Source organism: Ralstonia chuxiongensis, from assembly GCF_024158925.1.
GTDB lineage: Bacteria > Pseudomonadota > Gammaproteobacteria > Burkholderiales > Burkholderiaceae > Ralstonia > Ralstonia chuxiongensis.
Map to the genome: position 1 here is coordinate 788,091 of NZ_JAMYWC010000003.1, position 88,232 is coordinate 876,322.

General features: G+C 63.6%; 83 protein-coding genes (1 of these 83 only partly in view). 55 read left to right on the top strand and 28 right to left on the bottom strand.

Annotation, left to right across the window (positions count from 1 at the left end; all coding sequences use genetic code 11):
* The 7 genes from NKG59_RS13000 to NKG59_RS13030 form a co-directional block, all read left to right on the top strand.
* Window positions 1-668, top strand: the 3' portion of a protein-coding gene (locus tag NKG59_RS13000) for a dipeptide ABC transporter ATP-binding protein (RefSeq protein ID WP_301288155.1). 1,180 nt of this gene lie to the left of the window's left edge; the window shows 668 of its 1,848 coding nt (coding positions 1,181-1,848); its start codon lies off the left edge, out of view; the stop codon is at window positions 666-668.
* A gap of 50 nt (window positions 669-718) precedes the next feature.
* Window positions 719-2,272, top strand: coding sequence for a glutathione ABC transporter substrate-binding protein GsiB (gene gsiB, locus NKG59_RS13005; RefSeq protein ID WP_253537321.1), 1,554 nt, complete (start codon window positions 719-721; stop codon window positions 2,270-2,272).
* A gap of 70 nt (window positions 2,273-2,342) precedes the next feature.
* On the top strand, window positions 2,343-3,266 hold the full coding sequence (gene gsiC / locus NKG59_RS13010) for a glutathione ABC transporter permease GsiC (protein WP_045204130.1): 924 nt from the start codon (window positions 2,343-2,345) through the stop codon (window positions 3,264-3,266).
* Between the two features lie 10 nt (window positions 3,267-3,276).
* Complete coding sequence (gene gsiD / locus NKG59_RS13015; protein WP_253537324.1) at window positions 3,277-4,176, top strand: glutathione ABC transporter permease GsiD; 900 nt, start codon at window positions 3,277-3,279, stop codon at window positions 4,174-4,176.
* A 9-nt stretch (window positions 4,177-4,185) separates the two neighbouring features.
* Window positions 4,186-5,211: a DmpA family aminopeptidase gene (locus tag NKG59_RS13020; protein ID WP_253537327.1), complete on the top strand. Its 1,026-nt coding sequence runs from the start codon at window positions 4,186-4,188 to the stop codon at window positions 5,209-5,211.
* A gap of 9 nt (window positions 5,212-5,220) precedes the next feature.
* The gene (locus tag NKG59_RS13025; protein ID WP_253537330.1) at window positions 5,221-6,036 is read left to right on the top strand and encodes a M55 family metallopeptidase; all 816 of its coding nucleotides are present in this window, start codon (window positions 5,221-5,223) and stop codon (window positions 6,034-6,036) included.
* A 325-nt stretch (window positions 6,037-6,361) separates the two neighbouring features.
* Entirely contained in the window at window positions 6,362-6,721 is a 360-nt protein-coding gene (locus tag NKG59_RS13030; protein ID WP_253537332.1) for a chitin-binding domain-containing protein, read from the top strand.
* 302 nt (window positions 6,722-7,023) lie between these two features.
* Here NKG59_RS13030 and prmB read toward each other — a convergent pair whose 3' ends face one another.
* The 7 genes from prmB to dapC are packed head-to-tail and all read right to left on the bottom strand — an operon-like array spanning window position 7,024 to window position 12,566.
* Window positions 7,024-7,926, bottom strand: a complete 903-nt coding sequence (gene prmB, locus NKG59_RS13035; protein WP_045204125.1) for a 50S ribosomal protein L3 N(5)-glutamine methyltransferase — start codon at window positions 7,924-7,926, stop codon at window positions 7,024-7,026.
* Window positions 7,927-7,945: 19 nt separating this feature from the next.
* Window positions 7,946-8,464: a class IV adenylate cyclase gene (locus NKG59_RS13040; protein WP_253537349.1), complete on the bottom strand. Its 519-nt coding sequence runs from the start codon at window positions 8,462-8,464 to the stop codon at window positions 7,946-7,948.
* A gap of 10 nt (window positions 8,465-8,474) precedes the next feature.
* Window positions 8,475-9,626 carry a succinyl-diaminopimelate desuccinylase gene (dapE, locus tag NKG59_RS13045; protein ID WP_045204657.1) on the bottom strand — a complete coding sequence of 384 codons (1,152 nt, stop codon included), beginning with the start codon at window positions 9,624-9,626 and terminating at the stop codon, window positions 8,475-8,477.
* A gap of 37 nt (window positions 9,627-9,663) precedes the next feature.
* The gene (locus NKG59_RS13050; protein WP_045204123.1) at window positions 9,664-10,008 is read right to left on the bottom strand and encodes an arsenate reductase; all 345 of its coding nucleotides are present in this window, start codon (window positions 10,006-10,008) and stop codon (window positions 9,664-9,666) included.
* 14 nt (window positions 10,009-10,022) lie between these two features.
* Window positions 10,023-10,436: a hypothetical protein gene (locus NKG59_RS13055; RefSeq protein ID WP_253537351.1), complete on the bottom strand. Its 414-nt coding sequence runs from the start codon at window positions 10,434-10,436 to the stop codon at window positions 10,023-10,025.
* 60 nt (window positions 10,437-10,496) lie between these two features.
* Window positions 10,497-11,324, bottom strand: a complete 828-nt coding sequence (dapD, locus tag NKG59_RS13060) for a 2,3,4,5-tetrahydropyridine-2,6-dicarboxylate N-succinyltransferase (protein ID WP_024975807.1) — start codon at window positions 11,322-11,324, stop codon at window positions 10,497-10,499.
* Window positions 11,325-11,366: 42 nt separating this feature from the next.
* The gene (gene dapC / locus NKG59_RS13065; protein ID WP_253537501.1) at window positions 11,367-12,566 is read right to left on the bottom strand and encodes a succinyldiaminopimelate transaminase; all 1,200 of its coding nucleotides are present in this window, start codon (window positions 12,564-12,566) and stop codon (window positions 11,367-11,369) included.
* Window positions 12,567-12,718: 152 nt separating this feature from the next.
* Here dapC and NKG59_RS13070 point away from each other — a divergent pair, with 152 nt between their 5' ends.
* The 7 genes from NKG59_RS13070 to NKG59_RS13100 all read left to right on the top strand — a co-directional run bounded on the left by NKG59_RS13070 (window position 12,719) and on the right by NKG59_RS13100 (window position 23,889).
* Window positions 12,719-13,648, top strand: a complete 930-nt coding sequence (locus tag NKG59_RS13070) for a DMT family transporter (RefSeq protein WP_253537354.1) — start codon at window positions 12,719-12,721, stop codon at window positions 13,646-13,648.
* Between the two features lie 37 nt (window positions 13,649-13,685).
* Window positions 13,686-14,738 carry an alpha/beta fold hydrolase gene (locus NKG59_RS13075; protein ID WP_253537357.1) on the top strand — a complete coding sequence of 351 codons (1,053 nt, stop codon included), beginning with the start codon at window positions 13,686-13,688 and terminating at the stop codon, window positions 14,736-14,738.
* A 251-nt stretch (window positions 14,739-14,989) separates the two neighbouring features.
* Window positions 14,990-18,502: a chromosome segregation protein SMC gene (gene smc / locus NKG59_RS13080; protein WP_253537361.1), complete on the top strand. Its 3,513-nt coding sequence runs from the start codon at window positions 14,990-14,992 to the stop codon at window positions 18,500-18,502.
* On the top strand, window positions 18,503-19,717 hold the full coding sequence (locus tag NKG59_RS13085) for a cell division protein ZipA C-terminal FtsZ-binding domain-containing protein (protein WP_253537364.1): 1,215 nt from the start codon (window positions 18,503-18,505) through the stop codon (window positions 19,715-19,717). It abuts the gene before it with no gap.
* A gap of 10 nt (window positions 19,718-19,727) precedes the next feature.
* A complete protein-coding gene (gene ligA, locus NKG59_RS13090; RefSeq protein WP_253537367.1) occupies window positions 19,728-22,169 on the top strand; it encodes an NAD-dependent DNA ligase LigA in 2,442 nt (813 codons plus the stop codon).
* On the top strand, window positions 22,166-22,699 hold the full coding sequence (gene def, locus NKG59_RS13095; RefSeq protein WP_045204116.1) for a peptide deformylase: 534 nt from the start codon (window positions 22,166-22,168) through the stop codon (window positions 22,697-22,699). Before ligA ends, def begins: the two co-directional genes overlap by 4 nt.
* 68 nt (window positions 22,700-22,767) lie before the next feature.
* Entirely contained in the window at window positions 22,768-23,889 is a 1,122-nt protein-coding gene (locus NKG59_RS13100; RefSeq protein WP_253537369.1) for an alpha/beta fold hydrolase, read from the top strand.
* A 76-nt stretch (window positions 23,890-23,965) separates the two neighbouring features.
* Here NKG59_RS13100 and NKG59_RS13105 read toward each other — a convergent pair whose 3' ends face one another.
* From NKG59_RS13105 to map, 3 genes are all read right to left on the bottom strand, one after another.
* Window positions 23,966-26,023 carry a pseudouridine synthase gene (locus NKG59_RS13105; protein WP_253537372.1) on the bottom strand — a complete coding sequence of 686 codons (2,058 nt, stop codon included), beginning with the start codon at window positions 26,021-26,023 and terminating at the stop codon, window positions 23,966-23,968.
* On the bottom strand, window positions 26,007-28,595 hold the full coding sequence (locus tag NKG59_RS13110; protein ID WP_253537375.1) for a [protein-PII] uridylyltransferase: 2,589 nt from the start codon (window positions 28,593-28,595) through the stop codon (window positions 26,007-26,009). The genes NKG59_RS13105 and NKG59_RS13110 overlap by 17 nt, the downstream gene beginning before the upstream one ends.
* A 118-nt stretch (window positions 28,596-28,713) precedes the next feature.
* A complete protein-coding gene (gene map, locus NKG59_RS13115) occupies window positions 28,714-29,538 on the bottom strand; it encodes a type I methionyl aminopeptidase (protein WP_045204112.1) in 825 nt (274 codons plus the stop codon).
* Window positions 29,539-29,842: 304 nt separating this feature from the next.
* On the opposite strand from map, the gene rpsB reads away from it, so the two are divergent.
* The 19 genes from rpsB (at window position 29,843) to NKG59_RS13210 (ending at window position 49,597) form a co-directional block, all read left to right on the top strand.
* Entirely contained in the window at window positions 29,843-30,586 is a 744-nt protein-coding gene (gene rpsB, locus NKG59_RS13120) for a 30S ribosomal protein S2 (protein WP_004626667.1), read from the top strand.
* Window positions 30,587-30,836: 250 nt separating this feature from the next.
* Entirely contained in the window at window positions 30,837-31,715 is an 879-nt protein-coding gene (gene tsf / locus NKG59_RS13125; RefSeq protein ID WP_024975795.1) for a translation elongation factor Ts, read from the top strand.
* 292 nt (window positions 31,716-32,007) lie between these two features.
* A complete protein-coding gene (gene pyrH / locus NKG59_RS13130; RefSeq protein ID WP_048932292.1) occupies window positions 32,008-32,718 on the top strand; it encodes a UMP kinase in 711 nt (236 codons plus the stop codon).
* A 175-nt stretch (window positions 32,719-32,893) separates the two neighbouring features.
* Window positions 32,894-33,454: a ribosome recycling factor gene (gene frr, locus NKG59_RS13135; RefSeq protein WP_027677472.1), complete on the top strand. Its 561-nt coding sequence runs from the start codon at window positions 32,894-32,896 to the stop codon at window positions 33,452-33,454.
* A gap of 52 nt (window positions 33,455-33,506) precedes the next feature.
* Window positions 33,507-34,283 carry a polyprenyl diphosphate synthase gene (gene uppS, locus NKG59_RS13140; RefSeq protein WP_012761898.1) on the top strand — a complete coding sequence of 259 codons (777 nt, stop codon included), beginning with the start codon at window positions 33,507-33,509 and terminating at the stop codon, window positions 34,281-34,283.
* Between the two features lie 3 nt (window positions 34,284-34,286).
* Entirely contained in the window at window positions 34,287-35,105 is an 819-nt protein-coding gene (locus NKG59_RS13145) for a phosphatidate cytidylyltransferase (protein ID WP_253537378.1), read from the top strand.
* Between the two features lie 11 nt (window positions 35,106-35,116).
* Window positions 35,117-36,307, top strand: a complete 1,191-nt coding sequence (gene ispC, locus NKG59_RS13150) for a 1-deoxy-D-xylulose-5-phosphate reductoisomerase (protein ID WP_253537381.1) — start codon at window positions 35,117-35,119, stop codon at window positions 36,305-36,307.
* Window positions 36,308-36,393: 86 nt separating this feature from the next.
* A complete protein-coding gene (gene rseP / locus NKG59_RS13155; RefSeq protein ID WP_253537505.1) occupies window positions 36,394-37,782 on the top strand; it encodes an RIP metalloprotease RseP in 1,389 nt (462 codons plus the stop codon).
* A 115-nt stretch (window positions 37,783-37,897) separates the two neighbouring features.
* Window positions 37,898-40,195, top strand: a complete 2,298-nt coding sequence (gene bamA, locus NKG59_RS13160) for an outer membrane protein assembly factor BamA (protein ID WP_253537383.1) — start codon at window positions 37,898-37,900, stop codon at window positions 40,193-40,195.
* Window positions 40,195-40,746, top strand: a complete 552-nt coding sequence (locus tag NKG59_RS13165) for an OmpH/Skp family outer membrane protein (protein ID WP_024975788.1) — start codon at window positions 40,195-40,197, stop codon at window positions 40,744-40,746. Before bamA ends, NKG59_RS13165 begins: the two co-directional genes overlap by 1 nt.
* A 10-nt stretch (window positions 40,747-40,756) precedes the next feature.
* Complete coding sequence (gene lpxD, locus NKG59_RS13170) at window positions 40,757-41,830, top strand: UDP-3-O-(3-hydroxymyristoyl)glucosamine N-acyltransferase (RefSeq protein ID WP_253537386.1); 1,074 nt, start codon at window positions 40,757-40,759, stop codon at window positions 41,828-41,830.
* On the top strand, window positions 41,827-42,330 hold the full coding sequence (gene fabZ / locus NKG59_RS13175; protein ID WP_045204105.1) for a 3-hydroxyacyl-ACP dehydratase FabZ: 504 nt from the start codon (window positions 41,827-41,829) through the stop codon (window positions 42,328-42,330). The genes lpxD and fabZ overlap by 4 nt, the downstream gene beginning before the upstream one ends.
* Window positions 42,327-43,142, top strand: coding sequence for an acyl-ACP--UDP-N-acetylglucosamine O-acyltransferase (gene lpxA / locus NKG59_RS13180; protein WP_024975785.1), 816 nt, complete (start codon window positions 42,327-42,329; stop codon window positions 43,140-43,142). The genes fabZ and lpxA overlap by 4 nt, the downstream gene beginning before the upstream one ends.
* 41 nt (window positions 43,143-43,183) lie before the next feature.
* Entirely contained in the window at window positions 43,184-44,317 is a 1,134-nt protein-coding gene (gene lpxB, locus NKG59_RS13185; protein WP_253537508.1) for a lipid-A-disaccharide synthase, read from the top strand.
* A gap of 4 nt (window positions 44,318-44,321) precedes the next feature.
* Complete coding sequence (rnhB, locus tag NKG59_RS13190) at window positions 44,322-45,020, top strand: ribonuclease HII (protein WP_253537389.1); 699 nt, start codon at window positions 44,322-44,324, stop codon at window positions 45,018-45,020.
* Window positions 45,021-45,042: 22 nt separating this feature from the next.
* Window positions 45,043-45,825 carry a TrmH family RNA methyltransferase gene (locus tag NKG59_RS13195; RefSeq protein ID WP_253537392.1) on the top strand — a complete coding sequence of 261 codons (783 nt, stop codon included), beginning with the start codon at window positions 45,043-45,045 and terminating at the stop codon, window positions 45,823-45,825.
* A gap of 141 nt (window positions 45,826-45,966) precedes the next feature.
* Window positions 45,967-46,842, top strand: a complete 876-nt coding sequence (locus NKG59_RS13200; protein WP_045204102.1) for a M24 family metallopeptidase — start codon at window positions 45,967-45,969, stop codon at window positions 46,840-46,842.
* A 17-nt stretch (window positions 46,843-46,859) separates the two neighbouring features.
* Window positions 46,860-48,668, top strand: a complete 1,809-nt coding sequence (locus NKG59_RS13205; RefSeq protein ID WP_253537395.1) for an SDR family oxidoreductase — start codon at window positions 46,860-46,862, stop codon at window positions 48,666-48,668.
* Window positions 48,669-48,700: 32 nt separating this feature from the next.
* Window positions 48,701-49,597, top strand: coding sequence for a metal-dependent hydrolase (locus NKG59_RS13210; RefSeq protein WP_253537399.1), 897 nt, complete (start codon window positions 48,701-48,703; stop codon window positions 49,595-49,597).
* A gap of 69 nt (window positions 49,598-49,666) precedes the next feature.
* Here the strand turns inward: NKG59_RS13210 and ppsR are convergent, their stop codons facing one another.
* A complete protein-coding gene (gene ppsR / locus NKG59_RS13215) occupies window positions 49,667-50,518 on the bottom strand; it encodes a posphoenolpyruvate synthetase regulatory kinase/phosphorylase PpsR (RefSeq protein ID WP_253537412.1) in 852 nt (283 codons plus the stop codon).
* Between the two features lie 230 nt (window positions 50,519-50,748).
* Between ppsR and ppsA the strand changes: the two genes are divergently transcribed.
* The 3 genes from ppsA to NKG59_RS13230 all read left to right on the top strand — a co-directional run bounded on the left by ppsA (window position 50,749) and on the right by NKG59_RS13230 (window position 54,703).
* Entirely contained in the window at window positions 50,749-53,136 is a 2,388-nt protein-coding gene (gene ppsA / locus NKG59_RS13220; protein ID WP_045204098.1) for a phosphoenolpyruvate synthase, read from the top strand.
* A 165-nt stretch (window positions 53,137-53,301) separates the two neighbouring features.
* A complete protein-coding gene (locus NKG59_RS13225; RefSeq protein ID WP_045204097.1) occupies window positions 53,302-53,727 on the top strand; it encodes an NfeD family protein in 426 nt (141 codons plus the stop codon).
* Between the two features lie 49 nt (window positions 53,728-53,776).
* Window positions 53,777-54,703, top strand: coding sequence for an SPFH domain-containing protein (locus tag NKG59_RS13230; protein ID WP_045204096.1), 927 nt, complete (start codon window positions 53,777-53,779; stop codon window positions 54,701-54,703).
* Between the two features lie 20 nt (window positions 54,704-54,723).
* Here the strand turns inward: NKG59_RS13230 and smpB are convergent, their stop codons facing one another.
* Window positions 54,724-55,170, bottom strand: a complete 447-nt coding sequence (gene smpB, locus NKG59_RS13235) for an SsrA-binding protein SmpB (RefSeq protein WP_004626709.1) — start codon at window positions 55,168-55,170, stop codon at window positions 54,724-54,726.
* Window positions 55,171-55,295: 125 nt separating this feature from the next.
* On the opposite strand from smpB, the gene NKG59_RS13240 reads away from it, so the two are divergent.
* Window positions 55,296-55,733, top strand: coding sequence for a type II toxin-antitoxin system RatA family toxin (locus tag NKG59_RS13240; RefSeq protein ID WP_045204095.1), 438 nt, complete (start codon window positions 55,296-55,298; stop codon window positions 55,731-55,733).
* Window positions 55,720-56,085, top strand: a complete 366-nt coding sequence (locus NKG59_RS13245) for an RnfH family protein (protein ID WP_045204094.1) — start codon at window positions 55,720-55,722, stop codon at window positions 56,083-56,085. The genes NKG59_RS13240 and NKG59_RS13245 overlap by 14 nt, the downstream gene beginning before the upstream one ends.
* A gap of 7 nt (window positions 56,086-56,092) precedes the next feature.
* Here the strand turns inward: NKG59_RS13245 and NKG59_RS13250 are convergent, their stop codons facing one another.
* A complete protein-coding gene (locus tag NKG59_RS13250) occupies window positions 56,093-56,632 on the bottom strand; it encodes a DUF4124 domain-containing protein (RefSeq protein ID WP_253537415.1) in 540 nt (179 codons plus the stop codon).
* A 154-nt stretch (window positions 56,633-56,786) separates the two neighbouring features.
* Complete coding sequence (locus tag NKG59_RS13255) at window positions 56,787-57,731, bottom strand: DMT family transporter (protein ID WP_253537417.1); 945 nt, start codon at window positions 57,729-57,731, stop codon at window positions 56,787-56,789.
* A gap of 154 nt (window positions 57,732-57,885) precedes the next feature.
* Between NKG59_RS13255 and guaB the strand changes: the two genes are divergently transcribed.
* The 3 genes from guaB to guaA all read left to right on the top strand — a co-directional run bounded on the left by guaB (window position 57,886) and on the right by guaA (window position 61,645).
* A complete protein-coding gene (guaB, locus tag NKG59_RS13260; RefSeq protein ID WP_045204091.1) occupies window positions 57,886-59,349 on the top strand; it encodes an IMP dehydrogenase in 1,464 nt (487 codons plus the stop codon).
* A gap of 123 nt (window positions 59,350-59,472) precedes the next feature.
* A complete protein-coding gene (locus NKG59_RS13265; RefSeq protein WP_045204090.1) occupies window positions 59,473-60,051 on the top strand; it encodes a hypothetical protein in 579 nt (192 codons plus the stop codon).
* Window positions 60,026-61,645 (top strand): glutamine-hydrolyzing GMP synthase, encoded by a 1,620-nt coding sequence (guaA, locus tag NKG59_RS13270; RefSeq protein ID WP_253537420.1) that lies wholly within the window; start codon window positions 60,026-60,028, stop codon window positions 61,643-61,645. The genes NKG59_RS13265 and guaA overlap by 26 nt, the downstream gene beginning before the upstream one ends.
* 201 nt (window positions 61,646-61,846) lie before the next feature.
* On the opposite strand, the gene NKG59_RS13275 is transcribed toward guaA, so the two are convergent.
* The 4 genes from NKG59_RS13275 to NKG59_RS13290 form a co-directional block, all read right to left on the bottom strand.
* Complete coding sequence (locus tag NKG59_RS13275; protein ID WP_045204088.1) at window positions 61,847-63,094, bottom strand: citrate/2-methylcitrate synthase; 1,248 nt, start codon at window positions 63,092-63,094, stop codon at window positions 61,847-61,849.
* Window positions 63,095-63,155: 61 nt separating this feature from the next.
* Entirely contained in the window at window positions 63,156-63,548 is a 393-nt protein-coding gene (locus tag NKG59_RS13280; RefSeq protein WP_253537423.1) for a VOC family protein, read from the bottom strand.
* 57 nt (window positions 63,549-63,605) lie between these two features.
* Window positions 63,606-64,892 (bottom strand): MFS transporter, encoded by a 1,287-nt coding sequence (locus NKG59_RS13285; protein ID WP_253537511.1) that lies wholly within the window; start codon window positions 64,890-64,892, stop codon window positions 63,606-63,608.
* 96 nt (window positions 64,893-64,988) lie between these two features.
* Window positions 64,989-65,747: an SDR family oxidoreductase gene (locus tag NKG59_RS13290; RefSeq protein WP_253537514.1), complete on the bottom strand. Its 759-nt coding sequence runs from the start codon at window positions 65,745-65,747 to the stop codon at window positions 64,989-64,991.
* A 313-nt stretch (window positions 65,748-66,060) separates the two neighbouring features.
* Here NKG59_RS13290 and NKG59_RS13295 point away from each other — a divergent pair, with 313 nt between their 5' ends.
* On the top strand, window positions 66,061-67,023 hold the full coding sequence (locus tag NKG59_RS13295; protein ID WP_253537426.1) for a 2-hydroxyacid dehydrogenase: 963 nt from the start codon (window positions 66,061-66,063) through the stop codon (window positions 67,021-67,023).
* A 322-nt stretch (window positions 67,024-67,345) separates the two neighbouring features.
* Here NKG59_RS13295 and NKG59_RS13300 read toward each other — a convergent pair whose 3' ends face one another.
* Entirely contained in the window at window positions 67,346-67,558 is a 213-nt protein-coding gene (locus NKG59_RS13300) for a hypothetical protein (RefSeq protein ID WP_004626724.1), read from the bottom strand.
* Window positions 67,559-67,825: 267 nt separating this feature from the next.
* On the opposite strand from NKG59_RS13300, the gene NKG59_RS13305 reads away from it, so the two are divergent.
* Complete coding sequence (locus NKG59_RS13305) at window positions 67,826-68,029, top strand: cold-shock protein (protein WP_004626726.1); 204 nt, start codon at window positions 67,826-67,828, stop codon at window positions 68,027-68,029.
* 65 nt (window positions 68,030-68,094) lie between these two features.
* Here NKG59_RS13305 and NKG59_RS13310 read toward each other — a convergent pair whose 3' ends face one another.
* From NKG59_RS13310 to NKG59_RS13330, 5 genes are all read right to left on the bottom strand, one after another.
* The gene (locus NKG59_RS13310) at window positions 68,095-69,363 is read right to left on the bottom strand and encodes an MFS transporter (protein WP_253537429.1); all 1,269 of its coding nucleotides are present in this window, start codon (window positions 69,361-69,363) and stop codon (window positions 68,095-68,097) included.
* Window positions 69,360-69,701: a hypothetical protein gene (locus NKG59_RS13315; RefSeq protein WP_253537432.1), complete on the bottom strand. Its 342-nt coding sequence runs from the start codon at window positions 69,699-69,701 to the stop codon at window positions 69,360-69,362. The genes NKG59_RS13310 and NKG59_RS13315 overlap by 4 nt, the downstream gene beginning before the upstream one ends.
* Window positions 69,702-69,735: 34 nt before the next feature.
* Window positions 69,736-70,188, bottom strand: coding sequence for a MarR family winged helix-turn-helix transcriptional regulator (locus tag NKG59_RS13320; RefSeq protein WP_253537434.1), 453 nt, complete (start codon window positions 70,186-70,188; stop codon window positions 69,736-69,738).
* Window positions 70,189-70,311: 123 nt separating this feature from the next.
* Window positions 70,312-70,956 carry a Vgb family protein gene (locus NKG59_RS13325; RefSeq protein WP_253537437.1) on the bottom strand — a complete coding sequence of 215 codons (645 nt, stop codon included), beginning with the start codon at window positions 70,954-70,956 and terminating at the stop codon, window positions 70,312-70,314.
* 36 nt (window positions 70,957-70,992) lie between these two features.
* Complete coding sequence (locus NKG59_RS13330) at window positions 70,993-72,213, bottom strand: helix-turn-helix domain-containing protein (protein ID WP_253537440.1); 1,221 nt, start codon at window positions 72,211-72,213, stop codon at window positions 70,993-70,995.
* Between the two features lie 86 nt (window positions 72,214-72,299).
* Here NKG59_RS13330 and NKG59_RS13335 point away from each other — a divergent pair, with 86 nt between their 5' ends.
* A complete protein-coding gene (locus NKG59_RS13335) occupies window positions 72,300-73,070 on the top strand; it encodes a DUF899 domain-containing protein (protein ID WP_253537443.1) in 771 nt (256 codons plus the stop codon).
* A complete protein-coding gene (locus NKG59_RS13340) occupies window positions 73,045-73,818 on the top strand; it encodes a DUF2182 domain-containing protein (protein ID WP_253537445.1) in 774 nt (257 codons plus the stop codon). The genes NKG59_RS13335 and NKG59_RS13340 overlap by 26 nt, the downstream gene beginning before the upstream one ends.
* Before the next feature lie 45 nt (window positions 73,819-73,863).
* Here NKG59_RS13340 and NKG59_RS13345 read toward each other — a convergent pair whose 3' ends face one another.
* From NKG59_RS13345 to NKG59_RS13360, 4 genes are all read right to left on the bottom strand, one after another.
* Window positions 73,864-75,375 carry a UxaA family hydrolase gene (locus NKG59_RS13345; protein WP_253537448.1) on the bottom strand — a complete coding sequence of 504 codons (1,512 nt, stop codon included), beginning with the start codon at window positions 75,373-75,375 and terminating at the stop codon, window positions 73,864-73,866.
* A gap of 14 nt (window positions 75,376-75,389) precedes the next feature.
* A complete protein-coding gene (locus NKG59_RS13350) occupies window positions 75,390-76,517 on the bottom strand; it encodes a mannitol dehydrogenase family protein (RefSeq protein ID WP_253537451.1) in 1,128 nt (375 codons plus the stop codon).
* A gap of 4 nt (window positions 76,518-76,521) precedes the next feature.
* Window positions 76,522-77,529: a zinc-binding alcohol dehydrogenase family protein gene (locus NKG59_RS13355; RefSeq protein WP_253537454.1), complete on the bottom strand. Its 1,008-nt coding sequence runs from the start codon at window positions 77,527-77,529 to the stop codon at window positions 76,522-76,524.
* Window positions 77,530-77,932: 403 nt separating this feature from the next.
* Entirely contained in the window at window positions 77,933-78,640 is a 708-nt protein-coding gene (locus NKG59_RS13360; RefSeq protein WP_253537457.1) for a FadR/GntR family transcriptional regulator, read from the bottom strand.
* A gap of 297 nt (window positions 78,641-78,937) precedes the next feature.
* Here NKG59_RS13360 and NKG59_RS13365 point away from each other — a divergent pair, with 297 nt between their 5' ends.
* The 10 genes from NKG59_RS13365 to NKG59_RS13410 form a co-directional block, all read left to right on the top strand.
* Window positions 78,938-80,434 carry a sugar ABC transporter ATP-binding protein gene (locus NKG59_RS13365; RefSeq protein ID WP_253537516.1) on the top strand — a complete coding sequence of 499 codons (1,497 nt, stop codon included), beginning with the start codon at window positions 78,938-78,940 and terminating at the stop codon, window positions 80,432-80,434.
* Window positions 80,427-81,458: an ABC transporter permease gene (locus NKG59_RS13370; RefSeq protein WP_024975750.1), complete on the top strand. Its 1,032-nt coding sequence runs from the start codon at window positions 80,427-80,429 to the stop codon at window positions 81,456-81,458. Before NKG59_RS13365 ends, NKG59_RS13370 begins: the two co-directional genes overlap by 8 nt.
* A 140-nt stretch (window positions 81,459-81,598) precedes the next feature.
* The gene (locus tag NKG59_RS13375; protein WP_045204074.1) at window positions 81,599-82,546 is read left to right on the top strand and encodes an ABC transporter substrate-binding protein; all 948 of its coding nucleotides are present in this window, start codon (window positions 81,599-81,601) and stop codon (window positions 82,544-82,546) included.
* Between the two features lie 140 nt (window positions 82,547-82,686).
* A complete protein-coding gene (locus NKG59_RS13380) occupies window positions 82,687-83,436 on the top strand; it encodes an SDR family oxidoreductase (RefSeq protein ID WP_045204073.1) in 750 nt (249 codons plus the stop codon).
* A 36-nt stretch (window positions 83,437-83,472) separates the two neighbouring features.
* A complete protein-coding gene (locus NKG59_RS13385) occupies window positions 83,473-84,333 on the top strand; it encodes a fumarylacetoacetate hydrolase family protein (RefSeq protein WP_253537460.1) in 861 nt (286 codons plus the stop codon).
* A gap of 34 nt (window positions 84,334-84,367) precedes the next feature.
* Window positions 84,368-85,645, top strand: a complete 1,278-nt coding sequence (locus tag NKG59_RS13390; RefSeq protein WP_253537463.1) for an L-fuconate dehydratase — start codon at window positions 84,368-84,370, stop codon at window positions 85,643-85,645.
* Between the two features lie 19 nt (window positions 85,646-85,664).
* Complete coding sequence (locus NKG59_RS13395) at window positions 85,665-86,546, top strand: L-fucono-1,5-lactonase (protein ID WP_253537519.1); 882 nt, start codon at window positions 85,665-85,667, stop codon at window positions 86,544-86,546.
* A 3-nt stretch (window positions 86,547-86,549) separates the two neighbouring features.
* Window positions 86,550-87,326: an SDR family oxidoreductase gene (locus NKG59_RS13400; RefSeq protein ID WP_253537466.1), complete on the top strand. Its 777-nt coding sequence runs from the start codon at window positions 86,550-86,552 to the stop codon at window positions 87,324-87,326.
* A gap of 7 nt (window positions 87,327-87,333) precedes the next feature.
* On the top strand, window positions 87,334-87,678 hold the full coding sequence (locus NKG59_RS13405) for an L-rhamnose mutarotase (RefSeq protein WP_232042757.1): 345 nt from the start codon (window positions 87,334-87,336) through the stop codon (window positions 87,676-87,678).
* A 48-nt stretch (window positions 87,679-87,726) separates the two neighbouring features.
* Window positions 87,727-88,232 (top strand): porin (locus NKG59_RS13410; protein WP_253537469.1); only part of this gene is annotated, 506 nt, incomplete at its 3' end.

The following is an 88,232-nucleotide window of genomic DNA, read 5'->3' on the forward strand; positions in this document are numbered from 1 at the left end:
TGCGCCGAAACATCCAGTTCATCTTCCAGGACCCATTCGCCTCGCTGGACCCGCGCGTGCCGGTCGGCTACTCGATCATGGAGCCGCTGCTGGTGCACAAGGTGGCCTCCGGCAAAGAGGCGCAGCAACGCGTGGAGTGGCTGCTCGACAAGGTGGGCCTGCAGGCCGCGCATGCGTCGCGCTACCCGCACGAGTTCTCGGGCGGCCAGCGCCAGCGCATCTGCATTGCGCGCGCGCTGGCGTTGAATCCGAAGGTGGTGATTGCCGATGAGTCGGTCTCGGCGCTGGATGTGTCGATCCAGGCGCAGATCGTCAACCTGATGCTCGACCTGCAGAAGGAATTTGGCGTCGCGTTCCTGTTCATCTCGCACGACATGGCGGTGGTGGAACGCATCAGCCATCGCGTGGCGGTGATGTACCTCGGCCAGATCGTCGAGATCGGCCCGCGCCGCGCCATCTTCGAAAACCCGCAGCATCCCTACACGAAGAAGCTGATGTCGGCGGTGCCGATTGCGGACCCGGCACGCCGCCATCTGAAGCGAGAACTCTCCACGCACGAAATTCCCAGCCCGATCCGTGCCATTGGCGACATGCCGGTGGTGCAGCCGTTGGTGCAAGTGGCGCCAGACCACTTTGTTGCCCGCCATTCGATTGGCGGCGCGTATTGAAAGCAATGAAGAACGCAGTGAAGTCAAAAACTTCTTTGAGGAGGAAGGACATGTTCAATCGATTCTCTTTTGCCCCGCGCGCAGCCATGGTTGCCAGCGGCCTGGCGCTGGCGGCATTCACCATGCCGGCCTTTGCCGCCAAGGACGCCGTGATGGCGGTCTACTCGACCTTCACCACGATGGACCCGTACGACGCCAACGACACGCTGTCGTTCAGCGCCGCCAAGTCGTTCTATCAAGGCCTGTTCGGCTTCGACAAGGACATGAAGCTGGTCAACGTGCTGTGCGACAGCTACGAAGTCAGCAAGGATGGCTTGGTCTATACGTTCAAGCTGCACAAGGGTGTGAAGTTCCACGACGGCACCACGTTTGACGCCAACGCCGTCAAGGCAAACCTGGACCGCGTGACGGACCCGGCCAACAAGCTCAAGCGTTTCGTGCTGTTCAACCGCGTGGCCAAAACCGAAGTCGTTGACCAATACACCGCACGCGTGACGCTCAAAGAGCCGTTCTCGCCGTTCATCAACGTGCTGGCCCACCCGTCAGCGGCCATGATCTCGCCAACGGCGCTCAAGAAATACGGCAAGGACATCGCTTTCCATCCGGTTGGCACGGGCCCGTTCGAGTTTGTCGAGTGGAAGCAGACCGATTACCTGAAGGGCAAGAAGTTCGACGGCTACTGGAAGCACGGCCTGCCGAAGATCGACACCATTACCTGGAAGCCGGTGGTCGACAACAACACGCGCGCCACCATCATGCAGACGGGCGAGGCCGACTTCGCGTTCACGATTCCGTTCGAGCAGGCTGCGGTGCTCAAGAGCAGCCCGAAGGTTGATCTGATTGCCGCGCCGTCGATCATCCAGCGCTATGTCAGCTTCAACACCAAGGTGAAGCCGTTCGACAATCCCAAGGTGCGTCAGGCCATCAACTACGCCATCAACAAGGATGCGTTGACCAAGGTGGCGTTTGCCGGTTACGCCGTGCCGGCCGAAGGTGTGGTGCCGCCGGGCGTGGATTACTCCGTCAAGCTGGGCCCGTGGCCGTACAACCCGGCCAAGGCGAAAGAGTTGCTGAAGGAAGCCGGCTACCCGAACGGCTTCGAGACGCAACTGTGGTCGGCCTATAACCACACGACGGCGCAGAAGATCATCCAGTTCGTGCAGCAGCAACTGGCCCAGGTTGGCATCAAGACGTCGGTGCTGGCGCTGGAAGCCGGCCAGCGTGTCGAGCGTGTGGAAAGCGTGCCCAAGCCGGAAGACGCCGGCGTGCGCATGTACTACGCAGGCTGGTCGTCATCGACGGGTGAGTCGGATTGGGCGCTGCGTCCGCTGCTGGCATCGGAAGCCATGCCGCCCAAGTCGTTCAACACCGCGTACTACAAGAACGAGCAGGTGGATGCCGACATCGCCGGCGCGCTGCGCACGACCGATCGCGCTGAGAAGTCGAAGCTCTACACCGATGCACAGAAGCGCATCTGGGAAGACGCACCGTGGGCCTTCCTGGTGACGGAAAAGATCGTCTACGCGCGCTCGAAGCGTCTGTCGGGTGCCTACGTGGCACCGGACGGTTCGTTCAGCTTCGACGACATCGACATCAAGCAATAAGTCTCATTGCCGTATCGGCCCGCGCACCCGTTGCGCGGGCCATTGAATTGCCGCCTGCGGTGGATTTGCCATGCTGAACTATTTCATTAAACGTGTGCTGGGCGTGATCCCGACACTGCTGATCGTGGCAGTGCTGGTGTTCCTGTTCGTGCACCTGTTGCCGGGCGATCCGGCGCGACTGGCTGCCGGCCCCGAAGCGGACCCGGCCACCGTCGAGCTGGTCCGCGCCGATCTCGGGCTCGATAAGCCGATGCACGAGCAGTTCGTGCGCTTCTTCGCCAACGCGCTGCGCGGCGAGTTTGGCAACTCGATCCGCACCAAGCGCCCGGTGAGCGAAGAGATTGGCGAGCGCTTCTGGCCCACGCTCAACCTGACGATTGCCAGCATGGTGTGGGCGGTTATCTTCGGCATGGTGATCGGCATCACGTCTGCCGTATGGCGCAACAAGTGGCCGGACCGTCTGGGCATGACGCTCGCCGTGTCCGGCATCTCGTTTCCTGCATTCGCGCTGGGCATGCTGCTCATGGAAGTCTTCTCGGTGCAGCTTGGCTGGTTGCCGGCCATCGGTGCGGACACCTGGCAGCATTACATCCTGCCGTCGCTCACGCTGGGCGCTGCGGTGGCCGCTGTGATGGCGCGCTTCACGCGTGCATCGTTTGTGGAAGTGCTGCAGGAAGATTTCGTGCGCACCGCCCGTGCCAAGGGCGTGCGCGAGACGGTGGTGGTCATCAAGCATTGCCTGCGCAACGCGATGATCCCGGTAGTGACGATGATGGGCCTGCAGTTCGGCTTCCTGCTCGGCGGCTCGATCGTTGTGGAAAAGGTGTTCAACTGGCCGGGCCTCGGTCGCCTGCTGGTGGATGCGGTCGAGATGCGCGATTACCCGATCATCCAGGCTGAGGTGCTGCTGTTCTCGCTGGAGTTCATCCTGATCAACCTGGTGGTGGACATGCTGTACACCGTGATCAACCCGACCATCCGCTACAAGAAGTAAGGAGACCGCCATGACACAAGCCGCAAGCCCGGCGGTCGCGCCGCAAGCCACCACCGAACCTGTCCGCACCCCGTGGACAGAGTTCTGGCGCAAGTTCCGCAAGCAGCATCTGGCGATGGGCGCCGGTGTGTTTGTGATCGCGCTGGTGGTGATCGCCATCCTCGCGCCGCACATCGTGCCGTTCGACCCGGAAAACTATTTCGATTACGACGCGCTCAACGCGGGCCCGTCGGCACAGCATTGGTTCGGCGTCGACTCGCTGGGCCGCGACATCTTCAGCCGCATCCTGATGGGCACGCGCATCTCGCTGGAAGCGGGCTTCGTGTCGGTCATCATCGGCGCCATCATAGGCACCATGCTCGGCCTGCTGGCCGGCTACTACGAAGGCTGGTGGGACCGCATCGTCATGCGCATCTCCGACGTGTTGTTCGCCTTCCCGGGCATTCTGCTGGCCATCGGTATCGTGGCCATCCTGGGCAACGGCATGATCAACGTGATCTTTGCCGTGGCGGTGTTCAGCATTCCGGCATTTGCGCGGCTGGTGCGCGGCAACACGCTCATGCTCAAACACCTGACGTATGTGGAAGCCGCGCGCAGCATCGGCGCGTCCGACTGGACGATCATCATGCGGCACATCCTGCCGGGCACGATTTCGTCCATCGTCGTGTATTTCTCGATGCGGATCGGCACCTCGATCATCACCGCGGCCAGCCTCTCGTTCCTGGGCCTGGGCGCACAGCCGCCCACGCCGGAGTGGGGCGCCATGCTCAACGAGGCGCGCGCCGACATGGTGACGGCGCCGCACGTGGCCATCTTCCCGAGCCTGGCGATCTTCCTGACCGTGCTGGCATTCAACCTGTTGGGCGACGGCCTGCGCGACGCGCTGGACCCGAAGATCGACCGTCGCTGAGTTGTTCATATGTCTCTGAGCCTTCCTCACATCGGCGCCTTGCCAGCCGGCGCACGCAACAGCATCACCGACGTGGCCGGGGTGGCCGTCGGCCATGCCACCATTGCCGGCGGTGACATCCAGACCGGCGTGACGGTGGTACGCCCGCATGCGGGCGACCCGTTCTGCGACAAGGTGCCCGCGGCCAGCGCGGTGCTCAACGGCTTCGGCAAGAGCATCGGCCTAGTGCAGGTGGATGAGCTGGGCGCGCTGGAAACGCCGATTGCGCTGACCAACACGTTTGCCGTGGGCGCCGTGGCGCAGGCGCAGATCCGCCAGGCTGTTGCAGCCAACCCGCAGATCGGTCGTGCATGGTCGACCGTCAATCCGCTCGTGTTCGAATGCAATGACGGCTACCTGAATGACCTGCAAGCATTTGCCGTGCAGGACGTGCACTACGACGCGGCCTACGCTGCGGCGGCCGAGGCGTTCGAGCAAGGTGCGGTTGGGGCAGGGCGGGGGATGTCGTCGTTTGGCGTGAAGGGCGGTATCGGTTCTGCGTCACGCGTGGTGACGCTCGCTGACGGCGCGCAACGCACGGTCGGCGCGCTGGTGCTGTCCAACTTTGGTGTGGCGGAAAACCTGACGCTTGGCGGGCGCAATGTCGGTGCAGATCTGGCGAAAGCGCTGGCCGCCAGTACCCCGGAGCCGGAGAAGGGCTCGATCATCATGCTGCTTGCCACCGACGCGCCGCTGGATGCGCGCCAGTTGCGCCGTCTCGCCTTGCGCGCAGGCGCCGGTCTGGCACGCACTGGCTCTGTTTTTGGCCATGGCAGCGGCGATATCGCGCTGGCATTCTCCACCGCTTACACCGTGCCGCACGAAGGCAGCCGCGCCATGCCGGCCGTCGCCATGACGCACGAATCGCATCTCGACCCGCTGTTCCAGGCCGCCGCCGACAGCGTCGAACAGGCCATCGTGCACGCGCTGTTCCAAGCTACAGCCGTCACCGGCCGCGACGGCAACACACGCCGCGCACTGACCGAATTGCTCTGACCTGACCTCATGCGAATCCTGATTTCCGCCGACATCGAAGGCGTAGCCAACGTGTTCCACCCCGAGCAGACGCGCGCCGGCAATGGCGAATACGAACGCGCCCGCCGCTGGATGACCGCAGAAGCGGACGCCGCCGTCCGCGGGGCCTTCGACGGTGGTGCGACCGACGTGCTCGTCAACGATTCGCACGGCGGTTTCCGCAACCTCATCCCAGATTCCATCGACCGTCGTGCACGCTTCGTGCTCGGCAAGCCGCGTTACCTGAGCATGATGGCCGGCGTGGACGGCTGCGACGCCGTCTGCATGATCGGCTACCACGCCCGTGCCGGCAGCCGCGGCGTGCTGGCGCACACCATCAACAGCTTCGCGTTTGCGCGCGTCTGGTTCAACGAGCAGGAGCTGGGTGAGGCCGGCCTCTACGGCGCCCTGGCCGGAGAGCGTGGCGTGCCGGTCGCAGTTGCCAGTGGCGACGATGTGTTCATCAGAGAAACGAAGCCGCTGCTCCCGCATACCACGTTTGTCGAGACCAAGCAGGCCGAGGGCCAGAATGCAGGGACATCGCTCTCGCCAGAGCAGTCGTGCGACGCCATCTACGCGGCGGTGAAGGCAACGGTACAGCGCGGGCACTTCAGCATGCCGCTGCGCATCCAGGCCCCGATCGTGTGCCGCCTGCAAACGCAAACGCCGGCACTGGCTGACCTGTTCTGCCAGTGGCCCGCTTTGGAACGCGTAGACGGCACGATGCTGCGCTTCGCCGCCGACTCCGTAGAGCATGCCGTGCGTATGCTCAACAGCCTCTCCGCCATGTCAGCGATGCTGCGTTAAGCGTCACTCAGCACATCACAGCGCCAGCGCACGCACCCCGACGGTTTGGCCGTTGACGTTCCTGCCCTAGATGGCGCCTTGAATTTCTGTAAGCGGGCGGAAAAAAGAAGGACCGCTGTCTGAGCGCAGCGAGTTTCGGTCCTTCTCCGCCCGGTTACGGAAATTCAAGGAATCTTTCGCCATCTCGGGCGCGCCTTTCTTTGCCTACCTTTCTTTGGCAAGACAAAGAAAGTAGGTCGGCCCCGGCAGGGGACGAAACAGGGGCGGACCAAAAACGCCGACCCCAGCGTAAACTTCAGGATATCCAACCCCGAAGGAGCCCCCCATGACCCGCGCACTCACACTGAGCATGCTGCTGTGTGCGCTAGCACTAACGGCCTGCGACCGCCGCCCGTCACCGGCTAATCCGCCTACGCCGCAGACGTCGAAGGCCGAAAAGGCCGCCGCCGCCCTGGCCAAGGCCGCCGCAGAGTTCAAATGCCCCGCGCCATCGAGCCGCTTCATGGTCGACGACGGCACCAACCGCGGCCCGAAGCAACCCGTGCGCACCAACTGCACAACCGCCTACGCCACCTGCGACGCACAGTCGCAGGCGGTCTTCGACCATTGCCCGAGCGGCCAGGTATTCGACAAACGTTTTGGTATCTGCGTCGTGAAAGACGCGTGTGACGAGGTGAAGTCGTGACGCCGTTGCGACAGTCGCCGACCGGTCCGAGTGTTGCACTCAGCGCGCCGGGTTCCGAACTTCAAATGGCGGGTTCAAAACTCGGCGTATGAGGTTCTGAACGGCAATCACCGAGTTCTGGACCCGATGTGTGGGGCTTGGAACTCGGAGACTCGGCGTTCCGATCGCCAGACATCGAGTTCGGAACCTCAATGTTGGCGTCTGGAACTCGAAACGCCGGGTCCGGAACCCCGATCATGAGGTTCCGAACGCCAACCTGTTGGGTTCCGAACCCGGCGCGTGCAGTTCGGAACCCCATGCGCTTAAAGCGCCTCGCGCGTGACCAGGAACACCTGGTCTTCGCCTGCGCTGGTCGGCAGCCAAACCAGATCAAGATCGGGGAACGCCGCTTCAACGTTTTCACGCTCGTTGCCGATTTCCACCACGAGCACGCCGTGCGGCTTCAGATGGCGTGGTGCGTCGGCCAGAATGCGACGCACGATGTCCATGCCGTCGGTGCCGCCTGCCAGGGCCATGCGCGGCTCGGCGCGGTATTCCGGCGGTAGTGCCTGCATCGACGTCTCGTTCACGTACGGCGGGTTCGTCAGGATCACGTCGTAATGCACGCCCGGCGGCAGCGGCGCATACAGATCGCCTTCGTGCAGGCGGATGCGCTCCTCCAGGTGGTAATCCGCGACGTTGCGATTGGCCACCACCAGTGCGTCCGGCGACAGGTCCACCGCATCGATGGTCGCATTGGGCCATTGCAGCGCAGCGAGAATCGACAGGCAGCCCGAGCCGGTGCACAGCTCCAGCACATCGGTGGGGCCGTCCTCCTGGTCAATCCACGGCTCCAGCCCGTCTTCGAGCAATTCGCCAATGAAGCTGCGCGGCACGATCACGCGCTCGTCCACATAGAAGCGCATGCCGTGCATGAACGCCTCGTGCGTGATGTACGCGGCGGGCACGCGGTCGACGGCGCGGCGCTCGATCACCTTGAGCACGGCAGCGACTTCTTCGGGCAGCAGGCGCGCGTCCATGAACGGCTCCAGCGTGTCGATCGGCAGATGCAGCGTGTGCAGGATCAGGTATGCGGCTTCGTCGTAGGCATTTTCGCTGCCATGGCCGAAAACAAGGCCGGCGGCGGTGAAGCGCGACACGGCGTAGCGCAGCAGGTCGCGAACCGTCGTGAACGGGTGGGAGGCGGGCAGGGTAGGCGTGGTCATGGGTGGCGTGAAATGTGGCTCAGCGTTGGGTGGCAGCGAGCAGGTCGACGTAGGCTACGTCGAGCAGGTCGGATTCGGCAATGCCGAGGGAATGCATCAGTTGATGGGCGATCTTCACACCGTCGTCTTCCGATTGCGTATCGCGCAGCACGACTTCAAGCTCGACGAAATCGCCGAGGTCTTTCACCGCATCGACATGAATGCGCGTCTGACCGGCGAGATAAAGCTGGCGCACCTTGATGACGCGCCCGGCGGTGCCGATGGCGGCGGCCAGCGTGTCGCGCAGGGCGTCGGGCGCGCTGGTCGGAACGATGTGGTAGTTCGACACACGCGGGCCGGTGCTGTTGGCGCGGAAGTAGTGGATCAACTCGCCGCGCTCGGGCGAGAACTGCCGCAGCTTCAGGCGCCCATTCGCACAGGCGAAGAACGTGTCGTCCTGCTCGATGCGTTCGGGGCCCGAATCGGCAATGGCTGCCGCGCGCTCAATGAGGGTTGCCACATCGCGCACACGCGCCTTGATCTCTACGTTGCGCGCCATCTGGGCGACCTCAGGCGATCAAGGTTTCCAAGACGCGGCGATACACGTTTTTCAGCGGCTCGATGAAAGCCACCTCCACGTGTTCGTCGATCTTGTGGATGCTCGCATTCGGCGGCCCGAACTCGATCACCTGCGGGCAGATCTTGGCTATGAAGCGACCGTCCGACGTGCCGCCCGTGGTCGACAGTTCGGTCGTCACGCCGCACTCGGCCTGGATGGCGGAGGCAAGGGCTTCGGACAGGTCGCCGCGCTCGGTCAGGAAGGGCTCGCCGCCCAGCGTCCAGTCGAGCGTGTAGTCGAGGCCGTGCGCATCGAGAATGCCGTGCACGCGCGCCTTCAGGCCGTCCGGTGTGCTCGCGGTCGAGAAGCGGAAGTTGAAGTCGATCGTGACGTGGCCGGGAATGATGTTCGTCGCGCCCGTGCCGCCGTGGATGTTCGACATCTGCCATGTGGTCGGCGGGAAGTATGCATTGCCGTCGTCCCACTTGGCAGCGGCCAGTTCCGCCAGCGCAGGCGCGGCCAGGTGGATCGGGTTCTTGGCCAGATGCGGATAGGCGATGTGGCCTTGCACGCCATTGACCGTGAGCTTGCCCGACAGCGACCCGCGTCGCCCGTTCTTCACCATATCGCCGAGTGTCGACACCGACGTCGGTTCACCGACCACGCAGTAATCGAGGCGCTCGCCACGTGCACGCAGCAGGTCGCACACCTTGACGGTGCCGTCGTGCGCCGGGCCTTCTTCGTCGCTGGTGATCAGGAAGCCGATCGAGCCGGCGTGGTCGGGATGCTTGGCAACGAACTCTTCCGATGCCACCACGAAGCCGGCAATCGACGTCTTCATGTCTGCCGCGCCGCGGGCGTAGAGCTTGCCGTCGCGGTGCGTGGGCTCGAATGGGTCGGAGTGCCATTGCTCGACGGGGCCGGTCGGCACCACATCGGTGTGGCCGGCGAAGACGAGCAGCTTGCCGTCGGTGCCCGCACGGCCGCGCTTGACGGCCCACAGGTTGGTCACGCGAAAGTGGTCGGGGCCGCTGACCACGGTTTCGCATTCGAAACCGGCGGCGGTCAGGCGTTCGATCAGCACGTCCTGGCAGCCCTTGTCTTCGGGCGTGACAGAGCGGCGGCGGATCAGGTCTTCGGTGAGGGCAAGCGTGGGCAGCATGTTCGACATGACGACGGTCACGGTGATGTTGTTGTGGTTAGAACAGGGCGGCGTACTGGTCGGCCGAAAAGCCGACGTTGACGGTCTTGCCGTGCACCAGCACCGGACGCTTGATCAGCGATGGGTTGGCCTGCATCAGCGCGATGGCGCCAGCCTCGTCTTCGGCACGAGTCTTGTCGGCATCCGACAGGGCGCGCCACGTGGTGCCCTTGCGGTTGAGTAGCGTGGTGAGCGGCACATGTTTGAGCCAGCCGGACAGCATGTCGGCGCTCACGCCTTGCTTCTTGAAATCGTGAAAGGTGTAGGCAACGCCGTTCGATTCGAGCCACGTGCGGGCTTTCTTCACGGTGTCGCAATTGGGGATGCCATGCAGGGTCGTCATGGTGGGGTTCGCAATCAGTGTCGAGAGGCTTGCAGGGCAAAGGCGAGGGCTGCAACGGCCAGTGCAAAACCGACCGACGCCAGCCAAGTCATGCGCTTGAGGCGGCGCTCCAGGCGCGCGGCTTCATCGCGCAGGGCATCGATGGTGATGGCGTGCTGTTCGGCCAGCAGCTTGACGGATTCGGCCTGCTGCAGGATCGCCGCTTCCAGCTCGGCAATCCGTGTATTCGGGTCGGGCGCGGCGCCTTCTGCACGGGCAGGTTCGGTGCCGGTTTTCTTGCGGTTCTTGAACTTGTCGATGGTCTTGTTTGCCTGCTCCAGGATAGTGGGCAGCAGCGACAAGACAGTACCGATGGTGTTTGGATCAAGACCCATGATGCGTTGGCGCAGCTTGCCGAAGCGGGTGCCTCTGGTATTGCGCTCGGACATTGCTGCGCTTCAGGTGGTTGGCATGCCCGCAAGACTAGCAGGCATGCCTTGCGCCGGCGCTTAATCGCCGCGCAGCAGCTCGTTCAGGCCAACCTTGGCGCGCGTCTTCGCGTCGACCTTCTTGACGATCACGGCGCAGTACAGGCTGTGCGTGCCATCCTTCGACGGCAGGTTGCCCGCCACGACCACCGAGCCCGCCGGGATGCGGCCGTAGCTGACTTCACCGGTTTCGCGGTCGTAGATCTTGGTCGACTGGCCCAGGTACACGCCCATCGAGATCACCGAGTTTTCTTCAACGATCACGCCTTCGACCACTTCCGAGCGCGCGCCGATGAAGCAGTTGTCTTCGATGATGACCGGGTTGGCCTGCAGCGGCTCCAGCACGCCGCCGATGCCCACGCCGCCCGACAGGTGAACGTTCTTGCCGATCTGTGCGCACGAACCGACGGTGGCCCACGTGTCGACCATCGTGCCTTCGTCAACGTAAGCGCCGATGTTCACGTACGACGGCATCAGCACGGCGTTCTTGGCGATGAACGAGCCACGGCGCGCCACAGCCGGCGGCACCACGCGGAAGCCGCCAGCGGCAAAGTCTTCTGCCGTGTAGTTGGCGAACTTGCTCGGCACCTTGTCGTAGAACTGCGTGAAGCCACCGGCAGCCATCGGGGCGTTGTCTTCAAGGCGGAACGACAGCAGCACGGCCTTCTTGATCCACTGATTGACGATCCACTCGCCGTCCTTCTTCTCGGCCACGCGCAGCGCGCCACGATCGAGCTGGCCGATCACGTTGGCGACGGCTTCACGGACATCGGCCGGAGCGGCCTTGGGCGACAGGTTGGCGCGGTCTTCCCACGCTTGATCGATCAGGGATTGCAGTTGTTGCGTCATGGCTGTGTTCGCTCTAGGAGAAATTCGAAAAAGGGTAAGGGGTCAGCGCTGCTGACAGAACTCGACGATCCGGCGGGCGCCTTCCAGGCATTCGTCCACGCCGGCTACCAGCGCGATGCGCACGTAGTCCTGGCCCGGATTCGTGCCGTGCGCCTCGCGGGCGAGGTAGCTGCCCGGCAGCACAGCGACGTTCTTGGCCGCCAGCAGCTGACGTGCGAATTCGGTGTCTGACAGGCCCGTGCGCTTGACGTTGGCCCACAGGTAAAAGGCCGCATCGGGCAGGGCCACATCCAGCACCTCGGCCAGCATCGGCGTGACCTGCCGAAACTTCTTGACGTACTGCGCGCGGTTGTCACGCACGTGGGTCTCGTCGTTCCACGCAGCGATGCTAGCGGATTGCACCGACGGGCTCATCGCGCTGCCGTGATACGTGCGATACAGCAGATAGGCCTTGAGCAGCTTGGCATCGCCTGCCACGAAACCAGAGCGCATGCCCGGCACGTTGGAGCGCTTGGACAGGCTGGAGAACATCACCAGGCGGTCAAAGCTGCGGCCCAGCTGATGCGCAGCCTGCAGCGCGCCCAGCGGCGGGTTGGCCTCGTCGAAATAGATTTCGGAATAACACTCGTCCGAGGCGATGACGAAGCCATATTCGTCGGACAGCGCGAAGAGCTGTTTCCAGTCTTCCAGCGTGAGCACGGCGCCGGTCGGGTTGCCCGGGCTGCAGACGAAGACGAGTTGCACGTTACGCCATTCTTCTGGCGTGATCGCCGCGAAATCGGGCGCGTAGTTGCGCGCCGGGTCGCTGTTCGCGAACAGCGGCGTGGCGCCGGCCAACAGCGCCGAGCCTTCATAGATTTGGTAGAACGGGTTCGGGCAAAGGACGCGCGCGCCGGGCTTGCTGCCGTCAATCACGGTCTGCGCGAACGAAAACAGCGCCTCGCGCGAGCCGTTGACCGGGATGACTTCGGTGGCCGGATCGACCTTGGGCAAGCCGTAGCGGCGCTCCAGCCATGCGGCGATGCACTGTCGCAGTGCATCGGAGCCGAGCGTCGTGGGATAATTCGCCAGCCCACCGAGCGCCGCCGTCAGCGCGTCTTTCACCAGGGCCGGCGTCGGATGCTTGGGCTCGCCGATGCCGAAGCTGATCGGCGTATGGACGGCGCTGGGCGTCACGTCCTTGACGAGCGCTTTCAGTTTCTCGAACGGATACGGCTGCAGGGCGGACAGGCGCGGATTCACGGTGTTGGGCGGCGGTGTTGGGCTGGTCAGCGGGCAAGCTTGGCGCTTGCCGGGAAGCCCGAAATTATACGGCCAACGTGTGCTGGCCGCGTGCTCAGTCACCTCGGACATTGCAGGAAGCGGCGGATTCCCGCCGTTTTTTTATTGGTCACATGACAACGATTGCTTCTTCGGCGCCCTCAGCGGATAGCGCCAGCCACCACGAGCCGCAATGGGCGGCGGCACTCTTCATCCTTGTAGGCGCGTCGGTCTGGGGCATTTCCTGGTATCCGTATCGCCTGCTGGCCGGCTGGGGGCTTGGCAGCATGCTGGCTTCGTCGATGACGGGCGCGGCTGCGGCCGTGCTGGCCGCTGTGGTGCTGCGTCGTCACTTTTCGACGTTCCAGTGGTCGTGGCTGATTCCGGCGCTCGGGATCGCGGCGGGTATCACCAACGCGGGTTTCGTCTGGGGCACGGTGCACGGCACGGTCATGCGGGTGCTGCTCCTGTTCTATCTGACACCCGTGTGGACGGCCCTGCTGGCGCGCCTGTGGCTGCACGAGCGGCTGGGGTGGCGCGGCGGTGTGCTGCTCGCGCTGGCACTGTCGGGCGCGATGATGATGTTGTGGTCGGGCGAGGCCGGCACGCCGTGGCCGGGTTCAGCGGCGGAATGGGCGGGGCTGGTTGCAGGGCTCGCTTTTGCGTGCAACAACGTGCTGTCCCGCTTGGCGGGGCAGCGTCATCCAACCATGCGCCCGGAAATGCGCACCGTGGTCGTCTTCACGGGGTGCGCGCTGGTGGGTTTTCCGGCTGCGCTGCTGCTCGATGGCGTGCACGCGGTGCCGGCGGCGTTTTCGCAGGGCGATACGTGGCTGCTGCTGGTGGGCATGGCATGCGTGCTGGTGGGCGGCAATGCGATGGTGCAGCGCGGCCTGCAACGGTTGCCGGCCAATCGCGCGGCGCTGCTCATGCTGTTCGAAATTGTGGTCGCGGCCGTGTCGTCGGCGCTGCTGACGGCGGAGCGCCTGTCCCCCCAGGAGATGGTGGGCGGCGGCTGCATCATCCTGGCGGGCGCGCTGTCGGGGCTGTCGCGGCGAAAGTAGGCTGCCGGTGTTTCGCAAATCAACCGAGGAGTTGCTGATGTTGCTTCGCTCGATTTCCACGGCGCTGGCGCTGGCGGTTGCGCTGTCGATGGCCGCAACCGCCGCGCACGCCGCTCCGGCAGAGACCGGCCCCGCCTATGGCCCCCGGCTGGAAGGCTTCGATTACCCGGCTCCGGTCAAGCTCTTCAAGTTCGAGTCGCAGGGCAATGCGCTGGAGATGGCGTATCTGGACGTCGCGCCCAAGCAGCCAAACGGTCAGGTGGCGGTGCTGCTGCATGGCAAGAATTTCTGTGCCGCCACCTGGGAGAGCACGATTGCCGCGCTCACAGGCGCCGGCTACCGCGTGATCGCACCGGATCAGATCGGTTTCTGCAAATCGAGCAAGCCGCGCGCGTATCAGTACACCTTTCAGCAACTGGCCAGTAATACGCATGCGTTGCTGGCGTCGCTCGGGATCGAACAGGCCATCATGATTGGCCATTCGACGGGCGGCATGCTGGCGACGCGCTACGCGCTGATGTATCCGAGCGCGGTGTCCCGGCTCGTGATGATCAACCCGATCGGCCTGGAAGACTGGAAGGCCAAGGGCGTGCCGTCCCTGAGCGTCGACCAATGGTTCGCGCGTGAGAAGCAGACCACCGCCGAGCGCATCCGCGCCTATGAGCAGTCAACGTACTACGCCGGGCAATGGCGCGCGCAGTACGAACCGTGGGTACAGATGTTGGCCGGGATGTACCGCGGCCCGGGGCGCGATCTGGTGGCGTGGAATTCGGCGCTGCTGTACGACATGATCTACACACAGCCCGTCGTCTATGAATTCGGCCTGTTGCGTCCCTGGACGTTGCTGCTCATCGGCCAGAAAGACACCACCGCCATCGGCAAGGACGCCGCCTCGCCGGAAGCACGTGTGCAGCTCGGCCATTACCCGGAACTTGGGCGGGCGGCGGCAAAAGCCATTCCTCGCGCCATGCTGGTGGAATTCCCCGATGCGGGCCATGCGCCACAGCTCCAGGATCCTGATGCGGTGCACAATGCGCTGCTTGACTGGCTCGCCACACCGGAACGCTCGCGCACGCGCCGTCCGGACTGACGTGATTTGTCACGAAGGTGAAACTGCTTACAAATCCGCAGCAATTTGCCCTTCTGCGCTGCAAATTTCGTCCATTTTTGTAGCGATTTGATTGGCGGGAGGCAGGGGCGCGAATGGTATGATGGCGCCATCCGCGCCCTTGGGGCGTGCCTTGCCACTTCGCGCTTTACGGTGCAGATGTGACGATAAAGGCGCGTTCCTTGGGCGCCCGCTTTATCCCCCTTTTCTGATCCCTTCGAGACGAACACAACGTGCGCCTCTCTTCGATCAAGCTCGCAGGCTTCAAGTCTTTCGTCGATCCGACCAATTTTCATGTTCCGGGCCAGCTTGTCGGCATCGTCGGCCCGAACGGTTGCGGTAAATCCAACATCATCGACGCCGTGCGCTGGGTGCTCGGCGAATCACGCGCCGCGGAACTCCGTGGCGAATCGATGCAGGACGTCATCTTCAACGGCTCGACCCAGCGCAAGCCAGCTGGCCGGGCCAGCGTCGAACTCGTCTTCGACAACGCGGAAGGCCGCGCCGCCGGCCAGTGGAGCCAATACGCCGAGGTGGCGGTCAAGCGCGTGCTGAGCCGCGATGGCACTTCCTCGTACTTCATCAACAACCAGGCGGTGCGCCGCCGCGACATCCAGGACATCTTCCTCGGCACGGGCCTTGGGCCGCGCGCCTACGCCATCATCGGGCAGGGGATGATCTCGCGCATCATCGAGGCCAAGCCCGATGACATGCGCATCTTCCTGGAAGAAGCTGCGGGGGTGTCGAAGTACAAGGAACGCCGCCGCGAAACCGAAAACCGCCTCTCCGATACGCGCGAAAACCTCACGCGCGTGGAAGACATCCTGCGCGAACTCGGCACCAATCTCGAAAAGCTCGAGGGCCAGGCCGAAGTCGCGCAGCGCTTCCAGGCACTGCAGGCCGATGGCGAAGAAAAGCAACAACTGCTGTGGCTGCTGCGCAAGCGTGAAGCGCAAGCCGAGCAGGAACGCCATCAGCGCGCCATCGAACAGGCGCAGATCGACCTTGAAGCGCAGACCGCGCAGTTGCGCCACATCGAGGCCGAACTCGAAACGATGCGCGTTGCGCATTACGCGTCGTCGGACGCGATGCACGCCGCACAGGGCGCGCTGTACGAAGCCAACTCCGAGGTCAGCCGCCTGGAAGCCGAGATCCGCTACGTGGTGGAATCGCGCAACCGCATCCAGCAGCAGATCGCCACGCTGACCGCGCAGCAAGAGCAGTGGCATACGCAGGGCGAGCAGGCGCAGGAAGATCTTGCCGCCGCTGAGGAAGAGCTCGCCATGGCCGAGGAGCGTGCCGCGCAGGCCGCCGACGACGTTGCGCGCAAAGCCGACGAACTTCCTGGCATGGAAGCGCAATGGCGCGATGCGCAGACCACGCTGAACGATCAGCGTGCTGCGATCCTGCAATCGGAGCAGGCGCTCAAGCTCGAAGCCGCGCACCAGCGCAATGCCGACCAGGCCCTGCTGCAGCTTGAGCAGCGCCGGGAACGTCTGACGCAGGAGTCATCCGGCCTGGACAAGCCGGACGACGTGCAGCTCGAAACGCTGCGTGCCGAACTGGCTGAGCAGGAAGAGGTACTGGCTGAAGCGCAAGCCGCGCTGGAAGACGCCGAGACACAGGTGCCACTGCTCGACGAGGCACGCCGCGCCGCGCAGGACCGCGTGCAATCGGAAGCCGCCGCCATCGCCAGCCTGGAAGCCCGCCTTGCCGCGCTCAAGCAGTTGCAAGAGAACGTGCAGACCGACGGCAAGGTTCAGCCGTGGCTGGCCAAGCATGAACTGAGCGAGCTGCCGCGCTTCTGGAAGAAGCTGCAGATCGAGCAGGGCTGGGAGCCGGCACTTGAAGCCGTGCTGCGCGAGAAGCTGGGCGCGCTCGAAGTCTCCAACCTGGACTGGATCAAGGCGTTTGCAGCTGACGCGCCGCCTGCCAAGCTGGCCTTCTATGCGCCGCCGGCAGCGCTTCCGGTGGAGGCGCCGGCCGGGTTGCGTCCGCTGATGTCGCTGGTGCAAGTGACGGAGCCGGGCATTCGCGCCGTGCTGCAGGACTGGCTGGCCGACGTCTATATCGCCGACGACATGCAGGCTGCGCTTGCTGCGCGCCAGACCCTGCCGGAAGGCGGCATGTTTGTCATCAAGGCTGGGCACCTGATTGGCCGGTCATCGGTGCAGCTGTACGCGCCCGATTCCGAACAGGCCGGCATGCTGGCCCGCGCCCAGGAAATCGAGAACCTGCACAAGCAGGTGCGTGCGCAGATGCTGCTGGCCGACGAAGCCAAGGGCGCTGCTGTGCGTGCCGAAGCGGCGTACAGCCAGGCCAGCCAAAACCTCACGCAGGTGCGGGCCCGCGCCGAGCAGGCCACACGTCGCGTGCATGTGCTGCAGATGGATGTGCTCAAGCTGTCGCAGGCGATGGAGCGCTACAACGCGCGCAGTGGCCAGATCGACAGCGAGTTGGACGAGATTCGCGCGCAGATCGAAGAGCAGCGTGCCATCCGCGCAGAATCCGAAGCGACGTTCGAGCAGCACGATGCGGCACTCGCCGACATGCAGGCGCGCTTTGAAGACAGCCAGCAGGCGTTCGAGGCGCTCGAAGTTCGTCTGAGCGATGCGCGCAACGCGTTGCGTGACCAGGAGCGCGGCGCACAGGAAGCTCATTTTGCCGAGCGCAATCTGCAGAACCGCATTGCCGAACTGAAACGCAACATCCAGGTGGCGAGCGATCAGGCGCAGCAGATCGTGCTGACACTGGAAAACGCGCGCGCCGAGCTGGAGACCATCAACGAGCAGACCGCCCACACCGGCCTGCAGGAAGCGCTGGAGCGCCGCGCCGAGAAGGAAGAGAAGCTCGGGCTGGCACGCATGGAACTGGATGCGCTGACCGCGCAACTGCGCACGCATGACGAGCAACGCCTGACTGCCGAGCGTGCCCAGCAACCGCTGCGCGATCGCATTACCGAACTGCAACTGAAGGAACAGGCTGCGCGCCTGAACCAAGAGCAGTTCACCGAGCAGCTCACCGCTGCCAATGTCGATGAAGCGGCGCTGGCCGAACGTCTGACGGGTGACCTCAAACCTTCGTACTTGCAAGGTGAGGTTACGCGCATCAACAACGCCATCAACGCGCTCGGCCCGGTCAACATGGCCGCGCTCGACGAGCTGGCTGCGGCGCGCGAGCGCAAGGGCTTCCTCGATGCCCAATCGGCCGATTTGACCGACGCCATCACCACGCTCGAAGACGCCATCCGCAAGATCGACCAGGAAACGCGTGCGTTGCTGCAAGGCACGTTCGACCAGGTCAACTATCACTTTGGCGAGCTGTTCCCGACGCTGTTCGGCGGCGGCCAGGCCAAGCTGATGATGACCGGCGAAGAGATTCTCGACGCGGGCGTGCAGGTGATGGCACAGCCGCCGGGCAAGAAGAACTCGACGATTCACCTGCTGTCGGGCGGCGAGAAAGCGCTGACCGCAATTGCGCTGGTGTTTGCGATGTTCCAGTTGAACCCGGCTCCGTTCTGCTTGCTGGACGAGGTGGACGCGCCGCTGGACGACGCCAACACCGAGCGCTACGCCAACATGGTCAAGCGCATGTCCGACAAGACCCAATTCGTTTTTATTTCTCACAACAAGATTGCGATGGAAATGGCGCAACAGCTCATCGGTGTGACCATGCAGGAACAAGGTGTGTCCCGGATCGTGGCGGTGGATATGGATGCCGCGCTGACCATGGCGGAGGCAGCATAAATGCAGGACAACAACCTAGTGATGGCCCTGCTGGGCGCCGGCGTGGTGTTTGTGCTGGTGATCGTTGTGTACAACCAGTGGCAGATCCGCAAGGCGCGCCGCCCAGAGGCGTACAACCCGCCTGTCGACGAGATCCCGCGCGGCGACGGTTGGACTGAGCGCGCCGAACCCGCCCTGGGTGGCGAGCGCGATGACACCAACCGCGTTGAACCGCGTCTTGAGCCCGGTTTCTCGGCGAAGACACACACTCCCGCCACGGGCAGCGCCGAAACCGAAGCGGGCGTGATCGGCGCTGAACTCACGCCCTCGGGCGACGATGCCGCGCTCGAAGTCGCCGAGACGGAAGAGGTTGCCGAACCTGCCCCGGGTTCGCTGGAGCCGGCCAATGGCGTGATCGATCCGCTGATCGATTGCATCGTGCCGCTGCATCCGGAACGCGAAGTGTCGGGCGACCGGCTGCTGCCGGCGCTGGCCAAGCTGCGCCGCGCGGGCACCAAGCAGATCCACGTGGAAGGTTTGAACCCCGCCGCCAATGCGTGGGAAGCCATCCGCGCCGGTCAGCGCTACCTTGACGTGCAAGTGGCCGTGCAACTGGCCAACCGCACGGGCCCGCTGAATGCGTTGGAGTTCTCGGAATTCATCAACGCGATTGATCCGCTGTCGGAAGCGGCTGATGCGGTGCCCGAGCTTCCGGACATGAGCGAGACGATTTCCAATGCGCGCGAACTCGACGCCTTTGCCGCCGAGTGTGATGTGCAACTGGGCGTGAGCGTGATCTCCGATGGGGCGCCCTGGTCGGCGGCATACGTGCAGACGGTGGCCACGCAAGACGGCCTTGTGCTCTCGCGCGACGGCACGCGTTTCACACGCTTCCACGCGGGCGCTGACGGTGTGCAGCGCGCGCTGTTCACGCTGCAGTTTGGCGACACGAATTTCCTGCGTGATGACCTGACCGTCAAGGCCGGCCGCCAGATCACGCTGTTGCTCGATGTGCCTGTGGCGGAAGAGGCAAGCAAGCCGTTCAAGCTGGTGTGCGAATACGCCTACACGCTGTCGCAGCGCATGGGTGCGCAGGTGGTGGATGACAACCTACGTCCGCTGACGGAACAATCGTTCGTCGCCATCCAGAAGCATCTGCGCGTGCTGTACGACAAGCTCGAATCGCGCGGCATCCCGGCCGGTTCCAGCACCGCGGTGCGCTTGTTCAGCCACTGACGGACGCACGATGAGCAAGACTGCAGAACCCGCGTCCGGTGCCACACCCGAGGCGCGGGCAGCTTGGCTGCGCGCCGAGCTGAACCGCTACGCCCATGAGTATTACGTGCTCGACCAGCCCAGCGTGCCCGACGCTGAATATGACCGGCTCTATCGCGAGCTGGAAGCACTGGAAGCCGAACATCCCGAGGTGAAGACGCCGGACTCGCCCACGCGGCGGGTCGGCGGGGCGGTCCTGCCCGAATTTGCGGCGGTCAGGCATGTCATTCCCATGCTGTCGATCCGCACAGAGACCGACACCACCGCCAACGGCGCGCGCGCGTTCGACGCCAGCGTACGCCGCGAACTGGGCCTTGATGACACCGATCCGCCTGTCGAATATGCCGCCGAGCTGAAGTTCGATGGCCTGGCGATCAACCTGCGCTACGAGGGCGGTTATCTCGTGCAGGCGGCCACACGCGGCGACGGCACCACAGGCGAAGACGTCACGCAGAACATCCGCACGATCCGCCAGATTCCACTGGGGCTGTCGCCTGTTGGCGGCCATGTGCCCGACGTGCTGGAAGTGCGCGGCGAGGTCTACATGCGTCGCGACGATTTCGAAAAGCTCAATGCCCGCCAGCGCGAGCGCGGCGACAAGACCTTCGTCAATCCGCGCAACACAGCAGCCGGTGCCGTCCGCCAGCTCGATCCGAAGATGGCTGCAGAGCGCCCGCTGTCGTTCTTCGCCTATGGCCTGGGCGAGGTCGTCGGCTGGAAGGGCATGCCTGACACGCATTCCGGCATGCTTGACGCATTGCAGGCATTTGGTTTTCCGGTCAGCGCGGAACGCGCTGCGGTGAAGGGCGGAGACGGGCTCGTCGAGTTTCATGAAGCCATCGGCGCCAAGCGCGACAGCTTGCCGTTCGACATCGACGGCGTGGTCTACAAGGTCAATTCGCTCGCGTTGCAGCGCGAACTAGGGTTTCGCACGCGTGAGCCGCGCTGGGCGGTCGCGCACAAATATCCGGCGCAGGAAGCGCTGACCACCGTCGAGTCCATTGGCGTGCAGGTCGGCCGCACGGGCGCCATTACGCCGGTGGCGCGGCTGGTGCCGGTGTTTGTTGGCGGCGTGACGGTCACCAATGCGACGCTGCACAACGAAGACGAAGTCCGCCGCAAGGATGTGCGCGTTGGCGACACCGTGATCGTGCGCCGCGCGGGTGACGTGATCCCCGAGGTGGTGGGTGTGGTGCTCGATCGCCGCCCGATGGATGACGTGCCGGGCAGCGACTTGTTCAATCCGCAGCAGCAGCCGAAGCACCCTCCGTTCGAACTGCCGAAGACGTGCCCGGTGTGCGGCTCGCACGTTGTGCGCGAAGAGGGCGAGGCGGTGGCCCGCTGCTCAGGCGGGCTGTTCTGCTCGGCACAGCGTAAAGAGGCGATCCGCCACTTTGCCGGCCGCCGCATGATGGATATCGAAGGCCTGGGCGAGCGTTACATCGACAACCTGGTCGAGCTGGACTACGTGCACGGCATCGCAGACCTGTACAAACTCAAGCTCGAAGATTTCCTGGAGATGAAGCGCCGCGCCGATGAGCGCGATGGCGCGACACCGGAAACCGTCGCCGCCGGCAAGATCGCCACCAAGTGGGCTGAGAATCTGCTGGAGGGCATTCAGGCCAGCAAGACGCCGCCGCTGGCGCGCTTCCTGTTTGCGCTGGGTATCCGCCACGTGGGCGAGTCGACCGCCAAGACGCTCGCGGACTGGCTCGGCAGTCTGGCCATCATCCGGCGGGCGCCGGCACCGTTGCTGCTGGCGCTGCCCGACGTGGGTGCCACGGTAGCTGAAGCCATCGCCGACTTCTTTGCCGAGCCGAAGAATCAGCAAGCGCTTGATGCGCTGCTGGACGCCGGTGTTGCACCGCAAGGCGAGCACGCGCCAAACGCGAAGCTGCGCGAGAAGCTGGAGCCCGCCGAGCTGTACGCGACGCTTGGCGTGCCCAAGCTGACAGCCACGCGTGCCAAACAATTGGCGGTGGCAGCGCCGACGCTTGCCCGGTTGGCCAGCGTAGAGCCCGATCACTTGGCTGGTCTGCCGGCGGATGTGTCCACATCGCTGCTCGAATGGCTGGCTTCGCACGACCATCGCACGCAATTGGCGAAGCTCGACGCGCTGCGCGACGAGCTGCTTGCCGCCATGCCGGCTGAAGCCGCCGAAGAAGGCGTGCTGGCCGGCAAGACGGTCGTGTTGACCGGCACATTGCCCAACCTCACGCGCGACGAAGCCAAGGCCATGCTGGAAGCGGCAGGCGCCAAGGTATCCGGTTCGGTGTCAAAGAAAACCGACTACGTTGTCGCCGGAGAAGACGCCGGCAGCAAGCTCGCCAAGGCCGAAGAATTGAACGTGAAGGTTCTGGACGAAGCGGGTATGCTCGCGCTGTTAAAAAAACCGGCGGGAGACCAGGCATGATCCGAAACATCCTCAAGATGGGCGACAGCCGTCTGCTGCGCGTCGCCAAGCCGGTCGAGCGTTTCCACACGCCCGAACTGACGGCCCTGATCGAAGACATGTTCGACACGATGGATGCGGCGCGCGGTGCCGGCTTGGCGGCGCCGCAGATCGGCGTGGATCTGCAAGTCGTCATCTTCGGGTTCGATCGCAACGACCGGTATCCGGATGCGCCCGCCGTGCCCAAGACGGTGTTGATCAACCCCACCATCGAGCCGCTGTCGGACGAGATGGAAGACGGTTGGGAGGGCTGCCTTTCGGTGCCGGGCCTGCGTGGCGTTGTGCCGCGCCACACGCGCCTGCGCTACACCGGCTTCGACCAGCACGGTCACGCCATTGACCGCATAGCCGAGGGCTTCCACGCCCGTGTCGTGCAGCACGAATGCGATCACCTGCAGGGCGTGCTGTATCCGATGCGCGTGAAGGATTTCACCCGCTTCGGCTTTACCGAAGTGCTGTTCCCGGAATTGCCCGCCAATTACGACGACTGATCAAGACTGCGGGAGCGTCGCACCTGCGGGGGCGGGTGGACGCATGTTTCATCCACCACGGAGACGATATGAAGCGCGATGGTTTGAGGGGCTGGCGCCGGCTGGCGCTTGGGGTCGCCATGACGGCGATGCTGGGGTTGGCTGCGTGCGCGGGGCCGCAGACGCCGGAAACACCGGCGGCCGCACCGGTTGCCCAGAAGCCTCAGGGTCCGGTCTGGCAACGCGTGCATCTGGGCACGGATGCCGGGGCCTATGATTTCCCCGTCTACGCCAACCATCCGCTCGATGGTGACCTGAGCAGCATCCGCGAAGTCGTATTCGTGCAGCACGGCCTGCAGCGCAACGGCAACGATTACTACACCGCGGGCGCCGATTTGCTTCAGGCCAGCGGCCGCAACCCCGACGAAGTCCTTTTGATTGCCCCGAACTTTCCCGGCACGCCCGATGAGGGCAAGGGTTTCGACGGCATGCCGGTCTGGTCGGTGGATGGCTGGATCGGCGGCTTCAACGCCACCAATGCCCCGTACACCGATCTGAGCTCGCTCAAGGTGCTCGATGACCTGATCGGGTACGTGACTGACCCGGCGCGTGCACCCAACGTCAAGCGCGTCACGGTGGCAGGTCATTCGGGCGGCGGCCAGATCGTGCAGCGCTACGCCGTGCTCAACAACGTGGACGAAGCGATTCGCAAGCGCGGCATCGACCTGCAATACGTGGTCGCCAATCCGTCGTCGTATCTGTATTTCACGCCGGAGCGTCCCCGCGGCAAGGGCTTCGCGCGTTACAGCACCCGCGTCTGCCCGGACTACGATCACTACAAGTACGGCATGGTCGACATGGTCCCGTATGCAGCCGGCAAGACTGGCCGGCAACTCTTCAACCGATATGCGCAGCGCCACGTAACCTACCTGGCTGGCACCAGCGACAACGACCCGAACCACCGCGTGCTCGACAAGCTCTGCGGTGCTGAGGCGGAGGGCCCGACGCGCCTGGATCGCGCACGCAACTACTGGCGCTACGAGCGGCACATGGCGGGGCGCAGGCGAGTCAACCACCAGGCGCACGAAGTGGTTGGCGTGGGCCACGACCAAGCGAAGATGTTCGGCTCGCGCTGCGGGGCGCAAGCGGTGTTTGGCATGCCCGCATCGGCCAACACCACGGGGGCCGCGTGCCAGGCTCCGCGTCTGTAACCTAGACGGCAGAAATAAAAAAACCGGTCAGCGCGCAATGCGTTGACCGGTTTTTTTCTTTGGGGCAGAGGCAGCCTCAGAACTTCTCGAACGGCCCCAGGAAGCGCCACTGGCCGACTGGCAGGTCGCCCAGCACGATGCTGCCCATGCGGATGCGCTTGAGGCCTACCACCTCCAGTCCCACCTGTTCGCACATGCGGCGGATCTGGCGTTTCTTGCCTTCGCGCAGCACAAAACGCAGCTGCTCTTCGTTCTGCCAGCTCACCTTCGCGGGCTTCAGTTCTTCGCCGTCGAGCGACAGGCCAAAGCGCAGCTTCTCCATCAACTCTTCCGGGAAGACCTTGGAGATGTCGCGCTCAACCAGGCCGTTCGGCGAATCCCACACCACGCGCACCAGGTATTCCTTCTCGACCGTCGAATCCTCGCCGATCAGGTGGCGCGCCACGCGACCGTCCTGCGTCAACACCAGCAAGCCGGTGGAGTCGATATCCAGTCGGCCGGCCGGCGCCAACGCCCGGCGTTGCCAAGGCGCGAAGCGCTTGCGGGTGGGATCAGCTTCCCACTGGTTTTCCGGCACGAATAGCGAAACGGCAGGCTGATAGCCGTCTTCTGCCTGGCCCGAGACGTAGCCGACCGGTTTGTGCATCAGCACAGTCACGCGCTCGCCTTGCTCGGAGCGCGCCGACTGATGGATTTCGATGATCGCATCCGGCTTGACGCGCGAACCCAGCTCAGTGACCGGCTTGCCATCCACGAGCACCCAGCCGCGCGGAATCCATTCATCGGCCTCGCGGCGCGAGCACAGACCCAGTTCGGACATGCGCTTGGACAGACGGACCAACCCGCTCGATTCGGTTTCCGGTGCCTGACGGGGTGCCCGCTCTTCAGCATGGCGCGGAGCGCGTTCCTCGCGTTCGGGCCGTTGCGGACGGGCCGGACGATCTTCAAAGCGGCGCGGCGGACGATCGCTGTCAAAACGACGCGGAGGACGTTGATCGCCCTCACGGCGCGGTGCGCGTTGATCGTCGCCATAGCGCTGCGGTGGCCGTTGCTCATCGTCGAATCGGCGTGGCGGGCGTTGGTCGTCACCGTACCGGCGCGGCGGACGCTCATCGTCAAAGCGACGCGGAGGACGTTGGTCACCCTCACGACGGGGCGCGCGTTGATCATCGCCATAGCGTCGCGGGCGTTCGTCATCGAAACGGCGGGGCGGCCGTTGGTCGTCGCCGAACTTGCGCGGCGGGCGTTGCTCGTCGTCGAATCGGCGTGGCGGGCGCTGGTCGTCACCGTAGCGGCGCGGGGGGCGTTGGTCGCCCTCACGACGGGGCGCACGTTGATCGTCGCCATAGCGTCGCGGGCGTTCGTCGTCGAAACGACGGGGCGGCCGTTGATCGTCGCCGAACTTGCGCGGCGGGCGTTGCTCATCGTCGAATCGGCGCGGCGGGCGTTGGTCGTCACCGTAGCGGCGCGGCGGGCGCTCATCGTCAAAGCGTCGTGGAGGACGCTGGTCGCCATCACGACGCGGCGCGCGTTGATCGTCCCCATAGCGGCGCGGGCGTTCTTCATCGAATCGACGGGGCGGGCGCTGATCGTCGTTGAACCGGCGCGGAGGACGTTCATTGTCGAATCGGCGCGGCGGACGTTCGTCGTCGGACCGACGAGGTGGCCGATCTTCGAAGCGTCGCGGAGGACGCTCATCGTCAGCGCGACGGGGCGGGCGCTGGTCGTCGTTGAATCGACGCGGAGGACGTTCGTCATCAAAGCGTCGCGGTGGGCGATCGCCTTGTACGCGGCGCGGCTTGGCGTCGCGCGTCTGGCCGTCGTCGTCGCGGCGCGGAGGGCGTGCGGGGCGCGGCGGCTTACCGGCACCTTCTTCCGGCTTGGGGCGGCGCTGCGACGGGCGCAGCGGCTGGCGCTCGCGGTTCAGGTCAGACGAGCGCAGCGGCTTGCCCGAGGAACGTACGGCATTGCCTTCGTCGTCGCGGCGCACGCCGAGCGTGGCGCGTTTGCCCGGGCGGGTCGCGCGCTGAGTCGGGTCGCTGGCGCCGCGCTTGTCGTCGCCGCCGGGGAAATCATCGGAATCGGTAGTCATGAATCTAGACCGGTAAGGCTGGCGCTCAGATGGCGAGCGCATCAAGCAGCTCGCTTTCAAGCTCGAGCTGCAGTTTGTTGTCCTGGGTCAGGCGGGTGCCGTCGACCAGGAAGATGTCTTCCACGCGCTCGCCGAGCGTGTTGATGCGCGCGGTGTGCACCGACACGCGACGGTGCGCGAGCACGCGGGCAATCGCGTAGAGCAGACCGGTGCGGTCTGTCGCAGAAATGGAGAGCAGGTAATACTGGCCGCGCTCGTCCGCGCGCAGGTCGACGCGAGGCTTGATCGGGAAGCTGCGCGACTGGCGCGAGATGCGCCCACGCGGCGGCTCGGGCAGGGCGGTTTCGCGCGAGATCTGTTCAGCCAGTTCGTGTTCGACCAGCGTGATGATGTCGCGGTAATGCCCGGGCTCCACCAAGCCGCTGCTGGGGTCGGCCACCTGGAAGGTGTCGAGCGCATAGCCGTGTTTGGTGGTGTGGATCTTGGCGTCCAGAATCGTCAGGCTCTTGCGCTCGAAGTAGCCGCAGATGCGCGCGAAAAGATCGGGCCGATCCGGCGAGTACACCGCCACCTGCAAGCCGACGCCCGCCGGGGAAATGCGCGCACGCACGATGGGGATCGTGGTGTCGACGCGGTTGTAGAAGTGCCGCGTGAACCAGGCGATGTCGCGCGCGTCGTGGCGCAGGAACACGCCCACGTCGAGCTGTTTCCACAGTGCCTCGTGCGCGGTGTCGTCCAGCGCGGCCAAGCGCAGCAGGGCGCGCGCTTCTTCCTTGCGGCCTTCGAGCACGGCGTGCGGGTCCGTGGTGGCACCGCCGAGCACGCGCAGCGTCATGCGATACAGGTCTTCCAGCAGCTTGCCCTTCCAGGCGTTCCACACCTTCGGGCTGGTGCCACGGATGTCGGCAACGGTCAGCAGATACAGCGCGGTCAACCGACGCTCGGTGCCGACCAAGTCGGCGAAATGACGGATGACTTCCGGATCGCCCAGGTCCTGCTTCTGAGCGACCTGGCTCATGGTCAGGTGGTGTTCGACGAGCCAGACGACCAGGTCGGCGTCTTCCTTGGCGATGCCGTGTTCCTTGCAGAAGCGCCGCGCGTCGGACATGCCGAGCACGGAGTGGTCGCCGCCGCGTCCCTTCGCAATGTCATGGAACAGCGCGGCCACGGTCAGCACCCACGGCTTGTCGAAGTTCGCCATCAACTGGCTGCAGAACGGAAACTCGTGCGTGTGCTCGACGATGGCGAAGCGGCGGATGTTGCGCACCACCATCAGGATGTGCTGATCGACCGTGTAGACGTGAAACAGGTCGTGCTGCATCTGCCCGACGATGCGGCGGAAGTTGACCAGGTAGCGGCCGAGCACGCTGGTCTGGTTCATCAGGCGCAGGGCGTGTGTGATGCCCTGCGGCTGCTGCAGGATCGACAGGAACAGCGCGCGATTGGCCGGATCCTTGCGCCATTTGGCATCCATCAATGTCCGCGCGTTGTAGAGCGCGCGCATCGTGCTGGCTGCCAATCCCTTGATGCCTCGCGTCTGCTCGTATAGCAGGAACGTTTCGAGAATGGCGGTCGGCTCGCGCTGGTAGAGATCGGCGTCGGCAATTTCGAGCATGCCTTGCCGTTCGACAAAGCGGTCGTTGATCTTGCGCGTGATACCCAACTCGCTAGGGAACAGCTTCGCCTCGATGTTCTGCAGCACCACGGTATTGAGCTGCGTGACAGCCTTGGCGACCCAGTAATAGCGGCGCATGAGCTGTTCGCTAGCGCGCTTGGCGGTGGTTGGGCGGTAGCCGAACGACTCGGCCAGTTGCGTCTGCAGGTCGAACACCAAGACGTCCTGCCGACGCCCGGCCAGCAGGTGCAGGCGCGCCCGCACGGTTTTGAGCAGACGTTCATTGCTGGTCAACTCCTGCGCTTCACGGCGCGTGAGCAGGCCGTTGGCAAGCAGCTCATTCCAGCTCGAACCGAAACCGGCCGCGCGCGTCATCCACAGAATCACCTGCAGATCACGCAGGCCGCCAGGGCTTTCCTTGCAGTTCGGTTCAAGCGAGTAGGGCGTGTCCTGGTACTTGGCATGCCGCTGGCGCATTTCCAGCAGTTTCGACTGGAAGAAATCTGCCGCGTCGAGGTGGCCTTGATAGTGCGTCTCAAACGTCCGGTACAGGCCTTCGTCGCCGGTCAGCAGACGCGCTTCCAGCAACGACGTGCGTACCGTGACGTCTTGTGCGGCTTCATTGATGCATTCGTCGACCGTGCGCACCGACGAGCCGATGTCTAGCCCCATGTCCCAACAACGGCCGATGAAGGCCTCCAGCCGGGCCTCCAATGCTTTATCTGCGGTGCCCGGCAGCAACAGGAGGATGTCCACATCAGAATGTGGAAACAGCTCGCCGCGCCCGTAGCCGCCCACGGCAATCAGCGCGCAGGTGGCGGGCATCTGCTCTTCCTGCCAGAGCCGCACCAGCGCACGGTCCACCGCGCGCGCCAGCTTGGTCACGAGTTGTTGAACGTTGGCGTGCTGATCGAACTGCGCGAACAGGTGAGCGCGCTCAGCTTTCAGGGCGTCGCGCGGATGGGCTTCTTCGGCAGGGGCAGCAGCAGCGGAGGGCATGAGCGGAGCGTGAATGAAACAGCGACCGGAACGAGCCGGTCGCTGCAAGTGTTGAGCCGGTGCGAGGCGAGATCAGCGCGACGGTGCTGCCGCTGACGGTGCGGCTCGCCCGCGAGGATCAGGCCGTAGCCGGCGCGCCTTCGTGTACGAATTCCGGTGCCGGCGGCGTCAATGCCGACACGGTCAGCACTTCGTGGCCGGTTTCCGTCACCAGAAGCGTATGTTCCCACTGCGCCGACAGGCTGCGATCGCGTGTCTTGACGGTCCACTGGTCGGGCATCGTCCGGATATCGCGCTTGCCCGCGTTGATCATCGGTTCGATCGTGAAGATCATGCCTGCCTTCAGTTCCATCCCGGTGCCGGGGCGGCCGTAGTGCAGGATCTGCGGATCTTCGTGGAATTTCTTGCCGATGCCGTGGCCGCAATATTCGCGCACCACGCTATAGCCGGCGGCTTCAGCATGTTGCTGGATCACGTGGCCAATGTCGCCCAGGCGGGCGCCGGGACGCACCGCGGCGATGCCCTTCCACATGCATTCGAACGTCACCTGCGTCAGGCGCTTGGCCAGGATCGATCCTTCGCCCACGACGAAAGTACGGCTGGTGTCGCCGTAATAGCCTTCCTTGGTGATGACGGTGATATCCAGGTTGACGATGTCACCGCTCTTGAGCACCTTGTCGCCCGGAATGCCGTGGCAAATCACATCGTTGACGGACGTGCAGATCGATGCCGGGAAGGGCGGATAGCCCGGTGGGGCGTAGTTCAGCGGCGCCGGCACCGTGCCTTGCACGTCACGCATGTAGGCGTGGCAGAGCTCGTCCAGCTTGCCCGTGGTCACGCCGGGCGTTACGAACGGGGTGATGTAATCCAGAACTTCGGACGCAAGCCGGCATGCTACGCGCATTTGCGCAATGTCTTCGGCGGTGTGAATGGTAACGGCCATGCTGTGACTCTTTCTGCACGCAGGCGCGCGAGGCGCCGCGTCGTGGCTAAAGCGTGAATTATCGCACCAAAGCGCCCCGGCCGGGGTTTTCGGGCGCTGGGCGCCAGCCTCGGCCTGTTTGCTGCGAATGCTCGGAGGGTCTTGAGTCGATTGGGTTTTTGCCGCTATAATTGCTGGCTAAGCAGTTGCTGGTCGTGTGGCCGGTGACGCTTGAAATCGCGAGCCGCTTCACCGCGGGTGTCCGTCGTAACGCATGCAACGGATGTCTGAGGCGGCTTCAGACCTAACCCGATTGGAGAATTTCATGTCCGTGACCATGCGCGAAATGCTGGAAGCCGGTGTCCACTTTGGCCACCAGACCCGCTTCTGGAACCCCAAGATGGCCCCCTTCATCTTCGGCCATCGCAACAAGATTCACATCATCAACCTGGAAAAGACGCTGCCGATGTACCAGGACGCACTGAAGTACGTGCGCCAGCTGGCAGCCAACCGGGGCACCATTCTGTTCGTCGGCACGAAGCGTCAATCGCGCGAGATCCTGGCTGAAGAAGCGGCTCGCGCAGGTATGCCGTTCGTCGACAGCCGCTGGCTCGGCGGCATGCTGACCAACTTCAAGACGGTCAAGACCTCGATCAAGCGCCTGAAGGACATGGAAGTCGCCAAGGAAGCCGGCGCGACCGAAACCATGAGCAAGAAGGAAGCGCTGATGTTCGAGCGCGAAATGGACAAGCTGGTGAAGTCCATTGGCGGCATCAAGGACATGGGCGGCATTCCGGACGCCATCTTCGTGGTGGACGTTGGCTACCACAAGATTGCCGTGACCGAAGCGGCCAAGCTGGGTATTCCGGTGATCGGCGTGGTTGACACGAACCACTCGCCGGAAGGCATCGACTACGTCATCCCGGGTAACGACGACTCGAGCAAGGCTGTTGCACTGTACGTGCGCGGCGTGGCCGACGCGATCCTGGAAGGCCGCGCCAACGCGGTGCAGGAAGTGGTTGAAGCCGCTCGCGGTGGCGACGACTTCGTCGAAGTCCAAGAAGGCTAAAGACAAGAAGGCGTGCGCCCGCGGCTTGATTGCGCGGGACGCGTGCCAGGCCGCACCTGGTGCAACGCATCGGGGCCGATGGCCAGACAGGGGCGCGTAACAAACGCCCCTTTTTTTTGAAATTTGTCATGCGGATGTCCCACGCGCGTCGTATTTCGTGGGGCGGCCGGATGGAAACCGGACGACAGGCCGGCGCGAGGCGAAGAATCCGCTTGCGACCGGACGACGATCTGAAACAAGGAGCATGAGAATGGCGGCAATTACCGCAAGCATGGTTGCAGAGCTGCGCGCGAAGACCGACGCGCCGATGATGGAATGCAAGAAGGCCCTGACCGAAGCCGAAGGCAACCTGGAAAAGGCCGAAGAGATCCTGCGCGTGAAGTTGGGCAACAAGGCCGGCAAGGCTTCGAGCCGCGTCACCGCTGAAGGCGTGGTTGCAGCTTTCGTCGAGGGCACCACGGGCGCCCTGGTCGAAGTGAACTGCGAAACCGACTTCGTCTCGAAGAACGACGATTTCCTGGCCTTCACGAACGATGTTGCCAAGCTGATCGCTCAGAAGAACCCGGCTGACGTGGCTGCTCTGTCGGCGCTGTCGATCGGCGACGAAACGGTTGAAGCCGTGCGTACCCGCCTGATCGGCAAGATCGGCGAGAACATGACGATCCGCCGCTTCCAGCGTTTCGAAGGTACCCAGCTGACTTCGTATCTGCACGGCACCCGCATTGGCGTGATGGTGGCATTCGAGGGCAACGAAGTGGCGGCCAAGGACGCTGCAATGCAGGCTGCCGCCATGAAGCCGGTGTCGCTGTCAGCTGACGACGTGCCGGCCGAGCTGGTCGCCAAGGAGCGCAGCGTTGCTGAGCAGAAGGCTGCGGAATCGGGCAAGCCGGCCGAAATCGTTGCCAAGATGGTGGAAGGCAGCGTGCAGAAGTACCTGAAGGAAGTCTCGCTGCTGAACCAGCCGTTCGTGAAGAACGACAAGCAAACCGTTGAGCAGATGCTCAAGGCCGCCAACACGACCGTGAAGGCGTTCACGCTGTACGTGGTGGGCGAGGGCATCGAGAAGAAGCAAGACGACTTCGCTGCTGAAGTGGCTGCCCAGGTGGCCGCTGCCAAGCAACAGGCGTAATGCTGCGACGGCCGTTTCCGATGGTGCGGCGATTCGCCCTCCGGCGCAGGCCGGAAGGTGTCGTTTCCACCCTTGGCGCAGCCTTATAATGCCGAACAAACAGGGCACCGAAAGGTGCCCTGTTTGCAGGTGCAGCCTGCTTGCGCGGACATCGTTAGGAGGATTTTCTGACGGCTTCCGCGCAAGAAGGTTGCGGGATGTGCGAAGTCCCCGCTTTGCACGTCGTTGTCATATCCGCAGCGTCATTTCCCTTTTCCTGTTTCCCGTACCAGGAATCGTCACGAGGATCTCCATGCCTGCCTATAAGCGCGTTCTACTCAAACTTTCCGGCGAAGCCCTGATGGGCGACGATGCCTTTGGCATCAACCGCAGCACCATCGAAGGGATGGTCAACGATATCGCCGAAATCGTGAGGCTGGGCGTGCAGGTGGCAGTGGTAATCGGCGGCGGTAACATCTTCCGCGGTGTCGCGGGCGGCGCCGCCGGCATGGACCGGGCCACGGCCGACTATATGGGCATGCTGGCCACCATGATGAACGCCCTGGCCCTGCAAGACGCCATGCGTCATGCCAACCTCGAAGGCCGTGTGCAATCGGCGCTGCGCCTGGACCAAGTGGTCGAGCCGTATATCCGTCCGCGCGCGATTCGCCAGTTGGAAGAAGGGAAGATCGTGATTTTCGCCGCCGGCACCGGCAACCCGTTCTTCACCACCGACACCGCCGCTGCACTGCGCGGCTCGGAAATCGGTGCGGAGATCGTCCTCAAGGCCACCAAGGTGGACGGCGTGTACACCGCCGATCCGAAGAAGGACCCGAGCGCCACCCGCTACACCACCATCACCTTCGACGAAGCCATCTCGCGCAATCTGCAGGTGATGGATGCGACCGCCTTTGCGCTGTGCCGCGATCAGAAGCTGCCGATCAAGGTGTTCTCGATTCAGAAGCCGGGCGCGCTCAAGCGCGTGATCCTGGGTGAAGACGAAGGCACGCTGGTGCACGTCTAAAGGCAGCGGCAAGCCTGGTTGCAGGCACCTTTTTTACCGTTCGCTGACCCTGCGTAAATGGCGTTGGCGAGCGGCTTCCATGTAAAATCGCCTATTGTCTTTTTGGTCTTGCCGGTGCCCTGTGTCGTTTTCCGGGGCGCAAGTTGGCAGACTGCCGTTATCGTTCGGAGGAAGTATGAGCGTCGCCGATGTCAAAAAGAATGCCGAGCAGAAGATGCAGAAGTCGATCGAGGCTCTCAAGGCGGATCTGGCCAAGATCCGCACTGGCCGTGCCCACACCGGTCTGCTCGATCACGTGCAAGTCGATTACTACGGCTCGATGGTGCCAATCAGCCAGGTTGCCAACGTGACCCTGGTGGATGCACGCACGATCGGCGTGCAGCCATGGGAAAAGAAAATGGTGCAGGCCGTCGAAAAGGCCATCCGTGAAGCGGACCTCGGCCTGAACCCCGCCACCATGGGCGACATCATTCGCGTGCCGACTCCCGCACTGACCGAAGAGCGCCGCAAGGAACTGACCAAGGTTGTGAAGGGCGAGGGCGAAGATGCCAAGGTCGCCGTGCGCAACCTGCGTCGCGATGCCAACGAACAGCTCAAGAAGCTGGTGAAGGACAAGGCCATCTCGGAAGACGACGAGCGCCGCGGCGGAGACGACGTTCAAAAGTTGACCGACAAGTTCGTCGCCGAGATCGACAAGCTGGTCGCCGAGAAAGACAAGGAAATCATGACGGTGTAAGGCCGTCTCCCGCCGCCGGCGCATTGGGCGCATGCGGTGGGAAGCCCGATTCATGCATATCAGTTCGACACTGGCGGTGCCCGACACCGCCGATACGCCGCGTCACGTTGCCGTCATTATGGACGGTAACGGCCGCTGGGCCACCGAACGGCATCTGCCGCGTGTGGCCGGACATAGCCGCGGCCTCGACGCCGTCCGAGCAACCGTTGAAGCTGCTGCTCGCCGTGGCGTCGGTTACCTGACGCTGTTTGCCTTCAGCTCCGAAAACTGGCGTCGTCCTGCCGAGGAAGTCACCTTCCTCATGAAGCTGTTCATGACGGCCCTGCGCCGCGAAGTGAGCAAGCTCCATGACAACGGCATCCGCCTGCGCGTGGTGGGCGATCTATCCGCGTTCAGCCCGCGCATCCAGCTTTTGATTCGCGAAGCTGAGGCCAAGACGGCTGCCAACCCCGGTCTGACTGTCACGATTCTCGCCAACTACGGTGGGCGCTGGGACATCCTGCAAGCCATGCGCGCCTTGTTGGCGGCGCAGCCCGGCATTGCACCCGACGCCATCACGGAAGAGATGCTTGCTCCGTACATGGCGCTGTCTTACGCGCCGGAGCCGGATCTGTTTATCCGCACAGGCGGCGAGCAGCGCATCAGCAACTTTCTGTTGTGGCAGCTTGCCTATTCCGAGCTGTACTTCACCGATCGCTACTGGCCCGACTTCGATGCCGCAGAACTCGATCGCGCCTTTGCGTGGTATCGCAACCGCGAGCGCCGCTTTGGCCGCACCAGCGCGCAGCTCGAGCCCGATGTTCCCCCCGCGCTATCCGCCGGAGCCTGACACATGCTGCTGACTCGCGTCATTACCGCTGTCTGCTTGCTGATTGTCATCCTGCCCATTCTGTTTTTCGCGCCGCCCGCCGGCCTGGCCGGGCTCGTGACGGTGTTTGCAGCCTTCGCCGCGTGGGAGTGGGGGCGTCTCGTGCGCCTGCCGAGCTGGTGGGGGCCGATTCTCTATGCGGTCGTTGTCGTCATGCTGACGATCGCCTGGCACGACATTCCCGTTCGCGGTGATGTGCGGCCGCTATTCCATGGCGCGGTAATCGCGTGGGTGATCGCCTGGGGGCTGTTGGCGGGCGGTGTGCGCGAATTGCATGGCACGCGCCGCGTCGTGTTCACGCTATTGGGCTTGGTGATGCTGCCGGCGTTCGTGCATGGCGCCATTGAATTGCGCACGCACGGCATCGCGTTTTTGCTTTCGGTGGCGTTGCTCGTGTGGGCTGCCGATGTGGGCGCCTATTTTGTCGGCAAGGCCATTGGTCGCCGCAAGCTTGCTCCGACTATCAGCCCCGGAAAATCCTGGGAAGGTGCAATCGGTGGTGCCGTGCTGGTTGCGGTGATTGCCACCGTGGCCGGCGTCACGCATTGGTTTGCCCCGACGTGGTTCTCCCACGAGTTCGACCAGCGCGGCGCGGTCGCCGCCCTGGCGCTGACCATCTTGCTGGTAGCCGCGAGCGTCGGTGGTGATTTGTTTGAATCCCTGCTCAAGCGTCAGGTCGGGATGAAAGACAGCAGCCGCCTGTTGCCCGGCCATGGCGGTGTGCTCGATCGCATCGACGCGCTGCTGCCAGTGTTTCCGCTGGCTGCATTGCTGATTTCCTGAGGCGTCTGAACATGATGCGTTTGACCGTTCTTGGCGCCACCGGCTCCATTGGCGACAGCACGCTCGACGTGGTGCGCCGTCATCCCGACAAATACAGTGTTTTTGCGCTGACTGCCAACGCACAGACTGACAAGCTCGCGGTGCTCTGCCGTGAGTTTCGCCCGAAGATGGCTGTGCTGGGTTCGGTAGCTGCGGCAGATGCCTTGCGTGATCAGCTAGGCGCAGATGCTGTCGGCATCGAAATCCGTTCCGGCACTGAGGCGTTGGAAGAGGCGGCCGCGCACCCCGACTGCGATGCTGTGATGGCGGCCATCGTTGGCGCGGCAGGTTTGCGCCCGACGCTTGCCGCCGTGCACGCCGGCAAGCGCGTGCTGCTTGCCAACAAGGAGGCGTTGGTGATGTCCGGCGCGCTCTTCATGGACGCCGTGCGTCAGCATGGCGCCACCGTTCTCCCGATCGACAGCGAGCACAACGCCATCTTCCAATGCTTGCCGCAGCAAGTTCCGCAGTTCGCGCGTGGCGTGTCGCGCATCGTGCTGACGGCATCCGGTGGTCCGTTCCGCACGCGCGCGGTGGATTCTCTTGCGGATGTCACGCCAGACCAGGCTTGCGCGCATCCGAACTGGGTGATGGGGCGCAAGATCTCCGTCGACTCCGCCACCATGATGAATAAGGGGCTGGAGGTGATCGAGGCGCACTGGCTGTTCGGCGTTCCGGTCGAGCATCTCGAAGTCCTGATCCACCCACAGAGTGTCATCCATTCGATGGTCGGCTACGACGATGGCTCGGTGCTGGCGCAGCTAGGCAATCCGGACATGCGCACGCCGATTGCCTACGGCTTGGCATATCCCGAACGCATCGAAGCCGGCGTTCCGCTGCTCGATCTCGTTACGACGGGCGCGCTCACGTTCGAGGCGCCGGACCTGCGTCGCTTCCCGTGTTTGGCGCTGGCTTTTGACGCATTGCGCGCCGGTGGTACGGCGCCTGCTGCACTGAACGCAGCCAACGAGGTGGCTGTTGAAGCATTCTTGCAGCGCCGCATCCGATTCACCGAGATTGCCGCCGTGGTGGACGATACGCTCGCCCGCACTTCCATCGTGCCCGCCGACTCGCTCGACACCGTTTTTGCGGCCGACGCCCAAGCACGTCAGCAGGCCGAGCGCTATATCGCGACCGTATGCGCGCAACTGCCGGCCGCCTGAAAGCGTGCTGTCAGAGCAAGCGGGTAACATAGCGGCTTCGCGCGGGACCAGCCCGCGCGTGCCCTTCAGTGCATCCGGAGAAGGTTTTGCAGACCGTTTTAGCGTTTGTCTTTGCGATCGCGGTACTGATCGTCATTCACGAACTGGGCCACTACAGCGTCGCGCGTCTGTGCGGCGTGAAAGTGCTCCGGTTTTCCGTTGGTTTCGGCAAAGTGCTGTTCCGCCGTGTGGGTCGCGGCCCTGACCGTACTGAATGGACGATCTGCGCCATTCCGCTGGGCGGCTACGTCAAGATGCTGGGCGAGGGATCGCGAGACCCCGAGAAAGACCCGCCCATCCTCCCCGAAGATCTGCCGCGTACCTTCGATCATCAGCCAGTCTACAAGCGATTCGCCATCGTGGCTGCTGGCCCGATCGCCAATTTCTTGCTCGCGATTGCGCTCTATGCAGTGCTGGCATGGGTGGGCGCAATCGAACCGTTGCCTATCCTTGGTGCTCCTCCGCCGGGCAGCATTGCCGCCCAGGCCGACCTGCGTGCCAAGGACCGCGTGATCGCCATCGGTGCGGACGATGAAACACCTGCGCCCGTGCGCAGTTGGAGCGATGTCCGCATGCGCTTGTATTCGGCCGGTATCGCAGGGCGTGACGCGCTTGTACAAGTGCGCGGCGCCGATGGTGTCGAGCGCACCGTTCGCCTGCATGGTTTGCCGAGCGCCGCCCGTACGCCGCAGGCCGACGTCATTGACCAGATTGGTTTGCGCCTGCTGGGCGGCCCCGTCACCATCGTCGACGTACTGCCCGCCAGTGCCGCGGCACGCGCTGGGTTGCGGGCCGGCGATCAGATCGTTCGCTTCGCGGGTCAGCCCGCCGATCAGGCGATGGACCTCATCCGCCAGATCCGCGCCATGCCCGAGCAGAATGCGTCGATCGATATTCTGCGCAACGATCAGCCCATGACGTTGCCCGTTCGCCCAGATGCAGACGCCGATCCCAAGAACCCCACGGGCCCGAAGATCGGCAAGCTCGGCGCGCAGCTCAACCAGAAGGTGGAAACGGCGATGATCCGGGATGAGCCGGTCGCCGCCCTGGGTCATGCCGTGGGCGAGGTCTGGCGGACTTCGGCGCTGTCGCTGCAGGTCCTCGGCAAGATGATCGTCGGTCAGGCATCGCTGCAGAACCTGAGCGGACCGATCACGGTGGCTGACTTTGCGGGCAAGGCGGCAAGCCTTGGCTGGCAGACGTTTGTGAGCTTTCTCGCGTTGATCAGTGTCAGTCTCGGCGTACTGAACTTATTGCCCGTTCCGGTATTGGATGGGGGGCATTTGCTGTATTATTGCGTGGAATTTTTGACTGGCCGACCCGTGCCGGAATCCTGGCAAGCAGTCCTTCAGAAGATCGGCGTCGCCTGCATCCTGCTTCTCACTTCGCTCGCCCTGTACAACGATTTGAGTCGGTTGTTTCTGACTCGTGGCTAGACCGTATTCAAACTGAGTCGGTCAGCCCCTTCGTTGCCACCGGCGTGAGCGGGCAACTCAGGGTTTTGAAAACACTCAGAAGTGGATTCCGATTGAATCCAACTAGGGGATTAGATTGATCAGACAACATCGCTTCCCGCTCAGCGTGCTGGCGGCTTCCGTGCTGACCGTTACTGCCGGTCAGGCTCATGCAGTGGAGCCGTTCGTCGTCAAGGACATTCGCGTGGAGGGGGTGCAGCGCGTCGAGCCGGGCACCGTGTTCGGCTATCTGCCCGTGAAGGTGGGTGAGACCTTCACCGACGAGAAGGGCGCCGAGTCGATTCGCGCGCTCTACAACACCGGCTTCTTCAAGGACGTTCAGATCCGCTCCGAAGGCAATGTGCTGGTGGTGCGCGTGGAAGAGCGTCCGGCGATCTCGCAGCTCGAGTTCATCGGCTTCAAGGAGTTCGACAAGGAAGCGCTGCGCCGTACGTTGCGCGGCGTGGGCGTGGCTGAGGCCCGCTACTACGACAAGTCGCTCATCGACCGCGCCGAGCAGGAAATCAAGCGCCAATATGTTTCGCGCGGCTACTACGCGGCCGAGGTGACGACCACCGTTACGCCGGTCGATGCCAACCGTGTGTCGATTACGTTCACGGTGGACGAAGGCCCGACCGCCAAGATTCGCCAGATCAATATCGTCGGCAACAAGGCCTTCAAGGAAGGTGACCTGCGCGACGAAATGCAACTGTCCACGCCGAACTGGCTGTCGTGGTACACCAAGAACGATCTGTACTCCAAGCAGAAGCTCACGGCTGACCTGGAAGCGCTGCGCTCGTTCTATCTGGATCGCGGCTACCTGGAATTCGCTATCGAGTCGACCCAGGTGTCGATCACGCCCGACAAGAAGGACATCTACCTGACGCTGAACATCCACGAGGGTGAGCAGTACAAGGTATCGGACATCAAGCTGACCGGCGAACTGCTGGGCAAGCAGGCCGAGATGGAGAAGCTCATCAAGCTCAAGCAGGGCGATGTCTTCTCTTCGGCCAAGCTGTCGTCGACCACCAAGTCGATTACCGATCTGCTCGGCACGTACGGTTACGCTTTCGCCACCATCAACCCGCAGCCGCAGATCAACCAGAAGGACCGCACGGTTGCGCTCACGCTGGTGGTCGATCCGGGTCGCCGCGTGTATGTGCGTCGCGTGAACGTTGTCGGCAACAGCAAGACCCGCGACGAAGTCGTGCGCCGCGAAATGCGCCAGATGGAAGCCTCGTGGTTCGATGGCGAGAAGCTGCAGCTTTCGCAGAATCGCGTGAACCGTACGGGTTACTTCACCGATGCGAATATCACGACGGAAGACGTGCCGGGTACCACCGACCAGGTCGATGTGAACGTCAACGTGACCGAAAAGCCGACCGGCCAGATCAACCTGGGCGTGGGCTTCTCTTCGACCGACAAGCTGGTGCTGTCGGCGGGTATCCGTCAGGACAACGTGTTTGGCTCCGGCACGAGCCTCGGCCTGGATGTGAATACATCCAAGTCGAACCGCACCATTGCAGTGACGCAGTTCGATCCGTACTTCACGGTGGATGGCATCAGCCGTTCGACCGAGCTGTACTACCGCACGTACCGCCCGCTGTACTACACGGGTGACCAGGACTACCGCGTTGTGCAACAAGGTGGCAACGTCAAGTTTGGCGTGCCGTTCTCGGAAACCGATACCGTCTTCTTCGGCATCGGCTACGAGCGGACGACCATCGACGTGACGACCAACACGCCGCTGGCCTACCAGCACTACGTCGCAAAGAACGGCCGTATCACCAACAACTTCCCGATCACCATTGGCTGGTCGAAGGATCAGCGTGACAGTGCGCTGGTGCCGACGCGTGGCCGCTATCAGCAGGCCAACCTGGAGTTTGGTATCCCGGGCGGCGATCTGCAGTACTTCCGTGCGTATTATCAGCACCAGTATTTCTACCCGCTGTCGAAGTCGTTCACGATGGCGTTCAACAACGAAATCGGGTACGGCCACGGTTACGGCGGCAAGGACTTCCCGGTCTTCAAGAACTACTACGCAGGCGGTATCGGTTCGGTGCGTGGTTACGAAACCAGCACGTTGGGCCCGCGCGACGCCAACGGCGTGGCCATCGGTGGCGCCAGCAAGTTCGTCGGCAATGTGGAGTTCATTTTCCCGCTGCCGGGTTCGGGCGTGGACCGCACCGTTCGCCTGTTCACCTTCTTTGACTACGGTAACGTGTTCGCCGAAGGTCAGCCGTACAAGCTGGGCGACATGCGCTACTCGACTGGTTTCGGTCTGTCGTGGCTGTCACCGATCGGCCCGCTCAAGATCAGCATGGGCTTCCCGATCAAACGCAAGACCCAAGATCAAACGCAACGCTTCCAGTTCCAGATCGGGACTGCATTCTAATGACTGCATTCATCATGAAATCCACGCGCATCACCTTGTCCCGCATGGGCGTGTCCGCTGCTTTCGCCGCACTTGCCGCAGCCAGCTTTGCGCTGCCGGCCACGGCGCAGGAAGCGCGCATCGCTGCTGTCAATTCCGAGCGCATCTTGCGCGACTCCCAGCCTGCCAAGGCCGCACAGGCCAAGCTGGAAACCGAGTTCGCCAAGCGCGACCGCGAGCTGCAGGACATGGCTGCCAAGCTCAAGGGCATGTCCGACAAGCTGGACAAGGAGTCGGCTGTGCTGGCCGATTCCGATCGCACCCGCCGTCAGCGTGAACTGTCGGACCTGGATCGTGACTTCCAGCGCAAGCAGCGCGAATTCCGTGAGGACCTGAACCAGCGCCGCAATGAAGAGCTGGCTCAGGTGCTCGAGCGCGCCAACCGCGTGATCCGCTCGATTGCAGAGCAGCGCAAGTATGACCTGATCGTGCAGGAAGCCGTGTACGTGAACCCGCGCATCGACATCACGGACGAAGTGCTCAAGGCGCTGAATTCGCAATCGGCCAAATGAGGTTGTGCGCATGTCGTTTTCGCTTGGTGAACTTGCTGCGTCGCTCGGCGCGACCGTCCAGGGCGACGCAGGCCTGATCGTCAAGTCGATCGCGCCGCTGGATCAAGCGGGCGCCGATCAGCTCGCTTTTCTTTCCAATCCGCTGTACCTCAATCAGGCTGTGAGTTCCGGTGCGGGGGCGATCATCGTGTCGCCCCGTGATCTGGAAACGCTCGAAAGCCAAGGCCATGCTGCTGGCCGGAACTGGCTCATCGCAGCCAACCCGTATGCTGCGTTTGCTCGTGTCGCCCAGCGCTTTGTCGCGCTGGCGGCGCGCCCCGTTGTGCCCGGCATTCACCGGACGGCCAGCGTGGAAGAGGGCGCAACGGTGCCGGCGTCGTGCTCCATTGGCCCGAATGTGACCATCGAAGCCGGCGCGGTGCTCGGCGAGCGTGTGCGTATCGCGGGCAACAGTTTCGTTGGCGCCGGTGCCCGCATTGGCGATGACACGTTGCTCTACGCAAACGTGTCGATCTACCACGGCTGCGTGATCGGTGCGCGCTGCATTGTGCATAGCGGCGTGGTGATCGGCGCGGATGGCTTCGGTTTTGCACCCGACTTCGGTCCGCAGGGCGGCGAATGGGTGAAGATTCCGCAGGTTGGTCGGGCCGTGATTGGCGACGATGTGGAGATCGGCGCGAACACCGCTATCGACCGCGGTGCGATGGCCGATACGGTGGTCGAGCAGGGCTGCAAGATCGACAACCAAGTGCAAATCGCGCACAACGTGCACGTGGGCGCCTATACCGTTATCGCCGGCTGCGCTGCCATTTCGGGCAGCACGAAGATCGGGCGCTATTGCATCATCGGCGGTGCGGCCAACTTTGCCGGCCATCTGACGATTGCGGACCGTGTGACCGTCTCGGGCGGCACCTCCATTACCAAATCAATCACCAAGCCCGGTGGCCATTTCACCAGCGTTTTCCCATTCATGCCGCATGGCGACTGGGAGCGTAACGCGGCCATCGTCCGAGGCCTGACGCGCATGCGCGAACGGTTGCAACAACTGGAACAGCGGGTCAAAGACCTGCAGCAACAATCATGACCGAAGCAACGAATGCGACGAGCGCGACCCCCAGCCCCGTCAGTGATTTCAACATCAAGAAGATTCTCGACCTGCTGCCGCATCGCTACCCGATGCTGCTGGTTGACCGCGTGATTTCGCTGGAGCCGCGCAAGTCGATTACGGCTATCAAGAACGTGACGTTCAACGAGCCGTTCTTCAACGGGCACTTCCCCGGCCATCCGGTGATGCCGGGCGTGCTGATGCTCGAAGCGCTGGCGCAAACCGCTGCGCTGCTGACTTTCGGCGAGGCCGATCACGAGCGCAAAGAAAACCAGCTCTACCTGTTCGTGAGCATTGACGGTGCACGCTTCAAGCGCCAGGTGACGCCGGGCGACCAGCTTGTGATGACGGCAGAACTGCTGCGCTCGAAGAGCGGTATGTGGAAGTTCAAGGTGTACGGCAAGGTTGACGGTGAAGTCGCTGTGGAAGCCGAAATCATGTGTGCCGTGCGCGAAGACAAGTCCAAGGGCGAGGCATGACGCAAGCACAGAAGATCCACCCAACCGCGCAGATCGATCCGAAGGCCGAACTGGATTCGAGCGTCGAGATCGGCGCGTTCACGGTCGTGGGCCCGAACGTGCGGATGGGTGCAGGCACGCGCGTCGGCCACCACACGGTGATCGAGGGCTACACGACGCTGGGTCGCGACAACAGCATCGGCCACTTCGCATCGGTGGGCGGCCGCCCGCAGGACATGAAATATCGCGATGAGCCGACGCAGCTGATCGTCGGCGATCGCAATACCATCCGCGAATTCACCACGATCCATACCGGCACCGCGCAGGATGCCGGCATCACGTCCATCGGTGACGACAACTGGATCATGGCCTACGTGCATATCGCGCACGATTGCCGCGTGGGCAACCACACGGTGTTCTCGAGCAACGCGCAGATCGCGGGTCACGTGGAAGTCGGTGACTGGGCGATTCTCGGCGGCATGTCGGGCGTGCACCAGTTCGTGCGCATCGGCGCGCATGCCATGCTCGGTGGAGCATCGGCGCTGGTGCAGGATGTGCCGCCGTTCGTGATCGCCGCAAGCGACAAGGGTGGCAACAAGGCCGCACCGCACGGCATCAACGTGGAAGGCCTGCGCCGCCGTGGCTTTACGGCCGAGCAGATCACCGGTCTGCGCCAGGCGTACAAGCTGCTCTACAAGAGCGATCTGAGCTTTGATCAGGCCAAGGCGGAAATCGCCGCCCAGATTGCTCAGACGGACGACGCCCCCACGCGTGAGGTGTTGACCGCGTTTGCTGATTTCATTGCCGCCACCAAGCGCGGCATCGTGCGTTGAGCGAGCAGCTTCAGAACGCCACGCCGGTGCGCCGCATCGGCATGGTGGCAGGCGAGGCTTCCGGCGATTTGCTGGCCTCGCTTCTGCTCAAGGGATTGCACGCACAACTGCCTGCCGACATTGCCTACAACGGAATCGGCGGGGCCCGCATGACGGAGCAGGGTTTCCAGTCGAACTGGCCGATGCACAAGCTGTCGGTCAACGGCTACGTGGAAGTGCTCGGCCAGCTGCGCGAGATTCTTACCATCCGCAAGGAACTCAAACAGGATCTGCTGGCTAGGCCGCCGCTGGCATTCATCGGCGTCGATGCGCCGGACTTCAATTTCAACGTCGAGATCGCCATGCGGCAGGCGGGTGTGCCGGTGGTGCATTTCGTGAGCCCGTCGATCTGGGCGTGGCGTGCCGGCCGTATCAAGACGATTGCCCGCGCTGTCGACCATATCCTCTGCCTGTTCCCGTTCGAGCCTGAGATTTACGCCAAGGCCGGCATTCCCGCCACGTACGTCGGGCATCCGCTCGCGGACGAGATTCCGCTGGTGCCGGACGTAGAGGGCGCACGTACGCGCCTTGGCCTGCCGTTGGGCCGTAAAGTCGTTGCAGTGCTGCCGGGCAGCCGCAATTCCGAAGTGAAGCATCTCGGGCCGACGCTGTTTGCGGCGATGTCGCGCATGCAGGCGGTCGAACCGGATCTTGCGTTCGTGCTGCCCGCGGCCAATGCAACGCTGCGCGAGCGCATCGACGCGATGCGCGCGGAGCACCCAGGCCTGCATCTGTGGGTCGTCGATGGCCAGTCGCACGCCGCCATGGAAGCGGCTGACGTCATCCTGCTTGCCAGCGGTACGGCCACGCTGGAAGCAGCGTTGTACAAGAAGCCGATGGTCATCACGTACAAGGTGCCCTGGCTGACGGCGCAGATCATGAAGCGCAAGGGCTATCTGCCGTACGTGGGGCTGCCGAACATCCTGTCCGGCCGCTTTGTCGTGCCGGAGCTGCTGCAGGATGACGCAACGCCTGAGGCACTCGCACGCGAGACGCTGCTGCAACTGAGCGACCATGGCAACGCCATGTTCCTGCGTGAGCACTTCACGCAGATGCACCTCACGCTCAAGCAGAACATGGCGGAGATCGGCGCGAAAGTGGTGGTCGATCTGCTGCGCAGTCGCGGTAAGCTTTGAGCCCATGGCGTCCCGCAAACCCAATCCCGACCAGCTTGGCCTGCTGCTCTCGCAAGAGCCGGCGGCCAAGCGCGCGCGTCGCATCCTCTGCGGTGTGGACGAGGCCGGACGCGGGCCTTTGGCCGGCCCTGTGACGGCTGCGGCGGTCGTTCTCAATCCGCGCAAGCCAATTAAAGGCTTGGCCGACTCCAAAATCCTGACCGCCAAGAAGCGCGAGGCGCTGTACGACGAGATCGTCGAAAAGGCGCTCGCCTGGCATGTGGCGGAAGCCACCGTCGAGGAAATTGACCGCATCAACATCCTGCACGCGACCATGCTGGCCATGCAGCGTGCGGTGCACGGCGTGGCCGCATTGGGCACGCTGCCTGATCTTGTGCAGGTGGATGGCAATCGGTGCCCGCAGGTGGCGTTCGCGGTGGAGGCCATCGTCAAGGGCGATGCGCTGGTGCCGGCCATTTCGGCGGCGTCCATCCTGGCGAAGGTCACGCGTGACCGTCAATTGGCCGCGCTGCACATCGAGTTTCCGGTCTACGGTTTTGACGTCCATGCCGGCTATGGCACGCCGCAGCATCTGGCCGCGATCGACCTGCATGGCGTGACGCCGCATCATCGGCGCTCGTTCGCGCCCGTGCGTCGTGCGCTGGAGGGCATGAGCGCCATCAGCATCGAAACCACGGCTGCAGGCAGCGCCTGGGACGACTGACCTTTTTCTGCTGGGCCCATTCGTGAAGCACATCACTTCCCGCGATAACGCGGTGTTCAAGCATCTCAAGGCGCTTTCGGGCTCGACGCAGCATCGTCGGCGTGCGGGGCAATCCGTGCTCGATGGCGTGCATTTGGTTGCGGCGTATCTGGATGCGGGCCACATGCCGGCGCAATGCCTGGTTTCGGAGCGCCATATCCGGCACCCGGAAGTGGCCGCGGTGCTCGATCGCGTTGATCCGGAAATCGTCATCCTGCTGGCAGACAACCTGTTTGCTCAGCTCACCACCGTCGTCAACGGCGTCGATCTGATGGCCCTGGTCGAGACGCCGGAGGGCCAGTTGCCGCAAATCATTGATGCGGACTGCGTAATTCTTGATGGCATTCAGGATGCCGGCAACGTCGGTTCCATCTTGCGCTGTGCGGCCGCCGCCGGCGTGCGCGATGTGTTCATGACGCCGGGCTGCGCGTTCGCGTGGTCGGCCAAGACGCTGCGGGCGGCCATGGGTGCGCATTTCCACCTGAACATCGTTGAACACTGCACGTTCGAGAGCGTGCATTCGCGCCTTCAGGTGCCGCTGTTGGCGACGTCCTCACACGCCAAGCAGGCTGTGTTTGATGTGCCGCTCAAGGCGCCCGTCGGTTGGGTGTTCGGAAACGAGGGCGCAGGCGTGTCAGAAGAATGGCTTTCTGCCGTGACGACGCCGGTGACGATTCCGCAGCCGGGCGGCATGGAATCGCTCAATGTGGCTGCAGCAGCAGCGATCTGTCTGTTTGAAGCCGTGCGACAACGCCGCGCGGGCTAAACCCTCTTTTTTTTGTCGATTACCGGTCACACGGCGTTTTCAAACGCCAGAAAAGTCCCGCATTGACTTTGACATTGGGTAATGGAACATTGAGCGCGGTGCCAATGAGCGCCCTCGATACCCACACTCAAGGAGACCGGCATGCCGAACCCCACCCTGGCGCGCGTCCATGTCGACGAACTCGCCCAGTTTCGCGAAATCCAGCAACTCGCCTACGCGTGCGTCGAAGCCGTCGGTGGCATGCTTCGCCCCGGTATGACCGAAAAGGACGCGGCCAAGCTGCTCACTGAGTGGCTTGGCGATCGTGGCGTGCACGACTGGCTGCACAAGCCGTTCGCCTGGTTTGGCGATCGCACGGCGTTCCAGGGCTTTTCGGGCCTGACGCATATGGCCGGCTTCAACCTGGCGTTCTTTCCATCGTCGCGGCGGCTGGAGGAGAACATGCCGGTCATCCTCGACGTGGCGCCCGTGCGCAATGGCGTGATCGCTGATGTGGGCTACGCCATGTGCCTTGGCGAGAACGCCATCCTCGAACAACTGCAGGACGATCTGATGGCGCATCGCGAACTGATCGTGCGCCTGATCCGCGAGCGTCGATCAATGGCCGACGTGGCACGCGCGGTGGACCAGCTTTGCATGAAGCAGGGCGTGGAGCCGCGCCACAAGGCATATCCATTCAAGGTTCTGGCGCATCGCGTGGCCAAGCTGGAGAGCCCATCCAAACCGCGTTTCGTTGCGCGCTTCGGGTTGAATGCCACGCGCAATCTGATCCTCGACCAAGTGCGCAGCGGCAAGCAGGAAGGGTGGTCGCCGTTGTGGTCGATCGACCGTCGATCTGAGCACGCGCCGGTGCCGGGCCTGTGGGCCGTTGAGCCGCACCTGGGTTTCCATGGCGTCGGTGCCAAGTTCGAAGAGCTGCTCGTCATCACCGAAGACGATGCCTATTGGCTCGACGACGATCTGCCGCACGTGCGCCGCTGGCAGCAACGCCAGCTTGCGCAGCAGCGCGCCGCCTGACGCGGGAGGAGGCTCACATGAAAACGCTTCTTGAAGAGGCTCCGCTGGCGTTGTTTGAGCCGGTCGCCGTAGTACTACCGACAGGACATTCGGAGCGCACGGTGCAATCCGGCGACGTCTCGCTCGCCGTCAAGACCTGGGGCGACCCGGCGCATCCGACCGTCGTACTCGTGCACGGCTACCCCGACAACAGCGAGGTCTGGCACGAGATGGCGCCGCTGCTCGCGCGGGATTACTACGTCGTTGCCTACGACGTGCGCGGCGCCGGCAAGTCGAGTTCGCCCAAGGGGATACGCAATTACACCTTCGCGCGATTGACCGAGGACTTCATCGCCGTGATCGATACGCTGAGCCCAGGCAAGCCCGTGCACCTGATCGCGCACGACTGGGGTTCGATCCAGTCATGGGAATTCGTGACGGAGGAGCGCCTGCGCGGACGCATCGCGTCATACACATCGTGCTCCGGACCGTGCCTCGACCACGTGGGTTACTGGATGCGCGCGCGGCTGCTGCGGCCGACGCCGTCGTCCCTGGGCAAGATGCTAGGGCAGCTCGTGCGCTCGTGGTACGTGTTGCTGTTCCATTTACCCATCGTGCCAGAGCTGAGTTGGCGCCTGTGGCTCGGGCGCGCGTGGCCGCGTGTGCTGCGTCGGGTTGAGAAGACCGCCATCGTGCCGCGTGCCACGCAGACCGCCGATGGCGTGCGCGGTGTGTCGCTGTATCGCGCCAATTTCGTCCGCAGCTTGTTCACACCGCGCAAGCGTGTCGCGCATGCGCCGGTGCAGGTCATCGTGCCGACTCTGGACAAGTACGTCAGCCCCGCGTTGTCCGAAGACCTCTCGCGCTGGGTGCCGCAGTATTGGCGGCGCGAAGTGGTGGCGCGGCACTGGCTGCCGGTGACGCATGCCGCACGCATGGCGGAAATGGCACGCGAGTTGATCGAGCATGCCGAGGGCAAGCCGGAACCCGAAGCGCTGCAACGCACGCGTCAGCATGGCGAGCGCAAACCGCTCTCCGGCAAGCTGGCCGTCATCACGGGAGCTGGCAGCGGCATCGGTCGTTGCGCGGCATTGGAATTCGCGGAGCAGGGTGCGGCGATCGTCGCTGTCGACATCCGTGCCGAAGATGCAGAGCGCACTGCCAAGCTCATCCGTCTCTCCGGCGGCAAGGCGTGGGCGCGCACCGTCGATGTCGGCAATACCGAGCAAATGGAAGCGCTGGTCGACTGGGTCGGCAAGGACCTAGGCGGCGCCGACATCGTCGTCAACAACGCCGGCATCGGCATGGCGGGCGGTATTGTCGACACGTCCGAGCGCGATTGGCAACGCATCCTGCACGTGAACGTGTGGGGCGTGATCCATGGCGCCCGGCTGTTCGCCAAGCAGATGGTGGCGCGCGGGCAGGGCGGGCACATCCTGAACACCGCATCGGCGGCCGCCTTTGCGCCATCGCGCGATCTTGCCGCCTATGCGACGACAAAGGCCGCGGTGCTGATGCTCTCCGAATGCATGCGCGGTGAGCTGGTCGGGCAAGGCATCGGCGTGTCGGCCATCTGCCCCGGTTTTGCCGAGACCGGAATCATGGCCTCCACCGTCTACACCGGCACGACCGAGGCGCAACAGGCCCAACTGCGCGCCCGCGCGACCAAGCTCTACCAGCTGCGTGGCCTCAAGCCCGAGACCGTGGCGAAAGCCATGTTCAGCGCGGTTCAGCGCAACACGCCCGTTGTCACGATCGGCATCGAGGCGCATTCGTCGCGCTTCATCTCGCGCTACGCACAGTGGCTCAGTCGGCTGATCGCGCGCGTAAGCATGGCGGGGCATTGAGCCCGCGCAGACAAGAACATCAGGAGACCACCATGACCGCGCCCGATTACTTCATCAAGGCCCGCCACGTCCGTTTCGACTGGAAGGACACGCCCATCCAATGGATTCCGAGCGATCCGTCCAGCACACACATCATCAACATCCTGAATCTGCTGTTCCCCGCCGGCGAGCTATGGTTTTGCCGTGTCTACAACAAGGCGTTGCCGCTGATTACCGACACGAAGCTGCGCTCCGACGCCGAGGGTTTTCTGCGCCAGGAGGCCGTCCACTCGCGCTCGCACGGCAGTGTGCTTGCGCATTACTACAAAGACCACGGCATCGATACCCAGCCCTTCACCAAACGCCTCGATTGGCTGTTCTCCAAGGTGCTAGGCGAACAGCCGCTGGGCCTGAAGATCGGCCACACGCGCTTCTGGCTGCGGCAGCAGTTGGGCATCATCGCCGCGCTTGAGCACTTTTTCGGCTATCTGGGCAACTGGGTGCTCAACGCAAAGGGGTTGGATGCCGCCCGCGCCGATCCTGTCATGCTCGACCTGCTGCGCTGGCACGGCGCAGAGGAGGTTGAGCACCGTACCGTCGCGTTCGACATCTTCCGGCACATGGGCGGCTCGTATCTTGAGCGCTGCTTCCACATGCTGACCACGATCCTGTTGTTGCTGTACTTCCTGGTGACGGGCTTCCGCTTCATGTACAAGCGCGATCCGGGCGCGGGCAAGTTCCCTGGCTTTATTCGTGGTTGGTGGCACGGCTCGCGGCGCAACTGCCTGCCATCGTTTTGGAAAATGCTTGGGGCCGCGCTGCGCTATTTCCGCCCCAGTTATACGCCGCATCACGAGGGATCGACCGAGCAGGCGCTGGCCTACCTGGAAACGTCGCCAGCAGCGCAAGCCGCGGCGCATGGCGGCAACTGGGTGCGCGATCGCGCCTGACTGTGCCGCAGAAAAGCAAAACGGCCGGTGCAATGCCGGCCGTTGTGCTTGAGTTCTGAGAGTGCTCACTCAGTAGTTGTTGTGATCCATCTTGATGTCTTGCAGGATTGTCGTGGCAATTTCCTCGATCGACTTGTGCGTCGACGACAGCCACTTGACGCCCTCGCGCCGCATCATCGATTCGGCTTCGTTGACCTCATAGCGGCAGTTTTCCAGCGCGGCATATTTGCTGCCTGGGCGACGTTCATTGCGGATTTCCGACAAGCGCTGAGGGTCGATCGACAACCCGAAAATCTTGTTCTTGTAGTTGTACAGCACCGTGGGCAGCTTGCCGCGCTCGAAATCGTCCGGAATGAGCGGGTAATTGGCTGATTTCACGCCGTACTGCATTGCCAGGTACAGGCTGGTCGGCGTTTTGCCGCTGCGCGATACCCCCACCAGGATCACATCCGCCTCGGCCAGGTTCTTGTGTGACTGGCCGTCATCGTGCGCAAGTGAAAAATTGATCGCTTCGATGCGGTTCTTGTACGCCTCGGTGTCGGCGTTCTGGTGAAACCGGCCGATGGCGTGGGTGGACTTGAGGTTCAGTTCCCTCTCGAGCGGCTCGATGAAGGTCTGGAACATGTCCAGGATGGTGGCCTTGGCCCGATGGACGATCTCGTTTGCCTCGGCATCCACCAATGTGGTGAAGACGATCGGCCTCACCCCTTCGACGTGAAATGCCTCGTTGATCTTTGCGACTGCAACGTGCGCCTTGTCGATCGTGTCGACAAACGGGATCCGGACTTGGCGGAATCTCATCTCAAACTGCGCCAGGATCGAGTGGCTAAACGTTTCTGCGGTGATCCCGGTGCCATCCGACACGATGAAAACGGTGCGGAACGGTGTGCGGTTGGGAGATGCGGAGGCGAGGTCGGTCATCGAAAACGAGGGGTTTTTCCAGCACGCCGGCAGGAAATCGTGCTGCGGCACGGTAGAATAGCGGCGATCGTTTAGCTAAGCAATTCGGGCCAATCGCCTCCCGGGCAATGCCACTGCGGCAGTCCTGGCTGGGCTTCCGGATGATTTAGCCAAGCGATTCGCGCGGCCAGACGACAAGAACAAAGCCCCGTGCGCATCCGACCGGTTTTTCACTTAGTTTAGGGGCTTGTATGACTAACCTGTCGCAAGACGGCGCCTATGTGCTGCCGTTCGAGCAATTGCGGATGACCGATGTTGAGGTCGTTGGCGGTAAAAACGCTTCGCTGGGCGAGATGATCTCCCAGCTGGATGGCGCCGGCGTGCGCGTTCCGGGCGGTTTTGCCACCACGGCACTGGCATTCCGCGATTTCCTTGCACACAACAACCTGACCGAGCGCATCTCGCAGCGTCTGGCCAGCCTCGACGTCGACGACGTCAAGGCGCTGGCTGTCGCCGGCAAGGAGATCCGCGAGTGGGTCGCTACCGCACCGTTCCAGCCGCGTCTGGAGCAGGAGATTCGCGAGTCGTACGCTCGCGTGTCGGCCCGCGAAGGCGCCGAGGCATCGTTCGCGGTGCGCTCGTCGGCCACCGCCGAAGACTTGCCGGATGCTTCGTTCGCCGGCCAGCAAGAGAGCTACCTCAACGTTCTCGGCATCGATGACGTGCTCGACAAGATCAAGCACGTGTTTGCTTCGCTGTATAACGACCGTGCGATTTCCTACCGCGTGCACAAGGGCTTCGCCCATGACGTGGTGGCGCTGTCGGCCGGCATCCAGCGCATGGTGCGTTCGGACTGCGGCGCCTCGGGCGTGATGTTCACGATCGACACCGAATCGGGCTTCCAGGATGTCGTCTTCATCACCTCCAGCTACGGTCTGGGCGAAACGGTGGTACAGGGCGCTGTGAACCCGGACGAGTTCTACGTCTTCAAGCCGACGCTGGCCGCTGGCAAGTACCCGATCATCCGCCGCTCGATCGGCTCCAAGCTGATCAAGATGGAATTCACCGCGCCGGGCGAGGAAGGCCGCGTGAAGACCGTCGACGTGCCGGGCGAACTCCGCAACCGTTACTCCATCAGCGATGCGGATGTGACGGAACTGGCCAAGTACGCCGTCATCATCGAGAAGCATTACGGTCGCCCGATGGATATCGAGTGGGGCCGCGACGGCAAGGATGGCAAGATCTACATCCTGCAGGCTCGCCCGGAGACGGTGAAGAGCCAGTCGCACGGTAAGGTCGAGCAGCGTTTCCGCCTGAAGGGCTCGGCACCGGTGCTGACCACCGGCCGCGCCATCGGCCAGAAGATCGGTACGGGCCCGGTGCGCGTGATCAACGACCCGGCTGAAATGGAACGCGTGCAGCCCGGCGACGTGCTGGTTGCCGACATGACCGACCCGAACTGGGAACCGGTGATGAAGCGCGCTTCGGCCATCGTCACCAACCGTGGTGGCCGTACCTGCCACGCCGCCATCATCGCGCGTGAGCTGGGCGTGCCGGCGGTGGTCGGCTGCGGCGATGCGACCGACCTGCTGAAGGACGGCACGCTGGTGACGGTCTCGTGTGCCGAAGGCGACGAAGGCAAGATCTACGACGGCCTGCTGGAAACCGAAATCACGGAAGTCCAGCGTGGCGAAATGCCGACGATCAGCACCAAGATCATGATGAACGTCGGCAACCCGCAACTGGCGTTCGACTTCTGCCAGATCCCGAACGGCGGCGTGGGCCTGGCCCGTCTCGAATTCATCATCAACAACAACATCGGCGTTCACCCGAAGGCGATCCTCGACTACCCGCAGGTCGACAGCGACCTGAAGAAGGCCGTGGAAAGCGTGGCTCGCGGCCATGCCAGCCCGCGTGCGTTCTATGTCGACAAGCTGGCCGAGGGCATTGCCACCATCGCAGCGGCGTTCTATCCGAAGCCTGTGATCGTGCGTCTGTCGGACTTCAAGTCCAATGAGTACAAGAAGCTGATCGGTGGTTCGCGCTACGAGCCGGACGAAGAAAACCCGATGCTGGGCTTCCGTGGCGCCTCGCGCTACATCGCTGAGGACTTCGCTGAAGCCTTCGAGATGGAGTGCCGTGCCATGAAGCGCGTGCGCGACGAAATGGGCCTGACCAACGTCGAAGTGATGGTGCCGTTCGTGCGTACGCTCGGCCAGGCTGAGAAGGTTGTCGAGCTGCTGGCCAAGTACGGCCTGAAGCGCGGCGAGAACGGCCTGCGCCTGATCATGATGTGCGAAGTGCCGTCCAACGCGATCCTGGCCGAGCAGTTCCTGCAGCATTTCGACGGTTTCTCGATCGGTTCGAACGACCTGACGCAGCTCACGCTGGGTCTGGATCGCGACTCCGGCATGGAGTTGCTGGCCAAGGACTTCGACGAACGTGATCCGGCGGTCAAGTTCATGCTGCAGCGTGCCATTTCCACGGCGCTGTCGATGGACAAGTACGTCGGCATCTGCGGGCAGGGCCCGTCTGACCATCCGGACTTTGCCGAGTGGCTGGCCAAGGAAGGTATCTCGTCGATCTCGCTGAACCCGGATTCGGTGATCGCCACGTGGCAGAAGCTGGGTTCCGCTTAATTCCGACCTAGAGTGTCGTAAGACAAGGCGCGTATCCTGACGGGTACGCGCCAACAAGAACGCGAAGTGCCCGATGGCGTCCTACGCTGGCGGGGGCCGAGCGACATGCCCCCGCAGACGTGCAGCGTCGCGGGGGTTTTTTTATGGGATTCCGGGAGAGGGAGTATGTCGGCTCAGACCGTCTGGTTTTCTCTGGCCGTGCTGCTCGTCATCGGCGAGCTGATGACGGGGACGTTCTATCTGCTGATGGTGGCAATCGGCCTGGTCGCTGGCGGTCTCGCCGCGCTGATCGGCCTTGCGTTTCCCGCCCAAGCCATCGTGGCCGCCATCGTGGCGGTGTTCGGTATCGTCGGGCTGCGGCGCACGCGCTATGGGCGCACCACGCGCGAGAATGCCGCGCGCAATCGCAACGTCAATCTGGACATCGGCGAGACGTTGCGCGTCGATGCCTGGTCACCAGAGCGACGCGCGCGCGTGCAATATCGCGGCGCCGCATGGGATGTCGAACTTGCACCGCACGCATCGGCCGCCGCTGGCGAATTCCGGATCGTCGAAGTGCGTGGCAACGTGCTTGTCGTCGCGCCCAGGTAGCCACCAACAACAACCAAAAACAACCAACAAGCCCAACCACGGAGGTTCTATGTTCGAGCTGGGGACTCTCGCGATCATCGTCCTGTTTGCCGCCATCGTGCTCATCGCGCAAGGCATCAAGATCGTGCCGCAACAGCACGCCTGGATTCTGGAGCGGCTGGGCAAGTATCACGCGACGCTCTCTCCGGGGCTCAATATCGTGCTGCCCTTTGTTGATCGCGTGGCCTACAAGCACGTGCTCAAGGAAATCCCGCTCGACGTACCGAGCCAGATCTGTATCACCAAGGACAACACGCAGCTGCAAGTGGACGGCATCCTGTATTTCCAGGTGACCGACCCGATGCGGGCTTCGTATGGATCGAGCAATTTCGTGATCGCCATCACGCAGCTGGCGCAGACGACGCTGCGCTCGGTTGTCGGCAAGCTGGAACTGGACAAGACGTTTGAGGAGCGCGACTTCATTAACCACAGCGTGGTCAATGCGCTGGATGAGGCCGCATCGAACTGGGGCGTGAAGGTGCTGCGCTACGAGATCAAGGATCTGACGCCGCCGAAGGAAATCCTGCACGCCATGCAGGCGCAGATCACGGCAGAGCGTGAAAAGCGTGCGCTGATCGCCGCATCCGAAGGCAAGCGCCAGGAGCAGATCAATCTGGCATCCGGTGCGCGCGAGGCAGCCATCCAAAAATCAGAAGGGGAACGGCAGGCCGCGATCAACAAGGCGCAGGGCGAAGCGGCGGCGATTCTGGCGGTGGCTGAAGCCAACGCGCAGGCGATCCAAAAGATCGGTCAGGCCATTCGCACCGAGGGCGGTGTCGATGCCGTCAACCTGAAGGTGGCGGAAGAGTATGTCAGCGCGTTCGGCAACCTGGCCAAGCAGGGCAACACGCTCATAGTGCCGGGCAACATGGGCGACCTGAGCACGATGATTGCGTCAGCGTTGACGATTGTGAAGCAGCAACGGCCGGCCGCATAAAAGTCGGGAAGCCAGAGGGCTCAAGCCTTCTCGCGCATGAGGCGGGCTTTTTCGCGCTGCCAGTCGCGGTCTTTCTCGGTTTCGCGCTTGTCGAACTGTTTCTTGCCTTTAGCGAGGCCGATTTCGCACTTCACGCGGCCGCGCGTGTAGTGCAGATTGAGCGGCACGAGCGTGTAGCCGCGCTGCTCCACCTTGCCGATGAGCTTCTTGATCTCTTCGGCGTGCAACAGCAGCTTGCGAGTGCGCACGGGGTCTGGATTGACATGCGTGGAGGCCGATTGCAGCGGGCTGATATGGGCCCCGATCAGGAACAGTTCGGCGTTGCGGATGACGACGTAGCCTTCCTTGATCTGCGCACGGTTGGCCCGGATGGCTTTCACCTCCCAGCCCTCAAGAGCCATGCCTGCTTCGTAGCGCTCTTCGATGAAGTAATCGAAAAAGGCCTTTTTGTTGTCGGCGATGGTCATTTTTTGGAATATGCGGTGCGCGCCTTGGGGTGACGATCCCTGCATGCGCTGCGATAAAATGGCGAGTTTAACAAATCCGCCGCAATCCCAGCCGGGACGCGGCACGCAAAGCTTTCGGATGACGCATGGCAGATGTTGAAAAAACCGTGTTGATAGGCTACTCGGCCGAACAGATGTTCGACTTGGTCACCGACGTCAAGGACTATCCGAACTTCCTGCCATGGTGCGGCGGGGTGGAAATCTACGAGCAGACGGAAACGTCACTCGACGCGCGAGTGGACATCGCCTTCAAGGGCATTCACCAGTTCTTTCGCACGCGTAACGTGCAAGCGCGGCCCACGCGCATTGATATGACGTTCGCAGATGGGCCTTTCAAGTCGTTCACCGGTTTCTGGATCTTCACGCCGTTGCGCGCGGACGCCTGCAAGATCAACTTCCACCTGCATTACGAGTTTTCCAGCGTGATTCTGGAAAAGCTGATTGGCCCGGTGTTCAGCATGATCGCCAACACCTTCGTCGATTCGTTCGTCAAACGCGCGGAGACGGTGTATGGCGAATCCTGATTCCAACACCGTGATCAACGTGATGGTCTGCCTGGCGACGGTCACGCCGCCGCGGCTCGTCAACGTACAAGTGCCGGCGCAGGCGACGGTGGCTGACGCCGTGCATGCGTCCGGCGTGCTCAACGGCCTGGATCTGACCATCGATACCTGCCGGCTGGGCGTTTACGGCAAGCGCAAGACGCCGGATGCCGCATTGCATGCGCGCGATCGGGTAGAAATCCTGGGTCCGCTGATCGCCGATCCGAAAACTGCACGCCGGCGGCGTGTGCAGAAGGTGCGGGCCACCGGGACGCGCGAAGGGCTGAAGTGGCTGCGCAACGAGGCGCCGCCCAAAGACGACGTCCTCGAATAACAAGAAATCAGTTGCAGTTGGCGCTCAGGGCTGCCTGGTTGCGCTGCAGGGCTGCAGCGCGCTGGTTGTCATCCATATAGGCGATCGAGCCGTCGGCCTGCACCGAGCCGACGCGGCGGCCGTCTTGCATATACGTGGTTTCGTTGCGCAGGCGTGCGCATTCGGCTTGCTTGCGCTGGGCAGCCTCTGCCTGCCTGGCTTCGTCCTGTTCTTTCTTGGCGCGATCGGCCATACGCTTGCGCAGCTCTTCATCGGGGTTGGATGCGGCGACGCCCGAGGCTGGCTGGCCGGGTTTGGCCGCCGCGTTCGGGTCCGCCGCCTTGACGCCCGAGGCCGGCGCGGACAGCGCTTCATACGCTGTGGCTGTGCGGCTGTTCGGATTGCGGATGATGCGGCTTGGCGGCACCGACGGCGGCGGTGCGGCATCGCTGTAGACCATGTGGCCCTTGTCATCGCGCCATTGCCAAGCCCATTGCGCCTGGGCAACCGGGCAAGCGAGGGCGATCAGGGCAGCGGTGGCAGGCAACAGGACGTGCAGTCGTTTCATGGAGTTCTCGGTCGTGGACTGCCGACGGCGCGCTGGCCGACCCGACGACGGCCCCTGGACGCGCACGGGAGCCCGGTGGCGTGATCGCCACTCGCCAATTTAGGCCGACGGCCTGGCTTGGCCTGTAGACTCGCCCCCCGGCAAGGCGCCCAGTTTATGCAGAGTTGTTGTTGGCGTGCAAGCGCACCGACCAGCCGACACCCGCAATCAGCAAGGCGATTGCGGCCATCTCAAGCGGACGCGGCCAGCGGTCGTCGTACACGAAGCCATATGCCAGCGCGAACAGGGTCTCGAACACGATCATCTGGCCCGACAGCGTGAGCGGCAGCCGTCGGGAGGCGATGTTCCACAAGTTGTTGCCGATCAGCGACGCGCCGAGCGCCACGGCAGCATTGACCGCCCAGAACGTGCCCCAGACGCGCCCGCCGGCATTCACCCAGCTCGTACCGACCGCGAGCAGGGCCACCAAGGTCAAAGCCGCCGACAGAATGCCGCTGGAAATGCCGTACAACGCAGACCATTCGTTGCTGGAGAAATGCGGATTGCGCTGCAGGTAGCGGGCATTGTCCACGGCGTACCAGGTCCAGCTGCAAAGCGCGCCCACGGCACAAGCGATGCCGGCAATGCGTTGCCAGACCGGCCGGACGTTGGCGGCTGCCGTTGCCGCTTCATGGCCGAACAGATCGACGTTGATGCAGACGATGCCGGCAGCGACAACCAATAGCGGCCAGATCAGCCGGGAGAGCGGCACGGCGCCATGGTCGCGCCGGCCAAGCATCGTCACCGTAATGGGCAGGATGCCGACGATGAGCGAGGTGGGTGCAACGCCAGCCAGTTGCACGCCAAACGCCACGAAAACGAAGTAAACCAGGTTGCCGCTGCATGATTGCATGACCAGCGCCAGGCAATCGGCGCGGGTAATCTTGCGGGCAATGCGGGGGAGGATCGGGGCAGCGGCAATGGCTGCGATGACGCCGTAGGCGAGGTAGCGGCCGAGGGTCAGTTCCCACGGTGAAAACGCGGGCAGCGCGCGGGGTGCAATAAAGACCATGCCCCACATCGCCCCGGCCAGCAGGGCGCACAATACGCCAATTCCCATTCGAACACTCGCGAGGCTGATTCTGCGCGGCTGCTGGCGGCGCAGGGCGCTGGAGGTGCGTGCGCGAAGAAAAATTTATCGAGCATAGCACGGGTCTCTACAACCGTGGGGCGAATTCCCGTATAATCCGATTTTGCGCCTAGAGGAAATTGCTATGCGTCTTGTCCAGAAAGCACTCACGTTCGATGATGTGCTGCTCGTCCCGGCCTATTCGGCCGTCCTGCCCCGCGATACGTCCCTTCGCACCAAGCTCACCCGTTCGATCGAACTTGCCATTCCGCTCGTCTCCGCCGCCATGGATACGGTTACGGAAGCGCGGCTCGCCATCGCCATGGCGCAGCAAGGTGGCATCGGTATCGTCCACAAGAACCTGAAGCCCGAAGAACAGGCGCGCGAAGTCGCCAAGGTCAAGCGCTTTGAATCGGGCGTGCTGCGCGATCCGATCACCATTGGTCCGGACATGAAGGTCCGCGACGTGATGGCGCTGTCGGCACAGCACGGGATTTCGGGTTTCCCGGTGCTGGAAGGCAAGAAGGTGGTGGGCATCATCACCAACCGCGATCTGCGTTTCGAAGAGGAACTGGACGCCCCGGTGCGCGCCAAGATGACGCCGAGCGAGAAGCTCGTCACCGTCAAGGAAGGCGCCACGCTGGAAGAGGCCAAGCGCCTGCTGAACAAGCACCGCCTGGAGCGCGTGCTGGTGGTGGGCGAAGCCTTTGAGCTGCGCGGCCTGATCACCGTCAAGGATATCCAGAAGGCCACCGAATACCCGCTGGCTTCTAAGGACGAACGCGGTTCGCTGCGCGTGGGCGCGGCGGTGGGCGTGGGTCCGGATAACGATCTGCGTATCGATTTGCTGGTCAAGGCCGGCGTGGACGTGATCGTGGTCGATACCGCGCACGGCCACAGCCAGGGCGTGCTGAGCCGCGTGCGCTGGATCAAGGACAACTACCCGCAAGTGCAGGTGATTGGCGGCAACATCGCCACGGGTGATGCAGCCAGGGCGCTGGTCGACCACGGCGCAGATGGCGTCAAGGTTGGCATTGGCCCGGGCTCGATCTGCACGACGCGGATCGTTGCTGGCGTGGGCGTGCCGCAAATCTTTGCTGTATCGAATGTGGCCGAGGCACTGAAGGGCACCGGCGTTCCGCTCATCGCGGACGGCGGTATCCGCTATTCGGGCGATGTCGCCAAGGCCTTGGCTGCCGGCGCGCACACCGTGATGATGGGCGGCATGTTTGCCGGCACCGACGAATCCCCGGGTGAGGTGTTCCTGTTCCAGGGCCGCTCGTACAAGAGCTACCGCGGCATGGGCTCGGTGGGTGCGATGAAGGACGGCGCTGCCGATCGCTACTTCCAGGAAGACAACACCGCCAACGTCGATAAGCTCGTGCCGGAAGGTATCGAGGGGCGCGTTCCGTACAAGGGCTCCGCGTTGCCGATCGTGCATCAACTCACGGGTGGCGTTCGCTCGTCGATGGGTTACTGCGGTTGCGCCTCGATTGCCGAATGGCACGAGAAAGCCCAGTTTGTCGAGATCACCGCCGCTGGCATGAACGAATCGCACGTGCACGACGTGCAGATCACGAAGGAAGCGCCGAACTATCACCGCGACTGATCGGTTGCCGATCACCGCATACAAGATAGAAGGCAAGCAGTACTGCCGCCGGGGCGCGCGGGCGCTCCGGCCGAATCAACCGGTGGCCGAAGCACGGGCGGCCGCCCGCAACTGGAGACGATGATGAAAGCGCTTTTGCGACTCGTTCTGTTTCTGGATGCGGCTGTCGCACTGTGCGTCGGTCTCGTCCTGCTGGCTTCACCCATGACGTCCATCTTTGGCGCGCTGCAATTACCGCAGCCGGAGCCGGCGATGTACGGTCAGCTGCTCGGCGTCACGCTGATTGGCGTGGCCTGGCTGCTGTGGCATGCCACCGTCAACGGGCAACTGACGACCGCCGTGGCGCAGGTGGTCGGACATGTGAACCTGGCTGTTGCCGTGCTGGTGATTGCCTGGCTGCTGTTCTTCCACCTGCCGGTGGACGGCGCCGGCCGCATCTGGCTGCCGACGTTTGCTGCGGTGCTGGCGGCGTTTTCCGCCGTGCAGATTCCCGCCTCGCGCCGCGTACGGACCAATGAGCGCGTGCGCGCCCAGAAGGCCCGCGAAGACGCCGCGGCCGCGCGCGAACGCGAGCGCGCAGAAAAAGCGCAGCGCAAAGAACCTGGCTACATGCCGCCTCCGGGCTACGGCCCCGGCACTGAAGTCGACACGATTGCCGATTCCATTCCTCCACAACATGCACGACAAAGTCCTCATCCTTGATTTCGGCTCGCAGGTCACGCAACTGATTGCGCGGCGCGTGCGTGAAGCACACGTCTACTGCGAGATTCACCCGAACGACGTGTCCGACGCCTTCGTGCGCGAGTTCGCGCCCAAGGCGATCATCCTGTCCGGCAGCCACGCCAGCACGTACGAAGACCATCAACTGCGCGCCCCGCAAGCCGTGTGGGACCTGGGCGTGCCTGTGCTCGGCATCTGCTACGGCATGCAGACCATGGCCGTGCAGCTGGGCGGCAAGGTGGAGTGGAGCGACCACCGCGAATTCGGTTACGCCGAAGTGCGCGCGCATGGCCACACCCGTCTGCTCAAGGACATCCAGGACTTCGCCACGCCGGAAGGCCACGGCATGCTCAAGGTCTGGATGAGCCACGGCGACAAGGTTACGGAACTGCCGCCCGGCTTCAAGCTGCTGGCCTCGACGCCGAGCTGTCCGGTCGCCGGCATGGCCGATGAGGCGCGCGGCTATTACGCCGTGCAGTTCCACCCGGAAGTCACGCATACCGTGCAAGGCCGCGCGCTGCTCGAGCGCTTTGTGCTGGAAATTGCTGGTGCCAAGCCCGACTGGGTCATGCGCGACCACATCGACGAAGCCGTCAAGGCCATCCGCGAACAGGTGGGCGATGAGGAGGTGATCCTCGGCCTGTCGGGCGGTGTTGATTCGTCGGTGGCAGCGGCGCTGATCCACCGTGCGATTGGCGACCAGCTCACCTGCGTGTTTGTCGACCACGGCCTGCTGCGCCTGGACGAAGGCAAGATGGTGATGGACATGTTCGCCGGCCGCCTGCACGCCAAGGTCGTGCACGTGGATGCCTCAGAGCAGTTCCTCGGCCATCTGGCCGGCGTGACGGACCCGGAAGCCAAGCGCAAGATCATCGGCCGCGAGTTTGTGGAAGTGTTCCAGGCCGAAGCCAAGAAGCTCAGCAACGCCAAGTGGCTGGCGCAGGGCACGATCTACCCGGACGTGGTGGAATCGGGCGGCACCAAGACCAAGAAGGCGACGACGATCAAGAGCCACCACAACGTGGGCGGCCTGCCGGAAACGCTGGGGTTGAAGCTGCTCGAGCCGCTGCGCGATCTGTTCAAGGACGAAGTGCGCGAGTTGGGCGTGGCGCTGGGCCTGCCGCACGAGATGGTGTATCGCCATCCGTTCCCGGGGCCGGGTCTGGGCGTGCGCATTCTGGGCGAGGTCAAACGTGAATACGCAGACCTGCTGCGCCGCGCCGATGCCATCTTCATCGAAGAGCTGCGCGGCACCAAGGCCACGGCGCAGGACGCGGCCGCCCGCCTGTGCGGTGAAGGCGATGTCGGCAAGAGCTGGTACGACCTGACGAGCCAGGCGTTTGCGGTGTTCCTGCCGATCAAGTCCGTCGGCGTGATGGGCGATGGTCGCACGTACGACTACGTGACTGCGCTGCGTGCTGTGCAGACCACCGATTTCATGACCGCGCATTGGGCACATCTGCCCTACACGCTGTTGGGCCGCGTGTCGAACCGCATCATCAATGAAGTGCGTGGTTTGAGCCGGGTCGTGTATGACGTGTCGGGCAAGCCGCCTGCGACGATCGAGTGGGAGTGATCTAGCATCGTCTCATGCCGTTTCAGGCAGGGACGAACATCGCAAGAAAGCCAAGTGCGAGAAGGGTAGAGGCGTCTCAGGATGCCTCAACCGCTTTCACCCAATCTCACGCAATGTGAGAATTTTCACTTGGCGACCCTAAGCCTCGCGCAGCTCTGTACGAGATTGCGGACAGATTCGACCGAGCGGAGCTAGGTAGCCTTACTCCACTATCTTGAACACCCGATTCTTCTCGATCACACCGGCTTTCGGCAATTTGCCTTCGTCCTCAATGTCGGGGCGCAGATGCCGCTCGTCTAGCGCAGGCCCGGTGTAGCGGCTGCGCGGCCGAATTACTTTGCCCACGCGGAGTTGCTCGATGCAGTGCGCGAGCAGCCCGACGCTGCGCGCGATCGAGAACAAGCCGAACGCCGCATCGCACGGCAACTGAAGCTGCACCGACAACATCGCGAACGCGACATCGATGGTCGGCCGCTGGCCGGTGAGCTCCGTAACCTTGTCGACGAAATGCGCCAGTTCTGCGGGCGGATGGAGCCGCGCGAGCAACGCGGCCGCGCGCGGATCGCCATCGGGGTAAAGATGATGACCGAAGCCGGGAATCGGGATCGCTGACTTCAGGTAGTGATCGACGACGTGCGCGGCGCCCAATCTCTGCACATCGTCGAACACCGCGCGCACGCGCCCCGACGCGTCGCCGTGCAGCGGGCCCGACAATGTCGCGAGCCCGGTCAGCAGGCAGCCGGCGAGCGATGCGCCGGTCGACGCGGTGATGCGCGCGGCGAATGCCGAACTCGTGATCTCGTGATCCGCAACCAGCACCATCGCCCGGCGCAGCAGGTCCGCGCCATCGCTGTCAAGGCCCCAGCCGGCTGCGAGCCGCTGATGGGTCGGGAGCGGACTTGCACCGACATCGCCATGAGCGCCGAAGGCGCTCGACACGATCGCGACGAGTTGCCCCGCTTCGATGTGCAGAGCACTGTCGAGCCGGCCGAGCGTCGAGTGGCCGTGCGCGGCCAGCATCGCGAGTACCGAGAACGCACATTGCCGATCGCGCTCGCCGGATGGCAGCGCGATCGCGGGCGCGTCGAACGACACGGGCGTGGTGGCCTGCCAGAGCAGAGCGGCCGTTTCCTCCAGCGTGGCGGTATCCGCGAGCTGAATGCTGTCGCGGCCCCGATACCAGGCGCGGCCCTTGGAGAACGTGGTGATGCCACTGTAGATGCATGGCTCAGCGCCAAAGATCGTGCTGGCTGCCAGCGCCGCGCGCTTGCGGCCGACCTGTTTCTTGCGGCACAGCGTGACCACGTCCTCCGCGCGATACAGGCTCTTGCGTGGATCGTTGGGGTCCTGCATCACGGCGATACTGCCGCGGCTCGCATACGCATAGACGGTCTGCGCCCGCACGCCGAGCCGCCGCGCCGCTTCCGTCAGGGTGATCCAGTTCTGCATGGGGAGTCGTGATGACGATGCGGCCGGTGTCCGGCGCGCTTGCGCCGACTATAGACCGGGTTCAGTTGAATGTCATTTCAGTTGGGCGCCGCTCAAGCACTTCGACGAGGATGTCGCCTGGCGCGCGCACGAAACAGCCGCGCACACCCGCGCGGATCCGCGTGATGGGCTGGACGATCTCGGCGTCGTGCGCGACCAGGTGCGCGTAGGCGGCATCCAAATCATCGACCAGCACGCCAAAGTGGTCGATGCCCTGCACGCGGCGCCCCTCCGTCACGGTCGCCGAACGCGCGTCCGGCTGGGCGGTGATGAACAGGTTGACGGCGCCGATTCGCAGGTCGACGCGACCGGGGCGTCGCACGATTTCGGCGTTCAGGCAGCGCGCGAACCATGCGGCGGTGGCCTCCGCATCGGCCGAGCAGAGTTGCAGGTGGTCCCATTTGAATTCGATCATGGCCGTGGTCTGCGGGTGAAGAGGTCGGCGCTTGGCAGACAAATGGCATGTACGGGGTTAGAGCTCGATACGCGACAGCTTGCCGAGCAGCACCGAATACGACAGTGTGCCGACCAGGCAGATCGCGCCCATCAAGTTCAGCGCCCAGAAAAAGCTGCCGGTGTGCTGCGTCACGTAGCCGATCATCAGCGGCGTGGTGACGGCTGCGATATTCGCGGCGAGACTCGTGATACTGCTGGTGAGCCCAACATAGCGTTTAGGCGCAATCTCAGACACGGCGGCCCAGGACATCGAGCCGATCCCCTGGGCGAAGAACGCGACGGTGAGGATCGCGATCACAAGCCCATTCGAGTGCACAAAGTTGACGAGCACGATCGACGCGCCGAGGAAGGTGCCGATCACGAGCGGCGCCTTGCGCGACGACGACATCGACACGCCGCGGCGGATGCAGAGGTCGGACAGATAGCCTGCGATCAGGATGCCGAGCGTCGCGCCGATGAATGGCATCGCCTGGAAGAAACCGACCTTGATCATCGACATGTGCCGTTCCTCGACCAGATAGGTCATGAACCAGGTCGTGAAGAACACCAGCAGCGTGTTGTTGCAGAACTTGCCCAGACAGATCGCGAGGATTTGCCGGTAGCCGAGCAGGCGCAGCGCCACGCGCCATTCGAAGCGATCGCGCGCGGTCACCACGGGGCGCCCTTCAGTGATGTACTGCAGTTCGGCCGCGTTGACGCTGCGATGCCGTGACGGATCGCGATAGAACCGATACCAGACGACACTGAACAGGATGCCGAATGCACCCGTTGAGAAGAACACGGCCCGCCAGCCGAACGCTGACGAGATCCACAACAGCAGCCCGGTGAAGAGCGGCGTGCCGATGTACTGGCCCATCACGTACACGCTCGTTGCGAAGCCGCGTTCCTGGACCGGGAACCACATCGTGACCGCGCGCGCGTTCGACGGAAACGCGGGTGCCTCGAGTGCTCCCATCGCCAGCCGCGAGCCGAGCAGCATGTGGTAGCCGTGCGCGAGCCCTTGCGTCAGCGTGGCCAGCGACCAGCCGACGAGCGACAGCGCATACGCGACACGCGAGCCCAGCATGTCGGCTAGCACGCCTGCGGGCAGCAGCGCGATCGAATAGGCGAGTCCGAACACGGCGAACAGCTCGCCCATCTGCACGCGGGTGAGCGCCAGATCCTTCGATAGCGCGGGCGCGACGATGCCGAGCGCCGAGCGATCAACGAAGTTGAGGACGGTCGCCACCAGCAGCATCGACAGCACGCCGTAGCGCACCCGCGATCGTCTGGCGGCGCCTGCGTGCGCGTCGAACTCGCGCATGACCGAAACCTGTTCTTCTGCCGTTTTCAATGTTGTCTCCTGTTGTCTGATGGATGGGCCGGCGTATGGTTGTTGTGTGTGCCGGCGCGCGTCGGGTCAGCCGCGTCCGACGAAAGGCATCGCGCTGGCCATGATCGTCATGTTCAGAATGTTGGCCTCAAGCGGCAGGCTCGCCATCTGCACGATGGCGTTCGCGACGTGCGCGACGTCGACGCGCGGCTCTGGCGTGACGCGGCCGTCGGCCTGCAGCACGCCGCTGTCCATGCGCTCCGTCAGCGACGTAGCGGCGTTGCCGATGTCGATCTGGCCGCACGCGATGTTGAACGGCCGGCCATCAAGCGCAAGCGAGCGGGTGATGCCGAGCACCGCATGCTTTGTGGCGGTGTACGCGATCGTGTTCGGGCGCGGCGTGTGTGCCGAGATCGAACCATTGTTGATGATGCGGCCGCCTTGCGGCATCTGGCGCTTCATCTGGCGCCACGCTGCGCGCGCGCACAAGAACACGCCCGTCAGGTTGGTCGCGACCACGTCGTTCCAGAGTTGCAGTGAGTAGTCGTCGAGCGGCACGGCGCCCGCGTTGCGGCCGGCGTTGTTGAACAGCACGTCAAGGCGCCCGAACGCGTGCGCGATTTGCGCGAAGCTGGCGTCGACCGATGCTTCGTCGGAAACGTCGGTTGGAATGGCCGCCGCCACACCGCCGGCCCGTTCGATGATCTCTTTCGTTTCGAGCAGCGGTTCGATGCGCCTGCCGAGCAGTGCGACGCTGAACCCGGCGCGCGCCAGCGCGACGGCCGCCGCCTGGCCGATGCCGGTGCCGGCGCCTGTCACCGCCGCGATTCTTTTCTCTGCCTGCATCTTCACGACCTCGTCTTCAGTACGTTGAACATGCAAAAAGCATTGCGCGGTGATGATTCCCCAGCAATCTTGATTCTTTCAATCAATATCAACAGCCCCGTCGCGACGGGGCGGCGTCAGGGTTTTCCTGAGTTCGGCGAGACGTCGCTCGCGGACTGGCGCGGCCGGATGGGCGGTGCACGACACCGCCGGAGTGAGGCCGAACGACCGCGGCGGCGCGCCACGCACATACATTGATCGAAACAATCAATATTGACCCGCGCCGACCCTGCTTCGTAGGCTGTGCTCCGTTTTCCGACCCAAGGACGAGACCATGCCTGACAACAATCGCCCCCGTCTCCTAGTAGCGCGACGGGTTCCCGCGGCGGTGGCCGCACGTGCCGAAGCCGAATTCCACGCGTATGTGACCGACGCCGACATGGACGCGCCGTCCGTCGTCGAATTCTGCAACCGCCACGAGACGCCGGCGGTGCTGATCGGCAAGAAATCGGGGCTGCAGGCCGAGCACATCGCGGCATTGCCGCCGAGCGTGAAGATCATCGCGAACGCGAGCGCCGGTTACGACCACATGGACGTGGCGGCCGCGCGCGCACGCGGCATCGTTGTCAGCAACGCGCCCGACGCGCTGACCGACTGCACTGCCGATTTCACAATGTTGTTGATCCTCGCCGCGTGCCGGCGCGCGGCGGAATACGAGCGCATCGTGCGCGCGGGATGGGGAAAGTCGTTCGGCATGACGGACATGCTTGGCATGCGCGTGAACGGAAAGACGCTCGGGATCGTCGGTTTCGGCCGGATCGGCAGGGCGGTCGCACAGCGTGCGCGCGGCTTCGGAATGCAGATCGTCTATACAGACCGGCGGCCCGCGCCACCCGAGATTGAGGCCGGCGCGCGTTATTGCGCTGATCTCGACACGCTGCTGCCGCAGTGCGACATCCTCACGCTGCACGTGCCTGGCGGCGGCACGCCGTTGATGACGCGCCGCGAGTTCGGCTTGTTGCGCGACGGCGCGGTGTTCGTCAACGCAGCGCGCGGGAGTCTCGTCGACGAGGATGCGCTGTGCGATGCATTGGCGTCGCGGCGGCTGTTCGCAGCGGGGCTCGACGTCTATCGGAACGAGCCCAATATCGATCCGCGCTTTGCAGCACTCGACAATGTGTTTCTGTCGCCGCATATGGCGAGCGCGACGATCGAGACGCGCGATCAGATGGGGTTCACCGCACTCGACAACATCGCTGCGGTGCTTAATGGGAGGACGGCGCCAAACGCGCTGTGAAGGCAGCGTGACGGCGTGCTCCGGAACGACTTCGGCTCGACAAACGGAGCGGTGCCGCATGCAAGTACTGATGCGGCACTGCCTTCGTAGGCGCCTTGCGAGCCGCGGCAGATTTCCGGTGCGTTGGGTGCGCGGTACGGCCAGAGGGCGCCGATATCACGTCTTATTCGGGGTCTGCCACGGTTAGCCTGCTACCGGACGGGCCCCTACGCGAGGCGCAGAGAGGCTGTAGCGTTCTATATCCCCCGGCGCCTCGGGGTGCGGTGGCACGCGTGGACAACACATGCCATTCCGCCATGAGAAAAACTGCCCTGCAGCGCGTCTAGGCTTCCAGCGACCAGCCTTGGTTGTCTACGTTCTTTTCGTCGCGATAGACCCATCGCGCACCGCATGTGGGACACGAGAACGTGCTGACGGTGATTGCGCGTGCGGAGGGGGATTTGATGCGCTGCGTGTCGGTGATTCTCAGCAAAGCATGGCCTGGCGCGCCGCGTTTATGGAGTTCGATTGCAGCGCAAGCCGAGCAGAGTGTCATGCTGATGGGTCTCTCAAGAGCGCATGCCCACTGTGGCGTGCTGACTCAGCGGTGGGGGTGCGGGGTGGGTCAAAGGTGAAGCTTATCTAATTATTTGTTGACGCGGGTCTGGAATGTCTGTAGAAACCATCCTCGCAGGATCTTCAAGCAGTTACTCCGATGTTCTGGGTTGTCACGCCAAGCGGTGCTTCCTTTGCTCCATGTTTCTTCCTTGATTGTCGTGCCTGGTGAGCACAGGCTCATGCAGAACTTTTTAGGATATCCAACATGGAAACCGGCACAGTAAAGTGGTTCAACGACTCCAAGGGCTTCGGCTTCATCACCCCGGACGCAGGCGGCAACGATCTCTTCGCTCACTTCTCTGAAGTTCAGGGCAACGGGTTCAAGTCCCTCCAAGAGGGTCAGAAGGTGCGCTACGTTGCAGGCGTTGGCCAAAAGGGCCCGGCTGCTACGAAGATCGAGGCGATCTGATCGGTCGCATCTGCCAAGAAAAACCCCGCTCTGCGGGGTTTTTTTTCGCGGCAACATCAAAGTATTCAAGACGCACTTTGCTCCAGCGTCGGTGGCTCTTGCCGCGGCAGGTGAATCTGCCGTCGCATCACATAGACGGCAACCGCTGCCGAAAGCAGTCCCGAGAGCGCTCCCACACCAAGTGACCAGCGCGGGCCGAGATGGTCTGCCACCCAACCCACAATCGGTGCGCCAATCGGGGTGCCGCCCAACGCGATGGCCACGCGTAACGCCATCACCCGGCCGCGCATGGCAGGTTCGGTGGAGAGTTGCATCAGGCTGTTGCTCGTGTTGGTGAATGTCAGTGCCGCCATGCCGATGATGACCAGCGCCGCCGCAAACAGCCAATAGCCCGGTGCGATGGCCGCCAATGTGCACCCCAGCCCGAATATCGCAGCGCCTATTAGCAATGACTTGAACTCCGGCTGCTTACGCCCTGCGGCGAACAACGCGCCGGACATCGTGCCGATCGCCATCATCGACGACAACACGCCGTAGCCGCGCGCGTCTGAGTGGAAGACGCTCGCTGCCATCGTCGAGATGAAGATGGGGAAGTTCAGCCCAAATGTGCCGATCAGGAACAGCATGACCAGCATGGCCTTGAGATCGGGGCGGGCCCACACGTAGCGGATGGCCTCGGCAAAGCCGCCTTGAGAGCGCCGTGCACGCGCGTTCGGGCGTAGCTCGGACTTGCGCAGGAAAAAGAGCGAAGTCAGCACCGCGATGAACGAAAGCCCGTTGGCCAGGAACGCCCAGCCTGTACCGATGGTGGCGATGGCCATGCCCGCCGCTGCTGGCCCGACCATGCGCCCCGCGTTGAACGACGTCGAGTTGAGCGCAACCGCATTGGGCAGATCGCCGTCGCCCACCAGTTCCGCCACGAATGTCTGGCGCACCGGGGCATCGAATGCTGATGCGCAGCCGGACAGAAACGCCAGCAGGTAGACGTGCCAGAGCTGAACAACGCCCGTCACGGTCAGCAGCCCGAGAATCAACGCCAGCACGCCCGATGTCGCTTGGGTGGCCATCAGCAGCTTGCGCTGGTTGTAGCGGTCTGCGGCAACGCCCGTCCACGGCAATAGCAGAAGCTGCGGGCCGAACTGCAGCGCCATCACCGTGCCCACTGCAGAAGCGTTGTGGTTCGTGAGCTGCGTTAGCACCAGCCAGTCCTGTGCGGTGCGCTGCATCCACGTGCCCACGTTGGACACCAGCGACCCCACGGCCCACAAGCGGTAGTTGAAAACGCGCAGTGAGCGGAAGACGCCAGTTGCTGGAGTACTTGCCGATGTGTTCATTGGCGTTGTGGCAGATCGCCGCCGAGATTGCCACCGTTGAACCGGCCAAAGCGCCGCGCCATCGGCACGCCGAGTGCCAGGATGCCCAACCCGATCGCAACGGCATCGGTTGAGTTTCGCAGGTGGAAATCACCAACCCGCAGGACGAGGACGTAACCGACGGCCAGATTGAACGCGCCCCACAGCACATTCACCGTAGAAGACGAAAGACCTTCGCCGGGCGGCGTTGCGAACGGGCTCTGAAATGGTTTGCCTGCGATACCGAAGACGAAATGCGGCACGGCGTTGGCGAGGAACGCGCCGCCAAAAAACCAAGAGATGAGATGGGGCCATGCCATGTCGACGCTCCGGATCAGGAACAGTAAAAGAGGCTCAAAACTCTGCCAGCCGTTGCAGCAACGTCACGGCCTTCGCCAGCTCAGCTTGCTCGGCGGCGGACAGTTGCGCCTGCAGTGCGCGGAACAGCCAATCGTCCTTCGCGGCGCGGCTTTCCTTGAGTGCTTTCCGAAAGCCCGGCGTCAACTCGATGAGCGTTTGCCGGCCATCCGTCGGATCGGGCTTGCCGGAAACCGCGCCCATGGCTTCCAGGGCCCCAACCGTGACCCGCATCGACTGCGGCTTCACGCTGCCGGCCCGCGCAAGCGCAGACACGGTGGCCGGGCCATCACGGTCCAGGCGCAGCAGAACCGACTTTTGCGCGTGGGTGAGATCGTTCGGGTGGACTTGTTCGCGCAGGCGACGGGACAGCTTGCCAAGCGCAATGCGCAGATCGCCGGCCAGCGCGGCAGGCGGCGCGGGATCGTTGGAAGAGGGTGATTTAGCCATGCCGCGAGCATAGCATCAATACAGTTTAACTGTGCAGTTAAACTGTAATGTTATGCGCGGGCCACGCAAACAGAAGGCCCGCATTTGAGCGGGCCCCGTTCCTTCCGTGTGCCGGTATCGCGCCTATGCCGCCTGCTTGCGGGGTCGCCGTACCGCGCGAATCTTTCCGGTGGTACCGCCGCCGCAGAAGAACTGATCGGCGCCATCCGACTCGAGCCCCGATACGGTGATGCCCGCCGGCATATCAAGCTGCTCCAGCACTTCGCCGGTTTGCGGATCGATATGCCGCAGCTCGCTCGTATCGCCTTCCCACGTGGCGTGCCAGAGTTCGCCGTCGACCCACGTGACGCCAGTCACGAAGCGGTTGGATTCGATGGTGCGCAACACCTTGCCGGTGTCCGGATCGATCTGGCGGATTTTGCGCTCGCGATAGTGACCGACCCACAGCGTGCCTTCGGCCCAGGCGAGACCTGAATCTCCGCCCGCACCCGGCGCGGGAATCGTGGCCAACACCTTCCCGGTTTGCGGGTCGATCTTCTGGATGCGGTCTTCGGCGATCTGGAACAGGTGGCGCCCGTCGAACGCGGTACCGGCATGGGCCGGCACGTCGATGGAGCGCTGCGTCTTGCCGCTGTCGGGGTCGAGTTCCTTTAGCTGACCGCCGGCAGCAAACCAGACGTGTTGACCATCGTAGGTCACGCCGCCGACGTTCGCTGCGCCAGGGAAGGGGCCGTATTCGCGCACGAGTTCGGCGGTGGAGCGTTTCATGTTGGGCTCGCTGGATTCGGTTGTGGAGTCTTCATCCTAGTCACTTGGCAGCGGTGCGGGGAGTAACAAGGTGGTCGCGAATCCGGGTACCGGCGGCGTCACCCACCGGCGCGCCCGCCCGCGTCCGAAGAACTGCACCTTGCCCGCGGCTGCCAATGTGTCGAGCGCCCGCTGTACGGTGCGCTGGCTGGCACCAAGCGCCAACGCCAATGCAGAGCTGGACCACGATTCCCCATCGGCCAGACAGGCCAGCACCGCGGCATATTGCTCGTCGACGGGTTGCGCGAGGACGACCACGCTCTGTGCCGCATTCGCTTGCAGTGCGAATCCATGCCGGGTCGCCCTGACCGTGCCTAACGCACCAAGCGCGGTGCGCAAACGCCCGATCTCCACACGCAGGCGCACACGGTGCGATTCGTCGGGATGCCGGGTGCGGAACGCCCGGGCGATGAGGGCGTCTCTGGGCACGTCTTCCGGCCACGCTTCGCCCAGTGCACGCGCCAGCGTGAACAGCACGGGCCGCGTGGCGAGCGGGACAACCGCATCGGTTTGCCGCACGGCGAGCCGGCACGCGTCCACCACGAGCGCGTCTGATGCAAAGAGGGCTTCGACATCTTCAAGGCGCAGGACACGTTCCTCGCCGCGTGAGATCAGCCGTGCGGCCGGTGCGCTCAGTGCCAGGGCGGCGCGTTCCACTTCAGCGGTGAGCGTTGGGATACCGGCCTGGCGCGCCGCGAGATCAGCGTCGGCCAAGGCGGCACGCGCGGCAGTCGTCTGCAGGCGCCGGATGGCAATCCCCGCGACGACGAGCGCATGAGCCGCCCGCAATACCGGCGGAAGACGCGCCGGATTGAGCGCGGAAAGGGCGGCGTCTGCATCGTCCAGGCGGCCGATCAGCAGCAGGCGACGGATGCTGAGATACCGCGCGTGTGCGGCGTTGAGGTGATCGCCATGCGCCTCCAGCGTGGCGCATGCCGTGTCGAGGGTTTTGACGGGCCAGCCAAGATCGCGCGAGGCGAGGGCGACTTCGGCTTCCGCGACGACGCAGCGTGCGCGTGCCAGCGCCTCTCGAGAGCCAAATGCGCGAGCCGCGCGACGCAGCAACAGCTTGGCGCGCGCCAGGTCACCGAGCTGCGCCATGGCGATGCCGCGCAAGGCCAGTGCGGCCGCATCGTCACGCAAGGCGACGCGGTTCAGTGCTCCGAATGGGTCACCGGCAGCGAGTGCGCGCGCTGCAGCTGTGATCAATGAATCCATTCGAATCCCGCCACACTTGTCACTCCCGCCGTTTGAGGTCGGCGCCTAATCTAGCACACGACCACTCACCCAAAACGGAGGCAAGCATGAGTGCAACACACCCCACAGCAACCCGCGCAACTTGGCTGGCAGAGCGCATTGAACTGCTCAAGGCCGAGAAGGAACTGACGCGCCGCAGCGATGAACTCGCGCGCCGCCGGCAGGCATTGCCATGGGTCCGCATCGACAAAACCTACCGCTTTGAAACCGAGAAAGGCAGCGCCTCGCTGGCCGATCTGTTTGGCGGGCGCTCACAAGTGCTCGTCTATCACTTCATGTTCGGGCCGGACTATAAGGCGGGCTGCCCGTCGTGCTCGATGATTGCCGATGGCTTTGACGGCTTCGTCACGCATCTGGCGAATCACGACGTGACGCTGCTCGCGGTGTCGCGCGGGCCGCTGGCCAAGCTGATCGAGTATCGCGAGCGGATGGGCTGGACCTTTCCGTGGGTGTCGTCGGTCGGCAGCGATTTCAACTACGACTTCAACGTCTCGATCTCGGAAGAGCAGCAGCGCGCCGGCAACTCCGACTACAACTACGTGCGCGGCAGCCACGTGATGGATGCATCCGACTTGCCTGAACCCGTGCAGCAGTTCGCCAGCATGTGCGGCACCGATGCGCCCACCTACGTGCGCGACCGGCCCGGCATGAGCGCGTTCGTGCTGGAAGACGGCGTCGTGTACCACACGTATTCCACCTACGCGCGCGGGCTTGATGGCTTGTGGGGCGCATACCAGTGGCTCGATCGTGCGCCGCTGGGCCGCAATGAAACCGGTGTCTGGTGGCGTCGCCATGACGAGTACGCTCAGCAGCGTTGAGCTGCCACGCGAGCATGCAGTGTCCGAGCGCGGCTTCCTGGCCGTCTCGGCACTGATCTTCATTGCCAGCGCGGCAGCGACGGTGGCGTGGTGCGATTCCATGTCGGCCATGGGCGAGATGCCAATGGCCTGGATGCCGATGTGCGGTCAGACGTGGTGGAGTTTTGCCGCGTCATTCACCGGCATGTGGACGCTGATGATGGTAGCGATGATGCTGCCGTCATTGCTGCCGATGCTGCGGCGGTATCGCGTTGCGCTTCACGTGGCGGGCAAGCCAAATGTTGATGCGCACACCGCGTTGGCAGGCACGGCGTACTTTGCCGTGTGGGGACTGATCGGCGCGATGGTCTTTGCGCTGGGCGCCGCGGTGGCCCAGCTTGAAATGACGTGGCCCGTGCTGGCGCGCACGTTGCCGGCTGCCAGCGGCGCAGTCGTTCTTGCGGCGGGAGCACTGCAGTTCAGCGCATGGAAGGCGCGACAGCTTGCAGGGTGCCGAGCAGCGCCCGCGCTGGGCAGTACGGCGTGGCGATATGGCTTGCGCCTCGGCATGCGCTGCGCCACCTCTTGCGCGGCCTTGACGGCAATCCTGCTTGTGATCGGCGTCATGGATCTGCGCGCAATGCCGGCGGTGTCAGCGGCGATCACGCTGGAGCGCTTGGTGCCCGCCGGAGACCGCGTAGCCCGCTGCATCGGTGCTGTGGCCATCGTGGCGGGGTTGCTCCAGTTGGCCTCCGCCGTGTTGCCATGACCGGCCGTATCTCTGATCCCCGGTCAGGCTTGCCCGGCACGTGCCTTACATCACCGCGCCAAGCTGCCACGGTACGAACTCGTTGTCGCCCAGGCCGTTGAGTTCGCTCTTGGTGTGGTTGCCCGAGGCGGTGGCCAGCATTAGCTGGAACAGCGCCTGGCCGGCTTGTGCAATGCTGAGGCGGCCATCGACGATGCCGCCGCAGTCGTAGTCCATATCCAGCTCCATGTGCCGATAGAGCGTGCTGTTGGTGGCAAGCTTCAACGAAGGCACCGGCTTGCAGCCATAGGTGGACCCTCGGCCCGTTGTGAAGCAGATCAGGTTGGCACCGCCGGCGACCTGGCCCGTGGCCGAGACGGGGTCGTAGCCGGGTGTGTCCATGAAGACGAGGCCGTGCGCCTGCACCGGCTGGGCGTATTCATACACGGCCATCAGCCCGCTGCTGCCGCCTTTGGCGACTGCGCCGAGCGATTTTTCCAGGATGGTTGTGACGCCGCCGGCCTTGTTGCCGGGCGACGGGTTGTTGTTCATGTCGGCGCCCAGTGTGCTGGTGTAGTGCTCCCACCAGGCCAGCCGATCCATCAACGCATCGGCCACGGCAGGCGTTGCGGCGCGTGCAGTCAACAGGTGTTCTGCACCATAGATCTCGGGCGTTTCGGACAGCACTGCGGTGCCTCCATGCCGCACAAGCAAATCCACCGCTGCGCCCAGAGCAGGGTTGGCGCTGATGCCGGAATAGCCGTCCGACCCGCCGCATTGCAGGCCCACCGTTAGGTGGCTTGCCGGGACGGTGCTGCGTTGTGCCTGATTCGCGATCGGCAGCATGTCGCGCAGCATGGTCAAGCCGGCAGCAATCGCCTCACGCGTGCCGCCTTCTTCCTGAATCGTCAGCGACGCAAACAGGCCTGGCGTGCGCGCCCCCAACATCTGCACAAGCGGCGCCACCTGATTGACTTCGCAACCGAGGCCAACGATCAGCACGCCAGCAAAGTTGGGGTGGTCGGCGTACCCGCGCAGCGTGCGCTGCAGCAGTTCGAGCCCCTCGCCGTTGCCGGCCATGCCGCAGCCGCTGCCGTGCGTGATGGCGACAATGCCATCCACGTTGGGGAATGCGGCCACCTCTGCCTGCGCCGCCTGCACGATATGCCGGCACACGGTGGCGGAGCAGTTCACGCTGGAGATGACGCCAATGAAATTGCGCGTGCCGACGCGTCCATCCGCCCGCACGTACCCTTGGAACGAGGCAGGTGTGTCGACAGGGACTGTGGCGCGGTACGCGTGGCCAACAGCGTGCTGGGCAGACGAATGCGCCATACCGATGTTGTGCACATGCACGTGCTCACCCGCATGGATGGGCGCCGTAGCCACGCCGATGACCTGCCCATACTTGTGCACGGGTTGCCCCGCCGCGATATCGCGCAACGCGACCTTGTGGCCAGCGGGAATGGCATCGCGCGTGGTCACCGCAGCGTCAAGTGCCGCGCCGGGCGCCAGCGCAACACGCGCGACGGCTACGTCGTCGTCGGGGGCAAGAAGAATGATGGATGAGTCGGACATGGTGCTTCGCAGGTTCAATTCGGATTGGCCAGCGCGGCGTTCAGGCGCGGCTGGGCGAGGTGCAAGCCCAATTGCCGCGTCAGCGCGACGATGGGCGCCAGGCGCCGGAGCTTCTTCTGCGCGTGGTTCTGCGCGATGTCGGCGAGGCGATGGGCAAGGTAGGGGTTCAACAGCCGCTCGCGCAGCATGACGAGATAGGCCTCGGCGGCTTTGCGCTTGTGCAGGGCGGCGAATACAGGAACGATCTCGTCGCGCCACAGGGCTTCCAGCTCCGGACGCAGGCGCGGGTCTTCCATGGCCTGCACGACGGTCAGATCGGAGGGATGCGCATCTTCGCGCCAACGCTCGGCCAGAAAGGTGTGGCCCGCGTTGAGCAGAAAGAGCTTGAGCCGCTCGTGGTGATCCAGCTCATCCGTCAGCACGATGGCCGGATGCGTGCATGGCAGCACCAGCCCGGGGCGGCGCTCGATGGCCCACAGCGCGTACGGTTCAGCCACGGCGCCCACGGGGTGCAACGCCTCGGAGACGATGCGGTCCACGAGCGAGTTGGCCCACACGCAATGCGTGCGCAGCCAGTCGACGAACGCGGCGGGCAGCGCCCATTGCTGTGCCAGCGCGCAGACCGTTGCGCAGAGCGTGTCGCCGTTGCGCTCGATCAGTTCGCACGGAAACAGCGACAGCGGTGCCTGCGGCTGTCGCAGCCAGCGGCCGAGCAGCAGCGCCACCAGTTTGGCGGGGAAGCTGCGTGGCACGCGCGATGGCTGCCGCATCAAGCTGGCATCATCGCGCGGGTCGAGCTGGTAGCCCTGGTCGGCCGTGTTGGAAATCACCACCTGCACGTCTGTTGCCATGAGCTCGCGCAGCTGTTCCCAGTCGGCCTCGGCCTGAAGGGCACGCCTGACGGCGCGGCAGGTGACGGTCTGGTCAATGGGTGCGCCGTCTTGCAAGCCGCGAATGCGCACCGGATAACCCTCACCGCCTGCCAGCGCCGCCACACGCGCTGCGCTGGCCGGGTTGGATGTGGTCTGCACGACGGTCATCCCGCCCAGCGCCTGTCCCGCATCGAGCGCTTCCGACACGAACAAGTCGACGTGCGCCTGCAGGAAGCGGCTTGTGCCGAACTGGAGGATCGGCTCGGTCATGCGCTCAGCACTCCACGATGGCTTTCACCACGCCAGCGGCGGGGTCGAGCAGCGTCTTGAAGTGCTTGGGCACGTCCGCCAGCGCCATGCGGTGGGTGTTCAGCGCGGTCGGAATCTTGCCCGCGCGCATGGCGTCGAGCACGGTCTCAAAATCTTCGGTGGTGGCGTTGCGGCTGGCGAGCAGCGTGGTCTCGCGCTTGTGGAATTCCGGATCGGAGAACGAGATGTTGGCCGCCACCACAGAGATCAGCACATAGGTGCCGGCATGTGCCACAAAGCGCAAGCCACGCTCCATGGCTTTCGGATTGCCCGTGGCATCGAAGACGACGTCATAGAACTCATTGGCCGTGAGCGCACCGAGTTGCGCTTCGTCGGTATCGCCCAGCGCAACGCTGGCGTCCACACCAAGTTGCTCCACCGCAAAGCCGAGGCGATCCGCACGGGAGTCCAGCGCCGTGACCATCGCGCCGCGCAGTTTGGCAAAAATCATGGCCGCCATGCCGATCGGGCCGGCGCCTACCACCAGCACGCGCTGCCCGGCGCGCACCTGCGCACGACGCACCGCGTGGGCGCCAATGGCCAGAAATTCCACCATCGCGGCCTGATCCAGGCTCACGCCGTCCGCCTTGTGCACGAAGGCTTGCGGCACGCTCAGGTATTCAGTGAACGCCCCATCGCGATGCACCCCCAGCACCTGGATGTTGACGCAGCAATTTGTCCGGCCCTGGCGGCACGCGACACAGTGCCCACATGACAGGTAGGGCATCACGTAGACCACGTCGCCCTTGGCAAGCGCGCTGCCGGGCGGTGCCTGTTCGACGATTCCCGACAACTCATGCCCCATCACGCGGGGGTAATTGAGATAGGGCTGGTTGCCCGTGAAGATGTGCAGATCGGTACCGCACACGCCCACGCGTTTGACGCGCAGCAGCACTTCGCCCTCGGCGGGGCTGGGAACCGGCCGGTCCAGCGCGAGCAGGGTGCCTGGGGTTTCGCAAACGACCGTCAGCATGATGCGGCTCCGGTCGAAGTCGCGCCGCCCGTCTTCGTTCGACTGGGCTGCTGAAGAGGCTGTGTATGCGCGCGTAGTAATGGCAAGCGTTGGGTCACCTTCCGGTCTCCTTGAGTGATGAGGTGACGTCTGATTGCGCGCGCACTGTGCCAAGTTGAGGGAGTCGCTCCCCGCATCCTGGGCAAGTGGTCATGCCAAACAGGTCTCACCTATTGGTCAGACCAATTTAACATCTTGAGAGAAAATCCTTGATGGGGGAAACCCTGATGCTGAAAATCCCTTGTTTTCAAGGGGTCAAGGCGAGGCGGCCTGAAATTTGGTCAGGCCGCATTTGGGCGGAGCGGCATGGGTGCCGGGGAGAGGTTGCGCGGCCGCGAGCGGACAGCGCATGGGGTGAGCGCGGCTACTGTGCGCTGTCTTGCTGAATGGCGCCCGCGATCCAGCGCTCTTCGGACGCTTTCAAGTGCGCCCGCATGGCGGTTTGCGCCGCGATGGGATCGCCCGCCTGCAGCGCCTTCAGAATCTCTTCGTGTTCGTGCACGGCCGCATGCCAGCTTGATTCGCCCTCCGCATGGTCGCGGATGGCCATAGCAAGCGGGTCATGGCGGCTATCAAACAGCTCGGCTACGAATCGGCTCAGAACTGAATTGCCAGCGGTCTCCGCAATCAGCATGTGGAACTGGCGGTCGGCGTCGGTGGGTGACTTCCCGCCCGATGCGAGTTTCTTCATGCGGTCGATGGTTCGCTGGAGCTTATCGAGCGTGGCCGCCGTCAGGCGCCCCGTGGCGAGCGTGATCACGTCGCCTTCAAGAACGGCTCGGGCCTGCATCAGTTCGGAGGGGCTTTCGCCCAGCGACGGAATCGCCGCACTCTCGCTCGCCGCGCTTGCCTCTTGCACGTACACGCCAGAACCCATACGGATCTCAACCTGGCCGCCAATCTCCAGGGCGATTAACGCCTCGCGCAGCGACGGGCGCGATACGCCTAGCGTCTGTGCCAGTTCGCGCTCCGGAGGCAAGCGTGTGCCCGGTCCGAGCTTTTCCTGTTGGATCAGCGCGAGAATCTGCGCGGCTACAGATTGGTAAAGCCGCTTTGGCTCTGTCTGCTTCATTGTGATGTGTGTTTTGGTGCGCGTGTTGTCGCGCATAGGTGTGTTTCGAGTCTAGCATGGGCACCGCCAGCCGTTGTCTAGACTGGTGTGAGCAACACTTCAGGGTTTGCACTAGTGGTCAGGCAGGTGTGTTCTAAGTGATATTGGCTTGACCAAAAAATGCTTGGCTTAATCGAATCGCTCCGAACTGGACTTACCAGTGCGTCGAGCGGAAGATCAGAGCCTCGCAATACAACGGAGACCACGATGAGCAGTGCTGATGCCGTGCCCACGCACGTAAGCAGCTCCAGATCGTCGATGCCGCAAGAGATTCTTTGCTTGCAGCGCATCGGCAAACGCTTTCCCGGCGTCGTTGCGCTGGATGGTGTGGATCTGGATCTGCGCGTGGGCGAAGTCCATGCCGTCTGCGGCGAAAACGGTGCTGGCAAATCCACCCTGATGAAGATCATCAGCGGCCAGTACATCGCAGACGATGGCGTGATCTCGTACCGGGGCGAAGCGGTACGGTTTGCGTCGACATCCGAGGCGCAGGCGGCCGGCATTGCGATCATCCATCAAGAGCTGAATCTCGTGCCGCACCTGTCGGTGGCGGAGAACATCTTCCTGGCACGCGAGCCCAAGCGCGGTCCGTTCATTGATTACCGCAAGCTCAACACCAACGCGCGCAGCTATCTGCAGCGGATCGGGCTGGCCGTCGAGCCGACCACGCTGGTCAGCGCGCTGTCGATCGCGCAGCAACAGATGGTGGAGATTGCCAAGGCGCTCTCGCTCGACGCGCGTGTGCTGATCATGGACGAGCCCACGTCTTCGCTCACGGAATCCGAAACCGTTCAGCTGTTTCGCATCATCAAGGAGTTGCGCGCCGATGGCGTGGCGATTCTCTACATCTCGCATCGGCTTGATGAGATGGCCGAGATCGTCGATCGCGTAACGGTGCTGCGTGACGGCCGCCATATCGCCACGAGCGATTTCGCTTCCACCAGTGTCAACGAGATCGTCGCGCGGATGGTCGGCCGTTCACTCGACGATGTATTTCCCGCGCGCAAATCGGTGCCGACCGACGAGGTGTTGTTGCGCGTGAACGCACTGAGCCGGGCGGGCGTCTTCGGGCCGGTGTCGTTCGAGTTGCGCAAGGGCGAGATTCTCGGTTTTGCCGGCTTGATGGGCGCGGGGCGCACGGAGGTGGCACGGGCCATTTTCGGAGCGGAACGGCTCGATTCCGGGTCGATCACGCTGGGCGACACGCCGGTCACGATCCGCTCCCCGCGCGAGGCCATCCGGCAAGGCATTGCCTACTTGTCGGAAGACAGAAAGAAGGACGGTCTGGCGTTGTCGATGCCGGTGGCCGTGAATATCACCCTGGCCAATGTCCGGGCGATTTCATCGCATGGCTTCCTGCGCTTTTCCGAAGAGACCGCCGTGGCGCAGCGCTACGTGCGCGAGTTGAACATCCGCACGCCGTCCGTCGGGCAGACGGTGCGCAATCTCTCCGGTGGCAATCAACAGAAGATCGTGATCGGCAAATGGCTGTATCGCGGTTCGCGCATCCTGTTTTTCGATGAGCCGACGCGGGGCATCGACGTCGGCGCCAAGTACGCGATTTATGGGCTGATGGACGAACTCGCCGCAGACGGTGTCGGTGTCGTGCTGATCAGCTCGGAGCTGCCGGAACTGCTGGGCATGACAGATCGAATTGCCGTCTTTCATGAAGGCCGCATCACCGCAGTCCTGGAAACACGGAAGACAAACCAGGAAGAAATTCTGCATTACGCATCAGGAAGAACACATGCTTGAAATGACATCAGATCAGCCGCAGGCCGTGAAAAAGCAGAGCAAGCAACACCATCGGGACCTGATCCAAAAGTTTGCAGCGCTCGGTAGCCTTGTGGCGCTTGTGATTGCGTTTTCTGCAACCAGCGCGGCCTTCTTTTCGGTCGGCAACTTCATGACCGTCGCGCTGCAGGTCACGTCGATTGCCTACCTGGGCGTAGCCGCCACGTGCGTGATCATCACCGGTGGCATCGACTTGTCGGTGGGTTCGGTGCTGGCGCTCTCTGGCGTGGTTGCAGCCTTGCTCGTCAAGATGGGCGTACCTGTTCCGATTGCCATGCTGGCCGGCGTGCTGGTTGGCGGCGTGTGCGGATGGGTTAACGGTATCTGTATCACCAGGATGGGCCTGCCGCCCTTCATTGCCACGCTGGGCATGATGCTGGTGGCGCGCGGCGTGGCCCTGCAGATCACGGGCGCCCGTCCTGTCTCGGGCCTGGGAGATGCTTTCGGCGAACTCGGCAACGGCGCGCTGTTCCGCATCTCGCACATCGGGGCAGACGGCTTTCCGGACACGGTCTTCCCCGGCATTCCTTATCCGGTGGTGATCATGCTCGCGCTGTTCATCGCTGTCTCCGTGCTGCTCTCACGCACTTCACTGGGTCGCCACATCTATGCAGTCGGCTCGAACGCCGAGGCCGCACGCTTGTCCGGGGTGAACGTGCAGGGCGTGAAGCTGTTCACGTATGTGCTATCGGGCTTGCTGGCAGGGATGGCCGGGTGCGTGCTGATGTCTCGCCTGGTGACGGCACAACCGAACGAAGGCGTGATGTACGAACTTGATGCGATTGCCAGCGCCGTCATCGGCGGGACGTCGCTGATGGGCGGTGTCGGAACGGTCTCGGGCACGGCCATTGGCGCGTTCGTGATCGGCGTGTTGCGCAACGGGCTCAACATGAACGGCGTATCGAGTTTTATCCAGCAGATCATCATCGGCGTGGTCATCCTTGGCACCGTCTGGATCGATCAGCTCAGAAACCGCAAGTTGTAAGAGCCGCTAACAAAATTGTCCTGGCTAGGCGTGCCGACGCAGACAGTACATGTAGTACGGCAAGGAGGCGCAACGACGCCAGGGCGGTTTTGTTGGCGGCTCTAAGTCGAGAAGTTCAAACCAAAACCAAGGAGTGAGACATGAAGAAGTTTTCCGTACTGGCGGTGGTTGCAGCAACGTGTGCACTGTTCTCTGCTTATGCGCAGGCGGCAGGCGGTGAAATAGCCGTGATCGTGAAATCGGCAAATTCCAACTACTGGCAGAACGTTCAGAAGGGCGCGACGGCCGCCATGGGCAAGGCGAAGGGCTACACGATGACCTTCCAGGGCCCCGCAGCAGAATCGGCCATTGCCGACGAAGTGAACATGGTCGAGAACGCCGTCAACCGACATGTCGCGGGCATTGTCCTCGCGCCGTCAGACCCGGATGCGCTGGTGCCGGCGATGAAGAAGGCATGGGAGGCGCACATCCCGGTGGTGCTGATCGACTCGATGGTGTCCGATTCCGGCAAGCAGTATTACCAGTCATTCCTGTCGACCGATAACGCGAAGGCGGGTGAGTTGTGCGCGAAGGCGATGATCGACGCTGTCGGCCAGACCGGCAAGATTGCGATCATGTCTTATGTGCCGGGCGCGGGGTCCGAAATCGGCCGCGTGGGCGGCTTCAAGAAATACATCGAGGCGCACTCGAAGCTGCAGATCGTTGGGCCGTTCTACTCGCAATCGCAGATGGCCACGGCGCTGAACCAGACGACCGACGTGCTGGCCGCCAACCCCGATCTGAAGGGCATCTTTGGTGCGAACGAACCTACGGCGGTCGGGATGGGGCGCGCGCTGCAGCAGTCGGGCAAGAGCGGCAAGGTGGCGGCTATCGGCTTTGACGGCAACCAGGACCTGCAGGGCTTCGTGCGCGACGGCACGATCCGCGCAATCGCCGTCCAGAGCTCGTACCAGATGGGCTACAAGGGCATCGACACGGTGGTTAGCGTGATCGAGAAGAAGCCCGTACAGAAGCAGGTCGACACGGGCGTGATGATGGTCAACAAGCAGAACCTCGATTCGCCCGAGGCCAAGAACGTCCTGTACTGACGATTCATCGCAACAAGGGGCGTGGCGGAGCGTCGTTCGCCGCCATGCCGGCTGAATCCCTTTCCTGAACGGCGCAGTGTTTTAACTCCATTGCCGGAATGGGCCACCGCCAACGTGGCCCGCGCCGGAACGCAGACGCAATGAGACTCCAAGGAAAACGCATCCTCGTGACGGCGGCTGGGCAGGGTATTGGCCGGGCGAGCGCGATGATGTTTGCAAAAGAGGGCGCGCAGGTGCTCGCCACCGATATCAACGCAGAGGCGTTGGCCACGCTGGCAGAGACCGCCGGCGTCCGCACCTTGCGCCTGGATGTGACGGACGCCAATGCCGTTGCCATCCTGGCACGCGAAGAAGCCGCGTTCGACGCGCTGTTCAACTGCGCGGGCTTCGTGCACCCCGGCAGCATCCTCGAATGTTCGGAAGACGACTGGGCGTTCTCGTGGCAGCTCAACGTGACGTCGATGTACCGCCTGACGCGTGCGCTGTTGCCGAAGATGCTGGACAACGGCGGCGCATCGATCATCAACATGGCCTCTGCCGCATCAAGCGTGAAGGGCGTGCCGAACCGCTTCGTGTATGGCACGACCAAGGCCGCCGTCATCGGGATGACCAAGGCGATTGCCGCCGACTTTGTGGCGCGCGGCATTCGTTGCAACGCCATTTGTCCGGGCACGGTGGAGTCACCCTCGCTCGAGCAGCGCATTGCCACGCAAGCGCAGGAACAGAACGTGCCGATCGACACCGTCCGCGCCGCGTTCGTTGCGCGCCAGCCGATGGGCCGCGTCGGTACGGCAGACGAGATTGCCGCGCTGGCGACCTACCTGGCTTCGGATGAGTCCCGCTTCACGACCGGCACTTGCTGCGTGATCGACGGCGGCTGGTCCAACTGATTGGTTTGATTGATTGCAGTCCACAAAGACAACACGATGAAACTCCTCCGCTACGGCCCCAAGGGCCAGGAAAAGCCCGGCCTGCTCGATGCGCAAGGGCAAGTGCGCGACCTGTCGGCCGTGATTGACGACATTGGCGGCGCGGCGCTGCTGCCCGAGAGCCTGGCTCACCTGCGCACGCTGGACATCAGCCGCCTGCCCATCGTCGACGGCACGCCGCAAGCCGGCCTGCGCCTGGGCGCTTGCGTGGGCAACGTGGGCAAGTTCATCTGCATCGGGCTGAACTATTCCGACCATGCTGCCGAAACCGGCGCCGAAGTGCCGGCCGAGCCGGTCGTCTTCGGCAAATGGACCAGCGCCATCTGCGGCCCGAATGACGACGTGGAAATTCCGCAGGGTTCGGTGAAGACCGATTGGGAAGTCGAGCTTGGCGTGGTGATCGGCAAGGGCGGCCGGTACATCAGCGAGGCCGATGCGCTCGCGCACGTTGCGGGCTACTGCGTCATCAACGATGTGTCGGAGCGCGAATACCAGCTCGAGCGCGGCGGCACGTGGGACAAGGGCAAGGGCTGCGACACGTTCGGCCCCATCGGCCCGTGGCTTGTCACCGCAGACGAGGTGCCCAACCCGCAGGCGCTGCATCTGTGGCTGGAGGTGGATGGGCGCCGTTACCAGAACGGATCGACGTCGACCATGGTGTTTGGCGTGGCGCATCTGGTGAGCTATCTGAGCCGCTTCATGAGCCTGCAACCAGGTGATGTGATTTCCACCGGCACCCCGCCGGGCGTGGGGCTGGGGCAGAAGCCGCCGGTCTATCTGCGCGCCGGCCAGACGATGCGCCTGGGCATCGAGGGTCTGGGCGAGCAGCGCCAGCGCACGGTGAACGCGCAAGGCTGAAGGCACGCATTCCGCAATCCCGAACACGATACTCATGACCATCATCCGATCCCTGCGCGTGCTGGACGTGCGCTTTCCGACTTCCCAGCATCTCGACGGCTCCGACGCGATGAACCCGGACCCGGATTACTCCGCGGCCTACGTGATCCTGGAGACTGACCAGCCGGGCCTGGAAGGCCACGGCCTGACCTTCACCATCGGGCGCGGCAACGAGGTGTGCTGCGCCGCCATCGAGGCGATGCGTCATCTGGTGGAAGGGCTGGATCTCGACTGGATTCGTGAAGACATGGGCCGCTTCTGGCGCCATGTCACGTCCGACAGCCAGTTGCGCTGGATCGGCCCGGACAAAGGCGCCATCCACCTGGCCACGGGCGCGGTCGTCAATGCCGCATGGGATCTGTGGGCCAAGGCCGAAGGCAAGCCGCTGTGGCGTCTGGTAGCCGATCTCACACCGGAAGCATTCGTGCGCTGCATCGACTTCCGCTACATCACCGACGGCATCACGCCCGAAGAAGCGCTCGAGCTGCTGCGCAAGCAGGCGCCGGGCAAGGCCGACCGCATCCGCACGCTGGAGCAGGAAGGCTACCCGTGCTACACCACGTCCGCCGGCTGGCTCGGCTATGACGATGACAAGCTGCGCCGCCTCTGCCGCGAGGCCGTGGACAGCGGTTTCCGCCATATCAAGCTCAAGGTGGGGCGTGATTTGAAGGACGACATTCGCCGCGTCTCCATCGCGCGCGAAGTGCTCGGGCCGGATCGTGAACTGATGATCGATGCCAACCAGGTCTGGGAGGTCAAGGAGGCCATCGACTGGGTGCGCGAACTCGGTTTCGCGAAGCCGTGGTTCATTGAAGAGCCGACCAGCCCGGACGATGTGGAGGGTCATCGTAAGGTTCGCGAAGCCGTCGCCCCCGTCAAGGTGGCGACCGGCGAGATGTGCCAGAACCGCATTCTCTTCAAGCAGTTCATCATGCGCGGCGCCATCGATGTCGTGCAGATCGACGCGTGCCGGCTAGGTGGTGTGAACGAGATACTGGCTGTGTTGCTGCTGGCGGCCAAGTACGGCTTACCGGTGTGCCCGCATGCCGGCGGTGTGGGCCTGTGCGAGTACGTGCAGCATCTGTCGATGATCGACTACATCTGCGTGTCAGGCACGCGCGAAGGGCGTGTTGTCGAGTATGTCGACCACCTGCACGAGCACTTTGTCGACCCCTGCGTGGTGCGAAACGCCGCCTATCTGCCGCCGCAGGCACCGGGTTTCTCCATCACGATGAAACCGGCATCGCTTGAGCGATACCGCTTCCGGGGCTGATGCGATGACGGTACCTGCGCTGCCCGTGCCACGAATAGACGCGCACCAGCATTTCTGGCGCTATCACCCCGAGGCGTATTCATGGATCGGCCCCGGCATGGAAGCCCTGGCCGAAGACCGCCTGCCTGCCAACTTGCTGCCCGAGCTGCGGGCGCAACGCCTGGACGCTGCGATTGCCGTGCAGGCGCGCGGCGTGCGTGAGGAGACGGATTTTCTGCTGGGCCTCGCCGCTGCGCACGACTGGATTGTCGGCGTGGTCGGCTGGGAAGACCTGCATGCCGCCGATCTTGAGGCCCGCCTCGAAGCCAGGAGCGGTGAGCACAAACTGGTCGGCTTCCGGCACACCGTGCAGGACGAGCCCGACGTCGCGGCGTTCTTGTCGGACCCAGCCTTCGAACAAGGCGTCGCGTTGCTGCAGCTTTGGGGCTACACGTACGACGTGCTGGTGTTTGGCCACCAACTGGAGCCCGCCGTGGATTTCTGCGGCCGGCACGATCGCCACTTGCTGGTGCTGGATCACCTCGGCAAGCCACCGCTTGAAGCGTTCGAGCGTGATGCACAGGCCCTGGCGAGGTGGCGGGCCGCACTTGCGCCGCTCAAGGACATGCCGCACGTCTCCTGCAAGCTCTCCGGCCTGCTGACCGAAGCCGATTGGCGAAAAGGCGTGACTGTGCGCGACGTTCAGCACGCGCGCCAATGCCTTGACGTGGCACTCGACGTGTTCGGCCCCGACCGCGTGATGTTTGGGTCGGATTGGCCGGTGTGCCAATTGGCGGCGTCGTACGGCACGGTGTACGACGTGCTGCATGTCTGGGCCGAAGAGCGGCTGAGCGCCACTGAACGCGCCGACCTCTGGGGTGGCACCGCCGCCCGCTGCTACAACCTGCAACTCAAGGCTTGAACCATGGATTTGCATCTGCAAGACAAAGTCGTAATCGTCACGGGCGGCGCAGCCGGCATTGGCGCGGCCATTTCGCTGCAACTGGCAGCCGAAGGGGCCATCCCCGTCATCTGTGGCAAGAGCCCGATGGCGCCGGCGTTTGAAGCCGAGCTGATGCGTCGCCAGCCGAAGGCACGCTTCTTCCAGTTCGATCTGGAAGATGAGGTCGATTGCCGCGGCATGGTGGACGAAACCGTGCGCGAGTTCGGACATATCGATGGCCTCGTCAACAACGCCGGCATCAACGACAGCGTGGGATTGGACGCGGGCCGCGACGCCTTCGTGCGCTCGCTGGAAAAGAACCTGATCCATTACTACGTCATGGCACATCTGTGCCTGCCGCACCTGAAAGCGAGCCGAGGGGCCATCGTCAATATCTCGTCGAAAACGGCGTTGACGGGGCAAGGCAATACGAGCGGATACACCGCCGCGAAGGGTGCACAGCTGTCGCTCACTCGGGAATGGGCGGCATCGCTGGCGCCGGATGGCGTGCGCGTCAATGCGGTCATTCCGGCGGAGGTACTGACGCCGCTGTATGAACGCTGGATTGCCACGTTCGACAACCCCGATGCCAAGCTCGCAGCAATTACATCGAAGATTCCGCTCGGCCAGCGCATGACCACCGCCGACGAGATTGCCAGTACCACGGTCTTCCTGCTCTCTGCACAGGCCTCGCACACGACGGGGCAGTGGGTATTTGTCGATGGTGGCTACACGCACCTCGACCGCGCCCTGACCTGAGGTTGCCATGCGCTACTGCCTTGCTCTGGATCTGAAAGACGACGCGGCGCTCATCGCCACGTACGAAGCCCACCATCAACGCATCTGGCCGGAAGTTGCGCGGCACCTGCGCGTGCACGGCGTGACCGGCATGGAGATCTATCGGCTGGGCACCCGCATGGTGATGCTCATGGAGACCGACGACGCCATCTACGACGCCGAGCGCATGGCGCTTGCCACCGACACGGACCCGAAGATCCGCGAATGGGAAGCGCTGATGTGGCAGTTTCAGGCGCCCACACCCTGGACGCCCGCGGGGCAGAAGTGGATACCGATGAGCCGCATTTTCGATTTGCAACAGCAACCGCAGTAGAAGCAATTCCGGCCGTGGCCGGCATGACACCAGAGAGAGGAGATGACAATGAAGAAACGAGTAACTTGGCCGCTCTGCGCGGCAATCGTGTGCGCGGCCGCTGGCGCCGCGCATGCACAAACCAACGTCACGCTGTACGGCCGCGTCGCCAGCGGCATCGACTACCAGAACAACGTCGCTCCCACCGCGACCTCGCCGGGCGGCAGCCTCTGGCGCGCCGCCGACAACCAGTGGGGCACGAGCATGTTCGGGTTCATGGGCAAAGAGGATCTGGGCGGTGGCCTGCAGGCGGTCTTCCGGCTGGAATCCGGCTTTGGCGCGGCCCAGGGCAAAACCAACGGTGACGCGCTCTTTAACCGCCGTTCGTATGTCGGCCTGTCCAGCCCGACCTGGGGCACGTTGACGGCCGGCAAGAACCTCTTCATCAGCAATGACGTCTGGTTCCTGGACCCGACCGGGCAGCAGTTCATCGGCTCGGCCACGCTGGTGCGCGGGCGCAACTGGCAGGGTGCCAACAACATCGTTGAATACCAGAGCCCGACCTGGGGCGGCTT

Excerpts from the sequence above, each read along its gene's own strand:
- NKG59_RS13245 (WP_045204094.1), top strand. The coding sequence starts at position 55,720 with ATGGCGAATCCTGATTCCAACACCGTGATCAACGTGATGGTCTGCCTG.
- NKG59_RS13305 (WP_004626726.1), top strand. The coding sequence starts at position 67,826 with ATGGAAACCGGCACAGTAAAGTGGTTCAACGACTCCAAGGGCTTCGGC.
- NKG59_RS13200 (WP_045204102.1), top strand. The coding sequence starts at position 45,967 with ATGCCGAACCCCACCCTGGCGCGCGTCCATGTCGACGAACTCGCCCAG.
- rnhB (WP_253537389.1), top strand. The coding sequence starts at position 44,322 with ATGGCGTCCCGCAAACCCAATCCCGACCAGCTTGGCCTGCTGCTCTCG.
- NKG59_RS13375 (WP_045204074.1), top strand. The coding sequence starts at position 81,599 with ATGAAGAAGTTTTCCGTACTGGCGGTGGTTGCAGCAACGTGTGCACTG.
- fabZ (WP_045204105.1), top strand. The coding sequence starts at position 41,827 with ATGACCGAAGCAACGAATGCGACGAGCGCGACCCCCAGCCCCGTCAGT.
- NKG59_RS13355 (WP_253537454.1), bottom strand. The coding sequence starts at position 77,529 with ATGCTGACGGTCGTTTGCGAAACCCCAGGCACCCTGCTCGCGCTGGAC.
- NKG59_RS13100 (WP_253537369.1), top strand. The coding sequence starts at position 22,768 with ATGAAGCGCGATGGTTTGAGGGGCTGGCGCCGGCTGGCGCTTGGGGTC.
- ligA (WP_253537367.1), top strand. The coding sequence starts at position 19,728 with ATGAGCAAGACTGCAGAACCCGCGTCCGGTGCCACACCCGAGGCGCGG.
- NKG59_RS13210 (WP_253537399.1), top strand. The coding sequence starts at position 48,701 with ATGACCGCGCCCGATTACTTCATCAAGGCCCGCCACGTCCGTTTCGAC.
- NKG59_RS13320 (WP_253537434.1), bottom strand. The coding sequence starts at position 70,188 with ATGGCTAAATCACCCTCTTCCAACGATCCCGCGCCGCCTGCCGCGCTG.
- NKG59_RS13345 (WP_253537448.1), bottom strand. The coding sequence starts at position 75,375 with ATGTCCGACTCATCCATCATTCTTCTTGCCCCCGACGACGACGTAGCC.
- dapD (WP_024975807.1), bottom strand. The coding sequence starts at position 11,324 with ATGACGCAACAACTGCAATCCCTGATCGATCAAGCGTGGGAAGACCGC.
- NKG59_RS13110 (WP_253537375.1), bottom strand. The coding sequence starts at position 28,595 with ATGCCCTCCGCTGCTGCTGCCCCTGCCGAAGAAGCCCATCCGCGCGAC.
- lpxA (WP_024975785.1), top strand. The coding sequence starts at position 42,327 with ATGACGCAAGCACAGAAGATCCACCCAACCGCGCAGATCGATCCGAAG.
- gsiB (WP_253537321.1), top strand. The coding sequence starts at position 719 with ATGTTCAATCGATTCTCTTTTGCCCCGCGCGCAGCCATGGTTGCCAGC.
- lpxD (WP_253537386.1), top strand. The coding sequence starts at position 40,757 with ATGTCGTTTTCGCTTGGTGAACTTGCTGCGTCGCTCGGCGCGACCGTC.
- NKG59_RS13360 (WP_253537457.1), bottom strand. The coding sequence starts at position 78,640 with ATGAAGCAGACAGAGCCAAAGCGGCTTTACCAATCTGTAGCCGCGCAG.
- NKG59_RS13085 (WP_253537364.1), top strand. The coding sequence starts at position 18,503 with ATGCAGGACAACAACCTAGTGATGGCCCTGCTGGGCGCCGGCGTGGTG.
- NKG59_RS13055 (WP_253537351.1), bottom strand. The coding sequence starts at position 10,436 with ATGTCCGAGCGCAATACCAGAGGCACCCGCTTCGGCAAGCTGCGCCAA.
- NKG59_RS13040 (WP_253537349.1), bottom strand. The coding sequence starts at position 8,464 with ATGGCGCGCAACGTAGAGATCAAGGCGCGTGTGCGCGATGTGGCAACC.
- guaA (WP_253537420.1), top strand. The coding sequence starts at position 60,026 with ATGCACGACAAAGTCCTCATCCTTGATTTCGGCTCGCAGGTCACGCAA.
- NKG59_RS13240 (WP_045204095.1), top strand. The coding sequence starts at position 55,296 with ATGGCAGATGTTGAAAAAACCGTGTTGATAGGCTACTCGGCCGAACAG.
- NKG59_RS13165 (WP_024975788.1), top strand. The coding sequence starts at position 40,195 with ATGACTGCATTCATCATGAAATCCACGCGCATCACCTTGTCCCGCATG.
- def (WP_045204116.1), top strand. The coding sequence starts at position 22,166 with ATGATCCGAAACATCCTCAAGATGGGCGACAGCCGTCTGCTGCGCGTC.
- NKG59_RS13230 (WP_045204096.1), top strand. The coding sequence starts at position 53,777 with ATGTTCGAGCTGGGGACTCTCGCGATCATCGTCCTGTTTGCCGCCATC.
- NKG59_RS13250 (WP_253537415.1), bottom strand. The coding sequence starts at position 56,632 with ATGAAACGACTGCACGTCCTGTTGCCTGCCACCGCTGCCCTGATCGCC.
- NKG59_RS13255 (WP_253537417.1), bottom strand. The coding sequence starts at position 57,731 with ATGGGAATTGGCGTATTGTGCGCCCTGCTGGCCGGGGCGATGTGGGGC.
- NKG59_RS13285 (WP_253537511.1), bottom strand. The coding sequence starts at position 64,892 with ATGCGCGAGTTCGACGCGCACGCAGGCGCCGCCAGACGATCGCGGGTG.
- NKG59_RS13315 (WP_253537432.1), bottom strand. The coding sequence starts at position 69,701 with ATGGCATGGCCCCATCTCATCTCTTGGTTTTTTGGCGGCGCGTTCCTC.
- NKG59_RS13075 (WP_253537357.1), top strand. The coding sequence starts at position 13,686 with ATGTTGCTTCGCTCGATTTCCACGGCGCTGGCGCTGGCGGTTGCGCTG.
- tsf (WP_024975795.1), top strand. The coding sequence starts at position 30,837 with ATGGCGGCAATTACCGCAAGCATGGTTGCAGAGCTGCGCGCGAAGACC.
- NKG59_RS13300 (WP_004626724.1), bottom strand. The coding sequence starts at position 67,558 with ATGACACTCTGCTCGGCTTGCGCTGCAATCGAACTCCATAAACGCGGC.
- NKG59_RS13370 (WP_024975750.1), top strand. The coding sequence starts at position 80,427 with ATGCTTGAAATGACATCAGATCAGCCGCAGGCCGTGAAAAAGCAGAGC.
- gsiD (WP_253537324.1), top strand. The coding sequence starts at position 3,277 with ATGACACAAGCCGCAAGCCCGGCGGTCGCGCCGCAAGCCACCACCGAA.
- NKG59_RS13335 (WP_253537443.1), top strand. The coding sequence starts at position 72,300 with ATGAGTGCAACACACCCCACAGCAACCCGCGCAACTTGGCTGGCAGAG.
- rpsB (WP_004626667.1), top strand. The coding sequence starts at position 29,843 with ATGTCCGTGACCATGCGCGAAATGCTGGAAGCCGGTGTCCACTTTGGC.
- NKG59_RS13325 (WP_253537437.1), bottom strand. The coding sequence starts at position 70,956 with ATGAAACGCTCCACCGCCGAACTCGTGCGCGAATACGGCCCCTTCCCT.
- ispC (WP_253537381.1), top strand. The coding sequence starts at position 35,117 with ATGATGCGTTTGACCGTTCTTGGCGCCACCGGCTCCATTGGCGACAGC.
- frr (WP_027677472.1), top strand. The coding sequence starts at position 32,894 with ATGAGCGTCGCCGATGTCAAAAAGAATGCCGAGCAGAAGATGCAGAAG.
- NKG59_RS13025 (WP_253537330.1), top strand. The coding sequence starts at position 5,221 with ATGCGAATCCTGATTTCCGCCGACATCGAAGGCGTAGCCAACGTGTTC.
- NKG59_RS13310 (WP_253537429.1), bottom strand. The coding sequence starts at position 69,363 with ATGAACACATCGGCAAGTACTCCAGCAACTGGCGTCTTCCGCTCACTG.
- NKG59_RS13385 (WP_253537460.1), top strand. The coding sequence starts at position 83,473 with ATGAAACTCCTCCGCTACGGCCCCAAGGGCCAGGAAAAGCCCGGCCTG.
- NKG59_RS13275 (WP_045204088.1), bottom strand. The coding sequence starts at position 63,094 with ATGCAGAACTGGATCACCCTGACGGAAGCGGCGCGGCGGCTCGGCGTG.
- NKG59_RS13070 (WP_253537354.1), top strand. The coding sequence starts at position 12,719 with ATGACAACGATTGCTTCTTCGGCGCCCTCAGCGGATAGCGCCAGCCAC.
- NKG59_RS13105 (WP_253537372.1), bottom strand. The coding sequence starts at position 26,023 with ATGCGCTCGCCATCTGAGCGCCAGCCTTACCGGTCTAGATTCATGACT.
- NKG59_RS13280 (WP_253537423.1), bottom strand. The coding sequence starts at position 63,548 with ATGATCGAATTCAAATGGGACCACCTGCAACTCTGCTCGGCCGATGCG.
- map (WP_045204112.1), bottom strand. The coding sequence starts at position 29,538 with ATGGCCGTTACCATTCACACCGCCGAAGACATTGCGCAAATGCGCGTA.
- lpxB (WP_253537508.1), top strand. The coding sequence starts at position 43,184 with ATGGTGGCAGGCGAGGCTTCCGGCGATTTGCTGGCCTCGCTTCTGCTC.
- NKG59_RS13020 (WP_253537327.1), top strand. The coding sequence starts at position 4,186 with ATGTCTCTGAGCCTTCCTCACATCGGCGCCTTGCCAGCCGGCGCACGC.
- NKG59_RS13290 (WP_253537514.1), bottom strand. The coding sequence starts at position 65,747 with ATGCAGGCAGAGAAAAGAATCGCGGCGGTGACAGGCGCCGGCACCGGC.
- ppsR (WP_253537412.1), bottom strand. The coding sequence starts at position 50,518 with ATGACCGACCTCGCCTCCGCATCTCCCAACCGCACACCGTTCCGCACC.
- NKG59_RS13380 (WP_045204073.1), top strand. The coding sequence starts at position 82,687 with ATGAGACTCCAAGGAAAACGCATCCTCGTGACGGCGGCTGGGCAGGGT.
- NKG59_RS13400 (WP_253537466.1), top strand. The coding sequence starts at position 86,550 with ATGGATTTGCATCTGCAAGACAAAGTCGTAATCGTCACGGGCGGCGCA.
- NKG59_RS13405 (WP_232042757.1), top strand. The coding sequence starts at position 87,334 with ATGCGCTACTGCCTTGCTCTGGATCTGAAAGACGACGCGGCGCTCATC.
- NKG59_RS13225 (WP_045204097.1), top strand. The coding sequence starts at position 53,302 with ATGTCGGCTCAGACCGTCTGGTTTTCTCTGGCCGTGCTGCTCGTCATC.
- gsiC (WP_045204130.1), top strand. The coding sequence starts at position 2,343 with ATGCTGAACTATTTCATTAAACGTGTGCTGGGCGTGATCCCGACACTG.
- guaB (WP_045204091.1), top strand. The coding sequence starts at position 57,886 with ATGCGTCTTGTCCAGAAAGCACTCACGTTCGATGATGTGCTGCTCGTC.
- dapE (WP_045204657.1), bottom strand. The coding sequence starts at position 9,626 with ATGCTGCCCACGCTTGCCCTCACCGAAGACCTGATCCGCCGCCGCTCT.
- NKG59_RS13265 (WP_045204090.1), top strand. The coding sequence starts at position 59,473 with ATGAAAGCGCTTTTGCGACTCGTTCTGTTTCTGGATGCGGCTGTCGCA.
- NKG59_RS13295 (WP_253537426.1), top strand. The coding sequence starts at position 66,061 with ATGCCTGACAACAATCGCCCCCGTCTCCTAGTAGCGCGACGGGTTCCC.
- uppS (WP_012761898.1), top strand. The coding sequence starts at position 33,507 with ATGCATATCAGTTCGACACTGGCGGTGCCCGACACCGCCGATACGCCG.
- NKG59_RS13145 (WP_253537378.1), top strand. The coding sequence starts at position 34,287 with ATGCTGCTGACTCGCGTCATTACCGCTGTCTGCTTGCTGATTGTCATC.
- smpB (WP_004626709.1), bottom strand. The coding sequence starts at position 55,170 with ATGACCATCGCCGACAACAAAAAGGCCTTTTTCGATTACTTCATCGAA.
- NKG59_RS13340 (WP_253537445.1), top strand. The coding sequence starts at position 73,045 with ATGACGAGTACGCTCAGCAGCGTTGAGCTGCCACGCGAGCATGCAGTG.
- NKG59_RS13350 (WP_253537451.1), bottom strand. The coding sequence starts at position 76,517 with ATGACCGAGCCGATCCTCCAGTTCGGCACAAGCCGCTTCCTGCAGGCG.
- NKG59_RS13330 (WP_253537440.1), bottom strand. The coding sequence starts at position 72,213 with ATGGATTCATTGATCACAGCTGCAGCGCGCGCACTCGCTGCCGGTGAC.
- NKG59_RS13050 (WP_045204123.1), bottom strand. The coding sequence starts at position 10,008 with ATGACGACCCTGCATGGCATCCCCAATTGCGACACCGTGAAGAAAGCC.
- NKG59_RS13030 (WP_253537332.1), top strand. The coding sequence starts at position 6,362 with ATGACCCGCGCACTCACACTGAGCATGCTGCTGTGTGCGCTAGCACTA.
- pyrH (WP_048932292.1), top strand. The coding sequence starts at position 32,008 with ATGCCTGCCTATAAGCGCGTTCTACTCAAACTTTCCGGCGAAGCCCTG.
- prmB (WP_045204125.1), bottom strand. The coding sequence starts at position 7,926 with ATGACCACGCCTACCCTGCCCGCCTCCCACCCGTTCACGACGGTTCGC.
- NKG59_RS13205 (WP_253537395.1), top strand. The coding sequence starts at position 46,860 with ATGAAAACGCTTCTTGAAGAGGCTCCGCTGGCGTTGTTTGAGCCGGTC.
- ppsA (WP_045204098.1), top strand. The coding sequence starts at position 50,749 with ATGACTAACCTGTCGCAAGACGGCGCCTATGTGCTGCCGTTCGAGCAA.
- NKG59_RS13365 (WP_253537516.1), top strand. The coding sequence starts at position 78,938 with ATGCCGCAAGAGATTCTTTGCTTGCAGCGCATCGGCAAACGCTTTCCC.
- NKG59_RS13390 (WP_253537463.1), top strand. The coding sequence starts at position 84,368 with ATGACCATCATCCGATCCCTGCGCGTGCTGGACGTGCGCTTTCCGACT.